The sequence below is a fragment of the Otariodibacter oris genome (assembly GCF_009684715.1).
Taxonomy (GTDB): domain Bacteria; phylum Pseudomonadota; class Gammaproteobacteria; order Enterobacterales; family Pasteurellaceae; genus Otariodibacter; species Otariodibacter oris.
Genome location: NZ_CP016604.1, coordinates 519,042 through 634,384, shown reverse-complemented (window position 1 = coordinate 634,384; position 115,343 = coordinate 519,042). Strand labels below are relative to the sequence as shown.

At 37.0% G+C, this 115,343-nt stretch carries 87 protein-coding genes and 1 pseudogene (2 of these 88 cut by a window edge); 31 read left to right on the top strand and 57 right to left on the bottom strand.

Going from position 1 to position 115,343, the window contains the following annotated elements:
* The 10 genes from murD to A6A10_RS02830 form a co-directional block, all read right to left on the bottom strand.
* Window positions 1–1,055, bottom strand: partial view of a UDP-N-acetylmuramoyl-L-alanine--D-glutamate ligase gene (gene murD, locus A6A10_RS02875; protein ID WP_121122167.1) — the 5' portion only. Its footprint begins 250 nt before the window's first position; 1,055 of the gene's 1,305 nt are visible here — the first part of the coding sequence; it begins with the start codon at window positions 1,053–1,055; its stop codon lies beyond the left edge, outside the window.
* A 48-nt stretch (window positions 1,056–1,103) separates the two neighbouring features.
* Window positions 1,104–2,186, bottom strand: a complete 1,083-nt coding sequence (gene mraY, locus A6A10_RS02870) for a phospho-N-acetylmuramoyl-pentapeptide-transferase (RefSeq protein ID WP_121122168.1) — start codon at window positions 2,184–2,186, stop codon at window positions 1,104–1,106.
* Window positions 2,187–2,196: 10 nt separating this feature from the next.
* Complete coding sequence (gene murF / locus A6A10_RS02865; RefSeq protein ID WP_121122170.1) at window positions 2,197–3,600, bottom strand: UDP-N-acetylmuramoyl-tripeptide--D-alanyl-D-alanine ligase; 1,404 nt, start codon at window positions 3,598–3,600, stop codon at window positions 2,197–2,199.
* Between the two features lie 3 nt (window positions 3,601–3,603).
* Window positions 3,604–5,127 carry a UDP-N-acetylmuramoyl-L-alanyl-D-glutamate--2,6-diaminopimelate ligase gene (murE, locus tag A6A10_RS02860; protein WP_121122172.1) on the bottom strand — a complete coding sequence of 508 codons (1,524 nt, stop codon included), beginning with the start codon at window positions 5,125–5,127 and terminating at the stop codon, window positions 3,604–3,606.
* A gap of 18 nt (window positions 5,128–5,145) precedes the next feature.
* Window positions 5,146–7,197 (bottom strand): penicillin-binding transpeptidase domain-containing protein, encoded by a 2,052-nt coding sequence (locus A6A10_RS02855; protein ID WP_121122174.1) that lies wholly within the window; start codon window positions 7,195–7,197, stop codon window positions 5,146–5,148.
* A gap of 3 nt (window positions 7,198–7,200) precedes the next feature.
* On the bottom strand, window positions 7,201–7,515 hold the full coding sequence (gene ftsL, locus A6A10_RS02850; RefSeq protein WP_121122176.1) for a cell division protein FtsL: 315 nt from the start codon (window positions 7,513–7,515) through the stop codon (window positions 7,201–7,203).
* Window positions 7,512–8,456: a 16S rRNA (cytosine(1402)-N(4))-methyltransferase RsmH gene (rsmH, locus tag A6A10_RS02845; RefSeq protein ID WP_121122178.1), complete on the bottom strand. Its 945-nt coding sequence runs from the start codon at window positions 8,454–8,456 to the stop codon at window positions 7,512–7,514. Before rsmH ends, ftsL begins: the two co-directional genes overlap by 4 nt.
* A 32-nt stretch (window positions 8,457–8,488) precedes the next feature.
* On the bottom strand, window positions 8,489–8,947 hold the full coding sequence (gene mraZ, locus A6A10_RS02840) for a division/cell wall cluster transcriptional repressor MraZ (protein ID WP_121122180.1): 459 nt from the start codon (window positions 8,945–8,947) through the stop codon (window positions 8,489–8,491).
* 384 nt (window positions 8,948–9,331) lie between these two features.
* The gene (locus A6A10_RS02835) at window positions 9,332–10,213 is read right to left on the bottom strand and encodes an N-acetylmannosamine kinase (RefSeq protein ID WP_121122182.1); all 882 of its coding nucleotides are present in this window, start codon (window positions 10,211–10,213) and stop codon (window positions 9,332–9,334) included.
* Window position 10,214: 1 nt separating this feature from the next.
* Window positions 10,215–10,910: an N-acetylmannosamine-6-phosphate 2-epimerase gene (locus tag A6A10_RS02830; RefSeq protein WP_121122184.1), complete on the bottom strand. Its 696-nt coding sequence runs from the start codon at window positions 10,908–10,910 to the stop codon at window positions 10,215–10,217.
* A gap of 245 nt (window positions 10,911–11,155) precedes the next feature.
* On the opposite strand from A6A10_RS02830, the gene A6A10_RS02825 reads away from it, so the two are divergent.
* From A6A10_RS02825 to A6A10_RS02810, 4 genes are all read left to right on the top strand, one after another.
* Entirely contained in the window at window positions 11,156–12,424 is a 1,269-nt protein-coding gene (locus A6A10_RS02825; protein ID WP_121122186.1) for a NupC/NupG family nucleoside CNT transporter, read from the top strand.
* Window positions 12,425–12,516: 92 nt separating this feature from the next.
* The gene (gene deoC, locus A6A10_RS02820) at window positions 12,517–13,293 is read left to right on the top strand and encodes a deoxyribose-phosphate aldolase (protein WP_121122188.1); all 777 of its coding nucleotides are present in this window, start codon (window positions 12,517–12,519) and stop codon (window positions 13,291–13,293) included.
* A gap of 138 nt (window positions 13,294–13,431) precedes the next feature.
* Window positions 13,432–14,151, top strand: coding sequence for a purine-nucleoside phosphorylase (gene deoD, locus A6A10_RS02815; protein ID WP_121122190.1), 720 nt, complete (start codon window positions 13,432–13,434; stop codon window positions 14,149–14,151).
* Window positions 14,152–14,422: 271 nt separating this feature from the next.
* Window positions 14,423–15,460, top strand: coding sequence for an LLM class flavin-dependent oxidoreductase (locus tag A6A10_RS02810; RefSeq protein WP_211327975.1), 1,038 nt, complete (start codon window positions 14,423–14,425; stop codon window positions 15,458–15,460).
* 76 nt (window positions 15,461–15,536) lie between these two features.
* Here A6A10_RS02810 and arcA read toward each other — a convergent pair whose 3' ends face one another.
* The 3 genes from arcA to folB all read right to left on the bottom strand — a co-directional run bounded on the left by arcA (window position 15,537) and on the right by folB (window position 17,659).
* Entirely contained in the window at window positions 15,537–16,253 is a 717-nt protein-coding gene (arcA, locus tag A6A10_RS02805; protein WP_121122192.1) for a two-component system response regulator ArcA, read from the bottom strand.
* Between the two features lie 150 nt (window positions 16,254–16,403).
* Window positions 16,404–17,297, bottom strand: coding sequence for a cytidine deaminase (gene cdd / locus A6A10_RS02800; RefSeq protein WP_121122310.1), 894 nt, complete (start codon window positions 17,295–17,297; stop codon window positions 16,404–16,406).
* 5 nt (window positions 17,298–17,302) lie between these two features.
* Window positions 17,303–17,659: a dihydroneopterin aldolase gene (gene folB / locus A6A10_RS02795; RefSeq protein WP_121122194.1), complete on the bottom strand. Its 357-nt coding sequence runs from the start codon at window positions 17,657–17,659 to the stop codon at window positions 17,303–17,305.
* Window positions 17,660–17,728: 69 nt separating this feature from the next.
* On the opposite strand from folB, the gene plsY reads away from it, so the two are divergent.
* Complete coding sequence (plsY, locus tag A6A10_RS02790) at window positions 17,729–18,334, top strand: glycerol-3-phosphate 1-O-acyltransferase PlsY (RefSeq protein WP_121122196.1); 606 nt, start codon at window positions 17,729–17,731, stop codon at window positions 18,332–18,334.
* An 11-nt stretch (window positions 18,335–18,345) separates the two neighbouring features.
* Here the strand turns inward: plsY and trmL are convergent, their stop codons facing one another.
* Both trmL and rlmKL read right to left on the bottom strand, forming a co-directional pair.
* Complete coding sequence (trmL, locus tag A6A10_RS02785; protein WP_121122198.1) at window positions 18,346–18,825, bottom strand: tRNA (uridine(34)/cytosine(34)/5-carboxymethylaminomethyluridine(34)-2'-O)-methyltransferase TrmL; 480 nt, start codon at window positions 18,823–18,825, stop codon at window positions 18,346–18,348.
* Window positions 18,826–18,883: 58 nt separating this feature from the next.
* Window positions 18,884–21,022, bottom strand: a complete 2,139-nt coding sequence (gene rlmKL, locus A6A10_RS02780) for a bifunctional 23S rRNA (guanine(2069)-N(7))-methyltransferase RlmK/23S rRNA (guanine(2445)-N(2))-methyltransferase RlmL (protein WP_121122199.1) — start codon at window positions 21,020–21,022, stop codon at window positions 18,884–18,886.
* Window positions 21,023–21,335: 313 nt separating this feature from the next.
* Between rlmKL and A6A10_RS02775 the strand changes: the two genes are divergently transcribed.
* Window positions 21,336–24,074 (top strand): TonB-dependent receptor plug domain-containing protein, encoded by a 2,739-nt coding sequence (locus A6A10_RS02775; protein ID WP_121122201.1) that lies wholly within the window; start codon window positions 21,336–21,338, stop codon window positions 24,072–24,074.
* 83 nt (window positions 24,075–24,157) lie between these two features.
* Here the strand turns inward: A6A10_RS02775 and A6A10_RS02770 are convergent, their stop codons facing one another.
* The 6 genes from A6A10_RS02770 to A6A10_RS02745 form a co-directional block, all read right to left on the bottom strand.
* Window positions 24,158–25,081 (bottom strand): aldo/keto reductase, encoded by a 924-nt coding sequence (locus tag A6A10_RS02770; protein ID WP_121122203.1) that lies wholly within the window; start codon window positions 25,079–25,081, stop codon window positions 24,158–24,160.
* A gap of 262 nt (window positions 25,082–25,343) precedes the next feature.
* A complete protein-coding gene (rraB, locus tag A6A10_RS02765) occupies window positions 25,344–25,754 on the bottom strand; it encodes a ribonuclease E inhibitor RraB (RefSeq protein ID WP_121122205.1) in 411 nt (136 codons plus the stop codon).
* Window positions 25,755–26,387, bottom strand: coding sequence for a ribosome biogenesis GTP-binding protein YihA/YsxC (yihA, locus tag A6A10_RS02760; protein ID WP_121122207.1), 633 nt, complete (start codon window positions 26,385–26,387; stop codon window positions 25,755–25,757). It lies immediately after the preceding gene.
* Complete coding sequence (locus tag A6A10_RS02755; protein WP_121122209.1) at window positions 26,387–26,803, bottom strand: DUF805 domain-containing protein; 417 nt, start codon at window positions 26,801–26,803, stop codon at window positions 26,387–26,389. The genes yihA and A6A10_RS02755 overlap by 1 nt, the downstream gene beginning before the upstream one ends.
* Window positions 26,803–29,412: an aminopeptidase N gene (gene pepN / locus A6A10_RS02750; RefSeq protein ID WP_121122211.1), complete on the bottom strand. Its 2,610-nt coding sequence runs from the start codon at window positions 29,410–29,412 to the stop codon at window positions 26,803–26,805. The genes A6A10_RS02755 and pepN overlap by 1 nt, the downstream gene beginning before the upstream one ends.
* An 81-nt stretch (window positions 29,413–29,493) precedes the next feature.
* Window positions 29,494–30,177: a YggS family pyridoxal phosphate-dependent enzyme gene (locus tag A6A10_RS02745; RefSeq protein WP_121122214.1), complete on the bottom strand. Its 684-nt coding sequence runs from the start codon at window positions 30,175–30,177 to the stop codon at window positions 29,494–29,496.
* A gap of 68 nt (window positions 30,178–30,245) precedes the next feature.
* Here A6A10_RS02745 and A6A10_RS02740 point away from each other — a divergent pair, with 68 nt between their 5' ends.
* From A6A10_RS02740 to A6A10_RS02730, 3 genes are all read left to right on the top strand, one after another.
* Entirely contained in the window at window positions 30,246–30,785 is a 540-nt protein-coding gene (locus A6A10_RS02740; RefSeq protein WP_121122216.1) for a KdsC family phosphatase, read from the top strand.
* A 118-nt stretch (window positions 30,786–30,903) separates the two neighbouring features.
* Window positions 30,904–32,196, top strand: a complete 1,293-nt coding sequence (pepB, locus tag A6A10_RS02735) for an aminopeptidase PepB (protein ID WP_195759401.1) — start codon at window positions 30,904–30,906, stop codon at window positions 32,194–32,196.
* Window positions 32,197–32,357: 161 nt separating this feature from the next.
* Window positions 32,358–32,789, top strand: a complete 432-nt coding sequence (locus A6A10_RS02730) for a LexA family protein (protein WP_121122218.1) — start codon at window positions 32,358–32,360, stop codon at window positions 32,787–32,789.
* Window positions 32,790–32,805: 16 nt separating this feature from the next.
* Here A6A10_RS02730 and A6A10_RS02725 read toward each other — a convergent pair whose 3' ends face one another.
* Entirely contained in the window at window positions 32,806–33,330 is a 525-nt protein-coding gene (locus A6A10_RS02725; RefSeq protein ID WP_121122220.1) for an NlpC/P60 family protein, read from the bottom strand.
* A gap of 129 nt (window positions 33,331–33,459) precedes the next feature.
* Window positions 33,460–34,305 (bottom strand): deoxyribonuclease IV, encoded by an 846-nt coding sequence (gene nfo / locus A6A10_RS02720; protein ID WP_121122222.1) that lies wholly within the window; start codon window positions 34,303–34,305, stop codon window positions 33,460–33,462.
* Window positions 34,306–34,369: 64 nt separating this feature from the next.
* Here nfo and A6A10_RS02715 point away from each other — a divergent pair, with 64 nt between their 5' ends.
* Window positions 34,370–34,924 carry a TorD/DmsD family molecular chaperone gene (locus tag A6A10_RS02715; protein WP_121122224.1) on the top strand — a complete coding sequence of 185 codons (555 nt, stop codon included), beginning with the start codon at window positions 34,370–34,372 and terminating at the stop codon, window positions 34,922–34,924.
* Between the two features lie 68 nt (window positions 34,925–34,992).
* Here A6A10_RS02715 and A6A10_RS02710 read toward each other — a convergent pair whose 3' ends face one another.
* The 5 genes from A6A10_RS02710 to rlmD all read right to left on the bottom strand — a co-directional run bounded on the left by A6A10_RS02710 (window position 34,993) and on the right by rlmD (window position 40,353).
* The gene (locus A6A10_RS02710) at window positions 34,993–35,934 is read right to left on the bottom strand and encodes a bile acid:sodium symporter family protein (protein ID WP_121122225.1); all 942 of its coding nucleotides are present in this window, start codon (window positions 35,932–35,934) and stop codon (window positions 34,993–34,995) included.
* Between the two features lie 162 nt (window positions 35,935–36,096).
* Complete coding sequence (locus tag A6A10_RS02705) at window positions 36,097–37,614, bottom strand: coiled-coil domain-containing protein (RefSeq protein WP_211327976.1); 1,518 nt, start codon at window positions 37,612–37,614, stop codon at window positions 36,097–36,099.
* Window positions 37,586–37,780: a hypothetical protein gene (locus tag A6A10_RS09600; protein WP_211327977.1), complete on the bottom strand. Its 195-nt coding sequence runs from the start codon at window positions 37,778–37,780 to the stop codon at window positions 37,586–37,588. The genes A6A10_RS02705 and A6A10_RS09600 overlap by 29 nt, the downstream gene beginning before the upstream one ends.
* Window positions 37,780–38,805, bottom strand: coding sequence for a DUF4297 domain-containing protein (locus A6A10_RS02700; RefSeq protein WP_121122227.1), 1,026 nt, complete (start codon window positions 38,803–38,805; stop codon window positions 37,780–37,782). Before A6A10_RS02700 ends, A6A10_RS09600 begins: the two co-directional genes overlap by 1 nt.
* A 231-nt stretch (window positions 38,806–39,036) precedes the next feature.
* Complete coding sequence (rlmD, locus tag A6A10_RS02695; protein WP_121122314.1) at window positions 39,037–40,353, bottom strand: 23S rRNA (uracil(1939)-C(5))-methyltransferase RlmD; 1,317 nt, start codon at window positions 40,351–40,353, stop codon at window positions 39,037–39,039.
* 92 nt (window positions 40,354–40,445) lie between these two features.
* Here rlmD and A6A10_RS02690 point away from each other — a divergent pair, with 92 nt between their 5' ends.
* The gene (locus A6A10_RS02690) at window positions 40,446–41,804 is read left to right on the top strand and encodes an anti-phage deoxyguanosine triphosphatase (RefSeq protein ID WP_121122229.1); all 1,359 of its coding nucleotides are present in this window, start codon (window positions 40,446–40,448) and stop codon (window positions 41,802–41,804) included.
* Between the two features lie 90 nt (window positions 41,805–41,894).
* Here A6A10_RS02690 and A6A10_RS02685 read toward each other — a convergent pair whose 3' ends face one another.
* The gene (locus tag A6A10_RS02685) at window positions 41,895–42,950 is read right to left on the bottom strand and encodes a hypothetical protein (RefSeq protein ID WP_121122231.1); all 1,056 of its coding nucleotides are present in this window, start codon (window positions 42,948–42,950) and stop codon (window positions 41,895–41,897) included.
* 196 nt (window positions 42,951–43,146) lie between these two features.
* On the opposite strand from A6A10_RS02685, the gene rapA reads away from it, so the two are divergent.
* Window positions 43,147–46,062 (top strand): RNA polymerase-associated protein RapA, encoded by a 2,916-nt coding sequence (rapA, locus tag A6A10_RS02680; protein WP_121122232.1) that lies wholly within the window; start codon window positions 43,147–43,149, stop codon window positions 46,060–46,062.
* 91 nt (window positions 46,063–46,153) lie between these two features.
* Here rapA and serS read toward each other — a convergent pair whose 3' ends face one another.
* The 4 genes from serS to A6A10_RS02660 form a co-directional block, all read right to left on the bottom strand.
* Entirely contained in the window at window positions 46,154–47,458 is a 1,305-nt protein-coding gene (serS, locus tag A6A10_RS02675) for a serine--tRNA ligase (protein WP_121122234.1), read from the bottom strand.
* A gap of 85 nt (window positions 47,459–47,543) precedes the next feature.
* Window positions 47,544–48,023 (bottom strand): SsrA-binding protein SmpB, encoded by a 480-nt coding sequence (smpB, locus tag A6A10_RS02670; RefSeq protein WP_195759408.1) that lies wholly within the window; start codon window positions 48,021–48,023, stop codon window positions 47,544–47,546.
* Between the two features lie 180 nt (window positions 48,024–48,203).
* The gene (locus A6A10_RS02665) at window positions 48,204–61,700 is read right to left on the bottom strand and encodes an ESPR-type extended signal peptide-containing protein (protein ID WP_154399691.1); all 13,497 of its coding nucleotides are present in this window, start codon (window positions 61,698–61,700) and stop codon (window positions 48,204–48,206) included.
* Between the two features lie 115 nt (window positions 61,701–61,815).
* Complete coding sequence (locus tag A6A10_RS02660; protein ID WP_121123569.1) at window positions 61,816–63,222, bottom strand: YcjX family GTP-binding protein; 1,407 nt, start codon at window positions 63,220–63,222, stop codon at window positions 61,816–61,818.
* A 75-nt stretch (window positions 63,223–63,297) separates the two neighbouring features.
* Between A6A10_RS02660 and A6A10_RS02655 the strand changes: the two genes are divergently transcribed.
* Complete coding sequence (locus A6A10_RS02655; RefSeq protein ID WP_121123567.1) at window positions 63,298–64,164, top strand: CYTH domain-containing protein; 867 nt, start codon at window positions 63,298–63,300, stop codon at window positions 64,162–64,164.
* Here the strand turns inward: A6A10_RS02655 and A6A10_RS02650 are convergent.
* The 4 genes from A6A10_RS02650 to A6A10_RS02635 are packed head-to-tail and all read right to left on the bottom strand — an operon-like array spanning window position 64,140 to window position 65,838.
* A complete protein-coding gene (locus A6A10_RS02650; protein WP_121123565.1) occupies window positions 64,140–64,604 on the bottom strand; it encodes a hypothetical protein in 465 nt (154 codons plus the stop codon). The genes A6A10_RS02655 and A6A10_RS02650 overlap by 25 nt on opposite strands.
* 1 nt (window position 64,605) lies before the next feature.
* Window positions 64,606–64,767, bottom strand: coding sequence for a YoaH family protein (locus A6A10_RS02645; RefSeq protein ID WP_121123581.1), 162 nt, complete (start codon window positions 64,765–64,767; stop codon window positions 64,606–64,608).
* 17 nt (window positions 64,768–64,784) lie between these two features.
* Window positions 64,785–65,513 carry a tRNA pseudouridine(65) synthase TruC gene (truC, locus tag A6A10_RS02640; RefSeq protein WP_121123563.1) on the bottom strand — a complete coding sequence of 243 codons (729 nt, stop codon included), beginning with the start codon at window positions 65,511–65,513 and terminating at the stop codon, window positions 64,785–64,787.
* Window positions 65,514–65,526: 13 nt separating this feature from the next.
* Window positions 65,527–65,838, bottom strand: a complete 312-nt coding sequence (locus A6A10_RS02635; RefSeq protein ID WP_121123561.1) for a YqcC family protein — start codon at window positions 65,836–65,838, stop codon at window positions 65,527–65,529.
* Window positions 65,839–66,036: 198 nt separating this feature from the next.
* On the opposite strand from A6A10_RS02635, the gene metN reads away from it, so the two are divergent.
* From metN to metQ (A6A10_RS02610), 5 genes are all read left to right on the top strand, one after another.
* Window positions 66,037–67,071 (top strand): methionine ABC transporter ATP-binding protein MetN, encoded by a 1,035-nt coding sequence (metN, locus tag A6A10_RS02630; RefSeq protein ID WP_121123559.1) that lies wholly within the window; start codon window positions 66,037–66,039, stop codon window positions 67,069–67,071.
* A complete protein-coding gene (locus A6A10_RS02625; RefSeq protein ID WP_121123557.1) occupies window positions 67,061–67,738 on the top strand; it encodes a methionine ABC transporter permease in 678 nt (225 codons plus the stop codon). Before metN ends, A6A10_RS02625 begins: the two co-directional genes overlap by 11 nt.
* Before the next feature lie 46 nt (window positions 67,739–67,784).
* Window positions 67,785–68,588 (top strand): MetQ/NlpA family lipoprotein, encoded by an 804-nt coding sequence (locus A6A10_RS02620; protein ID WP_121123555.1) that lies wholly within the window; start codon window positions 67,785–67,787, stop codon window positions 68,586–68,588.
* A gap of 115 nt (window positions 68,589–68,703) precedes the next feature.
* A complete protein-coding gene (metQ, locus tag A6A10_RS02615) occupies window positions 68,704–69,498 on the top strand; it encodes a methionine ABC transporter substrate-binding lipoprotein MetQ (protein ID WP_121123553.1) in 795 nt (264 codons plus the stop codon).
* 97 nt (window positions 69,499–69,595) lie between these two features.
* On the top strand, window positions 69,596–70,390 hold the full coding sequence (metQ, locus tag A6A10_RS02610) for a methionine ABC transporter substrate-binding lipoprotein MetQ (protein WP_121123551.1): 795 nt from the start codon (window positions 69,596–69,598) through the stop codon (window positions 70,388–70,390).
* Window positions 70,391–70,461: 71 nt separating this feature from the next.
* Here the strand turns inward: metQ (A6A10_RS02610) and msbA are convergent, their stop codons facing one another.
* The 8 genes from msbA to A6A10_RS02570 form a co-directional block, all read right to left on the bottom strand.
* A complete protein-coding gene (gene msbA, locus A6A10_RS02605) occupies window positions 70,462–72,240 on the bottom strand; it encodes a lipid A ABC transporter ATP-binding protein/permease MsbA (RefSeq protein ID WP_229583614.1) in 1,779 nt (592 codons plus the stop codon).
* A 93-nt stretch (window positions 72,241–72,333) separates the two neighbouring features.
* A complete protein-coding gene (locus A6A10_RS02600; protein WP_121123579.1) occupies window positions 72,334–73,020 on the bottom strand; it encodes an LrgB family protein in 687 nt (228 codons plus the stop codon).
* Between the two features lie 4 nt (window positions 73,021–73,024).
* Complete coding sequence (locus tag A6A10_RS02595) at window positions 73,025–73,408, bottom strand: CidA/LrgA family protein (RefSeq protein WP_121123547.1); 384 nt, start codon at window positions 73,406–73,408, stop codon at window positions 73,025–73,027.
* A gap of 49 nt (window positions 73,409–73,457) precedes the next feature.
* Window positions 73,458–75,377 (bottom strand): ATP-dependent DNA helicase, encoded by a 1,920-nt coding sequence (locus A6A10_RS02590; protein WP_121123545.1) that lies wholly within the window; start codon window positions 75,375–75,377, stop codon window positions 73,458–73,460.
* Between the two features lie 79 nt (window positions 75,378–75,456).
* The gene (locus tag A6A10_RS02585; protein ID WP_121123543.1) at window positions 75,457–76,797 is read right to left on the bottom strand and encodes a replication-associated recombination protein A; all 1,341 of its coding nucleotides are present in this window, start codon (window positions 76,795–76,797) and stop codon (window positions 75,457–75,459) included.
* Window positions 76,797–77,285: a rod shape-determining protein MreD gene (mreD, locus tag A6A10_RS02580; RefSeq protein ID WP_121123541.1), complete on the bottom strand. Its 489-nt coding sequence runs from the start codon at window positions 77,283–77,285 to the stop codon at window positions 76,797–76,799. The genes A6A10_RS02585 and mreD overlap by 1 nt, the downstream gene beginning before the upstream one ends.
* Entirely contained in the window at window positions 77,285–78,325 is a 1,041-nt protein-coding gene (gene mreC, locus A6A10_RS02575) for a rod shape-determining protein MreC (protein WP_121123539.1), read from the bottom strand. The genes mreD and mreC overlap by 1 nt, the downstream gene beginning before the upstream one ends.
* Window positions 78,326–78,422: 97 nt before the next feature.
* On the bottom strand, window positions 78,423–79,475 hold the full coding sequence (locus tag A6A10_RS02570; RefSeq protein ID WP_121123537.1) for a rod shape-determining protein: 1,053 nt from the start codon (window positions 79,473–79,475) through the stop codon (window positions 78,423–78,425).
* A gap of 319 nt (window positions 79,476–79,794) precedes the next feature.
* On the opposite strand from A6A10_RS02570, the gene pntA reads away from it, so the two are divergent.
* From pntA to A6A10_RS02555, 3 genes are all read left to right on the top strand, one after another.
* Complete coding sequence (gene pntA, locus A6A10_RS02565; protein ID WP_121123535.1) at window positions 79,795–81,324, top strand: Re/Si-specific NAD(P)(+) transhydrogenase subunit alpha; 1,530 nt, start codon at window positions 79,795–79,797, stop codon at window positions 81,322–81,324.
* 11 nt (window positions 81,325–81,335) lie between these two features.
* Complete coding sequence (pntB, locus tag A6A10_RS02560; protein WP_121123533.1) at window positions 81,336–82,760, top strand: Re/Si-specific NAD(P)(+) transhydrogenase subunit beta; 1,425 nt, start codon at window positions 81,336–81,338, stop codon at window positions 82,758–82,760.
* Window positions 82,761–83,033: 273 nt separating this feature from the next.
* The gene (locus A6A10_RS02555; protein WP_121123531.1) at window positions 83,034–87,530 is read left to right on the top strand and encodes an exo-alpha-sialidase; all 4,497 of its coding nucleotides are present in this window, start codon (window positions 83,034–83,036) and stop codon (window positions 87,528–87,530) included.
* A gap of 95 nt (window positions 87,531–87,625) precedes the next feature.
* On the opposite strand, the gene A6A10_RS02550 is transcribed toward A6A10_RS02555, so the two are convergent.
* From A6A10_RS02550 to A6A10_RS02535, 4 genes and pseudogenes are all read right to left on the bottom strand, one after another.
* Window positions 87,626–89,077, bottom strand: coding sequence for a catalase (locus A6A10_RS02550; protein ID WP_121123530.1), 1,452 nt, complete (start codon window positions 89,075–89,077; stop codon window positions 87,626–87,628).
* Window positions 89,078–89,234: 157 nt separating this feature from the next.
* Window positions 89,235–90,521 (bottom strand): annotated as a pseudogene (locus A6A10_RS02545) (McrC family protein).
* Window positions 90,518–92,899, bottom strand: coding sequence for an AAA family ATPase (locus A6A10_RS02540; protein WP_121123528.1), 2,382 nt, complete (start codon window positions 92,897–92,899; stop codon window positions 90,518–90,520). Before A6A10_RS02540 ends, A6A10_RS02545 begins: the two are co-directional and overlap by 4 nt.
* Window positions 92,900–93,183: 284 nt before the next feature.
* Window positions 93,184–93,807, bottom strand: coding sequence for a nitroreductase family protein (locus A6A10_RS02535; RefSeq protein WP_121123526.1), 624 nt, complete (start codon window positions 93,805–93,807; stop codon window positions 93,184–93,186).
* A 204-nt stretch (window positions 93,808–94,011) separates the two neighbouring features.
* Between A6A10_RS02535 and htpG the strand changes: the two genes are divergently transcribed.
* The gene (gene htpG, locus A6A10_RS02530) at window positions 94,012–95,895 is read left to right on the top strand and encodes a molecular chaperone HtpG (protein ID WP_121123524.1); all 1,884 of its coding nucleotides are present in this window, start codon (window positions 94,012–94,014) and stop codon (window positions 95,893–95,895) included.
* 103 nt (window positions 95,896–95,998) lie between these two features.
* Here the strand turns inward: htpG and folK are convergent, their stop codons facing one another.
* From folK to dksA, 3 genes are read right to left on the bottom strand one after another with little or no spacing between them, the layout of a single operon-like run.
* Complete coding sequence (gene folK, locus A6A10_RS02525) at window positions 95,999–96,472, bottom strand: 2-amino-4-hydroxy-6-hydroxymethyldihydropteridine diphosphokinase (RefSeq protein WP_121123522.1); 474 nt, start codon at window positions 96,470–96,472, stop codon at window positions 95,999–96,001.
* 6 nt (window positions 96,473–96,478) lie between these two features.
* Window positions 96,479–98,047, bottom strand: a complete 1,569-nt coding sequence (gene pcnB, locus A6A10_RS02520; RefSeq protein ID WP_121123520.1) for a polynucleotide adenylyltransferase PcnB — start codon at window positions 98,045–98,047, stop codon at window positions 96,479–96,481.
* Window positions 98,048–98,105: 58 nt separating this feature from the next.
* Window positions 98,106–98,555 carry an RNA polymerase-binding protein DksA gene (gene dksA / locus A6A10_RS02515; RefSeq protein ID WP_121123518.1) on the bottom strand — a complete coding sequence of 150 codons (450 nt, stop codon included), beginning with the start codon at window positions 98,553–98,555 and terminating at the stop codon, window positions 98,106–98,108.
* Between the two features lie 238 nt (window positions 98,556–98,793).
* Between dksA and purM the strand changes: the two genes are divergently transcribed.
* The 3 genes from purM to aspA all read left to right on the top strand — a co-directional run bounded on the left by purM (window position 98,794) and on the right by aspA (window position 102,153).
* Window positions 98,794–99,825, top strand: a complete 1,032-nt coding sequence (gene purM, locus A6A10_RS02510; protein ID WP_229583613.1) for a phosphoribosylformylglycinamidine cyclo-ligase — start codon at window positions 98,794–98,796, stop codon at window positions 99,823–99,825.
* Between the two features lie 64 nt (window positions 99,826–99,889).
* Entirely contained in the window at window positions 99,890–100,531 is a 642-nt protein-coding gene (gene purN, locus A6A10_RS02505) for a phosphoribosylglycinamide formyltransferase (RefSeq protein ID WP_121123515.1), read from the top strand.
* Window positions 100,532–100,728: 197 nt separating this feature from the next.
* Window positions 100,729–102,153, top strand: a complete 1,425-nt coding sequence (gene aspA / locus A6A10_RS02500; RefSeq protein WP_121123513.1) for an aspartate ammonia-lyase — start codon at window positions 100,729–100,731, stop codon at window positions 102,151–102,153.
* 89 nt (window positions 102,154–102,242) lie between these two features.
* Here aspA and A6A10_RS02495 read toward each other — a convergent pair whose 3' ends face one another.
* Both A6A10_RS02495 and msrB read right to left on the bottom strand, forming a co-directional pair.
* Window positions 102,243–103,106, bottom strand: a complete 864-nt coding sequence (locus A6A10_RS02495) for a CPBP family intramembrane glutamic endopeptidase (protein ID WP_121123511.1) — start codon at window positions 103,104–103,106, stop codon at window positions 102,243–102,245.
* A 121-nt stretch (window positions 103,107–103,227) separates the two neighbouring features.
* On the bottom strand, window positions 103,228–103,620 hold the full coding sequence (msrB, locus tag A6A10_RS02490) for a peptide-methionine (R)-S-oxide reductase MsrB (protein WP_121123509.1): 393 nt from the start codon (window positions 103,618–103,620) through the stop codon (window positions 103,228–103,230).
* Window positions 103,621–103,811: 191 nt separating this feature from the next.
* On the opposite strand from msrB, the gene gyrA reads away from it, so the two are divergent.
* Window positions 103,812–106,472: a DNA topoisomerase (ATP-hydrolyzing) subunit A gene (gene gyrA, locus A6A10_RS02485; protein ID WP_121123507.1), complete on the top strand. Its 2,661-nt coding sequence runs from the start codon at window positions 103,812–103,814 to the stop codon at window positions 106,470–106,472.
* A gap of 73 nt (window positions 106,473–106,545) precedes the next feature.
* On the opposite strand, the gene A6A10_RS02480 is transcribed toward gyrA, so the two are convergent.
* From A6A10_RS02480 to A6A10_RS02470, 3 genes are all read right to left on the bottom strand, one after another.
* On the bottom strand, window positions 106,546–107,562 hold the full coding sequence (locus tag A6A10_RS02480; RefSeq protein ID WP_121123504.1) for an ABC transporter ATP-binding protein: 1,017 nt from the start codon (window positions 107,560–107,562) through the stop codon (window positions 106,546–106,548).
* Window positions 107,563–107,566: 4 nt separating this feature from the next.
* Window positions 107,567–109,219: an ABC transporter permease gene (locus A6A10_RS02475; protein WP_121123577.1), complete on the bottom strand. Its 1,653-nt coding sequence runs from the start codon at window positions 109,217–109,219 to the stop codon at window positions 107,567–107,569.
* Window positions 109,220–109,331: 112 nt separating this feature from the next.
* Window positions 109,332–110,351: a Fe(3+) ABC transporter substrate-binding protein gene (locus A6A10_RS02470; protein ID WP_121123502.1), complete on the bottom strand. Its 1,020-nt coding sequence runs from the start codon at window positions 110,349–110,351 to the stop codon at window positions 109,332–109,334.
* Between the two features lie 241 nt (window positions 110,352–110,592).
* Between A6A10_RS02470 and rsxA the strand changes: the two genes are divergently transcribed.
* The 5 genes in view from rsxA to rsxG are tightly spaced (each overlapping or abutting the next) and all read left to right on the top strand, a layout consistent with a single transcriptional unit that may run on beyond the window.
* A complete protein-coding gene (rsxA, locus tag A6A10_RS02465) occupies window positions 110,593–111,174 on the top strand; it encodes an electron transport complex subunit RsxA (RefSeq protein WP_121123500.1) in 582 nt (193 codons plus the stop codon).
* Window positions 111,174–111,788 (top strand): electron transport complex subunit RsxB, encoded by a 615-nt coding sequence (gene rsxB / locus A6A10_RS02460; protein WP_121123498.1) that lies wholly within the window; start codon window positions 111,174–111,176, stop codon window positions 111,786–111,788. Before rsxA ends, rsxB begins: the two co-directional genes overlap by 1 nt.
* Entirely contained in the window at window positions 111,775–114,252 is a 2,478-nt protein-coding gene (gene rsxC, locus A6A10_RS02455; RefSeq protein WP_121123496.1) for an electron transport complex subunit RsxC, read from the top strand. Before rsxB ends, rsxC begins: the two co-directional genes overlap by 14 nt.
* Entirely contained in the window at window positions 114,252–115,319 is a 1,068-nt protein-coding gene (rsxD, locus tag A6A10_RS02450) for an electron transport complex subunit RsxD (protein ID WP_121123494.1), read from the top strand. The genes rsxC and rsxD overlap by 1 nt, the downstream gene beginning before the upstream one ends.
* On the top strand, window positions 115,319–115,343 hold the 5' portion of the coding sequence (gene rsxG / locus A6A10_RS02445) for an electron transport complex subunit RsxG (RefSeq protein WP_121123492.1). Its footprint extends 608 nt past the window's final position; only the first 25 of its 633 coding nucleotides appear in the window; its start codon is at window positions 115,319–115,321; its stop codon lies off the right edge, out of view. Before rsxD ends, rsxG begins: the two co-directional genes overlap by 1 nt.

The following is a 115,343-nucleotide window of genomic DNA, read 5'->3' as shown; positions in this document are numbered from 1 at the left end:
AATTCTGAAAAATCAGCGCCTTTACCATCGCCCCCTAGTAATAAATATAATGTCCCTTCAACTTTTAATCCCTGCAAAGCAGCAACTGTACTACCAACATTCGTTGCTTTTGAATCGTTAATCCAACGCACACCATCATGAGTTGGTACGGGTTGAAAACGATGATCTAAGCCTGTGTAAGATTTTAATGCCTTAACAATACCTTCTTTTGCAACACCTGCTTTTTCAGCCAAAGCGATAGATGCTAATGCATTCATCACATTATGTCTGCCTGTTAATCGCATCTCTTTTTCAGTAATAATCGGCTCTTCACCACTGAATAATATGCCTTGAGATAAATGATATTCCGCATCATTTTCTGCAAAACGCACCATTGAAGTGACCGCTTGGTCAGGATAAGTTTTTAGATCTTCGCCGTTCACAATAATATGCTCTGCATTATTATAAATTCTGAGTTTGGCTTGACGATAAGCCTCTAAGCTATTGTTATAACGGTCCATATGATCTTCAGTAACATTCAAGACCGTTGCAGATTTAGCTTTTAAAGAATAGGTCGTTTCAAGTTGGAAACTGGATAATTCCAACACATAAAGTTGATAATCTTCTTTTAATAAACTCAATGCAGGCACGCCAATATTTCCGCCCATACCGACTTTAATCCCTGCTTGTTTTGCCATTTCAGTCGTTAAAGATGTGACAGTACTTTTCCCATTAGAACCTGTAATCGCAATAATTGGGGCGGTCGCTTCACGGCAGAATAATTCGATATCACCCACCACCTCAACACCTGCACTAATAGCTTGTTGAATTTCAGGTGTCGCTAATGCAAGACCAGGGCTAATTACAATTAAGTCCGATGACAGTAACCAATCTACATTCAATCCGCCTGTATGTAATGGCACATTTTTGGGTAATTTGTCTTTTCCTGCAGGATTTGCTCGTGTATCAATCACTCTCACATTGGCATTTTTATCAGCAAAAAAATTCACACAAGACAGGCCTGTTGTTCCTAATCCAATAATTGTAATAGTTTTTCCTTGATAACGATTTTGCATTTTTTATTCTCTTATTCGTAAAATATCTGTTATATCTAACCGCTTGTATTAGCGTAATTTCAAGGTCACTAAGCCAATAAGCACTAACATTAATGTGATAATCCAAAAGCGAACAATCACACGAGGCTCTGGCCAACCTTTTAATTCAAAGTGATGATGAATCGGTGCCATACGGAAAATACGTTTTTGACGTAATTTGTAAGAGCCTACTTGTAAAATCACAGAAAGGGCTTCCACCACGAATACCCCCCCCATCACGACAAGCAACAATTCTTGACGGACTAAAACAGCGATAATGCCTAATGCACCGCCTAAAGATAATGAACCTACATCACCCATAAACACTTGTGCAGGGTAAGTATTGAACCAAAGGAACCCAAGCCCTGCACCGATAATAGCCGTACATAAAATCACTAATTCACCGCTGTATTTCACATAAGGAATATGCAAATATTCTGCAAAATTCACATTACCGGTTGCCCAAGCAATTAAAGCAAATGCCCCTGCTACCATAATAATTGGTACGATTGCCAAACCATCTAAACCATCCGTTAAATTTACCGCATTACTGGTTCCAACAATCACAAAATAAGTTAGCACAATGTAGAACAAGCCAAGTTGTGGCATCACGTCTTTGAAAAAAGGTACAACTAATTGGGTTGCCGAGGTATCATGCCCTATCGCATAAAGTCCAAAAGCAGAAATTAAGGCAATCACAGATAACCAAAAATATTTCCAACGAGCAATTAAACCATCGGTATTTTTGCGTACAATTTTCCGATAATCATCTATAAAACCAATAACGCCATAGCCTGCTAATACAAACAATACAAACCATACATAAGGATTAGTCAAATTAGCCCACAGTAATGTGCTTACCCCAATGGAAAAAAGGATCATGATCCCCCCCATTGTTGGCGTTCCACGTTTTTTATAATGGCTCTCTGGTCCATCATTACGCACTTCTTGACCAAATTTTAGAATTTGTAAACGGCGGATCACCATTGGCCCGATCCACAATCCAATCCCTAATGCCGTTAATAACGCCATAATGGAACGGAAAGTAATATAGGACACCACATTAAACGCGGTATTAAACTGTACCAAGTACTCTGCTAACCAAACTAACATTTGTTAATCCTTAAAAAGAAACATTAAAAAAGTGGCATAAGGAAGCAATGACTTCTTCCATTTTTTGACTACGAGAGCCTTTTGCCAATAATACAAGCGGTTGTTTTTGTTCTAACTTTTGCGAAATAATAGAAAGCAAAAATGCTGACATTTTCGCTTTATCCGTAAAATGAAGAGCAGGATTACCGCTAATTACCTTGCTCTCGTGACCAAAAGAGACGACTAAATCTAATTCTGCCGTTTTTGTAAATTCAGCAACTTCTTGATGACAAGCCAAACTTTCATTACCTAATTCTGCCATATCCCCCACCACAAAAATGCGATAGGCAGGATAAGCTTTAAGTACTGAAATGGCAGATTTCATTGAATCTACATTGGCATTATAACTATCATCAATCAGCAATAAATCAGGATTAATTTGAATAGGGAATAAACGCCCTTTTACTTGTGAACGTTGCTCTAATCCCGCTTTAACTGTTTGTAGGTCTGCGCCTACTGCCATGGCTAATGAAGTTGCAGCTAAAGCATTACTCACATTATGTTCACCTAAATATGGCAAATTGATTTCAATTTCGCCTTGTGGTGAATGTAAAGTAAATCGTGAGCCATTAAGCTGTAATTCAACATTTTCAGCCCAATAATCTGCGTATGAATCTTTGTCTTGGCCCGTGTAGCAAAATGATTGAATCTCATGCCGACCAATTTCTTTTTGCCACTCTGGATAATAATGGGCTAAATTAACGATAGCTTTACCACCCTCTTTTAACCCACGGTAAATCTCACCCTTTGCCTGTGCTACACCTTGTAATGAGCCAAAGCCTTCTAAGTGTGCGGAAGCTACATTATTGACCAAACAAGCATCAGGTTGAGTAATTTGGGTCGTATAAGCAATCTCACCGATATGGTTTGCACCTAGCTCAACAACCGCAAATTTATGCTTTGGAGTTAAACGTAATAATGTCATTGGCACACCCAAATCATTATTCAGATTACCAAAGGTATAAAGCACCTCATCATCACAAGCGGTCAGTTTCTGCAAAATTTTTGCAGTCATTTCCTTAACCGTTGTTTTCCCCGAAGAACCAGTCATTGCAACGGTCTTTGGATTTAGTTCGGCTTTTAACCATTTGGCTAATTGTCCTAGCGCAAGGTGGGTATCTGTCACAATAATTTGTGGAATAGACTCATTTAAGCTGTCTATTTGGTGTTGCACTACAACGGCAACACAACCTTGTTGAACTGCCTGCTCAACATAATTATGTGCATCAAACTTTTCGCCTTTTAATGCAAAAAATAAGCCAGAACTGACCGCTTGTCGTGTGTCAGTACTGACTGTTTCAATGGTAACATTTCCATCACCAATCAATTTTGATGCTAAAATTTGAGCAACTTGTTGTGTTGTCAGCTTAATCATGATTTATCCTAAAAACTTCTTCGCCCATTCTTGATCAGAAAAATGGTATTTTTTAGTACCAATAATTTGATAATCCTCATGCCCTTTACCTGCGATCAAAATCACATCTTTTGCATCGGCTTGAGTAATTGCACTCTCGATAGCATATTGGCGAATATGCATCGTTTCAACGGCTTTTGGTTTCTTAAAGCCTTTTATAATATCGTCAAAAATCACATCAGGATCTTCGGTTCTTGGATTATCATCGGTAACAATCACTTTATCGGCATTCTGCTCGGCAATTCTCGCCATTAATGGACGCTTACCACTATCTCTATCACCTCCACACCCAAAAATACACCATAGCTCACCTTCACAATGTAAACGAGCGGCGTCTAATGCTTTTTCTAGCGCATCTGGCGTATGGGCGTAATCCACAATTACCATTGGTTTCTTTTTTTGTTGTTCTTCATCTTCGCGCATTTGCTCCGACGTCACAGATTCCATTCGCCCGCTAACACCTGTTAGTTGTGACGCTGTTTCAATTAATTTCCCTAAATCATGACCTAATGCAAGTAAGCTCGCCAAGGCTACAAGTAAGTTGCTGACATTAAAAGCACCGATTAAATGGCTTTCTACTGAGCCATTTCCCCATGATGAGTCAAATTCAATGGTTACACCTTGTAAGGTATATTCAATATGCTTTGCCTGTACCCATTTTTCTTGAGTGATTTGTTTGGTTGGGTCGCTACTCACTGCGACCGCGTTAGGTAAATTCGCTATCCAAGATTGCCCTGTTTCATCATCAACATTAATCACTTGATGCTTAATTTTTAACTCACTAAATAGACGATATTTTGCTTGAGCATACTCTTCCATCGTCTTGTGGTAATCCAAGTGATCTCGACTCAGATTAGTAAAAATTGCTACATCAAAATCAAGTGAATCAACACGGTGTTGAACTAATCCATGCGAAGACACTTCCATTGCACAGAAATCAGCCCCTTGCTCAACGAATTTCGCTAAGTTTTGCTGAACTTCTACCGCTGAGCCTGTTGTATTCGGTGCTTCTTGGGTTTGACCATATAAACCATTTCCAATCGTCCCCATTACCGCCGATTTACCACCCACTAAATTATGCCACTGTGCTAATAATTGAGCCGTAGTTGTTTTACCGTTTGTTCCAGTTACACCCGCAAGTGTTAATTTTGTTGAAGGTTCGTCATAAAAGGCATTCGCTAATTCAGACAATATCTTAGGTAAATTCGGTACACTGATGATCTTACAAGAGGTACGATCTGCATTAAATTTTCCAAATTTGCTGTCTAATTCAATCTCAACTTGACCACTTTCTGCTTCGCTTAAAACTAAATTTGCACCTTGCTCAATTGCTTGGGGAATAAAATCACGCCCATCAATCTTATGTCCTTTTAACGCAATAAAAACATCGCCTGCTTGTACTTGGCGACTATCTAAAACCATTTGATTTAATTCTGTTAATTCTGTCCAAATATCAAGTTCTGGAAAGAAAGGAAGTAAACGTTTCATTATTGCCTCATTCAATGGTTAATTTATTTTATTTGGTGCAAGCTGTATTACTGCACTTTTCATTTCATCAGTAATATTATCTGGCTTAATATTTCTTGCTTTTAATGTGTAGCCCATAATGCTTGAGAAAAGCGGAGCTGAAATAGAACCACCATAATATTTACCTGCTGTTGGCTCATTAATTAATACAACTAATGCAAATCGAGGATCACTAGCAGGTGCAAGTCCAGCTGTATAGGCAATATATTTATCAACGTACTCACCTTTTTCCAATTTACGCGCTGTCCCTGTTTTTATTGCTACTCTAAAACCATCAACGGCAGCAAGCTGTCCACCTTCCCCTTTTTGAGCCACACTTTCCATCATGTGTACTACATCACGGGTAATTTTTTCAGGTAAAGCTCGTTCGCCAATTACTGGCGGATCAACTTTTGTAATAGATAATGGACGATAGATACCAAAACTTCCTAATGTTGCATAAGCTCTTGCTAATTGTAGTGGAGTAACACTCAATCCATATCCATATGCTACTGTTGCCCGCTCAATATCAGACCAACGTTGGCGATCACCATTACTCCCTCTTTCTTCACCCAGTCCTAATTCAGTATCTTTACCAAACCCTATTTTAGTATAAGTATCCATCAGCGCTGTCGAAGGCATACGCAAAGCTAATCGACTTACCCCAACATTACTCGACTTTTGTAAAATACCCGTTAATGTCAATTCACTTCGCGCAGAAACGTCTTTAATTAAATGCCCATTTACTCTAAAAGGTCGAGTGTCAATAACTTCGTCAGGATAAGTAACCTTATTATATAAAGCAGTTAAAACAACGAAAGGCTTTACAGTAGATCCTGGTTCAAACGTATCTGTTATTGCTCTATTTCTTGCTAATTCAGGCTTAAAATCAACACGATTATTAGGGTTATAGGAAGGAGCATTTGCCATTGCCAATATCTCCCCAGTCTGTACATCAACCAATACAGCAGTACCTGATTCTGCTTTATTTTTTATTACCGCCTTCTTAATTTCTCTGTACACCATAGACTGCAATTCAGCATCAATACTCAATACAACATTTTGTGGATCATATTGTTTTTCATTACGAATATTCTCGACAATATTTCCTCGCGAATCTTTACGCGTAATCTTTTTACCATTCTTACCCACAAGTAATGAATCAAAATTCCGTTCTAAACCTTCAATACCTTTCTCATTTTCTACATCGGTAAATCCAACTAATTGGGAAATCTCTTCGGCTAATGGATAGAATCGACGTGATTCTGTTTTCAACACCATCCCTCTAATTCTTAGAGCTCTAGCATAATCTGCAATAGCCTCTGGCTGATGACGTGAAATATACTGAAAACGGCTTTCAGAGTGACTATATAGTTTATTCATTAAATCAGCATATTTTAGATCTAAGCTTTTTGTAAGAGCTTCAATCTTTTCTTTAAATACAGTTGCAGCTTCCTTCTCTAACGCAAGAAATTGGGAGGCTTTATTATTACGCACATTTTCAATCAAAACGTTATAATCAATCCCTGTTGCTTTTGCGAGTAGAGACCAATATTCATTATTGTCTGTATTGAGAATGAAACGTGCATCATATCGCTTTTGCTTTCCATCAATTTTTTGCTCAATAAAATTATTTACTGAAGCTTCTATTTTACTTGCTGAATACCCTGTTTCCATAGCTAAACTACGCCAACGTTTTTTATCTCGTCTAAATTCAGCATCAAAATATTCTTTTGGATCGATAGTAATAGAATACATAGGAACACTAATAGATAAAACTCTATTATTACGGTCGAGTATTTGCCCTCGTGTAAAAGGAAGCTCTGTGACACGTAATGAGCGGTTGTTTGCCTCTTTAATTAAGCGCTCAGCATCAGTTACTTGTAAATAAGCACTTTGTCCAAGTAGAGCAAATGCTAAACAAGCGACAAATATATATAACAACCCAAAACGATATGGCATAAAACTTGGGCTATTCTTTGATTCTTTACCAATATGATTAGCCGCTTTTTCTACTGCTTTCTTAGATTTAAATTTTACTGCCTTTTTCATACACTATCTCACCAAAATGACTTCTTGTGATTTATCCACTGGCTGTAATCCAAATTTAATAGCAAAAGCATCAATAATAGAGCGCTCACTACTTGAATCTTCCTCTAACTGCAAATGTATATATTGGTTATCCAATTTCTGATTTTTATAAGCTAAATCACTTTGCTCAACTGTTAATAATCTGGTTTGATGTGTTACCCATACTGTTGCAAATGCACTAATAACCACCAAAACTAATAAAATCAATGCGACTTTATTATGGCTTGTCAAATCATCTAATATCACTTGTCGCAAGGGATAGCGCTCTTCTCTCATTATCTTCTCTCCGCTAATCTCAATACAGCACTACGTGAACGAGGATTCTGTTTAATTTCCTCATCACTTGGCATAATTGCTTTGCCTATTGCTTTTAAAGGAATATCTTTATTCAAATCTTTTTCTAAAATCGGTAATCCTTTAGGTACTGAAATTCCTTTACTATGTTTACGAATAAATTGTTTCACCATTCGATCTTCTAATGAATGAAAACTAATCACTGATAATCTGCCAGATGGGGTAAGAACGCTCATTGCTGAATGTAACGCATTTTCTAATTCATCCAATTCACGATTAATAAAAATACGAATGGCTTGGAAAGATCTTGTGGCTGGATGTTTATGTTTATCCCTGAAAGGTACTGCATCTTCAATAATTTTGGCGAGTTGCAACGTTCTTGATATTTTTTCATTTGCAGATTTATTATAGGAAACGACCGCTTGTGCAATACGTTTAGCAAAACGTTCTTCGCCAAATTCTTTCAATACCCAAGCGAGATCATCGGCAGAAACTTCAGCAAGCCACTCCATCGCAGAAAGTCCTTTTGTTGTATCCATTCGCATATCTAGTGGACCATCTCGCATAAAACTAAAGCCTCTCTCTGCCTCATCTAATTGAGGAGAAGAAACGCCCAAATCTAAGAGAATACCGTCAATCTTTCCTGTTAGTCCTAATTCTTGACAAATCTCTGGAATAGCTGAAAATTCACGATGAATAATTTTAAAACGAAGATCTTGAATTTTTTCAGCTTCGGTAATAGCCCTTGGATCACGATCAATAGCTATCAACCGTCCATTTGGACCTAATTTACTCAAAATAAGTCTGGAGTGTCCTCCTCGACCAAAAGTGCCATCAATATAAATTCCATCCTGTTTGATTGCTAGTCCATCTACAGCCTCATGCAGTAGTACAGTAATATGTTGAGGATTGGAGTTATCATTCATGGTTGTATCCATTTTTATTTTATTAAAATTATTTATAACGAAAGATTTTTTAACGCCTCACAATTTAGCACTTCAGATGAATTTCCTACCGCCAAATCTTCAGCAATTTGATCTTGCCATTGTTGAGATTGCCAAATTTCAAATTTATTGAGTTGCCCTACAAGCACAATTTGCTTTTCTAAATGAGCATGTTGACGTAGTGTTGGACTAATTAAAATTCGCCCTGAAGAATCCATCTCACATTCGGTTGCAAACCCTTGCATCACACGTTGCACACGTCTTTGTATTGGATCAAAATTGGATAGTGCGACTAGTTTTTCTTCAACTTTTTCCCATTCTTCTAATGGATATAGCAATAAACATGGTTGCCTAAAATCGACAGTACAAACCAATAGCCCTTGATGGTTTTCAATTAATTCAGCACGATAACGTGTTGGAATTGCCAAACGTCCTTTACTGTCTAAACTGATTGTATTCGCACCACGAAACATGACTAATTCACTTAATAAGATTGATTAATGAAGAGATTACTTACAATAGATCTAAAATCTATTATTTAATCCCACAAAGTACTACTTTTTACCACTTTTTACCACTCGTGGTTAAATTTTATAGATTAAAATGTCATGGAGCAAGATGTTTTAGCTTATATAATAAATAAAATTGACGTGTAGTTATGAAAATTAAGCTTAACTTATTAATAAATTAAGGATGGATTGATATGTAAGACAGAAATTTTAATCAACTGATTAACAAATTCAAATGTCATCAAAATAAACATTAGAATTACCAATACTGAAATATCACATCATAAAGAAAAGAGGCTGAATAACAATCCAGCCTCTTAGCACATATATTATTTACCTTTATTCTGACTAATTTTGATTATCAGCCCACCAAGCCGCACCGATTAATCCAGCATCTTGTGCGTAATAAGCAGGGACAACATCTGGTCGATAGATTTCTGGCATTAAAGAAAGAAAATGCTCGACTCTATCTTTATATCCCTCTGCTAATCCTACACTGCCCCCAAGCGCAATACGTTGAATATCAAAGCTAATTTTTAAATCAGCAATGAGATTTGCAATTGCTTTAGCTGATTTGTCAACTAATTCACTTGCTTGTTTATCGCCTGCACGGAATCGATTAAAGACTTCTGGTGGATCACAAGGGTCATCCCATTTTGCTGCATCTCTAGCAATTGCACGCCCTGCTGCAACGGCTTCGACACACCCTACTCGACCACAACCACAAAGCTCACCATTAGGATCAGCAAGGCTATGTCCAATATGTCCAGCAATACCATTGGTTCCAGTAAAGAGTTTACGGTTTAAAATCACTCCACCACCGACCCCTGTTGAGACAGTGATAAAAGCAAAATTATCAATGTCATCCTGACGTAAAAATTCTGCACAGCCTGCAGCTTGAGCGTCATTTAACAATGTAACTGGCTTATCCGTATGTTTAACAATACTTTCTTCAAGAGGGAAAAAGGCAAGATTTCCTAAATTCTTAGGATTTAAAGCCGTTAAAATACCATTTTGAATAATTCCTGTTGAAGCTACCGAAACACGATCAAACAGCCCTTCAAACTTAGTTAAAATTTCAGTTAATGCTGAATCTAACGCATCTGCACTGGGATTTTGAGGCGTATGAATCTGTACTCGTTGCTCAACTTTTGTCTCTTTTCCATCAAGAGTAACCAGTGCAGCAGCGATTTTTGTTCCACCTACATCAATAGCTAAACAAGCGGTCATTTTACGCTCCTGTTTTACGATTATTTATAGCAGAAACAAACCAACTTACAATATGTTCCAAACGAGTTAATGCAGATCCTACTGTCACCGCATAAGCGCCATTTTCAATCGCAACAGCGGCTAATTCTGGTGTATTATAACGACCTTCAGCCATTACACGACAGCCATTCGCAACTAAATCACGAACGAGTTGCACATCAGGATCTTTAGGAATTTCACCTCCAGTGTAACCCGACATAGTACTACCAATCAGATCAACACCTAATTTTTGGCAATACATCCCTTCATCAAAAGTAGAACAATCTGCCATAGACATTGCACCGAGTTCTTGTACACGTTTTGCACAAGCTTCAATGGTTGTTGGTCTAACACGATCTGTACCATCAAATGCAATAATATCTGCACCTGCATTGTAAAGATCATCAATATCTTGTAAGAAAGGAGTAATACGAACTGGGCTATCATCTAAGTCACGTTTAACAATACCAATAATAGGTACATCAACTGCTTTACGCGCTGCTTTTAAATTTTCAATCCCTTCAATACGCAATCCTGCAGCACCACCAACAACTGAAGCGGCGGCCATCGCTGCAACAATTTCAGGAGAATCCATAGGGCCATCATCTACAGGTTGGCAAGAGGCAATAAGTCCATTTTTTAATTGAGATAAAATCTGTTCTTTGGTTAGTCTTGACATAAAAACTCCATTATTTTTATTTTTAAAGAATATTAACTCCAAGAATAATACAGCTATGACTTAGAAACAATACATAGAGAAAAAAAGTGAGAGATAGATCAAATTTTTTATGCTTATTTTTAAGTAAATTTTAAAAACTAAGAGATCTAAATAAAAAAAATCGGTATAGTAACGGAACTTTTTTCACTTAATTGTTTTTATTACCCAAAATCAATTTATTTTCAACTTTTTAGAGGTGTTTTAAAATGGATACACTGATTAGCCTTCTAGGTATTGTTGTCCTCCTTCTCATTGCATTTTTGCTATCTAATAATAAAAAAGCGATAAGCTATCGAGCTGTTTTTGGTGCGTTAGTTATTCAAGTCGGTATCGGTGCATTAATTCTTTATGTTCCTGCTGGTCGTGATGCATTACTTGCTGCTGCAAAAGGTGTAAGTGCAATCATGGATTATAGTAATGATGGAATTAATTTCTTATTTGCAGGTTTAGTCAGTGATAAAATGTTTGAAGTCTTTGGCGGCGGCGGATTCGTTTTCGCTCTTCGTGTACTCCCTCCAATTATCTTCTTCTCATCATTAATTTCTGTTCTTTATTACCTTGGTATCATGCAAATCATCATCAAATTAATTGGTGGATTGTTACAAAAAGTATTAGGCACATCAAAATCAGAATCAATGTCTGCTGCAGCAAATATTTTTGTAGGTCAAACAGAAGCACCATTACTTATAAAACCTTACATTAAAGCAATGACAAATTCAGAACTATTTGCTGTTATGTGTGGTGGTGTTGCATCAGTAGCTGGTGCGGTAATGATAGGCTATGCAGGAATGGGCGTACCATTAACTTACTTAATTGCAGCATCATTTATGGCAGCACCAGGTGGTTTGTTATTCGCGAAAATTCTTCATCCGCAAACAGAACCATTTAAAGATGAATTAGATGAATCTGATATTGAAGAAAAACCATCTAATGTAATTGAAGCTGCTGCAATTGGTGCCTTCTCAGGTATGCACCTAGCGATGAATGTGGGTGCAATGTTACTTGCATTTATTGCTTTAATTGCAATGATTAATGGTATTATTGGATGGGCTGGTGGATTAGCTGGCTATGAAGGTGTAACCCTACAATCATTACTTGGCTATGTATTCCAACCGCTTGCTTGGGTAATCGGTGTACCATGGGGTCAAGAATCTCAAATTGCAGGATCATTAATTGGTCAAAAACTTATTGTAAATGAATTTGTTGCCTATTCAGATTTTGCTAATTATTTAAATCCAGAAAGTACAGTAGCATTAAGTGATAAAACTATTGCAATTATTACTTTTGCATTATGTGGTTTTGCAAATCTAAGCTCTGTTGCGATTCTAATTGGTGGTTTAGGTGGAATGGCGCCAAATCGTCGTAGTGATGTTGCTCGTATGGGACTAAAAGCTGTTGCCGCAGGAACATTATCAAATCTAATGAGTGCAGCAATTGCAGGATTATTTATCGGTATCGGTGGTGCGGTGTTATAATTAGCAACCATAGATTACAACCAACACCACAGGAAACTGTGGTGTTGTCATTTATAGGGTAAGAAAACGATTGCGTAAAATAGGAGAATAAGATGAATTTAAAAGAAATAGCTAAACAAGCTTTGTCATTGATGGATCTCACTACACTTAATGACAATGATACAGATGAAAAAGTGATTTCTCTTTGCCAACAAGGTAACACTGAGTTTGGGACACCTGCTGCAGTTTGTGTGTATCCTCGTTTTGTACCTATTGCAAGAAAAGCATTGAAAAATCAAAGTACTGAACAGATTAAGATTGCAACAGTAACAAACTTCCCACACGGTAATGATGATATTGAAATTGCTGTAGCAGAAACTAAAGCGGCTGTTGCTTACGGCGCAGATGAAGTTGATGTTGTTTTCCCTTACAGAGCTTTAATTGCAGGAAATGAAACCATTGGTTTTGAACTCGTTCAACAATGTAAAGCAGTTTGCCAAGCTAACAATGTTAAACTCAAAGTTATCATTGAATCTGGCGAATTAAAAACAGAAGAGTTAATTCGTAAAGCGAGTGAAATAGCCATTAAAGCAGGCGCTGATTTCATTAAGACTTCCACAGGTAAAGTCCCTGTTAATGCAACTTTAGAGTCTGCACGCATTATGCTTGAAACGATTCGTGATCTGAATGTCTCTGATCGCGTTGGATTTAAAGCTGCAGGTGGAGTTAAAACCACAGAAGAAGCCGAACAATATCTTTCTCTTGCTGCTGAGATTTTAGGTAAAGATTGGATTAGTACTGATCATTTCCGTTTTGGTGCATCTAGCTTGCTTGGTAATTTATTAGCTACTCTTACAGATAAAGAAGCTAAGGAAACCACTGGCTATTAATATCAATATTAAAGAGTGATGTAAGCGGTAAGATAGCTATATTATTTTGTAAAACATCACTCATTTAACATTTCAACTATTGCCATTAATGATGCCAATGATTGAAAGCCCTATTTTTTAACTAACGAGGAAAATAACATGACTCCACATATTAATGCACCTGAAGGTGCTTTCGCTGATGTTGTATTAATGCCAGGTGACCCACTTCGTGCAAAATATATCGCAGAAACATTCTTGGAAAATCCAAAACAAGTGACCGATGTCCGCAATATGTTTGGTTATACTGGTACTTACAAAGGTCGTAAAATTTCAGTAATGGGACATGGTATGGGTATTCCATCTTGCTCAATTTATGCCAAAGAATTAATTACTGAATATGGCGTTAAAAAAATTATCCGTGTAGGTTCATGTGGTGCTGTCCGTCCAGATGTTAAATTACGTGATGTGGTTATTGGGATGGGTGCTTGTACAGACTCTAAAGTAAATCGTATTCGTTTTAAAGATAATGACTTTGCTGCAATCGCTGATTTTGATATGACCCTTGCTGCAGTACAAGCGGCTAAAGAAAAAGGCGTGAAGGTACGTGTCGGTAATTTATATTCAGCAGATTTATTCTATACACCCGATGTAGAAATGTTTGATGTAATGGAAAAATATGGCATTTTAGGTGTTGAAATGGAAGCTGCTGGTATTTATGGCGTTGCATCTGAATTTGGAGCAAAAGCCTTAACAATTTGTACTGTATCCGATCACATTCGTACTCATGAACAAACAACAGCAGAAGAACGTCAATTAACTTTTAATGATATGATTGAAATCGCATTAGAATCTGTTTTAATTGGCGATAAAGCTGAATAAAATTGCAAAAAATCGTTCGAATCTAACCGCTTATCTATAACATAGATTCGAATGATTTATCCTTATTTTGCCTAGAATAATCCCTCCAATTTACAAAAATCACCACTACTCCCAATAAATTGTTTAAACATTCACAGGCAATGTTAAAAGCCACATTAACTTTATACTAAATGATAATTATTTATGAACTTTTTCTTATTTTAAATGTTTGATGTAATGGCAGATACAATAATTGTATTAAAAATATTGGAAATTTTAATAGGATAATAACATGATAGAATTAGGTATAGATATGTTTGGGGACTTGCAAATAGACCCTAAAACAGGAAAAGCAAAATCACCTGCCAAAAGAATGCAAGAAATGGTGGAAGAAGTTAAATTGATGGATGAGGTTGGTTTAGATTTCTTTGCTATTGGAGAACATCACAGAGAGGAATATGCAGTATCTTCACCCGAAATATTTTTAGCTGCTGTAGCACCTGTTACAAAAAATATAAAATTAAGTAGTGCGGTTTCTATAATCAGTTCTGCAGACCCTGTAAAATTGTATAAAGACTTTGCAATGGTTGATTTATTATCAGATGGTAGAGCTGAAATAATGGCAGGTAGAGGTTCATTTATTGAATCATTTCCCGTGTTTGGTTATGAATTAAAAAACTACGATGCTCTTTTTGAAGAAAAGCTAAACCTTTTACTTGAATTAAACGAAAAAGAAACAATTTCTTGGAAAGGGGAATACAGACCATCATTAAATAATCAGCCAATTTATCCTCAGCCTAAAAATGGTAACATACCAATATGGGTAGCAGTAGGAGGTACACCAGAATCTGTAATTAGAGCTGCTAGCTTACGTTTACCTGTCATGTTTGCTATTATTGGAGGCACAATTGATAGATTTAAACCATTATTTGAATACTATAAACAAGCGTGGGTACACGCTGGTAATGATATAAAAGATTACCAAGTAGGGGTTCATATGCACTCTTTGTTTGGAGAAAATGATCAAGAAATAGCTGATTCATATTTTCCATTATATGCAGAACAACGAAATAGAACTGGAGCAAGTAGAAACTGGCCACCATACCAAAGAATACAGTATGATTATGGTCGTAAAAAACTAGGACATTTAATTGTAGGCGATGCAAGTCATGCTACTGAAAAAATAATTGAAGCAATTGAAGTTCTAGGGCTTACTCGTTTTTCAGCTCATATGGATGTAGGTGCTCCAGATCATGCAACAATGATGAAATCAATTGAGATATATGGAGATAAAATTGCTCCGAAAGTGAGAGAAGCTTTGAAAAAGTAATTTGAATAACAATATTTTTAAAATCCCTATGTTTCATACATAGGGATTTTTATGTTTTAGTTAAGTATAATTTTATCTACTCCAACTCACCGCAAAAACGATACCCTTCTCCATGAATGGTCACAATAATTTCGGGTGTATCGGCATGATCTTCAAAATGTTTACGAATACGTCGAATTGTTACATCAACGGTACGGTCATGTGGTTTTAATTCGCGACCAGTCATACGTTTTAACAAATCATCGCGGGTTTGAATTTTACCTGGATTTTCACAAAACTGTAATAAGGCTCTAAATTCACTACGAGGTAATTTAATCACCTCTCCTTCAGGGTTAATCAAGCTACGGCTATTAATATCCAACATCCAGCCATTGAATCGATAACTATCAATTGCTTTACTTTCCTTATCCGCTTTGTCTTTTTCGAACATTGTGCGTTGCAATAAGTTTCTAGCTCTAATTGTTAGCTCACGAGGATTAAATGGTTTGGTGATATAATCATCGGCACCAATTTCTAGCCCAAGGATTTTATCAACCTCATTATCTCTCCCCGTTAAAAACATTAACGCAATATCCGTATTCTCACGTAATTCTCGAGCCAACATGAGACCATTTTTTCCGGGTAAATTAATATCCATAATCACCAAATGTATCTCTCTGCTACTCAATACAGAGTGCATTTCAACACCATTACTCGCTTCAAATACATCATATCCTTCAGCTTCGAAAATACTTTTTAATGTATTTCGTGTCACCACTTCATCTTCAACAATTAAAATTTGTGGATTTTCCATGTTTTACCCTTACAAAGATTTATAGTTAGTTTGTACAGTACTATCCTAGTAAAAAATTATATCATTTTATTGACAATTTATGTTTTCATCTGCAACTTATTTTACATTTTCTTAGCTTTAATCAAATTTTATGTAAGATAATCAATTAGTTTAACTTAATTGGACATACTCTATTTCCAACCCAAGCAGACTTTGTGCTAAAGATGCGGTGATATTTTTGTGACTTAAAACCGCATCCTTTTCGGCTAATACAATACGAGTCACTTGACTATTTTGGTAACCTTGCAATCTCGAATAGTTTAACGCACATTGCAAAGGTAAAAAGCTTGGATTAAATGCCGCATTTTCAATATATCGACCAGTCACAATTTTGTCACCAACTTGCAACGCAATACCACTAAAAGCATCACTGTAAGGAGCATAAGATAAACTTGCTGCGTTAATTGCCGATTGAACTAATTCATCACCTTGTGGTGTAAAATCTTGCTGTTGAGCATCAAACATCAGTAAATCAATGTCTAAATTTTTAGGACCAAATGCATCTGGTAAATAACTGTGTAATAAATTATTTTGGCTATGTGGTAAATGAATTTTTAATTCAGATGAGGTATTAAGCTCATTCATAAATTGGCGACAGTGGCCACAAGGTGTATAGTTTACGACAACATCAGTTACCGATTTTTCCCCTTCTAACCATGCATGAGAAATAGCACTTTGCTCTGCATGAACAGATTGTTGAATGGCATCTTTAGCAAATTCTTGGTTAGCACCAAAATAAAAATTACCCGATTCTCCAATCGCAACTGCCCCTACATAAAAATGAGAAACAGGTACAGTGGCATAACAAGCTGCTATAGGTAAACAAGCTAAGGCAAGTTCAACCGTTGAAAGATCAAATTGTGTGCGCAAATTTTCAACATCAGATCGATTAATTTTGCCCACAAGATTTTGGGATATGAGAAACTCAACAATCTGTCTTACCACATTTTCATCAGTATCAGCTAACAATTGCTCTAAGCGTATTAAAACATCATTTTTTACCATATCCATTATGCATTTCCTCTTTCAACAATGACACCAACGCTAGCTGCTTGTGCCACTGCTTTGGGTTTGTGTAACTCAATACGAAGCCATTGTATTTTATATGTATTTTGTAATAAGTCAGCAACTTTATACGCAACCGTTTCGACTAATTTGAATGGCGTATTTTCGACAAAATCTAAGATTTTTTGGGAAACTTCGGCATAATTTAAACAAAAACTGACATCTTCAGATTCCACTGCTTGAGTAAAATCCCACACCATTTCAATATTGAAAACTAATCGTTGTTTAATCGTATGCTCCCATTCATAAGCACCAATAGAAGCAAATGCAGTTAATTCATGGATAAAAACTTTGTCACGCATTTTTTATTTCCTTGTTTTTCAAAACTTCAGGTAGAATATAGCATAATCATTTCATCAATAAGGAAAAATATGAGCATTACTGCCTATTCTCTCATCGCAGGATCCTATCTCTTAGGTTCAATCTCTAGTGCTATTATTTTCTGTCGTCTAGCAGGATTACCTGATCCTAGAACCCAAGGTTCTCACAATCCAGGCGCAACGAATGTGCTAAGAATTGGAGGAAAACTTTCTGCGTTAGGCGTCTTACTTTTTGATGTATTAAAAGGATTCTTGCCCGTTTCAATTGCAATTTATTTAGGATTGCGACCAACTGAAATTGGCTTCATCGCATTAGCAACTTGCCTCGGACATATTTTTCCAATCTTTTTTCAATTTAGAGGTGGAAAAGGTGTCGCAACTGCTTTTGGAGCAATTTTCCCTATAGGTTATACCATTGCTGGCCTAGCCTTTGGCAGTTGGCTAATTATCTTCTTACTCTTTGGTTATTCTTCATTAAGTGCTGTCGTCACAGCAATTGTTGTGCCATTCTATGTTTGGTGGTTCGCACCAGAATTTACCTTCCCTGTTGCTTTAGTCTGCTGTTTGTTGGTTTACCGCCATCACGATAATATTCAGCGTTTATGGCGGGGTCAGGAAGATAAATTATGGCAGAAATCACTACTACGTCATAACTAAAAAAGCCACAACTAAATATTTTGGCGAGGCACTGAATTTTGGTAACCAAATTGTCGCCAAGCCTCGTACACAACGACCGCCACAGAATTAGATAAATTCATACTGCGACTATCCTTGCACATTGGAATACGAATTTTTTGCGACATTGGTAAGGTATCTAAAATGTCTTTTGGAATACCTCGACTTTCAGGTCCAAACATTAAAAAATCACCAAGTTCGTATTGCACTTCGCTATGGTTAGGCTCGCCTTTGGTTGTTAATGCAAACAATCGCTTTGGTTGTGCTTTCGCGAGAAAATCTTCAAAACTGTGATATTTCTGAATATCAACAAACTCGTGATAATCAAGGCCTGAACGACGTAATTTTTTATCATCCCAAGTAAAACCAAATGGCTCGATCATATGCAAACGAAAGCCACAGTTTGCACATAAACGAATAATATTGCCGCTATTTTGCGGAATTTCAGGTTCAAATAAAACAATATCTAACATCTTTTACTTCTTCTATATTTTCTATTTTTACAAAATATTGGATCAATCTAACCGCTTGTTAAGCTACGTTCTTGATAATCCAACAATTATGAATATGCGGATTGCGTTCAAAATCAAGAGGTAACGTTTTCTTGGTAATATTCTCAGCACTCAATCCAAGCTCTGCTAACCGCTCTAAATCCATTTTAAAACCACGTTTATTATTAGAAAAAACGATAGTGCCATCTTGAGTTAAAATGCGTTTTAACTTTCTCATAAGTTCAATATGGTCTCGTTGCACGTCCCAACTATTTTCCATTCGTTTTGAATTAGAAAATGTTGGAGGATCAACGAAAATCACCTCAAAACGTTCTCGACATTCTGCTAACCATTGTAAGCAATCAGATTGGATCAAGCGGTTAGTTCTTAAAGATAAATCGTTCAACTCTAAATTCTGCTCAGCCCAATTCAAATAAGTATTAGACATATCAACAGTCGTGGTTGATTTAGCGCCATTGAGTGCAGCGTGAATAGTTGCAGATCCCGTGTAAGCAAATAGGTTTAAGAAAGTTTTCCCTTTTGCCATTTCCCCTACCATTTTTCGTGTTAAACGATGGTCAAGGAATAAACCTGTATCAAGATAATCCGTTAAATTAACCCACAACTTCGCCCCATACTCTTCAACATAAAAGTACTCGCCCTTATTGGCTAATTTTTCATATTGATTGGTACCTTTTTGCTTTTGACGAACTTTTAGGACTAATTTATTGGTTTCAACACCCGTCACATATAATGTTGCCGATACCGCATCTAATAAACGCTGACGTGCTTTATTTTCATCAATATTTTTAGGAGCGGCATACTCTTGTACCACAATATGATCACCGTAACGATCAACGGCTAAATTATATTCGGGTAAATCGGCATCGTAGAGTCGATAAGCCTCAAGCCCTTGTTGTTTCGCCCATTTTTCAATTTTTTTGATATTTTTAGTGAGGCGATTCGCGAAATCTTGTGCAACTTGTCCATTTTGCTCAAATTTAAGTTCTTCCTGTTCAGAAACTTTTCTTTCACTGATTGAATAATTTTTTTGAACACAATCTAAAGGTCCATTTTTTGCTTTAAATTGACGAGAAGAACGTAAACGTAAACAATTTAATAAATCTGGTTCGCCACTAAAAATTGATGCATTCCACCCTGCAAATTGTTGTTTTAAGCGTTGCCCGAAAACAGAATAAAGAGCGATAAGCGCTGGCGTTGTACCTAAACGTTCCCCATAAGGAGGGTTACACACCACAGTACCAATTTGATCGGGAACTGGATTTTTTAATGCAGAGACATCTCCTTGTTGCCATTGAATTAAATCAGCAACACCCGCATTTTCCGCATTTTGTTTTGCTTTAGCTAAGACTCGGTGATCTAAATCGAACCCAAAGAAGTTCGCAAGCGGTGACTTTTCCGTTGAATTTTGCAGATCTTTTGCCTCTTGCCAAACTGCTTGCCATACTGCTGGTTGATGCCCTTTCCAAAAATCAAATCCCCATTTTTGACGATTAATTTGTGCCGCAATATTCGCTTGCATTTGTGCTGCTTCGATCAACAAGGTTCCCGAGCCACACATAGGATCCACAAGTGGCGTACCTTTTTCCCAACCTGAACGTAAAATAATGGCAGCTGCCAATGTTTCACGCAGTGGGGCTTTACCCGTATCTTCACGATAACCACGAAGGTGTAACGCATCACCACTTAAATCGAGCGAAACAATCACATTTTCACGATCTAAATAAACGTGGATGCGAATATCAGGAGAGATTTTATCAACACTTGGACGAGCAAAACCTTTACGCTCAAAATAATCGACAATACCATCTTTTACTCGCATTGCACCAAATTGTGTGTGGCGTATTTCACTATTTGTCCCATTAAAATCGACAAAAAAAGTATCGCGAGCGTCAACTAATTTCACCCAATCATAACTGACAATAGACGCATAGAGATCACTATCACTAAAAATCTTAGTGGAAATTAGCGGTAACAGGATTCGAGAAGCTAAACGGCTATGTAATAACGCTTTATACATACCCGTTTGATCTGTCGTAAAGTGAACGCCACCTTGTGCGACTTTACATTGTCCTGAAGTGATTTGCTCTAATTCTGCTTTTAACATTTCTTCAAAGCCACGAGCAGTGGTTGCGAAATAGGTTGTTTCTGTTGTCATCTTTTGATCTTTATTTTAAATATTAGTAGGAATTATAACGGAAGTATTGTGATAAAGGGGAATTTTATGAATGAATACTCTAAAAATAAGTTTCTCTGTTTACTAATAATTCGCATCTAATAATGACAAATAAAGCACCAATCTTTATTGATACTTTAGAAAAAAATGGATAAAATTTGCACTCCCAATACCACTAATTTTATTATGGTTATTTTGTAATCAAATGATAATGATTATCGTTTATTTTGATTGGTAACTAATATACAATTCAACCTACCGATATTCCTAAATAAAATGCGATAGAGGATCCATTGTGAAGAAATTTGTCAAAACTGCCATTGCTACCGCTGTAATCAACAATATATTGTCAATGGCATATGCAGCAGATGACATTGGTGGTGATATGGTACTTGATACCATTGAAGTCATTACTCAAGGTTTTAAAGAACGAGAAGAAACATACAAAAAAAGCGGTGCTGTTAGTATCCGAGATGAGATCAATAAATCTGATAAAAATTTAGATGAAATTATTCGTTCAGCTCCTGGAACATTCACACAAATGAATAAAGCCGCTGGTGCAGTTAGCGTAAATATCAGAGGGGCAACTGGATTTGGACGAGTCAATACCATGGTTGATGGCGTTTCTCAAACATTCTACAGTAGCGGTGGCGATACCGGTGGTAAAGGTGGAGCTGGCTCTCAATTTGGTGCTGCAATTGATCCTGCATTTATTACTAGCGTTGAAGTGAATAGAGGATCATTTAATGGTGCTAGTGGTGCCAATACACTCATGGGTTCTTCTAACTTCAAGACGATTGGTGTTGATGATATTTTAAGATTTGACAGAAACGTTGGTGGAATGATCAAATCTCAAGTCGGTACGAACGATACCAAACCAGAATGGATGATGGCTGTTGCAGGTAAGAAAATCTTTGATTATGGTGGTTCACTTGGTGTGTTATATGGTCAAAGCCGTAAAACAATCACTCAAAATTATAAAGTGGGCGGAGGACAAACTCATAGAGAAATTTCTGAAGCGGCAACAGAAGAGATTAGAAGAGATTATATAAACAGTTATGGCATAGATTCTGAAAGACTATACGATATCACCCCTTATGATCCCGAGAAAGTAAAGCAAAAGCCAGTTAGTCATATTTTTAAAACAGAATATGCTGATGACTATAACTTGCTTGAATTGCAATATAGAAAAACCACTAACCATTTAGCTGGACGAACAATTAAAGGTGATACAAAACAAGTTAAGTATAATTTAACCCTACCTGAGAATAACTTTGTCGATTTTAATATCCTTTATGCAAAAAATAAAAACACACAAAATTATGATGTTGGAAGTACAATAATTAACAGAACAATTACAGCGCCTTTAACAGGTAAAAATGAATCAACTACCTTAGATATCAATAATACACTAAGATTTGATTTACCTTTTGAGGCTAATTTAGCAATTACTCCTGGTGTAAACTGGTTAAAAAATAAATATTCTAAAAATCGTTATCCTAATGAACTAAGAATTTTTAAACCTTGTGAATATGACGGAGATACGGAATGCTTTAGTACTTCTGGTGGCTATGATCCTACTCGTACAGATCTAAATCTCTATGAAACGGTTAATGCCTCTTTACCAACTAACTCATTCTTTCCAAAAGGAAATCAGAGATTAAATACAATTTATTGGGATAACCAATTAGATTGGAATATGTTCACACTAAATTACAATATAAACATAGTAAAATATAAAAATAAGGGGGAAAGTCTTAATTCTGTCGATCAAGAATATTATAAAATCCAAGGTAAAATTGATGAGCTAGATGAGATCTTAGAAAGTATTCCTGAAGACTCCGAAGGTGCAGAAGAAAAACATGAAAAAATTCTTGCTCAGATCCATGAGTTGGAAGAAGAACAAGAAAGATTTGATGAAACATATGAATATGATAGAGAAGAAGGTTATAAGAAAAGACCAACATTTAGACATGATCATACTGTAAAAAATCATTTTGTGAATTATTCTGCGATGTTAACTGCAAATGTAAGTAACTACTTCACTCCTTTTATTGGGTATTCCAAAACACATAGAGTACCGACAATTCAAGAAATGTTCTTCTCAAGTCTAACTGATGCAGGAATGAATTTAGATTTACAGCCAGAAACAGCTAAAACAAAACAACTTGGTTTTAATGGTTTCATCGATGGTGCAATAACCGAAAATGATAGACTCGGTTATAAATTGACAGGATACGAAACAAGAATTGAGAACTTCATCCATAACGTAAACCGTGCGGTACAAGTAAGAGGTATCAACCCTGTATTCGGTTATCAAACGCTTATGACGATTTACCACAGAAACTATGATGTACCAGTCAAAGTAAAAGGATTTGAAGCTGAATTAAGCTATGATATGGGCAAATTCTTTGCAAACTTAGCCTATTCAAGACAAATGACAAATCAGCCTGCTTCTTACAGTGATTTAGCAAGAACGGGTAGCAATATCAATACTGACCAAGCAGAACTTCAAAGTTTTGGCTTAACCAAAGTCACAATTTTACCTAATAGTTATGGTTCTCTTGAGCTTGGAACAAGATTCTTTGATAACAAACTAACACTAGGTGTTATTGCTAAATACTACGGTAAAAGTAAGCGAAGTAAATACGACCCTATTGGTATTTGTGAAGGTGGTGGCAGAATCTATTTTGATGATCAAAGAAATAGACCAGTATGCCCAGGCTATATGGATACCACCCATAAAGCAGGTTCAATTGCAGAATATAAAGAAATCGATCATCAACCAATGGTTTATGATCTCTATGCGATTTATGAGCCAACAGAAAATCTTATGATCAAATTAGCGGTTGATAATGTCACTGATAGAAGATATGTAAACCCACTTGATGCAAATAATGACTCTGCTTCTCAATATTCTGATGCGATTCATCCAATTCCAAATAGTAACGGTGATTATAGCTATGTAAAAGAGTATCAAAATAACTTTGCACGAGGCAGAACATTTAAATTAAACCTTTCTTACAAGTTTTAAGTAAATCTATCTAAAAATATCCATTCTCTAGCAAGGCTAAATTTAGCCTTGCTATTTTTTCACTCATCTTATTCTTTAGCTACTTAATGGCTGATTACAATTCCATTTTTAATAACAATTTTAGACATTGTTGGACCAATTATTTTACTATTCTCAATCGCTGCATTAATTCTAAGAATATCGCTTTCAGTAAATTGTATAGCAAGGCTTGCTATGGATTCTTCTAATTGAGCCATTGTTCTTGCACCTGTAAGCGGAATAATATCGTCTCCTTGGTTAAATATCCAAGCTTGAGCTAATTGTGCTACCGACACATTTTTCTCCGTTGCGATAGTATTTACCACATCAATTAATGGATCTTGGCGAGTGCCTAAAAGTCGATTTAATCTCAATAAGCCAAACGCAACCACACCAGTACCAAACTCTCTTGCGACAGGCAACACTTCATGTTCGATACTATTGTTCATAATAGAATAATCCAATTCAACTAAGCTAATCGGATGTACTTCATTCGCTTTTCTAAGTACGTCAGCATCAACTTCTGATAGCCCAATATGTTTTACATAACCTTCTTTTATTAAGTCTGCAATCGCACCAATAGTGTCTTCGATAGGAATACCAATATCGACTCTAGCAGGTTGGTATAAATCAATATAATCAAGATTTAAGTTTTTAAGAGAGGAAGTAATGTATTTTTTGACATTTTTAGGTCCCACATCAACATGGTTACCGCCTGCAAAAAGATTACCGAAAGTACCGTATTTCACTGAAACAAACGCTTTATCCCTATCTTGATTTTTCAGTGCTTCACCCAGTAATTTTTCATTATGCCCGTCAATACCGTAGAAATCGCCTGTATTTAGAAGGTTAATGCCTAAATCTAATGCTTTATGAATGGTTGCAATGCTCTCTTTTCTTTCCGAATTAGGATTAACGGACATACGCATACAGCCTAAACCAAATCGTGAAATGCTAAAATCTTTACTTTGATATTGTTCGATACTCATACTTATAAACTCCGATTAAGTTAGCCACTATTTTACTTTGTAATGATCATTACAAAGATTTCAGATCTAAAGGGGTATGTGGAGTTTCTATAAACCTTTGAATCGATAATTCATAAGGAAATAGTCAGTGAATTTGAGATTTATATTAAAACTGCAATTTACTCTACACAGCCTTTTTGGGTAGTAAATATACAAAAGGCTTCTGTTCTAACAAAAGCCTTTTCAGTTTATTTATAGAGTGGATATATAACAAAAAGTTCGGTTATTTTTCCTCAAACTCTTCATCATCAAAAAACTCGCCATCTTCGCCATATTCATCTTCATCACTATTTGGATCTTCAAAATAGGTTCCCCAGCCTTCGTACTCTGCGCCCGATTTTTCAATTAAAGGCAGAAGTTCTTTTTGTTGAGCGGTAATTATATTCGCATCTAATTTAATTTCTGACACAATATCGCACACAAAAAAGACTTTACCGTCTTCTTCGATTTCTTCCGCTTCTGAGATTTCATAGCCTAGCTTATAAGCATCAACGACTAATTTTTCCAGTTTATCAAAATCGTGATGGGCAATGTGATGCTCAACAATATACAACGCATCATGATCTGAGCCATCTTGTAATAAATTTGCGATAATTTCGTCAGTTTCTTGTTTTAATTGATTCATATCGTACATTTAATTTTCCTCACTTTCTGGCTCAAATGCTTCAGCAAACCAGCTATCTAATTTTGTTGCTAACTTTTCAATGCCAATTTTATTCAATGCAGAATAAGCTTCTACTTGGATATCACCTTGGAAAGGTAAAATAGCCTCCCTTACCATTTTTACTTGTTTACTGCGTCCGCTTTGGCTTAGTTTATCTGCTTTGGTTAAGAGCAATAACACGGGCAGATCCGATGAAACCGCCCATTCGATCATTTGCTGATCGAGATCTTTTAATGGATGGCGAATATCCATTAAAATAACCACACCTCGTAGGCATTCTCTTTTTTGTAAATATTCACCTAAGGCTCGTTGCCATTGGAGTTTCATTTGCTCTGGTACGGCAGCATAGCCATAGCCGGGTAAATCAACTAACTTACAGTTTGGTTCAACTTCAAATAGATTGATAAGCTGAGTTCGCCCCGGTGTTTTTGACGTACGAGCAAGGCTTTTTTGATTGGTTAAGGCATTTAATGCCGTAGATTTCCCTGCATTCGAACGCCCTGCAAAAGCGATTTCAACACCATTATCTTCAGGTAAATGGCGAATATCCGGTGCGGAAGTTAAAAAGTGGGTTTTCTGGTAATTTAATTTTATGGTTGTCATTATTTTAGTCTTATTGATAAACCTTTGTTGCCATAGGCATTAGGTTCGGGATTTCCTGCAAATACACCCCATTCGAGTAATAATATCATACCGATAAACAGTGGCATTAAGATACCGAGTAACCATGCCATTGTACCTTGTGTACCAAGAGAGGCAAAATAACAGAGAATTGGAACGAGTACCATTGCTAACGCTTTGCCCGAACGATTACGGTCGTGCAAACGTTTGATAATCACGGCAGATAAGCTATACGCCGACAGCAACAAGGGTAATACACTTACCCATGTGAAAGCGGTCGGATTAAAGATGAAATTTGCAAAAATAAAAAGGAATATGAAATTCACTCCAAAGCCGATCCAAAACCCTTTTCGGTTTAATCGACCTTGGAATGAGAAGAGCAAATTATACCAAGGCATTACTGCAATGCCTTTTCAATTTTCTCGAAGAGATCACGCGCAAGGTTATCTAACCCTTTCAAGCGTTCTAAACCGCGACGCATAAGCGTTTGACGTTGTGCATCGTAACGAGAAAGTTTGATTAATGGCTCAATTAAACGAGCTGCAACTTGTGGGTTAGTTTCATTTAACTGAATCAACATATCTACTAAGAAACGGTAGCCTGAACCATCAATAGCATGGAATGCACGAGGGTTTTGAGAGGCAAAGCTACCCACCAATGAACGCACACGGTTTGGATTCTTAAAGTTAAAACTACGATGGGTTAATAGCTCTTGCACAATTTCTAATACGTTGCTATCTGGACGAGTTGCTTGTAGTGCAAACCATTTATCCATTACTAAGCCATCAGTGTGCCATTTTTCTTCAAAATCAGCTAATAAATTATCACGGCACGCTAATTGTGCTTTAGTTGCTGCCGATAATGCTGCCAAAGTATCTGTCATATTATCTGCTTGATGATAATGTTTATGCACAAGCGTATTACCCACATCAGTGAAAGCTAGGTAAGACAAGCACACATTACGCAAAGCACGTTTTGCCATATCTTCCGCTTTAACTTGGTATTCACCCACTTTATTGTGATTGTAGGCAACAAGGAAACGATCTTTTAATGCTTCTGCAATAGATACTTGCATAAAATCACGCACCGCTGCTATGTTTGTAGGATCAATTACTTTAAATGACTCTGCAAATTCTGTCTCTTTTGGTAATGATAAGGTTAAAGCGGTCAGTTCTGGATCTTGATTTGCATTATCCAATAATAAGGTTAACGCATCTAACAATGATTCAGAAAATTGCATTGGTTCATTTTGTTGATGGCGATGCAAATTATTTTTTAATTCATTCACAAAGAGGGTTTGAGCCGCATCCCAACGTACAAAATCGTTTTCTGCATATTTGAGTAATACTGCTAATTGCTCTGTGGTGTAGTTGTAATCCACTCGTACTGGAGCAGAGAAATCGCATAATAATGCAGGTACTGGACGTTGTGTCACGTTGTGGAATTCAAACGTTTGATTTTCGTGGATCACATCAAGTACATCGCTCACACTTAATAATTCGTGTTGTAGCTTAATCTTTTGTCCGTTTTCGCCATATAACGCAATCTTAAGTGGAATATGTAGATTGACTTTTTCCACTTGATCGGCAGTTGGTGCTGTCATTTGAGCAACGTGTAAACGGTATAGATTATGTTTTTCATCATATTCATCTGCGATCGTTAATTCAGGCGTACCCGATTGGCTATACCAACGGCGGAATTGGGTTAAATCAACCCCTGATGCACGTTCCATTGCAGACACAAAATCCTCACACGTTGCCGCTTTTCCGTCATTTTCTGCGACGTACAATTTCATTCCTTTTTGGAATTTTTCTTCGCCCAATAAGGTATGGATCATACGGATCACTTCTGCCCCTTTTTCATAGACAGTCACCGTATAAAAGTTATTCATTTCAATCACTTTTTCTGGACGAATTGGGTGTGCCATTGGGCTTGCATCTTCGGCAAATTGGAAAGCACGTAAGAAACGCACGTCTTCAATACGTTTTGCTGAGCGTGACCATAAATCTGAAGTAAATTCTTGATCACGGAAAACCGTTAAACCTTCTTTTAAGCTTAATTGGAACCAGTCACGGCAAGTAATGCGGTTTCCTGTCCAGTTATGGAAATATTCGTGAGCAATCACAGACTCCACGCCCATATAATCTTCATCGGTTGCAGTTTGTGGGTTTGCTAAAACAAATTTTGAGTTGAAGATATTTAATCCTTTATTTTCCATTGCGCCCATATTGAAGAAATCAACGGCAACGATCATATAAATATCAAGATCATACTCAAGCCCAAAACGTTCTTCATCCCATTTCATCGCACGTTTTAAACTTGCCATTGCCCAAGTTGCTCGCTCTAAATTACCGCGATCGACATAAATTTCTAAATCAACGCTACGTCCGCTCATTGTGGTAAATTTATCTTGTAATAAATCGAAATCACCTGCAACAACAGCAAATAAATAACTTGGTTTAAAGAATGGATCTTCCCACTCGACCCAATGGCGACCATCTTCTAAATCGCCTTGTGCGATACGGTTACCATTCGATAATAAGAATGGATATTTTTCTTTAGAAGCGGTCAGTTTAGTCCGATATTTTGCAAGTACGTCTGGTCTATCTAACATATAAGTGATTTGGCGGAATCCTTCTGCCTCACATTGAGTACATAAGCCATCGCCTGATTGATATAGCCCTTGTAGTGACGTATTTTTTGATGGGTTTAATAGGGTTTTAATTTCTAATTCAAATTGATCTGCTTGGAAATCGGTTAAATCCAAAGTAAGCGATTCATCATCTTGTTTATAATTTTTAAATGATTCGCCGTTTAACTGAACCGAAAGAAATTCAAAACTATGCCCATCTAAGCGTAACTGTTTGGCTTCCGTATTTTTACGTTTTACCGTTAATTTTGAGGTTACCAAGGTTTCTTCTGGATCAAGTTGAAAATCCAAGTAAATATCAGTAATGGTAAAATCTGGTTGACGATAATCTTTTCTAAATTTTGCTTTAGGTTGCATAGCAGTTCCTTTAGGTAAAGTATTTTTAATCTAAACGGGTGTAAGTATATTGCAGTTTAGGAATAAAGTCATTGTTACAAATTAATCTCTCGCACCAAAAATTGCAGTGCCAATTCGTACCATTGTCGATCCACATTCAATCGCACTGACTAAATCGTCCGACATTCCCATTGATAAGATATCAACGGAAGTATATTTTTCCTTGAGTTGTTCAAATAATATAGCCATTTGAGAGAGTGCGACACGCTGTGCTTCTGGCTCAGATTCAGGTTTAGGGATTGCCATCAATCCTCGTAATGTTAAACGAGGTAAATCCGCGATTTGTTCCGCCAAAGCAAACATTTCTTCAGGAGCAATGCCTGATTTTGAATTTTCATCGCTGATATTAATTTGAATTAAGACATTCAATGGTGGTAAATCATCAGGTCGTTGCTCACTTAAACGTTGGGCGATTTTAAAACGATCAACGGTCTGCACCCAATCAAAATGGGTTGCCACAGGACGTGTTTTATTGGATTGCAATGCACCAATAAAATGCCATTCTAGTTGATCATTACCTGCAAAATATTGAACCTTTTCAATGCCTTCTTGCACATAATTTTCACCAAAACAGCGTTGTCCCGCCTCAATCGCTTGTTCAATCGCCGTCACTGGCTTAGTTTTCGTTACTGCCAATAATTTTACCGAATTTTGTGGGCGATTCGCTTGGTTCTCAACCTGTTCAATTTTTTGTTTAATCGTTGCTAGATTCTGTGCAATCGACATTAGTCTCTCCAAAAAGCTATAATGGCAGGCATGATAAAACTCCCCCATAGCAAAATCAAGGAAAGCAGATGAATAGATTAGCAAAAATTAAATTAGTTATTACCGATGTTGATGGCGTATTAACCGATGGTAGTTTCTACTATGATGAAAATGGCGAAGCACTCAAATATTTCAACGTAAAAGATGGATTAGGAATTAAAATGTTGCTCGCCTGTGGCATAAAAGTTGCCGTATTATCGGGCGGCGATACACCTATTTTACGTCGCCGTATTAAAGATCTCGGTATTCCCTTTAGCCAACTCGGTAAAATGTCTAAACGCCAAGCTTGCTTTGACTTGATGGAACAAGCGGGCGTTACGCCTGAAGAAACCGCTTTTTTAGGGGACGATACCCTTGATTTACCTGCTTTTGAAGTGTGTGGACTGGCGGTCGCTGTGGGCGATGCCTTTGATTATATAAAACAACAAGCCGACTTAGTGATGACAAGAAAAGGTGGCCATGCTGCCTTTCGTGAATTATCCGATATGATCCTAAAAGCACAAGGCAAAGAGGAAGTCTATTCAACTGCTGATGGTTTTATGAAAGTCGTGGAACAAATGGCACAATAACTATTATATTATTTATCGTACTCAATGATTTATTCTACAAGCGGTAATTTCCTCATCTTATTTTGCAAAATTTTGCTAAAATCTTACCGCTTTCCATATATTCAATTAAGGAAAAATTATGACAATGATGAACATTACATTATCCCAACAACCTGCTAATGAGGTTTGGGGAAAAAACGCAATCCTTTCCGCCAATGACAATGGCATGACTATTCACCTACAAAAAGATCCTCTCGTTACTATTCAACAAGCTGCACGCAAAATCAAAAATCAAGGTATTCTCAATGTCGCTTTGAAAGGGAATAAATGGACACTTGAAGAATGTTGGTCATTTCAACAAGGCTTTACCAGTGTTAAAAATGCTGGCTCAGTGCAATTCCCTGAGTTAAATGCAGATCAAGCGGAATTTGATGCACGTATCGCTTGTTCTACTTTCGTGAAAAGCATTATCAATGAGCCTTCAGATACGCTTACTCCTGAAGTCCTTGCTGAAAAAGCCGCAGAATTTATTACGACTCAAGCAAATAAATATGTGGGTACAGGAAAAGTATCTTTTGAGATTGTCGCAAGAGAGGCTTTACAGGAACGTGGCTATAACGGTATCTGGGCTGTCGGAAAAGGCTCTGCACACCTTCCTGCAATGTTACAACTTGATTTTAACCCAACGGGAAATCCCGATGCACCTGTGCTTGCTTGCTTAGTCGGAAAAGGCATTACTTTTGATTCAGGCGGTTATAGCTTAAAACCAAGTGAAAGTATGTCCACCATGCGAACAGATATGGGCGGTGCGGCTTTAGTCACTGGTGCATTAGGCTTAGCTATTGCTCGTGGATTAAATCAGCGTGTGAAATTATATCTCTGCTGTGCAGAAAATATGGTAAGTAGCCGTGCATTTAAACTTGGCGACATTATTACTTATCGCAATGGAGTAAAAGTTGAAGTATTAAATACCGATGCAGAAGGTCGCCTAGTCCTTGCGGATGGTTTGATTGAAGCAGACAAACAACAAGCACAATTTATTGTCGATTGTGCAACCTTAACGGGTGCAGCAAAAGTCGCTGTGGGCAATGATTACCACTCTGTACTTTCAATGGACGATAATTTAGTGGCGGATTTACTCCAATCTGCAAAAGCAGAAAAAGAAGCATTTTGGCGACTTCCTTTTGAGTCTTTCCACCGCTCACAAATTTCTTCATCATTTGCGGATATTGCCAATGTTGGCTCAGTTCCAGTTGGCGCTGGGGCTAGTACCGCAACAGCATTTTTATCTTACTTCCTAGAAAAGCCAGAACAAAATTGGTTACACATTGACTGCTCTGCAACCTACCGCAAAGCACCAAGTGATTTATGGAGTGCAGGCGCAACAGGTATTGGAATCAAGACATTAGCTAACTTATTGCTTGCTAAGTAAACCCACTCTAATTAGGTACAAAAAATAAAGATCCTTCTCGGGATCTTTATTTTTATATACTGTATATATTTACAATAAAATTTAAATTTCTCTATTGACACTGTGTATTTAAACAGTACAATTACCTGTATAAACACACAGTTAATTAAATGGAGAATAGTATGGCATCCCTAAGAAGCTTAGAACGTAACAATTCTTACCAACCGATTCCGTTATATCGTGATTTTAATACCCAACGATCTGTCAAATTGGATCTCAATTCGCTCTGTATAAGACGACCGACAGATACCTTTTTTATTCATGTGAAAAACCCAAATTTGATTGCTTGGGGAATTGAAATGGATGATCTATTGATCGTTGAACAGAATCAAGAGATCTTGATTAATGATTTGATTGTTATCGAAAAGAATGGGGAATATAAATTCTATCAATTCTTCAATGAAATAAATGGGGAAAAGATCCTATTTTCGCTAGATGCAATAGAACCTAATTTACGTATTATGCAATGGCAAGAGGTGAATATCTCTGGTGTAATCACGAATGTCGTACACCAAATGAGAAACCGCACACCTCAAACAAAATATGCAGCATAATACTATCAATGTAGAATTAAAGTACTCGACGAGACTGTGTGTAATTTCTAGACCAATAACTGTCAGATAAAGAACTCGTCGTTACGCCTTGGCTTGTGCTTGAATGAACAAATTTTCCACCGCCAATATATACTCCAACATGACCATTTTTACGGAAAAAAACAAGATCACCGGGGCGTAATTCTGATTTAGAAATAGCTTTACCTACCTTTTTTTGACCTGTTGTCGATCGAGGTAAATGCATATTAAATGCATGGCTCATCACAACCTGTACAAATGCAGAACAATCAATTCCTGCCTTAGTTGTACCGCCAAAACGATAACGTGTACCAACCCAATCTTTATAAACACTCAGTACTTTACTTACATTGACGTTGCGATCAAAATTTCTTACTGATTTATGGGTATTTTTTAAAATTTGACTCGGGGTTGCTGCTTTTGTACTTAAGCTAGCATGGGATAAAGATGAAAAGCTCAGTCCTAAAACGACGACTGTTGTTGTCCCAAAATATTGTGTTAACTTAAAAAAAGATTTCTGCATAATAATTTTACCGTCTCGCTAGAACCTAAAAGCGGATACTCTCCTGTTTGTTAAATAATGTATGGTAATGTAAATTAAAATTAAATTTAAATCAAATCTACTTTACGTAGAATGTGCGACAGTACTATTTTAATTTTGTTCCAAACTTTTTAAAAATTTTATTTCATCGCTCCAAATATCTGGATTTATTGTTTCCAAAATAAGAGGAATATTGTCAAAATATTGATTATTCATCACAAATTTAAAAATATCAGTCCCAATTGTCCCTTCCCTCAACATATCGTGACGATCAACTCGGCTGCCTAATGGTGTTTTAGATCCATTAAGATGCATGCCTCGCAAATATTGAAAACCGACGGTTTTTTCAAAGTCAGTAAATACTTGCTCACACTTCTCTGTAGTACTTATGTCATAACCTGCGGAAAAAAGATGGCAAGTATCTAAACAGACACCCACTCGCTTTTTATCATCCACCAGCTCAATAATCTTAGCTAAATGATCAAAATGCCAACCTAAATTGGAACCTTGCCCTGCAGTATTTTCAATTACTGCAACCACATTGGGTACTTTTTCTACTGCAATATTAATTGATTCTGCAATACGCGCTAAACAATCATCTTCTGAAATTTTCTGTAAATGACTACCGGGATGGAAATTCAATAATTTTAAACCCAACTGCTCGCAACGTTGCATTTCCTCAATAAAGGCATCTCTCGATTTTTCCAAATTTTCTTGCTCTGGATTACCTAAATTAATCAAATAACTATCGTGAGGTAAGATTTGATCGGCAGAAAAATGATAAACTTGGCAAAAACGCTTAAATTTTTCGATATTCTCTTGCTTGAGTGGTGGTGCTTTCCATTGGCGCTGATTTTTTGTAAACAAAGCAAAAGCATTGGCGCCAATCTCAACGGATCGCAACACGGCATTTTCAACCCCACCAGATGCACTAACATGCGCACCAATATATTTCATCTTATCTTCCTTCTCCGATTCGTGTAACATAGACTTTTTCAAATTATAACAACCGACTATTTATATGAGCGAAGTAACCATTAACGATTTTTCCCTATTATGCCGTCTATTCGGCAATTTATTTTATCGTAATCCCACTGATCCTGTGCTTGCGGGCGTATTCAACTGGCTACAACAAGGACAACTTAGACAACATTGGGCTTTAGCGACCGACACCCAAAGTGAGCAGGCTCTTACAATTTTAGAAAAAGAGGCTAACCCTACTGAATTAGCGGTGAGTTATCAAGCACTTTTTGCAGAAAATGGTAATGTATCTCCTCGTCTTTCTGATTATGGTATTGATCCAAGTGACTTTATGACTTTTCGCCAACAACGCAATATGCCTGAAGTAGACAATGTTAATCACGTTGGATTATTGCTCTTAACTGCCTCTTGGATTGAAGATAATATTGATTCCATTGCAGCACAAAAAGCCCTATTTGAAACGTTTCTTTTACCTTGTTTAAGTAAATTTTTAGGAAAAGTGGAGGCGTTTGATACAGGATTTTATAAAGCCCTCGCTCAACTCACACGAGATGCGTTAAGTGCAATGGCGGATGAGTTGGAAGAATCTGAATAGCAAACAGCCTAATCTTGAAAATAAAAATCCCTACTGCAAATTGCTAGTAGGGATAAATCACTCAAAATCTACTCTTTTTTCTCTTCCATTGCATTGAAGATCATCGCAAGAATTGGACCTGAAATGTTGTGCCAGAAGCTAAATACTGCACTCGGCACTGCAATTAATGGATTAGCTTTAAAATGAATCGCCGCCAATGCCGCACCTAATCCTGAATTTTGCATTCCCACTTCGATTGAAACGGCTTTACTATCCGATAATGGCAGTCTGAATAAGCGGGCAACAAGATAGCCTACCGCATAACCTAATGCATTGTGTAAAACCACAATAGCGAAAATTAACAGCCCAGATTCAATAATACTATCCTTACTGACAGAAACCACCGCTGTTACAATTAATACAATCGCAATGACCGATACTAACGGCATAACTTGGCTGACATTTTCTACTTTTTGTTTGAAGATAGAACGAATAATTACACCCACAAAGATTGGTAATAGCACCATTTGCAACACAGAAACAAACATTGCTCCTGCATCAATATCTAACCATTGACTCGCAAATAGATAAAAGACCGCAGGGGTTAAGATTGGGGCTAATAAGGTTGAAATTGTAGTACAAGCTACCGAAAGTGCTGTATTCCCTTTCGCAAGATAAGTCATCACATTAGAGGAAGTACCACCGGGGCAAGAACCAACAAGAATCACGCCAATCGCTAAATCGGGAGGAAGATCAAATAATTTCACTAATAGAAAAGCCAACGCAGGCATGACGATAAATTGAGCAACGACACCAATAATCGCCCCTTTAGGATTACGCGAAACCTCGCCAAAATCTTTAAAGGTTAGGGTTAGCCCCATACCAAGCATGACCACCCCAAGTAAATAAGGTACCCAACCTAAAAAGACTTTAAACGTATCGGGAAATTGTGCCGCAATTAACGCAAACACAACCACCCACACAGCAAATGTTTTGCTAACAAACTGAGTGAACTTCAACAATGCATTCATTAATTATTTACCTCTTAAAAAATGTTGATTTTAGGTAAAAATTATATGAGTTTTTGTTAAATGTAAAGTATTGTAATACCTTCAATTAGGTTAACTTTTAATCCCAAAAAATAAAACAAAATTATTATATAAATAAAACATTAATTCTAACTTTACTATAACTTATATTAATTGTGCATTTAAAATATTATCTAATAGCTCTTCATTCTCTTTAAATACTTTAGCATTTAGTAAATGATATTTTTCATTTTTTAACTCAATAACATTTATTTTATCATTATGTACAAGCTCAAATTTTTCTAATCCAATTGATGAGAAAATAAGCTGACTATAATTATCTGAATTTTCTAATATATAATTAGTCAATGCTTGATCCTTATCAATATCCATTTCTGCATTTTTAGGACTATCTAATACCATTGGTAGCTGTAAAGAGCTTTTGTTAAAATATTTTTTCAATACGTTTAGAACAAAATACCATATAACAGTTGAAATTGGCTTATTACTTCCACTAGCACAAAAAACACGGTTAATAGATTTATATTGTGAATCATCTAATTCATTTAATCCAAACTTTAACACTTCTGCATCTATCATATTATAATATTCTTTATTAATATCCTGTTTATTTTCTGATATTCTATCTAATTCCTTTTTAATATTTACAATTTTATCATTAATATTATTTTGTATATTTAACTCATTAACTCGCTCTATATTTAGGCTATTATAAAGTTCATTCAACCCCATATAACTAGCATAATTCTTTATTTCTTTTTTTGTTACACTAAATTTTTCAGTATATAATTCTAGCTTTATAGATAGTTCCTTATAACTACTCTCCTTTTCGGAAATGGATTCTTTAATTTTTTCTATATCTTCAAAAATACTATCACTTATGTATTGTGAATCCTCAATTAAGTTATATCTTTTGCTCCTTAGACCTATCGTATCATTTAATTTGGAATAACATTCAGGACAAATATTATCATTTAGAATAATCTTTATCTCTTGTTCTTTATTATGCTTAAATCTATTAATTTGATTCAAGGCAATCATTAACTCATTTCTTTCATTTCTTAAGTTAGTAAGTTCATATCTAAGTTTATTCATAGATTTCAATATAACATTATATTCTTCTGATCTAATAGTAAGCTCTATATTTAGCTCTTCTATATTTTCAGGGACAACTATATTTTCTAATAAACTAGATATTTTAATCTGCATTTCATTAGCTTTATCATATAAAGATTTAGATTTATTGATTTCTTCAACTAGATTTTGTTTGTTTTTTATATAGTTAAAATATTTCTTATTGTATATTCCTAATTGTGCATAAATTACATCAAGCTTAAAATTTTTATATTGACCTAAATTTTTAAAAGAATTAAAATTAGTTCCTTCATAGTGATCTTGATCAATAAAGTTCATTACATACGTATAAGCTAATGGAGCAATCTCTAATATATCTGTATTCCTATTAGGTAAAAATATTTCAAAATTCCAAATTTCACCTAAATACTTTGATAATTCTATTCGAGATAATGTTTGGAATAATATGGTAAGAGAAGAATCAAACACTTTAAATATCTTTCTATATCGATATATAAAATACTTGCTATCATCAACAAAAAACTCTAATAGATATACTTTATTTCCATTTTTTATCAAAATAAGCATCTGCACCCAAAGTATGATACAAACTACGTAGCAACACTGATTTTCCTCTATCTGTACCATCAATACTACTAGAAGTAACAATAGTTATATTCTTATCAAAACTAGCAACAAAAGCTTCTTTAGTTACAATATCAAAAATATATATTTTCTTAAAAAATATATTCATTAAATACTCCCCCCTTCTGCATATATATAAAATATTAGTAGGTAAAAAACTTTCTTCATGATTTCCGTATATTCTACTGGGAATTTTTTATCAAAAACAGAACTTAACATTTCAAGAAGTATAATCTCATTTTCTATATTATCCTCTTTTTCTTTTATATATTTAAAAATTAATAATTGCAACTCATTTAAATTATGACTATGATAGTTTTCTAACAAATTATTTAAAGCTTGGTTATATTCTCTTCTTTCTTTTAAAGATAATTTTCTAATGTAATCTCTAGTTTGCTCTATACCTGTTATAGATTTCTTCCTATGAGCTTCAAGCATTTTATCAAATTCACCCTTAGAAATTCCTTTCCAATATAGAACATCACTATAATTAGTAATTTCCAACTCATAAGAAGCTTTTTTCTGAGCAGTTTCAAAAACCAATCTATATAATGCATTTGGGTTATGGGGTTCTTCATTTTTAATATTTTGAAAAGATTCAATCAACTTTCCTTTTATAGCATAATCAGGATGTGTTAAATCAAGTTCTTCACAAATATAAAATATATTATCTAAAATGATATTTGATAATGCTAACTCTTCCTTTAATTTATCCTGAACCAAATCTATTATTTTTTTATCTAATTCTCCTAAACATATTTCTGATCTTAAATCTTCATTCCTACTAATTTTTAAATGCTTATTACAAACTACAGCCAACTTCACTTTTTGTGTAGGACTATATAATGCATATAATGTCCCTAAAATAGAATTACTATTTCCCTTTCTATTTGTTAGACTTTTAATACTATGATTTCCTCTATTTTTTGTTTTTATTTGATAAAAATCAAATCCTCTTTTATAATGCAATTCAATATCACATTTAAAATCAAATACAACAGTATAATCTTCATAATTTTTATAGGAATCAATTAATTTACCAATCCCCCATAACAATTCTACTCTGAACCTATTTTTTGTTCTACTACCAGCCAAATCTAGAGGTAAATTCATGTAATATTCTGAATCGCTCATCTAACCTCCTATTTAATCATCCTAATGTATAAATAATTTTTATCTTAAAATGTGATAACTAATATATCAAATAACAAACTAGTATATAACTATTTAAATGGTCATGTAATGAAATAGTACGTTTATTACTATAAAAAATGATTTATTTCAATAAATTTACTCAATACTCTCTGAATATTCATTCGTTTATTTCAATCAACAATCCCACTAATTTACGTTACCTCTCTATTTTTATTTACTCAACACCACCACCGACTCCAAATGCCCTGTATGAGGAAACATATCGATCATTGCCCCTTTAATCAGTTTATAGCCTTTTTCGATCAACTTTTCGCAATCTCGGACGAGGGTTGCGGGGTTGCAGGATACATATACAATCCGTTCGGGTTGCAATTCGCATAGATGATCGAGGGCGAACAAAGCGCCGTTTCGGGCGGGATCAAGCAAGACTTTGTTAAATGATTGACTTGCCCAAGGCTTATCGGCAAAAGGTTGGGCTAAATCTGTTTGGTAAAATTGTACGTTGTCGATACCATTTATCCGTGCGTTGTGTTGAGCTTGTTCAACCATAGGTTGCACACCTTCAATCCCGACAACTTTTTCCACAAAACGAGCCATTGGTAACGTGAAATTGCCCATCCCGCAAAATAAATCGAGGATCCTATCGCTTGCATTTAATTCCAACCAATCTATTGCGGTTGTGACCATTCGCTGATTTAAACTGGCATTGACTTGAATAAAATCACGAATGGAAAAAGATAACTTTAAGTCGCCTAGCTGATAATAAGGGGAATCCCCCCGCCATTGTTGAATCTCGTCTTTCTCGGTCATCACAAATAACATTAAATTTTCTTGTTCAGCAAAGGCATTAAGATTTTCTCTATCTTGCGTGGTTAATTGCCCGATATGGCGAAGTAACAAAGCGATCCCATTGTCTGCACGCACCAATTCAATATGCCCTAACGCTTTTTTCTGTTTCCATCCCTTTAATAAGGCTTTAAGGCGAATTAAAAAGTCGGATAATGGCTTTTCTAAGACTAAACATTGCTCAACCTCGATAATTTCTTGAGAATTTTTTTTGCGAAAACCTAATAGCACATTATTTTTATCCCAACCGATATGCAATTTTGCACGACGACGATAACCCTGATCGTCACCCACAATCATTGGTTGAAAATCAATAGGGGCAGATTGCAATTTTTGTAAGCGTTGAAAAAGGGCTTTTTGCTTGGTGGCACGTTGCAGATCGAGTGAAATATGTTGCATTTGACAACCGCCACATTGTGCGTAGAGAGAACAATCTGGCTCAACTCGATTTGCAGATTTATGCGAGAATCTTACCGCTTGTGCCATTCCATATTGACGTTTTTCTTCGATCACATTGGCATCCACTTGCTCGCTAGGTAACGCATTCTCAATAAACCACGTTTTACCGCCAACCTTTGCGACACCTCGTCCTTGATAATCTAAATCTTGAATAGTCACGCCTTGTAAAGCGGTCGGTTTTGTTGTTTTTTTTGCTTTTTTCTCAGAATAAAATAATGCCATTGGATATTGCTTAAACAGAAATAATTGTGCGATATTATAGCCTAAAATACCCGAAACTTCGGGATTCTCATCAAAAAGGGAGAGAATAAGCAATGCAACAAGATCAAAAAACAAAACCAGCTATTTGGAAAGACAATGCGTGGACGGAACGATTTTTAGGGGATAAACACAGAGAACACGATCATCGTTCACCTTTTCAACGGGATCGTGGACGTATTTTGCACTCGGAAGCATTTCGCTGTTTACAAGCCAAAACGCAAATTCACGCCGTCGGCGAAGATGATTTTTACCGCACTCGTTTAACTCATTCCCTCGAAACTGCTCAAATTGGTGGTAGCTTACGGGCGAAACTCAATGAAGATAAACAAAGTTTTCAAGCGGTCTGTTCCGATCCAAATTTTGCAAAATATGCCGATGATCTTACCGCTTTATTGCCTTCCCGTAGTTTAATTGAATCCCTTTGTTTTGCTCACGATATCGGGCATCCTCCTTTTGGACACGGTGGGGAAATGGCACTAAATTATAAAATGCGAGAGTTTGGGGGATTTGAGGGTAATGCTCAATCTTTTCGTATCGTCACTCAACTTGAGCCTTATACACAAAATGCAGGAATGAATCTCACCCGCCGTACCTTGCTCGGCATTATGAAATACCCTGCGCTACTCAGCCAAACTGTGCCAAAAACACCTAAAGTTATTCCTGAAACCCCTTATATCAACTTGCACCAAATCAAAACAAGCAAGGGCATTTTTGAGGACGATACACAATTTTTTGATTGGGTACTGCAACCTTTATCTGAAAAAGATAAGCAATTATTTACCTCTGTGATAGCGAATACTGATCCGCAACAACCTAATAGCACACAGTATAAATCCCTTGATTGTAGCATTATGGAATTGGCGGATGATATTGCCTATGGTGTGCATGATTTAGAAGATGCGATTGTCGGCGGAATGGTCACTCCGCAATCTTGGATTCACGCTGAAAAAGCATTTGAAAAATGTGAGTCTGAATGGTTAAAAGCCATGTTGCCACAATTGCGTGAAAAATTGTTCTCATCTCACCGCTATGAACGTAAAGATATTATCGGGGCATTAGTCAATTATTTTGTAACCAATGTGCAATGGAAAGACATCAAAGAATTTGATGAGCCATTATTACGTTTCAACGCCACCTTACCTGATGATGTGAAAGCGGTGTTAAACGTCTTAAAATCATTTGTATATGACTATGTGATTTGTGATGTAAAAACACAACGGGTGGAATACAAAGGACAACGTATTTTAATGGCACTATTCGATATGCTGAGTTGTGATCCGACCCGCCTACTCCCAAAAAATGTTGCAGAACGTTGGGAAAATACCGCCCCCACTAAACAACCTCGAGTAATTTGTGATTACCTTGTAAGTATGTCGGATAGACAAGCGTTTAAGTTGTACGAAGGGTTGTGATTTTAAATTATCGACTATAATCGAAATAAAACATAAAAATTCTGTCAGTTTCGATTATAGTCGAAATAGATCTATCCCATTTTTCCGCTATTAGTCCAACCTTTTATACTTAGATAACTCCAATCTATCTAAGGCTTCAACCGCTTGAGCACAAGGGTATTCTCGCATTGCATAATGATATTTAGCTTTATTTCTCTCTGAGGCAATTCTATATTCACTCTTGTCACCAAAAGGGGCTTTTAGGCGAATGGTTTCTGTCCAACCTAAATCATCGTCATCATACGTAATCACATATTCATCTAAGTCTAATGCATCAAACTCTTTGAATTTATTGTCCATATTATCAAAGCATTGATTAAAGTCCTTTTTTAAGCTTTCATAATTTGCTACATAATTATTGATCGTATCTTGTCTTATTTCATATAGTGCGGTCTGCCAAACGCTACAACTTGATAATTCTCTACTCTCTTGTTCACAATATGACGTATCTTGTAATAATTGTTTATAAGGCTGTGTTTTTAATATATTGATACCTCTCTTAAAATTATCAATATAAAGAGCCCTGTTAGAAATGACTTCCTTATTACTCTGCCAGTCGCGATCACCTGATTCAATATAGGCTCGCGTATAAATATCATCTAAAAATAGGTTATCACTTTCTGGTACCTTTCTAATATCACCATCATAACTATATTTAAAATCACTCAAAACAGAATAATCTTCATAAATAAAATCAATATTGCTATCGATATATTCTTTCCAATCCATATCCTTATATTGTACTTTTTTGCTATTCCAATAATCTTCGACTTCTTTTCTTCTATTGGCTATCTCTTCTTGTTTTTTGAGCTCTTGTCGTTCCTTTTCAACCTTTAACAAAGCCTCTTGTGCATTAGCACAATTACTCAGAAAAATAGAGCGATCTTGATGATATTTTTTCAATACTTCTGGATCAGAAAGTTTACTCGCCTCTACGTCTAAAGATGCCTTTGTGCTATCACATTGCTCTGCCACTTTTTTCGCTTTATCTATATTTTGATAGTAATAATCTGAAGACTCATATTCTGTTGGCACATTTATCAATTCCCCACACGCAGTAAGTGCCAACGATGAAGCTAATGCTGACAATACAAATAGTTTTTTCATGTAATCACCTTATAGGATAAATAAGCAGTCGCTATTGCCTTTGGAATAAAGGCACGATCTATAAATATTATACTCAATAATCAAAAACAACCCAAAAACTTGCAAAAGTTTGACAGAATCCTACCGCTTGTTAAAGTAAAATCAGGTAGAATAGACATTCAGAAACCAAGAAACAAATCATACCAAAGAGGAATCTATGAGCTTTGTCGTTGGACAACGTTGGATCAGTGAATCAGAAAATAATTTAGGTTTAGGTATTGTGCAAGCGGTGGATACTCGCACTGTAACGATATTTTTTCCTGCTGCCGATGAGCAAAGAGTGTATGCGACAGGAGTTGCACCATTAACTCGAGTGCAATTTCAAAAGGGTGATAGAATTACTACTGTCGATGGTTGGCAGTTAGATATTGATAGCGTGGTGGAAAATCAAGACGTGATTATCTATTTAGGTACACGTGTTGATACCCAAGAGGAAACTGTTCTGCCTGAAATGATGCTAGATCATAAAATCAGCTTTAGTAAACCACAAGATCGCCTTTTTTCTGCTCAGATTGATCGTAGCGATCGTTTCTCTTTACGCTATAAGGCTTTTCAATATCAACAGGCTCAATTCCAATCTGAATTACGCGGGATGCAAGGTATCCGAGCAAGTTTAATTCCCCACCAGTTACATATTGCTAAAGAAGTTGGGCAACGTGTTTCCCCTCGTGTGTTATTAGCCGATGAAGTGGGATTAGGTAAAACTATTGAAGCTGGAATGATTTTACAGCAACAACTCTTTTCGGGTCGAGCCGAGCGTGTGCTAGTGCTTGTGCCAGAAAGTTTGCAACACCAATGGCTAGTAGAAATGTTACGTCGTTTCAGCTTAAACTTTTCACTTTTTGATGAAGAGCGTTGTAGCGATTTCACTAAAAAAGATGACGCTGATAATGATATCAGCGAGAATCCATTTGATTCAGAATCTCTTGTGATTTGCTCTATTGATTGGTTAGAAAAAACACCTCAACGAGCTAAACAAGTATTAGAAAGCCAGTGGGATATGTTGATTGTGGATGAAGCCCATCATTTAGAATGGAATGAAGATGAGCCAAGTGTTGCCTATCAATTTGTTGCACAATTAGCCAAACAAATTGCGTCAGTATTATTGCTTACTGCGACCCCAGAACAACTAGGACAAGAGAGCCATTTTGCTCGTTTAGCATTGCTCGATCCTGATCGTTTCTATGATTATCAAGCCTTTGTCGCAGAACAACAACAATATCAACCCGTTGCCGATGCGGTTTCGACTTTATTAAGTGATAAAGCGTTAAGTACAGCGGAACAAAATAGCATTAGCGATTTACTTTCAGAGGAAGACGTTGAGCCAATGCTCCGCATTATCAATGCGCAAGAAATAGATACCGAACAACGCTTATCTGTTCGCCAAGAATTGATAAATAAATTAATCGATCGTCATGGTACAAGTCGTGTGTTATTCCGTAATACTCGCCAAGGAGTAAAAGGTTTTCCACACCGTATTTTTAACCAAATTACTTTAACGATGCCTGAACAATATCGCAATGCGTTAAAAGTAATGGGATTGATGAAAGGAAATAAAAAACAAGATTTACTTTATCCTGAATGCCTATTCCAACGCATGAATCCAAATGCGAAATGGTTTGAATTCGATCCGCGTATTGAATGGTTAATCACTTTCTTGAAAAATCATCGTGATGAAAAAATTCTCGTGATTTGCCGACAAGCTGAAACAGCGATTCAATTAGAGCAAGTATTACGTGAAAAAGAAGCGATCAGATCAGCGGTATTTCACGAGCGTATGAGTATTGTAGAACGAGATAAAGCGGCAGCTTACTTTGCTCAACAAGAAGAAGGCGCACAAGTGCTAATCAGTTCAAGCATTGGTTCGGAAGGACGAAACTTCCAATTTTCGCATCGTTTAGTGTTGTTTAATTTACCTGATAATCCAGATTTATTGGAACAAAGTATCGGACGTTTAGATCGTATCGGACAAAAATCAGATATTAAAATTTATGTGCCTTGCTTTGAAGACTCATCACAAATGGTCTTAGCTGAATGGTACCACAAAGGTTTAAATGCCTTTGAAGAAACCTCGCCAATGGGAGCAAGTCTGTTCAACCAATTTAGTGATAAATTAGAAAGCTTTATCCTAAACCCTGTGCGTTCAGAGGCATTTGAAGAGTTTTTAGCTGAAACCCAAAAGCGTCAGCAACAACTCAAACTAGAGTTAGAAAAAGGGCGAGATAAACTGTTAGAACTGAATTCTAATGGAGGCGATAACGCTCAACAGCTTGCACACGCTATCGAACAACAAGATGAAAATCCAAAATTAATTAATTTTGCATTAAATCTATTTGACGTGGTCGGCTTAGAACAAGAAGATTTAGGCGAGAAAAGCATTGTAATTCGTCCAACAGAACATATGCTCGTGCCTGATTTCCCAGGACTTGATGAAGAAGGTAACACCGTTACTTTTGATCGTGAATTAGCCTTAGTGCGTGAAGATTTACTCTTCTTAACATGGGATCATCCAATGATCCGCAATGGGATTGATTTAATTACCTCTGGGGATATTGGTAAAAGTGCGGTGTCAATTTTGGTGAATAAAAATCTACCTGCGGGTACTTTATTACTTGAAGCGATTTATATCGTTGAAGCTCAAGCACCGAAAAAATTACAGCTTACTCGTTTCTTACCGCCAACACCTGTGCGCGTATTGTTAGACAGTAAAGGGAATGATTTAGCCTCACAAGTTTCTTTCTCTGGGCTTGAAAAGCAGTTGAAACCAGTGAATCGTCAAATGGCAAATAAAATCGCTAAAATGGCTCGAGCAGATATTGAAAAACTGATTGCATTCGGCGAACAACAAATCGCACCAAAAGCAGAAGCACTCATCAATGAAGCAAAACAAAATGCTGACCAAACATTGAGTGCAGAATTACAGCGTTTAACTTCGTTACAAGCGGTCAATAAAAATATCCGTGCTGATGAAATTGCTGAATTAGAAACAATTCGAGAAGAATCGCTCAAACAACTAGAGCAAGCAAATTGGCGATTAGATAGTTTGAGAGTCATTGTAAGTAATAAAGAATAGACTCAGTAATTATAAAGTATGACCTTTCATAAAAAAGGTGGGAATAAAAATTCCCACCTTTTTCTTATATTGAATTCAAAAGTAAAATGAATTACTTAATCACTTCAATCCCATTCATATAAGGACGTAACACTTCTGGTACAGTAATTGAACCATCTGCGTTTTGGTAATTTTCTAATACTGCAACTAGAGTGCGTCCAACAGCCAAGCCTGAACCATTTAAGGTATGGACTAAACGTGTTTTCTTTTCACTTTTTGCTTTGCAACGTGCTGACATTCTACGAGCTTGGAAATCCCACATATTAGAACAAGATGAAATCTCACGGTATGTATTTTGTGCAGGTAACCAAACTTCTAAATCGTAAGTTTTAGTTGCACCAAAACCCATATCTCCAGAACAAAGTAACACTTTACGATAAGGTAAGCCTAATAATTGAAGGACTTTTTCTGCATGGCCTGTTAATTCTTCTAATGCTTCCATTGATTTTTCTGGTGCAACAATTTGTACCATTTCAACTTTATCGAATTGGTGCATACGAATTAGACCACGAGTATCACGTCCATAAGAGCCTGCTTCTGAACGGAAACACGGAGTATGTGCGGTAAATTTCAATGGTAAACTTTCTTCGTCTAAGATTTCATCTCTGACTAAATTCGTTACCGGAACTTCTGCTGTTGGAATTAATGCATAAGGTTTTTGTACTGCATTAGGATCTTGTCCTAATAATGGTTGAGTATGGAAAAGATCTTCACCAAATTTAGGCAATTGACCTGTACCATAAAGGGTATCGTGGTTCACTAAATATGGTACATAAGTTTCCATATAACCGTGTTGTTCTGTGTGTAAATCTAACATAAATTGTGATAAGGCACGGTGTAAACGAGCGATTTTATCTTTCATTACAACGAAACGGCTACCTGTTAACTTTACGCCAGCAGGGAAGTCTAAACCTGATAAATTCTCACCTAATGCCACATGATCTTTCACTTCAAAATCAAATTCACGTGGAGTTCCCCAACGGGAAATTTCGACATTTTCACTATCATCTTTACCAATTGGCACTTCATCCGCCGGTAAATTAGGGATAGTTAATAATAATTCTCTGATCTCAGTTTGAATTTTATCTAACTCTACTTTCGCTGAGTCTAATTCATTCCCCATTGAATCCACTTCAGCTAGTAGAGCTGAAATATCCTCGCCTCTCGCTTTCGCTGCACCAATGCTTTTCGAACGAGCGTTACGCTCTGCTTGTAATGTTTCTGTTTTAACTTGTAATGTTTTACGCTGTTCTTCTAGTGTTGCAATTTTTTGTACATCTAATTCAAAACTACGTTTTGTTTTTAAAATATGTGCAACTTCTTCTAAGTTAGTACGGAGGAGATTCTGATCAATCATTGTTTATTCCTAATTTTCTAATACTTAAATAATGACAAAATATGTCACTGATCTAACCGCTTATAATTACTTTATCAAAATAATTCTAGCGGTTAGCATGTTTCATAATACGTTGCTTCGCAACTTGCCACTCACGATCTTTAATATCTTCGCGTTTATCGTGTAATTTCTTCCCTTTGGCTAAACCAATTTTTACTTTTGCCCATGCATTTTTCCAATACATTGAAAGGGCAACCACAGTAAAACCATCACGATTTGTTTTACCAAATAGAGAATCTAATTCACGTTTGTTTAATAATAATTTACGGGTACGAGTTGGGTCTGCAACAATATGAGTTGATGCGACATTCAATGGTGTGATCATCGCCCCAAACAAATAGGCTTCACCATCACGAAAAATAACATAGCTATCACCAATATTGGCTTTGCCCGCTCGTAATGCTTTAACTTCCCAACCTTGTAATTCTAATCCCGCTTCAATTTCATCTTCAATAAAATATTCGTGTCTTGCACGCTTATTCAATGCGATCGTATTTGAAGCCACTTTTGGTTTCTTACTCATAATACCAATTTGTTAATAAAAATTTATATGATTGTACCCTAAATAAGCATAGGTTTGAATGTGCAAGCGGTAAGATCCGCTCAATATTTTGCAAAACTAATAAATATTTACCTATAAAAATGCCTAGCATAAGCTAGGCATTTGTTTATCTTAAAATGAAACTAACCAATTAGTTAGATGCAGTTAGAATCGATATCCTACACTTGCTCCACCAGAGAAATCACCATAGTTATTCGCACTTCCTGTGACTTTAAAGATAATTTTTCCATTATCTGACACTTTAGAATAACCAAGAGAAAGTGCTGATGCACCTCTGTAAGTCCCTGCACCTATAGCAATCAAGCTATCACTTGGGTTAAATGCTTGTACTAATGTCGCAGAAGCAACTGCACCAGCAATACCCGCTCTCAAGCGATTATCAATTTTACCCACTTCAGCTTTAAATTGACCATAGTTTACCGCATCACCTGCATTAACAGCTTGACCTACATTCTGGATTCGGTTTCCACCCATATCGACTTTTCCATTAGGATTAACAGTCAATGAATTGAAATTAGGTCTTAATGACGTTGCAATATCAATGCGGTTACCTTCTTGATTTACCACAATATTTTGACCCGCATTCACAATAAAGGCGTCACCTAATCCGATCTTGGTTGGTTGGGCATTGGTTGCTACTCCATTAGTTCCTTCAACTGAACCAATATTTAGCTCCCACCCTTTACCGACAACTTCGTGTAACGCATAAAGTTGGCTACCATTGATTGCATCAGTACTGCTGTCACTCACTAAACCTGGTGCAACATTTTGAATACGGCGTGTTTGCATAGAACCATCAGATTTAACATTCCCTACGCTCACAACACCAACAACTTCATTTTGTTCTCCACCTGCGTAGTTATAAGTATTATCACCGATAACTTGAGAAGTATGAGCAATGTTACCTTTAGTCGTATCACCTTCTGCAACATACCCTGTATCACTACCTAAGAATACAGAATTATCTACGGTAGTAGTAACATTATTACCGACTACAAACGTATCGTTAGTCTTCACAACATTGTTATTACCTACCGCATAGCTTTCATTACCAGAAATTACGCTAGGATCACCTATTGCACCAGAATTATTGCCACTTACGACGTTTCCAGTACCGATACTAATTGTATTATCGCCTGTTGCTTGTGAACCATTACCTAATGCAATTGCATTTTCTCCATTAGCTTTAGCCTGATAACCCACAGCTGTTGAATAAGCACCAGATGCACTTGAGTCAATCGTATTTTCACCTTGAGCAATAGGTTTAACCACTCCGTCATTAGTATGGAAGAACTTAATACCTTGTTCATTCATTCGCCCAATAGCTTCAATAACATTGTTAGTACGATACTCTTTTTGATCCTTAACATTATAAGTTGTTAATGTGTAGCCTCCTGACTCGCTTACCTGAACAACCTCAGTTGAGCCATCTGGATTTACAATGGTTGTACCGACAGTACCAATAGTTGATATATCGCCGCCTAATGCTTGATGAACTGCGTACAATTGCTGACCATTCACTGCATCTTTACTTGTTGGTGAAATATCGCCATCTGCAACATTGGTAATGTTCTTACCATTAGCATCTAACCCATCAAATACAGGTTTATCTGCCATTTGGATCTCAACCTTACCGTCTTTTACAACAGTTTTAATATTTTTACCGCTATAAGATCCTTCTGTTGTCGCCTCGCCACTAATTTCTAAAGTCTCACCTAACTTACGGTTAGTTTTACCGTCATTTCCAGAGAAAGCTAATCCTTTATCAGTAAGACCTTTTACTGCTGTACTTACTGCATCATCTACATCGCCACGATTGGCTGCATCTGTTGCATTTGTACCCGATTTAACTCCTGAAATAACATTATTACCCATGTTCACCATTGTGTTACTAGCAACATTGAATGACTTACCATTACCACCTAATGTTACATCGCCAGTTGCAGTCAGATTAGTTAAATTAGAGTCGCCTTCAACTGTTAAATCTTTCTTCACTGTTTGGCTACCCTTTATTAGTGAATCACCTGATACAGTTTGATTGCCTTTGATATTAGCATCGCCTTCAACAGTTAAATCTTTATTCACTGTTTGACTACCTTTTATCATTGAATCGCCTGATACAGTTTGATCGCCTTTAATATTAGCATCACCTTCAACAGTTAAATCTTTTTTCACTGTTTGGTTACCATTTATCGTTGAGTCACCTTGAACTGTCTGATTACCTTCTATTGTTGAATCACCCTTAACAGTTTGATCACCATCTACATTTAAATCACCTGTTGCAGTAATATCATTAAACGTCGGGTTATCAGCGAATTGAATTTCAATCTTACCTTCTGAACCAACAGTTTTCACATTTTTAGCACTGTAATCTCCTGCAGTTCCATTTTCTGTTGCACCTACAATATCAAGTGTTTCACCTAACTTACGAGCAACATCAACTTCAGTATTATTACCTTTGAAATTCAAACCTTTATCAGTGAGAAGATTTGTAAGATTATCAACTTTTTCATTTAATACATCTAAATTAACCGCATCTTTTCCATCTTGGGCATCACCAACATTTTGTATACGGTTACCACCAACATCTACAGACTGATTAGGTGCTACTGAGAATCCACCATTAAAGCGAGTTGCTCCACCAACAGTTAATGTATTTAACACAGTATTACCTGTCGCAGTAATATCACCAGTCTTAATTGATGCAGAAGTGATATTTGCAAAAGTAGGATTCTTATCAATTCTGATTTCTAATCCTTTATCAGTTTTAACTGTTTTCACATTGTCAGCACTATACTGATCATCTTCCTTGCTACCAGAGCCAATAATACTGAGTTTATCTCCCAATTTCTTAGCAATTTCACCACCAGAATTACCTTCGAACACTAACCCTTTATTTGTCAATGCATTTGAAGTTTCATCCAACTGTTTCTTATTCACAGCATCAGTGTCATCTACCGCATCACCCACATTCTTTATGGTGTTTCCACCCATATTTACTGTTTGGTTTTCAGCAACAGTTAAGCCACCGTTTGCATTCAGCATCCCTCCAATGGTCGCCGCACCCGTCGTCGCTAATGTCACCGTATTAACCCCAGTACTATTCACCGTTGTAAATGTCACATTATCTTGCGTGCCATACGTCACCGTACCATTCGCTTCTCGCTTCACCTTCAAGTTTTTACCCGCTTGAAGTTTTAATTGGTCGTTCGGGTTGATTGACTCATCCGCTAAACTCGCTTCCGTTTCATCAACACCACCCTCCACAGCACCATTCGTCAGATTCCATGCAGAGCTAGAGACTAAATCCTTCACTTGACCTAAATTGGTCGCATCACTCTCCTCTGTCGCGGCTGCTACATGACTTATCGTTTGATTCGATGCATCAATCCCTTTTTGAGCTGTTAACTTACCGCCTATCGTAGCATCACCCGTCGTCATTAATGTACCTGTATCTACATTCGATGCCGTCACATTATTAAACGTCGGGTCTTCCGCTATTTGAATCTCAACTTTGCCATCACTTACCACTGTCTTCACATTCGATGAGGTATAGTTACCCGCTGTGCTTGCTGTACCTGTGATATTCAGTGTTTGACCTAAATTACGGTGGGTCTTATCTAAACCTGCATTACCCGTAAAATCTAACCCTTTATCCGTTAATCCTGAGGTCGTCGCATTTAACTGACTTAAGTTCACCGCATCCGTATCCGCTGTACCATTCGCAACACCTTGTACACGGTTATTACCCAGATTCACGGTTTGGTTGTCTGCAACAGTTAAACCACCATTCGCCGTTAACATGCCACCAATCGTCGCCGCACCTGTCGTCGCTAAGGTCGTTGTATTCACATTCGAACTGGTTACATTTGCAAAGGTGACATTATCCTGTGTTGAGTACGTTACCGTACCATTCGCTTCTCGCTTCACCTTCAAGTTTTTACCCGCTTGAAGTTTTAATTGGTCGTTCGGGTTGATTGACTCATCCGCTAAACTCGCTTCCGTTTCATCAACACCACCCTCCACAGCACCATTCGTCAGATTCCATGCAGAGCTAGAGACTAAATCCTTCACTTGACCTAAATTGGTCGCATCACTCTCCTCTGTCGCGGCTGCTACATGACTTATCGTTTGATTCGATGCATCAATCCCTTTTTGAGCTGTTAACTTACCGCCTATCGTGGCATCACCCGTCGTCATTAATGTACCGGTATCTACATTCGATGCCGTCACATTATTAAATGTCGGGTCTTCCGCTATTTGAATCTCAACTTTGCCATCACTTACCACTGTCTTCACATTCGATGAGGTATAGTTACCCGCTGTGCTTGCTGTACCTGTGATATTCAGTGTTTGACCTAAATTACGGTGGGTCTTATCCAAACCTGCATTACCCGTAAAATCTAACCCTTTATCCGTTAATCCTGAGGTCGTCGCATTTAACTGACTTAAGTTCACCGCATCCGTATCCGCTGTACCATTCGCAACACCTTGTACACGGTTATTACCCAGATTCACGGTTTGGTTGTCTGCAACAGTTAAACCACCATTCGCCGTTAACATGCCACCAATCGTCGCCGCACCCGTCGTCGCTAATGTCACCGTATTAACCCCAGTACTATTCACCGTTGTAAATGTCACATTATCTTGCGTGCCATACGTCACCGTACCATTCGCTTCTCGCTTCACCTTCAAGTTTTTACCCGCTTGAAGTTTTAATTGGTCGTTCGGGTTGATTGACTCATCCGCTAAACTCGCTTCCGTTTCATCAACACCACCCTCCACAGCACCATTCGTCAGATTCCATGCAGAGCTAGAGACTAAATCCTTCACTTGACCTAAATTGGTCGCATCACTCTCCTCTGTCGCGGCTGCTACATGACTTATCGTTTGATTCGACGCATCAATCCCTTTTTGAGCTGTTAACTTACCGCCTATCGTGGCATCACCCGTCGTCATTAATGTACCGGTATCTACATTCGATGCCGTCACATTATTAAATGTCGGGTCTTCCGCTATTTGAATCTCAACTTTGCCATCACTTACCACAGTCTTCACATTCGATGAGGTATAGTTACCCGCTGTGCTTGCTGTACCTGTGATATTCAGTGTTTGACCTAAATTACGGTGGGTCTTATCTAAACCTGCATTACCCGTAAAATCTAACCCTTTATCCGTTAATCCTGAGGTCGTCGCATTTAACTGACTTAAGTTCACCGCATCCGTATCCGCTGTACCATTCGCAACACCTTGTACACGGTTATTACCCAGATTCACGGTTTGGTTGTCTGCAACAGTTAAACCACCATTCGCCGTTAACATGCCACCAATCGTCGCCGCACCCGTCGTCGCTAATGTCACCGTATTAACCCCAGTACTATTCACCGTTGTAAATGTCACATTATCTTGCGTACCATACGTCACCGTACCATTCGCTTCTCGCTTCACCTTCAAGTTTTTACCCGCTTGAAGTTTTAATTGGTCGTTCGGGTTGATTGACTCATCCGCTAAACTCGCTTCCGTTTCATCAACACCACCCTCCACAGCACCATTCGTCAGATTCCATGCAGAGCTAGAGACTAAATCCTTCACTTGACCTAAATTGGTCGCATCACTCTCCTCTGTCGCGGCTGCTACATGACTTATCGTTTGATTCGATGCATCAATCCCTTTTTGAGCTGTTAACTTACCGCCTATCGTGGCATCACCCGTCGTCGTTAATGTACCTGTATCTACATTCGATGCCGTCACATTATTAAACGTCGGGTCTTCCGCTATTTGAATCTCAACTTTGCCATCACTTACCACAGTCTTCACATTCGATGAGGTATAGTTACCCGCTGTGCTTGCTGTACCTGTGATATTCAGTGTTTGACCTAAATTACGGTGGGTCTTATCTAAACCTGCATTACCCGTAAAATCTAACCCTTTATCCGTTAATCCTGAGGTCGTCGCATTTAACTGACTTAAGTTCACCGCATCCGTATCCGCTGTACCATTCGCAACACCTTGTACACGGTTATTACCCAGATTCACGGTTTGGTTGTCTGCAACAGTTAAACCACCATTCGCCGTTAACATGCCACCAATCGTCGCCGCACCCGTCGTCGCTAATGTCACCGTATTAACCCCAGTACTATTCACCGTTGTAAATGTCACATTATCTTGCGTACCATACGTCACCGTACCATTCGCTTCTCGCTTCACCTTCAAGTTTTTACCCGCTTGAAGTTTTAATTGGTCGTTCGGGTTGATTGACTCATCCGCTAAACTCGCTTCCGTTTCATCAACACCACCCTCCACAGCACCATTCGTCAGATTCCATGCAGAGCTAGAGACTAAATCCTTCACTTGACCTAAATTGGTCGCATCACTCTCCTCTGTCGCGGCTGCTACATGACTTATCGTTTGATTCGATGCATCAATCCCTTTTTGAGCTGTTAACTTACCGCCTATCGTGGCATCACCCGTCGTCGTTAATGTACCTGTATCTACATTCGATGCCGTCACATTATTAAACGTCGGGTCTTCCGCTATTTGAATCTCAACTTTGCCATCACTTACCACAGTCTTCACATTCGATGAGGTATAGTTACCCGCTGTGCTTGCTGTACCTGTGATATTCAGTGTTTGACCTAAATTACGGTGGGTCTTATCTAAACCTGCATTACCCGTAAAATCTAACCCTTTATCCGTTAATCCTGAGGTCGTCGCATTTAACTGACTTAAGTTCACCGCATCCGTATCCGCTGTACCATTCGCAACACCTTGTACACGGTTATTACCCAGATTCACGGTTTGGTTGTCTGCAACAGTTAAACCACCATTCGCCGTTAACATGCCACCAATCGTCGCCGCACCTGTCGTCGCTAAGGTCGTTGTATTCACATTCGAACTGGTTACATTTGCAAAGGTGACATTATCCTGTGTTGAGTACGTTACCGTACCATTCGCTTCTCGCTTCACCTTCAAGTTTTTACCCGCTTGAAGTTTTAATTGGTCGTTCGGGTTGATTGACTCATCCGCTAAACTCGCTTCCGTTTCATCAACACCACCCTCCACAGCACCATTCGTCAGATTCCATGCAGAGCTAGAGACTAAATCCTTCACTTGACCTAAATTGGTCGCATCACTCTCCTCTGTCGCGGCTGCTACATGACTTATCGTTTGATTCGATGCATCAATCCCTTTTTGAGCTGTTAACTTACCGCCTATCGTGGCATCACCCGTCGTCGTTAATGTACCTGTATCTACATTCGATGCCGTCACATTATTAAACGTCGGGTCTTCCGCTATTTGAATCTCAACTTTGCCATCACTTACCACAGTCTTCACATTCGATGAGGTATAGTTACCCGCTGTGCTTGCTGTACCTGTGATATTCAGTGTTTGACCTAAATTACGGTGGGTCTTATCTAAACCTGCATTACCCGTAAAATCTAACCCTTTATCCGTTAATCCTGAGGTCGTCGCATTTAACTGACTTAAGTTCACCGCATCCGTATCCGCTGTACCATTCGCAACACCTTGTACACGGTTATTACCCAGATTCACGGTTTGGTTGTCTGCAACAGTTAAACCACCATTCGCCGTTAACATGCCACCAATCGTCGCCGCACCTGTCGTCGCTAAGGTCGTTGTATTCACATTCGAACTGGTTACATTTGCAAAGGTGACATTATCCTGTGTTGAGTACGTTACCGTACCATTCGCTTCTCGCTTCACCTTCAAGTTTTTACCCGCTTGAAGTTTTAATTGGTCGTTCGGGTTGATTGACTCATCCGCTAAACTCGCTTCCGTTTCATCAACACCACCCTCCACAGCACCATTCGTCAGATTCCATGCAGAGCTAGAGACTAAATCCTTCACTTGACCTAAATTGGTCGCATCACTCTCCTCTGTCGCGGCTGCTACATGACTTATCGTTTGATTCGATGCATCAATCCCTTTTTGAGCTGTTAACTTACCGCCTATCGTGGCATCACCCGTCGTCATTAATGTACCGGTATCTACATTCGATGCCGTCACATTATTAAATGTCGGGTCTTCCGCTATTTGAATCTCAACTTTGCCATCACTTACCACTGTCTTCACATTCGATGAGGTATAGTTACCCGCTGTGCTTGCTGTACCTGTGATATTCAGTGTTTGACCTAAATTACGGTGGGTCTTATCTAAACCTGCATTACCCGTAAAATCTAACCCTTTATCCGTTAATCCTGAGGTCGTCGCATTTAACTGACTTAAGTTCACCGCATCCGTATCCGCTGTACCATTCGCAACACCTTGTACACGGTTATTACCCAGATTCACGGTTTGGTTGTCTGCAACAGTTAAACCACCATTCGCCGTTAACATGCCACCAATCGTCGCCGCACCCGTCGTCGCTAATGTCACCGTATTAACCCCAGTACTATTCACCGTTGTAAATGTCACATTATCTTGCGTACCATACGTCACCGTACCATTCGCTTCTCGCTTCACCTTCAAGTTTTTACCCGCTTGAAGTTTTAATTGGTCGTTCGGGTTGATTGACTCATCCGCTAAACTCGCTTCCGTTTCATCAACACCACCCTCCACAGCACCATTCGTCAGATTCCATGCAGAGCTAGAGACTAAATCCTTCACTTGACCTAAATTGGTCGCATCACTCTCCTCTGTCGCGGCTGCTACATGACTTATCGTTTGATTCGATGCATCAATCCCTTTTTGAGCTGTTAACTTACCGCCTATCGTGGCATCACCCGTCGTCGTTAATGTACCTGTATCTACATTCGATGCCGTCACATTATTAAACGTCGGGTCTTCCGCTATTTGAATCTCAACTTTGCCATCACTTACCACAGTCTTCACATTCGATGAGGTATAGTTACCCGCTGTGCTTGCTGTACCTGTGATATTCAGTGTTTGACCTAAATTACGGTGGGTCTTATCTAAACCTGCATTACCCGTAAAATCTAACCCTTTATCCGTTAATCCTGAGGTCGTCGCATTTAACTGACTTAAGTTCACCGCATCCGTATCCGCTGTACCATTCGCAACACCTTGTACACGGTTATTACCCAGATTCACGGTTTGGTTGTCTGCAACAGTTAAACCACCATTCGCCGTTAACATGCCACCAATCGTCGCCGCACCCGTCGTCGCTAATGTCACCGTATTAACCCCAGTACTATTCACCGTTGTAAATGTCACATTATCTTGCGTACCATACGTCACCGTACCATTCGCTTCTCGCTTCACCTTCAAGTTTTTACCCGCTTGAAGTTTTAATTGGTCGTTCGGGTTGATTGACTCATCCGCTAAACTCGCTTCCGTTTCATCAACACCACCCTCCACAGCACCATTCGTCAGATTCCATGCAGAGCTAGAGACTAAATCCTTCACTTGACCTAAATTGGTCGCATCACTCTCCTCTGTCGCGGCTGCTACATGACTTATCGTTTGATTCGATGCATCAATCCCTTTTTGAGCTGTTAACTTACCGCCTATCGTGGCATCACCCGTCGTCGTTAATGTACCTGTATCTACATTCGATGCCGTCACATTATTAAACGTCGGGTCTTCCGCTATTTGAATCTCAACTTTGCCATCACTTACCACAGTCTTCACATTCGATGAGGTATAGTTACCCGCTGTGCTTGCTGTACCTGTGATATTCAGTGTTTGACCTAAATTACGGTGGGTCTTATCTAAACCTGCATTACCCGTAAAATCTAACCCTTTATCCGTTAATCCTGAGGTCGTCGCATTTAACTGACTTAAGTTCACCGCATCCGTATCCGCTGTACCATTCGCAACACCTTGTACACGGTTATTACCCAGATTCACGGTTTGGTTGTCTGCAACAGTTAAACCACCATTCGCCGTTAACATGCCACCAATCGTCGCCGCACCTGTCGTCGCTAAGGTCGTTGTATTCACATTCGAACTGGTTACATTTGCAAAGGTGACATTATCCTGTGTTGAGTACGTTACCGTACCATTCGCTTCTCGCTTCACCTTCAAGTTTTTACCCGCTTGAAGTTTTAATTGGTCGTTCGGGTTGATTGACTCATCCGCTAAACTCGCTTCCGTTTCATCAACACCACCCTCCACAGCACCATTCGTCAGATTCCATGCAGAGCTAGAGACTAAATCCTTCACTTGACCTAAATTGGTCGCATCACTCTCCTCTGTCGCGGCTGCTACATGACTTATCGTTTGATTCGACGCATCAATCCCTTTTTGAGCTGTTAACTTACCGCCTATCGTGGCATCACCCGTCGTCGTTAATGTACCTGTATCTACATTCGATGCCGTCACATTATTAAACGTCGGGTCTTCCGCTATTTGAATCTCAACTTTGCCATCACTTACTACAGTCTTCACATTCGATGAGGTATAGTTACCCGCTGTGCTTGCTGTACCTGTGATATTCAGTGTTTGACCTAAATTACGGTGGGTCTTATCTAAACCTGCATTACCCGTAAAATCTAACCCTTTATCCGTTAATCCTGAGGTCGTCGCATTTAATTGGTTTAAGTTAACGGCATCTGTACCCTCAACACCATTCGCTACGCCCTGTACTCGGTTATTACCTAGGTTCACGATTTTATTTTCAGCAACAGTTAAGCCACCATTTGCATTCAGCATCCCTCCAATGGTCGCCGCACCCGTCGTCGCTAATGTCACCGTATTAACCCCAGTACTATTCACCGTCGTAAATGTCACATTATCTTGCGTGCCATACGTCACCGTACCATTCGCTTCTCGCTTCACCTTCAAGTTTTTACCCGCTTGAAGTTTTAATTGGTCGTTCGGGTTGATCGCCTCATCCGCTAAACTCGCTTCCGTTTCATCAACACCACCCTCCACAGCACCATTCGTCAGATTCCATGCAGAGCTAGAGACTAAATCCTTCACTTGACCTAAATTGGTCGCATCACTCTCCTCTGTCGCGGCTGCTACATGACTTATCGTTTGATTCGACGCATCAATCCCTTTTTGAGCTGTTAACTTACCGCCTATCGTGGCATCACCCGTCGTCGTTAATGTACCTGTATCTACATTCGATGCCGTCACATTATTAAATGTCGGGTCTTCCGCTATTTGAATCTCAACTTTGCCATCACTTACCACAGTCTTCACATTCGATGAGGTATAGTTACCCGCTGTGCTTGCTGTACCTGTGATATTCAGTGTTTGACCTAAATTACGGTGGGTCTTATCCAAACCTGCATTACCCGTAAAATCTAACCCTTTATCCGTTAATCCTGAGGTCGTCGCATTTAATTGGTTTAAGTTAACTGCATCTGTACCCTCAATACCATTCGCTACGCCTTGAATTACGGAGTTTCCAGCATTAATTCCATCTGTTTTATCTAGCGTTACTGAACCAACCGTGACTTTATCAAAACTTACTTCAGGTGCTGTTGAAAATGCAATGGATCCATTTTTATTCTCTGCTACTGTATTTGTTCCATTAACAAAATTTAAAGTATTTACATCTTTAGTTAATGTTTTTGCATCACTGCCATTAACCTGAGCTTTCCATGATTGCAATGCAGAATCAGCTTGTTCTAAGGATTGAACAGTCGCATCACTTAAGCCCAATTTATAATCTGTAGTATGTGTTGTATCATTAGGTGTAGTAGATAATTTTAAACCCGTACCCTCAGTACTTACCGTTGTACCATTTGCATTGACAGTATATGTTTTGCCACCATTAGTGTTATCCGTTTCAGCAACACTATGTACATTTGTCCCTGCTACTACATTAGATTTAGTCGCATTTAATTGACTTAGGTTTACTGCATCCGTATCTGCTGTACCATTTGCTACATTATGAACTGGATTATTACCCATGCTTACTGCTTGATTTGGAGCAACAGTTAAGCCTCCTTTTGCATTCAGCATGCCTCCAATCGTTGCAGTGTCTGTGGTACTTAACGTCGTTGTATTAACATCTGTCGCTTTTACATTTGTAAAAGTAGGATTCATGGAAGTTGCAATAGTAATATTCTTATCACTTAACTTAACATCGATGTTATTACCTGCGGTAACAGTGACAGTTTCACCTAATTTTACATTTGAATCACTCCCTGAATTTGTACCACTAGCTGTTTTAGCCGTTGTAAGGTTCCAACCTTTACCTACTAATGTTTTAACATTATTTGCTGTGCTATTGGCAGTGTTAGCCGTACTGTTCGCGGTATTCGCTGTAGTATTGGCTGTATTGGCAGTACTATTCGCCGTATTTGCGGTGGTATTGGCTGTGTTGGCTGTATTATTTGCCGTATTTGCGGTGGTATTGGCTGTGTTGGCTGTATTATTCGCCGTATTTGCGGTGGTATTGGCTGTGTTGGCTGTATTATTCGCCGTATTTGCGGTGGTGTTAGCTGCATTGGCAGTGCTATTCGCATCATTTGCTGTAGTATTAGCTGCATTCGCTACGTTATTCGCATTATCTGCAATAGATTTTACCCCTTCTAACTGGCTAAAATTCACAGCATCTTTATCTGCTGTTCCATTTTGAAGGTTAGTGATTTTTTGATTATGAAGATCTATTCCTGCATTAGCATCAATTTTACCAGAGAAATTGGCTGTTGTAGCAGTTAAAGCTCCTGCATTAACAGAGGTAAAGACGGGAGAATCTACGGTTTTAATCGTAATATCATTTCCATCACGAGAAACATCAATATTCGTATCTTCTTTAACTCGGACAAGATTCGTTTGCGTATCTACACTACTTGCATTAGCTTCTGTCTCATTATTTACCCCTAGTTTCCAACCTTGCTGTAACTTACTAGTAATGCTATATAATTGAGATCCGTTGATGGCATCTGTTGAATCAGACGCAATTTTCCCTGGAGCAACGTTCTTTATTTGGCGTTTTATAGTTGCACTACCAACGGAAACGGCATAGCTTACTTCTTCAACTTCACCGTTTGCTGGGTTATATGTAACGCCATTAACTTCAATATTCCCTTCTTTAGTAGCCGCTTCATTAGTTTCAGAATTTGAACCAAGGGCAATTGAATCAGCATACCTCGCTCTAGCTCTTGTACCAATAGCAGTACCTCCAACTGCATCTGTTCTTGCTGAATCACCTATTGCAACACCCTCTTCAGAATTGGTAAATGTATCTTTACCAAATGCAATACTGTTTGTTCCTGCTGCAAATGCATTAGAGCCGATAGCAATTTGATTTCGTGAGGCATCTGTATCACCTCCAGTTCTCGGTTTACTACCAAATGCTGTGGCATTAAGTCCTATCACTATATTATTTCTTCCTGGAGAAACTGCATTCTCTCCTATAACAACATTATATTTGGCAGTGTTAGGCAGAAATGAACCATCCGTCCCTTTATAGTTTGTTCTCTCTATTTTTGCTGTATTACCAATTAAAATATTAGATTTTCCAAAGTCATTTGTTTCAATATGGACATTATTAGCCCCTACTGAAGAAATAGATCTTGCCGCATAACTATATTCCGATAATATTGGGAATGAAGCTAATAAACTAATAGATACTAAGGATAAAGATACATTAGAGTTTGCATTATTACTACTTGATTTCACTCTACCTTTTGCTAGTTCAGATACAGCAATCCAAGTTTGAGTTGACTTATTCCAAATTACACGAAATATTTTATTCATAATAATGATTCCTCTTTTGTCGTTTGTTAAAATTTATATAAACGTCCCGAGTCTATCATGCTAAGAGTAAACTTAAGTCAGTGAAAAATAAAATTTATTATTTGCATAAAATTTTTTAAGCCAATTTATCTCCTAAAATAAACTGTAAAACCGAATCCATTCTCAAATGAGGAATCGGCTGATCAAAATCTATTTTTTTAGGTTCAAATTGATCAAAGGCGAAATGGTTATTTTCCCAAAATCTGCTATCAGGTAATCGGCTTGGTACACTACCTGGAAAAATAGTAACCATCTTTTTGTCAGAAGATCTAACCCCTCTGATTGCCTTAAATTGCTTATCATGCTGAGTCACAATCACAGGATCGGTAGCTCTAATGGATGAAATAGCCTGATAAGCCGTTTCAATACCAGCAAATTCAGCGTGTCGCCCACCTTCTTGAACTAATTGTTTCATTAATCCTTCTAAATTAGGTAACTGATCTGTCGTAATATGATCAGCCTTAGTTGCAATAAAAAGTAATTTATCGATATTTGAAGAAAATAATCGGGTAAATAGTGATCTATTTCCATAATGGAAATGTTTAAATAATTGCTGTAATCCGATTTTCATTTCTAAAAAAGCCTGCTGACTATGATTGAGCGGAGTTAAACAATCAGCCAGAATGACTTGACGATCAAATTGTGAAAAATAATCTTCATAAAAAGGTTTCACTATTTTCTGTTGATAATGTGAATACCGTTTTTTTAGTGTATGAAAAATACTATTTTTAGGACTCTGTTCTAACTGCTCCCAAGCTGATTCCGATAAATCTAATAATGGGAAAAATTGATAAACAGGCGCTCCTCTTTCACTACTTGGAAGAACAAACCTTCCGGGTTGAATATACTGCATGCCAATAGCTTTACATTCCAGTAAATAAGCGGTGAAATCTTCACTCAGTTTTGCTAATTGGTTTTCATCGACCTTTGAAGTTAAATCAAGTTTTTTAACTTGTTCCAACCAATTTTGAGCAAGCTCTGCCCTTTTGCCATGATGAACTAATTGCTGTGCTTGAGACCATTCTTTAAATGATTGAGAAAGTAAGGGAAGATCAAGTAACCATTCTCCTGGATAATCAAAAATATCAAGATACAACGTATTTGTTTCTTTTAAATAACGTAATAGGCTATCCCTTCTTTGATATTTAATTGCCAATCTAATTTCACTAATCCCCGTTGTAGAAGGAGACCATTCAGGCGGATCCATTTCAAATCCTTGGCGATTTTTATCATATTCAAAACGAGGAATTGTCAGATCATGTTGCTCAACTCTTTTTACAGAAATAATTTGTCCACTTTTAGCAGGAAAAAATAAATTCAAATGGGCATTATCATTGATATTCACGTGTAAAAGTTGATCAACCAAACTGGTAATAAATGCTGTTTTGCCACTACGACTTAACCCTGTTACCGCAAGGCGAAGATGGTTGTCCAACCCTCTTTGCACGAATTTATGGAGCTGATTTTGAATTTGATTAAACATTTTATATACTCATTAGAGAAAAACTTTATAAAATATAGCAAAAGGTCATTGTAAATTCTAGGGAACGATAAACATATGGAAAATGAAATTGAATTAAAAATCATGCTGAAACCAGAAAATATCTCTACAATAGAAACATGGTTTCAATCCCTTAATGTTATATCTCAATCCATCGATATACTAGGCAATACCTATTATGATTCCAATGATTTCTATTTTGAAAAAAATCAAATGGGCTTGAGAATTCGTAACAAAAATAATACTTATGAATTTACCTTAAAAATGAAAGGCGAAATTGTAGGAGGATTACACGTTAGACCTGAATATAATCTACCGCTAACAAATAATAAGCCTGATCTTAAATCACTTGTCTCTTACTTTAATTTAGATATTCCTGAAACTGAGAATTTACATAATAATTTAGTGCCTATTTTTAGTACTGATTTTACCCGTAAAACCTACCTCATATCCTTTCAAAATTCAGAAATTGAAATTGCTATCGACCAAGGCATCATCAAGAATAAAGATGATGAATCCCCTATTTGTGAAATTGAATTTGAATTAAAAGAAGGATCTATCGCTGACTTATTCAACCTATTAACAATAATGCCTAAAGTTGATGGAATGTGGCTAAGTAGTCTAAGCAAAGCACAAAGAGGTTATTGGGTGGGTAATGCAGAAAAAATTGCAAAAGAATTAGATAAACTGACCGCTTGTAAATTAGAAGATTTATCTGATCTACAAAAATATCAAATCACCCAAACGATAGCTGATTTTATCCGTTTAACCGACAATAATATACTTACAGAAAAATATTATTCAGTAACAAACTATCAACATAGCGATATTAAAAATATAAAAAATGAGATAGATAGTGCTGACTATCTATCTCATCAAATTACATTACTTCAAAAGTTCTACTTAACAACTTCAAAATATTGAGTTGGGTAGGTAACATCATTTACTTGAACATCTACACTATATTTTCCAATTGGATCATTTTCACCAAAAGACCAACATCTTTCAATAAATTCACCATTATTACTTGGTAAACTTACCTCTAGTGTATGTGTTTTCCCATCTTCAGATGTTGTGATCTTTGATGGCCCATCAATAAAAGTTGTCTTTTGAGGAGCATTAAATATCTCCTTAACTTGATTAAGTGGTTGAAATGGCATATTAAATGCAACCCAACAAAGTTTATGAGATGGATTACCAAGAGAATATTTCTCAACCTCTTGTGCTACTGTATTGCTAGTATCAAAAACACCAAAACGTAACATAGGCTGAATATCTTGAGGAACAGATATTTGTTGCTCGGCTGCACAAACAACAGATGTGGTAAATACAACACCTAATGCAATAGCTAATAAATTTTTCATTTTATTTCTCCAATGGTTCACTTGTTTGATATGTTTCACGTAACTCTTTTGCGACTATTGCAATAGCTTCACCGCTACCAATTCCTTCTTGCATAAGTCTCTGAATTTTTTCAACGGCTTGTTGCTGTTGCTCATGAGTTAAGCAAAGTAAAATATTATCCATAGTTATCCCTTCAATGTCTAATAAAAATCTGAAAGCTCCCATTCGAAAGACTCAGCGACTCCTTTCCAGCTACTATCAAGCGGTGCTTTAATTGAAATCTTTTGCAATTTTTTAGGATGAGTAAATGTTAATTCATAAGCATGTAAAAATAGTCTCCCATGCCCAATATTTGCAGAGAAAGCCCGATTTTGATGTAGATCACCATAATTTGTATCCCCGATAATAGGATGAAAAATATGCTTCAAATGACGTCTAATCTGATGTTTCCGCCCTGTTTGGGGAAATAATTTGATCAAGCTATAACGAGCTGTTGCAAACTTACCCGCAGGATAAGGTTTTTCAACTTGAGCAATTACCTGATAATCAGTAATTGCGTCTTGAGGCTCTTTAGCCTGTGAAAATTTATCTGCAATCTTATCTAATTTGACTTTAAGGGGATAGTCTATTCTACCCTCTTGATCCTTCAGATGCCCTCTTACAATTGCAAGATATTGTTTCTCCATTTCATGCTGTTCAAATAACAAGCTCATAATACGAGCCACATCACTATTCAACGCAAATAATAGTACACCCGAAGTTGGTCGATCTAAACGATGAATTGGGTAAACGTGTTGCCCAATTTGATCTCGTAAGGTTTGCATTGCAAAAACTGTTTCATGTTTATCCAACCAACTTCGATGAACTAACATTCCTGCTGGCTTGTTAATTGCAATAAGTTCCTCATCTCGATAAATAATCTCTAACATAAAATAAGATGAATTAACTTTTTAGCAATTGTTCAAGTTTAAGTAATGGATCATGCAAATCCATTAAATAGGCTTCTTCTTTTAATGCCTCTTCTAAATAAGGTGTAATCGCAAAATCTCTCGGTAAATCCGCATTCGCATCTAATAAGGCATTCATTTTAGGAATAAAAATCCATTGCAACCACTGGGATGGAGAAAGTGCGTTAACACAAAATGGATCGGTACTTGCCAACGCTTCCTCCGAAGGCGGTGTTGCCTCCCATAGATGATGTTTTTTCATGGCTGCTTCTACTTCATTGATATATTTTCTGGTTTCTTGTTTCATATTTTTCTCCGTTAAATTTTCATAGTGATAGCTATTCTATCTAGATTAGTGTCTGAATATGGGGACTAAAGTTTATTTTTTCAACGATCGAATTCAAACACCTATTTTTTTGCCGAAATTTTATATTTTTTGATTGACATAGAAATCTAGACGTCTAGAATCCCAAACATCCATTTTGTATTAGTTAGGAATAGAACAATGATAGAGCTGAAACAAATCAGCAAACAATTCGAGGTATCAGGAAAAATCATTACCGCATTAGATAATGTTGATCTCGAAGTACCTAAAGGTACGATTTACGGAGTAATTGGTGCCTCTGGTGCAGGTAAAAGTACATTAATCCGTTGTGTCAATTTACTTGAGCATCCAACATCAGGGCAAGTCATTGTTGATGGCAAAGATCTTACCGCATTTTCAGAAAAAGAATTAATTATCGCGCGTCGTGATATTGCAATGATTTTCCAACACTTTAACTTACTTTCATCAGCTACTGTGTTTGAAAATATTGCATTACCATTGAAATTAAGCAACTCAAGTAAAGAACATATAGAGAAAAAAGTAAACGAGCTTTTAGGATTAGTCGGGCTTACAGATAAAAGAGATGCTTACCCAAGCAACTTATCTGGTGGGCAAAAACAACGTGTTGCAATCGCAAGAGCCTTAGCGAATGATCCTAAAGTGTTACTTTGTGATGAAGCAACCAGTGCTTTAGACCCAGCAACAACACAATCAATTTTACAACTATTAAAAGAAATTAATGTTCGATTAGGCTTAACAATTTTACTTATTACCCATGAAATGGATGTCGTTAAACGTATTTGTGATCGTGTTGCGGTAATCGATAAAGGTAAATTAATTGAAAGTGGTTCTGTAAGTGAAATTTTCTCAAATCCAAAAACAGAACTTGCTCAGCGTTTTATTCAATCAACATTCCATATTGAATTACCCGCTGAATATGCAGAAAAACTCTCAGCAACACCAAGCGAAAAGAGTTTCCCAATCATTCAATTTGAATTCACTGGGCAATCTGTCGATGCACCATTACTTTCACATGCATCGAAAAAATTTGGTATTGATTTCAGCATATTAATCTCACAAATTGATTATGCAGGTGGCGTAAAATTTGGGTTTGTGATTGCTGAAGTTGAAGGAGAATCAGATTCTATTGCACAAGCAAAATCTTTTTTAATTGATAATAATGTAAAAGTTGAGGTACTTGGCTATGTGGGCTGATCTTTTAAATGAATTAACACCGAGAATATGGGAATTAGTTGGGCAGTCCACGCTAGAGACAATTTACATGGGATTTATTGGTACGCTAATGGCTGTCGTATTTGGATTACCGATTGGGTTCCTTGCTTTTTTAACAGGTAAAGGACAAATTTTAGAACACAAAACGTCTCATCAAGTGTTAGATGTGATCATTAATATTGGACGTTCAATTCCATTTATTATTTTACTTGTTATTTTATTACCTTTTACCCGCTTAATTGTAGGGACAACATTAGGTACAACGGCGGCAATCGTGCCATTAAGTATTACTGCGATTCCATTCTTTGCACGTTTAACTGCAAACGCATTGTTGGAAATTCCAAGCGGTCTTACTGAAGCTGCGAAGTCAATGGGTGCAACCAACTGGCAAGTCGTTAATAAATTTTATTTACCAGAATCTTTACCAATTTTAATCAACGGCATTACGCTAACCTTAGTTTCTCTCATTGGTTACTCTGCAATGGCTGGTGCTGTTGGTGGTGGTGGCTTGGGTAACCTTGCTATCAGTTACGGAGAACATCGTAATATGGTCTACGTAAAATGGGTTTCAACAATCATCATTGTCGCTATCGTGATGATTAGCCAAAAAATAGGTGATACTCTCGCAAAACGTTACGATCACCGATAAATAAAAACAAACACAACATCATTTAATTTAATAAGAGGATTTACTCATGAACTTAAAACAAACACTCAAAGTTGCAGTAGTTTCTGCATTAGCATTAACTGGTTATAACGCTCAAGCAGCAGATGAAGCTCGTCAAATTACTGTAGGGGTAATGTCAGGACCAGAAGCACAGGTAACCGAAGTGGCTGCACTATTAGCAAAAGAAAAATTTAACCTTGATGTTAAGCTTGTTGAATTCACTGAATATACAGGACCAAACCAAGCACTCAGTACAGGTGAATTAGATGCAAATGCATTTCAACACAAACCATATATGGATGATGAAGTAAAACATAGAGGTTATAAACTAGCGATTATAGGCAATACTTTTGTGTTCCCAATTGCTGGTTACTCAAAGAAAATCAAGAATGTATCTGAACTACAAGAAGGAGCAATTGTTGCTGTACCTAATAGCCCAAGTAATTTAGGACGTTCACTCATCCTACTAGAAAAACAAGGCGTTATTAAACTAAAAGATTCTTCTAATTTGTTAGCAACACCACTTGATATTGTTGAAAATCCGAAAAATATCGAAATTCAAGAAGTTGATTCTTCATTACTACCTCGTACTTTAGATGATGTCGATTTAGCGATTATCAATAATACTTATGCAGGGCAAGTAGGTTTATCCCCAGAGAAAGATGGGATCTTTGTTGAATCAAAAGAATCACCATATGTAAATCTTGTTGTAAGCCGTGAAGACAATAAAGATGATCCAGCAATTAAAGACTTCGTTAAAGCATTCCAATCTGAAGAAGTCTATCAAGAAGCGCTAAAATATTTTGAGGGTGGTGTAGTAAAAGGCTGGTAATTACTGGCTATGACAAGCGGTTACATTAGATAAGAATTTTGCAAATTCTTATCAAGAAGTAACCGCTATATCTACCTCACCAGTAGTAAAAAAGGAAGATATAAAAGGAATAGATATGAATTTCAAAAAATTACTCACCGCCACTGCTGTTATCTCTGCATTTATATTAACGGCTTGTAACGATGTAGCAAAACCACTCAAAGTTGGTGCGATGTCAGGTCCTGAACATGAAGTCATAGAAGTTGCAGCAAAAATAGCAAAAGAAAAATACAATCGTGATGTGGAGATCGTGCTTTTTACCGATTATGCAACACCTAATGAAGCATTAAATAATGGTGATTTAGATATCAATGCATTCCAACATAAACCGTATTTAGATAAACAAATTGAAGATAAAGGCTATAAATTAACGCCTTTAGCAAATACCTTTGTTTTCCCTATTGCCGCTTATTCAAACAAAATTAAATCAATTGATGAATTAAAAGATGGCGATACGATTGCATTACCAAATGATCCAACAAATTTAGGTCGTTCTTTACTTTTACTAGAAAAACAGGGCTTAATTAAATTAGATGACAGCACTAATCTTCTTGCTACAACGGTAAATATTGTTGAAAACCCTAAAAATTTAGATATTCAAGAGATTGAAGCTCAATTACTGCCTCGGACCTTAGATGATGTGGCATTTGCTGTTATTAATACGGGATATGCGGGGCAGATTGGATTAACACCAACTAAAGATGGGTTATTTGTTGAAGATAAAGACTCCCCTTATGTCAATCTGATCGTATCTCGTGAAGATAATAAAGATAATGAAGCAATTAAAGACTTTATTAAATCTTACCAAACAGATGAAGTCTTCGAAAAAGCAAATGAAGTCTTTAAAGGCTCGATGATTAAAGGTTGGTAATAAACTTTATAACAAGCGGTTACATTAGACTCTAATTTTGCGAAATTTCACACAAAAGTAACCGCTATACACAATAGATATATAAAAAGGAATAATTATGAATTTAAAAAAATTACTTACAGCTACTGCTGTACTCTCGGCATTTATATTAACAGCTTGCAATGATGCGCCTAAAGCATTGAAAGTCGGCACCATGTCTGGTCCAGAACAAGAAGTTGCAGAAGTTGCAGCAAAACTAGCTAAAGAAAGATACAATCTTGATGTAGAACTTGTTGGATTTACCGATTTCTCAACACCAAATGAAGCATTAAATAATGGTGATTTAGATATCAATGCATTCCAACACAAACCATTTTTAGATAAACAAATTGCAGACAAAGGATATAAATTAACACCTTTGGCAAATACTTTTGTCTTTCCTATTGCCGCTTACTCAAATAAGATCAAATCAGCGGCCGAAGTAAAAGATGGCGATACCATTGCTGTGCCTAATGATCCAACTAATTTAGGTCGTGCGTTAATTTTATTAGAGAAACAAGGTTTAATTAAACTACAAGATAGTACTAACCTTCTTTCAACAACAGCTGATATTATTGAGAATCCTAAAAATTTAACCATTCAAGAAGTGAATGCTGAATTACTTCCTCGTACCTTAGATGATGTAACATTTGCGATCATTAATACAATCTATGCTGGACATATTGGCTTAACACCTGCAACAGATGGTATCTTTGTCGAAGATAAAGATTCACCTTACGTAAATTTAATTGTAGCCCGTGAAGATAATAAAGATAGCGAAGATATTAAAAACTTCATCAAAGCTTATCAAACAGATGAAGTATTCCAAAAAGCAGATGAAGTCTTTAAGGGTTCTATGATTAAAGGTTGGTAAGATAACCATTTCTATAAACATAAAAAAACCTGCATTATTGCAGGTTTTTTTATTTGTCTGAGAATCTAATATTAGGCACCAAACTGTAAGCTATAAAGCTGTTTATAGGCACCTTGTTTGGCTAATAAATCAGAATGAGTACCGCATTCTACAATTTCACCATCATCTATAACCAAAATTTCATCAGCTTTTTCAATGGTCGATAATCGGTGTGCAATAACGAGTACTGTACGATTTTTCTGTAGCTCTTCTAGAGCTGCCTGAATTGCTCTTTCTGATTCTGTATCTAATGCAGATGTTGCTTCATCCAGAACCAAGACTGGAGAATCACGTAATAACGCTCTAGCAATAGCTAAACGTTGACGTTGTCCGCCAGATAAACTGATTCCATTCTCACCAATAACTGTATCTAACCCATCTGGCAATTTTTCAATAAATTCCATTGCATAAGCCGCTTTCGCTGCATCCTCAATTTCCTTTCTTGTGTATTTTTCAGTTGCAGCATAAGCTATATTATTGGCAATGGTATCATTAAATAAATGAACTTGCTGTGAGACAATTGCACACTGTGCACGTAAATTATTCAGCGTATAGTCACTAATTTTTTTATCATCTAAATAGATATTACCTGAATCTACGTCATAAAAACGGGTAATTAAGTTAGCAATAGTCGATTTCCCTGATCCAGAACGACCGACTAACGCTAATGTTTTCCCTGCTGGTAACTCAAAGGAAATATGTTTTAACGCAGGATGATCTTTACCTAAATAAGTAAAAGAAACATCTTCAAAACGGATATTACCTTTAGCCCTACTAACTTGATAAGTTCCGGTATCTTTCTCTCCAGGAAGATCAAATAATGTAAATAAAGTCTGACAAGCCGCCATTCCTCGTTGGAACTGTGCATTCACATTAGTTAATGTTTTTAAAGGACGAAGAATACCCATTAATGCACTAATAACAGCAGCGAACTCTCCCGCTGTTAGTTCATTCCCAATGATACTTGGAGAGCCTGCAATAAATAAGACGACAGCAAGGGCCAAAGAGGCAATTAATTGTATAATCGGATTTGTAATGGCTGTTGCTGCCATCATTTTCATCCCTTTACGACGCATATCATTACTTTTATGATTAAAACGTTCCTCTTCCACAGATTGCCCACCAAAAGAAAGTACAACCTTATGCCCTCTTAACATCTGCTCAGCACTTTCGGTCATTGTTCCCATAGACTCTTGCATATTACGCGCTAACCGACGAAAACGCTTAGAAATGACCCTAATAAGAATAGCAATTACTGGCGCTATTAAGAAAAGAACAAGAGATAGACGCCAACTATAGTAGAACATAGCACAGACTAGGAATATGACATATACCCCCTCTCGTACAACACTTTGTAGTGCATCTGCTGAAGATGAAGCAATTTGTTCAGAATCATAAGTAATACGTGAAAGCAATTTTCCAGAAGAGTTTTGATCAAAAAAAGTGACTGGCATAAACATAAAGTGTTTAAAAACACGCTGCCTCATTACCATCACAACTTTACCTGATACCCATGCTAAACAATACGCAGAAGTAAAGCTAGTTAATCCCCGAGCAAAAAATAGACCAACGACAATAAATGCCATTTCTCGTAAGAACGACCGATCTGCACTATTACCAAAACCCTCATCGATCAGGGGCTTAATCATTGTTATTAAATAAGCATCAGATGCTGCATTTAATATCATTGCAATCATAGCCACAATAATTCCCAACTTAAAAGGAGATATCATTGGCCACAAACGTTTAAATGTCTTCAAAGTGGATTGATCTTTCGTCATTGCATCAAGTGAGAATGAATCTTTAGACATAATTTCTCTTTAGTTAAAATAAAAGATAAAGTATTGTAAAGGGTAATTTCATTTATACCAAATAACTATTCTATTTACCATAAAATAACCCAACTAATACAAGTATTTTAAAACAAAATGGAGCATAAAAGGGGCAATAATTGAAGATAAAACCCCACATAAGACTAATGCGACAGAAGCATAACTCCCTGCTTTGATACTATAATCCATCGCACGAGCAGTGCCTAATGCGTGAGAAACTGCACCTAAGCTTAATCCAATAGCGTGCGTTCTCGTTACTTTTGCCCATTTTAAAAAGCCTATTCCAAAGGCAGATCCAAATATTCCAGCGATAGTTACGGCTACCGCAGTAATGGCAGGATTTCCTCCCAATTCTTCAGTAATTGATACTGCAATCGCTGTGGTGACAGATTTAGGTAACATCGCAATCAAAATTTCTTGATTAGCCCCTAATAACCAAGCAAAACATAAACCTGACAGCATAGTAAATAACGTTGAACAGCCTACTATTATCATAATTTTTCGCCAATGCTTGGTTAATTGTGGCAGTTGCTCATAAAAAGGCACAGCCAAAGCAACGATAGACACTCCTAATAAATTATTTACAACTAAATTGCCTTGGTAATAACTTTTAAACGGAATATGAAAGAAATAAAGAATGGCAACAAGAAAAATCAGTGAAAGAATAAATGGATTTAACAAAGAAACTTTTAAGCGTTTGCTTAATTTTCGGCTGATAATAAACACGATTAGCGTAAAAAGAGAGTAAAAATAAATCAGTGAGCTATTCATCTTCTTCTCCATTTTCTGCTTTATGTGTAAATAATTTTTGAGCCAAATAGCCTAAAAGAATTAGAGACAACATAGTGCTAAAAAAATTAGCAAAAATTAATGAATCTACATGCTGATTAAGCATATCAAATTGATCGACGACACCCGCACAAATGGGTAAAAAGAACAGCGTCATATAACGAGTTAAAGGGGTAGAGGCAGGTAATACCCACGTCACTTTAATTAATCCTATTACCATAGAGGTAAAGAGAATTAACATTCCCCAAATACTTTCAGGAATACCTATTGGAATCAATAGGCTAAGGAGTTTACCCAAATACAACATTAAGAATAATAATGCTAATCCGACAATAAAACGCAATGCTTTAATTAACATACTGCAATCCACAACAAGCCATTAAAAAGAGTAAAACGTTGTGAGGAACTTACCGCTTGTGAAGAAAGTTGATCACTTTATTGAGATCTCGAGTACGGGTGGAAGGTGGTAAACTCTTGAGGAAAGTTGAACCATAGCCACGCATTACCAAACGAGAATCACAAATAATCACCACACCTTTATCTGTGACATCTCGAATTAAACGCCCAACCCCTTGTTTTAAAGTAATCACAGCTTCTGGAATCTGAATTGCATTAAAAGGATCGCCACCTTGTAATTTGCAATCGTCCATTCTCGCTTTTAATAGCGGTTCATCGGGAGCAGAAAAAGGTAATTTATCAATAATCACTAAAGAAAGCGCATCACCTCGCACATCAATGCCTTCCCAAAAACTTTGGGTTGCAACTAACACACTATTCGGTTCTGCAACGAATTTCTCGAGTAATCGGCTTTTACTGGTTTCCCCTTGTAACAATACGCTTAGATTGCTATGTTCACGCAGAAAATCTGCCAAGCCACGCATCATAAAATATGAGGTACACAGTAAAAAACAACGTCCTTCATTTGCCTCGATAACTGGTTGAAGAAGTTGTCCTAATGCCGTTAAAGTATGGGCTTTATTTGTATCTGGTAGGTAGCGAGGTACACAAAGTAGCGATTGATTTGCATAGTCAAATGGACTTTGTAACACCATTGTATCGGCATCATCAATGCCCAAACGATTACAAAAGTGATCAAATTTTCCGCCCACTTCTAACGTTGCAGAAGTAAACACCCAACCAATATTTTGGCTTTTAAGTTGTTCACCAAATTTATCTGCCACAGTTAGAGGAGTAATATGCAATCCAAACGAGCGTCCATTGGCTTCATACCAATAGCAATAACCCATAACATTAGTATCGCTCAATTTATTCAGCAAAACTTTGACTTCTGCTAAACGTTCAAAAATTTTATCTAATGTTTCCGAACGCCCTAGTGATTTTTTAACCACCTCAATTAAAAAGTCTAAATTTTCCTTGAGCTTAGTTAAGCCTTCAACGACTTTGGGATCACTTAATAAATCTCTTAAATTTCCTCTCACCGTCCCACTTCCCATCAATAACCTAAAATCTTGAATAATTTTTTGGAGATGATCGGAAGCTTTGCCTAATTGGGCTAAGTCTTTTAATTCCGTGCGATAAACAATATTGGCATCTTTGCAGATATCAAATAACTGACGAGAAGTGAGAGATTGACCAAAATATTGACTAGCAATATCAGGCAACTGATGGGCTTCATCAAAAATCACCAGTTCAGCTTGAGGAATTAACTCCCCAAATCCACTCTCTTTCACTGCCATATCAGCACAAAATAGATGGTGATTTACGACAACAACATCAGATTCTAAAGCCTGCTTACGAGCTTTAACAACATAGCACTCTTTATAATTGGGGCAATCAGAACCTAAACAGCTATCAGTCGTACTGACTAATTGAGGTAAAATTGGACTATCCTCGGCAATGGTAATACACTCACTCAAATCGCCCGATTGCGTGCCTGTATGCCATTTCCTCACTTTTTTTAAATCAGCAAGTACCGATTTATCGCCCAAAACGCCCATTGCAATCACTTGATCTAAACGTTCTAAACACAAATAATTGGCTCGTCCTTTTAATAAAGCGATCTTGCCAGTGTAATTTAACGCTTTCTGTATGGTGGGAAGATCTCGTTTGAATAACTGATCCTGTAAATTTTTGGATCCTGTGGAAATGATCGTTTTTTTGCGTGAAAGTAAAGCTGGCACTAAATAAGCAAACGTTTTCCCCGTCCCTGTTCCCGCTTCAATCACACTATTTTTTGCAAATTCCACAGCTTTTCCGACCGCTTGTGCCATCACTAATTGCGCTTCACGAGGGCGAAATCCTTGAATATTTTTACTCAGTTTCCCTTCTGTACCAAAGGCTTGCTTGATTTTTTCTTGATAGTTCATTTTATCCAATATACACAAGCGGTGAGATCTTCGCTAAATTTTGCAAAAAATCAGGTTAATCTGACCGCTTGATAATGATTTATTTTTTATAGCGCTGTTGAATACTTTGTTCGTCTTGAGATTTTAACCAAGCCATTTTTTCTTTAATTTGCTTTTCCATGCCTCGTTCGGTTGGGAAATAAAAGTGGGTATCACGTAATTCTTCAGGGAAATAATTTTCACCTGCTGCATAAGCATTGGGTTCATTATGGGCGTATCGGTATTCTTCGCCATAGCCCAAGGATTTCATTAATTGCGTTGGGGCATTACGTAAATGTTCTGGCACATCATAATCTTTCGTTTCTTTAACGAGCTGTTTAGCTTGGTTAAATGCAGTATAAACGGCATTACTTTTTGGTGCGACCGCCAAGTAGATAATCGCTTGAGCAATAGCTCTTTCGCCTTCATAAGCACCGACTCGTGTATAACAATCCCAAGCAGCTAAGGCGACTTGCATTGCTCTAGGATCGGCATTACCTATATCTTCTGAAGCAATGGCTAATAAACGTCTTGCTACATATAACGGATCGCCACCTGCGGTCAAAATTCTCACATACCAATATAACGCCCCATCAGGCGATGAACCTCGTACCGATTTATGTAACGCAGAAATCAGATCGTAAAAACGATCGCCGCCTTTATCAAAGCGAGCCTGTCTTTCGCCTAACACTTCTGTTAAGAGTGATAAATTGAGAAGTTTTCCTTGCGGTAAAATCTCCGCCATATCGCTCATCAGTTCTAAGCAATTTAACGCAAAACGTGCATCACCATTGACATAATCGGCTAATAGATTTAAGACATCATCTTGTAAGATAAAGGTTTCATTACCTAAACCTCTCTCTTTATCGCTAATCGCATTTTGCAAAATATGTAAAATATCGACCGCTTGTAAGGGCTTTAAAATGTAGATTCTAGCTCGAGAGAGTAATGCATTATTTAATTCAAAAGAGGGATTTTCGGTTGTTGCACCAATAAAAATTATCGTACCATCTTCGATATGAGGTAAAAAAGCATCTTGCTGGCTTTTATTAAAACGATGAACTTCATCCACAAAAAGGAGTGTTCTTCGTCCCATCTGTTTATTTTGTTTAGCTTTTTCAATGGACTCTCGGATCTCCTTGATTCCACAAGTGACCGCTGACAATCGCTCGACATCAGCGTCTAAACTATTTGCAATCAATTCAGCTAAGGTTGTTTTACCTGTTCCAGGTGGTCCCCAAAAGATCATTGAGTGAGCGTGTTTAGCTTGAATGGCTCGTCGAAGAGGTTTCCCTTCGCCAATTAAATGAGATTGCCCCACATATTCATCTAGTGTATGTGGACGCATACGGGCAGAAAGTGGTCTGAAATCATCTGCAAAATCAAAGGAAAGAGTGTTCATTAGCGAAGTCTTAATCCTCGACGAATATGTCGCATCAGTAAGAAGATCCAAGGCCATAGAATCCCACTGACTACAGCTCCAAATAATTCCTGTGTATTGAACTCTCCACTGTGTAGAATCAATTCAATAAAGAAAATAGCAAAACGAATCAATGCAATATAAGCAATAATGAGAAGACTTTGTAACCAGAGTGATAAATTACGTAAGATAAGATGATATTTTGCTACGAAATAAATCATAACAGAAAGAACTAATGCATGTGTTCCTAGAACAGAACCTAAAATGACATCCCAAATAATCCCAATAATAAATGCTGTACCAACACTAATTTTATCAGGTAATGCCAATACCCAATAGGTTAAGACTAATACACACCAAGCTGGTCTAAAGCCTTGAAAACCAACAGGCCAAGGCATAAGTTCTAAAACAAGAGCAACAACAAAAATAAAAACTAATACTAAAAACTGAAAAATAAGATTTTGCTTCATCACTCATCTCCTCCTATCTCAGTATTATTTTCAGGTAGCTCTTGCTCTAAAACATCTTCATTATTATCTTTTGACACATCAAGACTATAATTTAGATCATCTTCTCGTACCTGCTCTTTTTTATTTGCTTTTAAGAGATCTAATGGATTCAACATATTACGACGTTCTTCAACGGCATTACGTACATCTTGAGGAGAGATTCTTTGTGCTCCTCTACCTTCCTCTGTTGGCCATAAAAGAAGAACATACCTTAGGTGGTCTAAAGATGCCAAGGGCTTAGATGTTACTCTAGCAAAATGACTTGAACCATCATTAATAACTGTTTCGACTATCGCTACGGGATAACCTTCTGGAAATACTCCACCCAATCCTGAAGTAACTAATACATCACCTTTCATCAAATCAACCATGCGTGGTAAATTATCCAAAATAAGTTCCTCATTATGTCCCGTACCACTTGCAATTCCCCTTACATCATTACGTAATACTTGAACAGGAACAGAGTGAGTTACATCTGTTATCAAAAGAACTCGGCTACTATTTTCACCAACTGAAATCACTTGTCCAACAACACCTCGTTCATCAATTACAGGTTGGCCTACAAATGCCCCATCTTTCCTACCCTGATTGATAATGATTTGCTGTCGATAAGCATCCATTTCAGCTGTCAACACTTCTGCTATTTTTTTATATTCATCTTGTCTAAGAGGGGAACTTAATAATAAACGTAAACGTTGATTTTCTACTTTTAATTGATCTAACAACAATAATTCAGCATTTTTTTCTCTAACTTGCTCCTTTAATACGTCATTTTCTAGTTTTAATTTTTGACTATCAATAAAATTATTACTCACTCCATCTAATACTAAACGTGGAGTATTGGCAAAATAATATAAGCCACTCACTGCTGTTTCCAATACCCCTCTTACTTGTAACATAGCAGAGCTTCGCCCATCAAAAAAAATAAATGTTACTGAAACAACAATAGCAACAAATAGGCGAAGTCCTAATGGAGGTGATTTAGCAAAAATCTGTTTCATATTTTGTACAGAGAAATCTGAAAATAAGTGAAAGGAATCAACAAAAAGAAAATGGACGAGAATCCTATATTTCCGCCCATTTCCAATTTATCAGAAATTAATTATCATCACTGAATACATCACCACCGTGTGTATCAATCATTTCTAATGCTTTACCGCCACCACGAGCAACACAAGTTAATGGATCCTCTGCAACAATAACTGGAACACCTGTTGCCTTAGAGAGTAATACATCTAAATTTTGAAGTAGAGCCCCACCACCAGTCAGTACCATTCCTCGTTCAAAAATATCAGCAGCAAGCTCTGGCGGACATTGTTCCAATACTGCTTTAACTGCTTCAACAATACCAGCTAAAGGTTGCTCTATCGCCTCTAGTACTTGCTTGGAAGTTAATTCAAATGTTCTTGGTGCGCCTTCTGCTATATTATGCCCATGAACTTCTGTTGATAAAATTTCATCACCTTCTTTAATATAAGCTGTAGCAATTTCTTTCTTGATACGTTCAGAAGTAGTTTCACCAATTGCAGAACCGAAGTTTTTACGAACATAAGAAATAATTGCATCATCAAATTTATCACCACCAATACGTACCGAAGAAGAATGGACAATACCATTTAAAGAAAGAACTGCAACCTCAGTTGTACCACCACCAATATCAATGACCATTGAACCAGCAGCCTCATCAACGGGTAATCCTGCACCAATTGCTGCAGCCATTGGTTCTTCAATAAGGTAAACTTCACGAGCTCCCGCACCAATCGCAGATTCTTTAATCGCTTTTCTTTCAACTTGAGTTGCACCAGCTGGGACACAAACCAAAACTCGAGGACTTGGTCGCATAAAATTATTACTGTGAACTTGTTTAATAAAGTGTTGCAACATTTTTTCTGTTACATAAAAATCAGCGATCACTCCATCTTTCATTGGACGAATAGCCAAAATACTCTTTGGTGTACGCCCCAACATTGATTTTGCATGAGTTCCTACAGCTGCAATGCTTTTTGCTGAACCAATACGATCTTGACGTACAGCAACCACCGAAGGCTCATCTAGTACAATCCCTTGTCCTTTTACATAAATTAATGTGTTTGCAGTACCTAAATCTATAGAAAGATCATTAGAAAATAATCCGAGAAATTTTTTAAACATAAATGAAATCCGTAAATCAATTATTAGTAACTCAACATACCCATAGCATGAGCAAAAATTGTCTGTAATATATCAAAAAAGGCTATAAAACACCAATGAATAATTAAAAACTAATGAGGTAAATCTAGGCAATATTAATTATATTTACCTTGAGCCAAAAAATTCCCCCTACACTAAAAAATAAATGATAAAGTTATAGATATTTTAGTTGCTCCATAAGTTTGTTTTTTACTCAATTAAGCAGTTAGGAATTAAACACAGCAAAAAGTTGCAAAACTAAAATATTTTTTTATTTTCACAAAACTACACAGGAGTCTTTATGCTTATTGGTGTACCAAAAGAGTTGCTGGACAATGAAAGTCGTATAGCAGCAACGCCCAAGACCATTCAGCAAATCCTCAAGCTTGGCTTTGAGATTGTTGTAGAAAACAATGCAGGATTTAAAGCAAGCTTTGAAGATAGTGCTTATACTGAAGCTGGCGCCACCATTGGAAATACAAAGTCAGTTTGGAATGCAGACATTATTTTTAAAGTAAATCCACCTACAGATGAGGAAATTCAATTAATAAAAGAAGGAGCAACCTTAGTTAGCTTTATTTGGCCTGGTCAAAATAAGGAGTTAATGGATAAACTTTCTGCCAAAAAAATTAATGTATTAGCAATGGATGCTGTTCCTCGTATTTCTAGAGCACAATCCCTTGACGCATTAAGCTCAATGGCAAATATTGCAGGTTACCGTGCAGTAGTTGAAGCTGCCCATGAATTTGGTAGTTTCTTCACTGGCCAAATCACTGCTGCCGGTAAAGTTCCGCCAGCTAAAGTGTTAGTTATTGGTGCTGGTGTGGCTGGATTGGCAGCTATAGGTGCGGCAAATAGCTTAGGTGCTATTGTTCGTGCATTTGACTCCCGCCCTGAAGTAAAAGAACAAGTTGAAAGTATGGGCGCTAGCTTCTTAGAAATTGATTTCAAAGAAGAAGGCGGTAGTGGTGATGGCTATGCTAAAGTGATGTCAGAAGAATTTAATAAACGAGCTTTAGCTCTCTATGCTGAGCAAGCCAAAGAAGTTGATATTATTATCACTACAGCGTTAATTCCAGGTAAACCTGCTCCTCGATTAATTACCAAGGAAATGGTTGAAAGCATGAAACCAGGTAGTGTAATCGTCGATTTAGCGGCTGCAACTGGTGGTAACTGTGAGTTATCAAAAGCAGGTGAAGTGGTTGTTACCGACAATCAAGTTAAAATTATTGGCTATACTGATTTACCAAGCCGTTTACCAACACAATCATCTCAACTTTACGGCACAAACTTAGTTAATTTACTTAAACTACTTTGTAAGGAAAAAGACGGCAAAATCAATATTGATTTTGAAGATGTTGTTTTACGTGGGGTAACAGTAATCCGTGATGGTGAAATTACGTGGCCAGCGCCACCAATTAAAGTCTCTGCACAACCACAACAAAAACCAAGTACACCTGTAGAGAAAAAAGAAGAAAAGCCGACTAATCCAAAAGTGAAATATGGCTTATTTGCATTAGTAGGTATTCTCTTTCTATTAATCACTTCCGTTGCACCAGCATCTTTCCTCGAACACTTCACTGTATTCGTCCTTTCTTGTGTTGTCGGATATTATGTTGTATGGAATGTAAGTCATGCCTTGCATACCCCTTTAATGGCTGTAACTAACGCAATTTCAGGCATTATTATTGTTGGTGCATTACTACAAATCGCACAAGGCGGATTCTTTATCAGTATCCTTGCCTTTATTGCTATCTTAGTTGCAAGTATTAATATCTTCGGTGGATTCAAAGTAACCCAACGTATGCTTGCTATGTTCAGAAAAGGTTAAGGAGAAAATCAATGTCTTTAGGTCTCGTACAAGGTGCATATGTTATCGCTGCACTTCTCTTTATCATGAGCTTAGCAGGTTTATCCAAACATGAAACTGCTAAAGCCGGTTGTTGGTACGGAATTGTCGGTATGGCGATTGCATTAGTTACCACAATCTTTGGTCCACAATCAGAAGGGACTTTCTTTATTTTAATCGCGATGGCTATCGGTGGTTATCTTGGTATACGCAAAGCATTAAAGGTTGAAATGACAGAAATGCCTGAACTAGTCGCTATTCTACATAGTTTTGTAGGTCTAGCTGCCGTATTAGTTGGTTTCAACAGCTATGGTTTGCACCAAGAAGCTATAATGCCTGCTCATTTAGATACAGTGGCACAAACAGCATTTCTCGCAGAACAAGCAACTCTTGCAACTATTCATAACGTTGAAGTATTTTTAGGAATTTTCATTGGCGCAGTAACATTTACAGGTTCAATTGTTGCTTTTGGTAAACTTAGCGGAAAGATTAATTCAAAAGCCCTAATGCTACCACATCGCCATAAGTTAAATTTAGCGGCGTTGATCGTATCTGCATTGTTACTTATCGTATTCTTAAATAATACACATAATATTTTCCCTGTATTAATTATGACTATAATCGCATTAGCATTCGGTTGGCACTTAGTGGCATCTATTGGTGGTGCCGATATGCCCGTTGTAGTATCAATGCTAAACTCTTACTCTGGTTGGGCTGCTGCAGCTGCTGGTTTCATGCTAAATAATGATTTATTGATCGTTACCGGCGCATTAGTAGGTTCATCAGGTGCAATTCTTTCTTACATTATGTGTAAAGCAATGAACCGCTCATTTATCAGTGTCATTGCTGGTGGATTTGGTAACGATGTTCAAGTTAGTTCAGATGCTGAACAAGGTGAACATAGAGAAACAACTGCTGAAGAAGTGGCTGAAATGCTTAAAGGAGCAAGCTCTGTAATCATTACTCCAGGATACGGAATGGCGGTTGCACAAGCTCAATACCCTGTTGCAGAAATCACTCAAAAATTACGTGAACGTGGTGTAAATGTCCGCTTTGGTATTCACCCAGTTGCAGGTCGTTTACCTGGTCATATGAACGTATTACTTGCTGAAGCAAAAGTGCCTTATGATGTCGTATTAGAAATGGATGAAATCAATAATGATTTCCCTGATACTGACGTTGTATTGGTTATCGGTGCAAATGATACCGTAAACCCAGCTGCAATGGACGATCCAAACAGTCCAATCGCAGGAATGCCAGTTTTAGAAGTGTGGAAAGCACAAAATGTTGTTGTGTTTAAACGTTCAATGGCTGTAGGTTATGCTGGGGTACAAAACCCATTATTCTTCAAAGATAATACGCAAATGCTATTTGGTGATGCGAAAGATCGTGTTGAAGATATTTTGAAAGCACTTTAATTTTAATTAACATAACTTGAAAATCGGAGAAACTATCATTCTCCGATTTTCTGTTTCGATATTTAAAAAAACTAATTTCCAAGTCAATTAACCACATTCTTAACCAATTTTCTCATAAATAACAAGCCTTAAATATAATTAGCTAATAATAAGTAAAATAATCATCTCTTGTAACCTAAATCAAAATTTAGAAAATAATTTACTCTACCTTACAAATAAGTTACATTATTTAAGATTAAATTTATTTGCCACATTATTAAACAAGGAAAGTATATGAAAAAAACAATATTGGCTATGTTAATTACATCATTCACAACAAATTATACTTTTTCAATAGAAAGTGATAATTATATTTTTGAATATTCAAGTACTAAAGGCTTATTTAAGCCTTTAGATCTTACTTCACAATTTACAAACCATAACACACTAAATCTAGAAAATGGCTCAATCACATTTAGATTTAAAAATGGTAGTGACTTTGGCACATTTCTAGGAGTTGCTGATCCTGATTCCAGTACTAAATATCTAAGTTTTTATTCATATGTTAATAATCCTATTGGGAAAGACACCTACGGAATTGAAATTAGAAATGGAGGTAGCGAAGTTATTCGTACAAATGTCCCAACATCATCAAATGAATATAGAAATATTACTTACACGTTTGATAAAACCAATAATAAGGTTGAGATGTATATTGATGGTGAAAAATTATTGTCTAATAATAATTCTAACTTTTTTACAGATATACCTAATATATCCAATGCATTTTTAGGGGAAACAAGACGTTCTACCGTTGGTGGCTTTAATACCATGCGTTTTAATGGTGATATATTTTATGCTGATTTTGATAAAAATGTACTAACTCCAGAAGAAGTTGCAGAAAAGCATAAATATTTAACAGAATTCCAAAGCTATTCTTTAGGAAAGAAACAATACTTTAATACATATAAAACGACAGCTACGCCTTTATTTATATCTGGTCAGAATGGGGCTAATAATTACAGAATCCCGTCTCTATTTACAACAAAAGATAATGTGGTTATCGCCGCTATTGATAAGCGTCATCAACATCCAAACGACTGGGGCAATATTGATACCGTTATTCGTCGAAGTTTGGATGGAGGAAAAACATGGGAAGATGATCAAGTTTTAATTGATTTAATCTCACAACCTTATGGTAATCAAAATTCTGCATTTTTAATTGACCCTCAAATAGTACAAGATAAAAATACAGGGCGTATATTTATGATTGTAGATATGTTCCCAGAAATGCGAGGACTATTTGGTTTAACAACTAATAGCGAAGGGACTGGCTATAAGAATATAGATGGTAAAAACTATCGTTTACTAACAGATGCAAACAATAATCAATATACTGTTAGAGATGATGGAATTGTCTATGATGAAAGTAATCAACCAACAGACTATAAAGTAGTTGTTGAGGGGGATATAAGCAAATCTTATCAAGATCTTGGTGATTTATATCGAGGTGACAACAAGGTTGGTAATATATTTTTAAACACTCAAAATGAAGGAAATCAGAGTGCGCCATTAATGGCAAAAATAACTAGTTATCTATGGATGATTCATAGTGATGATAATGGAAAAACATGGTCTAGTCCTGTTGATATTACCCCACAAGTAAAAGCAGATTGGATGCAATTTTTAGGTACTGGCCCAGGTAATGGTATTCAACTCAAAAATGGCAATTTAGTCGTCCCTGTTTATTATACAAATAATGTAGGCGGATTAAATTCACAATCTCCTGCGGTCATAATTAGTAATGATGGCGGTAAAACTTGGACACGTGGAGAATCGCCAATAGATCGATGGGAGTATCAAAATGGTGGAACTAGAGAATTAAATACTCGAAATAAACAAATGACTGAGTCACAAGTAATCGAGTTAGATAATGGCGATCTAAAAATGTTCTCTAGAAATCTAATGGATAATTATGTTGTAATTTCTACCAGTAAAGATGGCGGATATACTTGGCAAAATACCAGACAAATTGATGATGTTTTATTAGAACCATACTCTCAACTATCTGTTATCAAATATTCAAAAAAAATCGATGGTAAAGAAATCGTTATTTTTGCTAATCCTCACGCCTCAAATCGAAGTAATGGGAAAGTTTGGCTAGGTGAGGTTCAAGATGATGGTACCATTGAATGGAAATTTAATACGACTATTACTACGGGTAGCTATGCCTACAATAGTTTAACTGAATTACCTAATGGAGATATTGGATTACTTTACGAAGAGAGTGCGTCTTCTATTAACTATGTTCGGTTGAATTTACAGGAACTTGTATGGCACGATAACCTTATTTATAGAGATATAAGAGCTGATAATGAAGATAAAAAAGAGTTCTCTTTAGATTCTAATATTGCAGAAACTTTCTATAAAATTGGTGATGGAGAGATGGTTAAAGTTGGGAAAGGAGAGAATTTAGCAAATCTTGTCGTCAAAGAAGGAACTGCCACATTAAACCAACAAGCTGATAATAATGGGAAATTATCCGCATTTAATTCTGTTACAGTAGAACAAGATGGTAAAGTCAGATTAGGCTCACCTGATCAGGTTAATTTAAGTAATATAAACTTAAATAATGGTACATTAGATTTAAATGGCAATTCAATTACTTTATCTCTTGATTCAGAAGCAGCGACAGGTCTTAGAAGTTCAGATATTTTAGGTAATATTATCAATGAAGATAATACTAAACCATCTGAATTAACTTATACACTCAATGGTGAAAATAGTCTAACTGGTAATTTAGGAAGTGAATCGGGAAATTTAGATTTTATCTATACACCAGAAGATCATAGTTCTAATTTTACTTTAAATGGTAACTCTATTCTTAATGTTGTTGATATTAAATCTGGGTCTATCACTTATGCTTCTAATACTGAACATCTAATTAATGATCTTCAAATTGCAAAGGATGCCAACTTTATACTTGATAGTGGTACAAATACAACGATTAAATCAAGTGATGTAACAGGAAAAATTCGTGTGCAATCTGATAGTAACTCACTCACCCAGTTGAATATAAACTCATCGGGTACAGGTGAATTAATCAAATCAGGTGATGGTCTACTTAAACTAACTGGTGCATTATCGCATTCTGGACAAACTCACATTCAATCAGGAGCAGTGGAATTAAATGGAAGTTTATCCAACGGTGCATTATTAATTGATGAAAATTCAATTTTAGGGGGAAATGCAATTATTACGTCAGAGAGCACATGGAAAAATAATAGTGTTATTCAACCAGGAATTGCACAAAATGAAGGCAATTTTGGCAGTAGAGTGATGAAATTTGCTAATGTACTCAATGGAGGTGCGAATTTATTACTACGAGTAAATAATGCAAATGAAGATATTTCTACTTGGGAACATGATCAAGTATTAATTAATGGCGATGTTGTTTCAAGAAAAGCAATACCGGTAAATGTTCAATTCCTAGGAGAAGGACAGTCCAATTCCGACACCAATAATAATGGTAAATATGATCCTGATGAGGGTATTTCATTAATACAGGTACTTGGAGACTCAACGGCTGAGCAATTTGTTTTAGGTAAAAGACTTAATTCAAATAAAGATGAAACAGATCTATTCCAATATACTCTTGTTGGTGTGGACAAATCTGTATCAAATACTGCTCAAAGTAAACTTGATGATCCAAATGCTAGATTCTTTGATTATCGTTTACAAACCTTACTTGTTAATGAAAATGGAGAAAACCCAGACCCAATAATCAAAGTAGCAACTGACACAGGCTCTTCTATTTCAACAGAAGACAAACCTACATTATCTACAGAAGATGCACTCAATTTAGCAGGACAAGAATATCGTGTTGCTATTAATCAAAAAGTTCCATCTTATCTTGTGGCAAATAACGCTATCCTGAATCAAGGAGATACAATTCGCAGACAATTTATGGATAATATCTGGTCTATAAATAAGAAAGGCTTTTATATTAATCAACAAAATGGTAATTCTAGATATACATCTGATGTGAGCTTCAACAATTATGGGTATGGTTATAAGGCTACACAAAGCAGTACATTAATTGGTGGGTTTACTCCAATAACAGAAAATATGGAATTGCATGCTGGAATTGGATTTAGCAAACAAGATGTTACTCCTCGCTCACCTGATGGTTATAGTGAAACTCGCTACAAATCTACATCGTTCTTAGCAGGGCTACACAATAGATGGAATAATATTATTCTTAATTCTCATATTGGATACCACATTCATCATGGTAAGGTTTCCACTGCTGAACAAAGAAATATAGCAAGTATTAATGCAAAACAATTCCAAATTGGTAGTGAAGTTGGTTATGCAATACCGTTAAATGATATTACTATAACACCAACAATTGGAATAAATTATCAAAGAATCAAAACTAAAGTAAATGACCATAGTAATGATTGGAATATATCAATGAAGCCATACAATGTATTCAGTCAATATATGGGAGCTAATGTAGGTTGGAAAAATGAAATTGTTGCACTTAATCTTGGCGCATTTTATGAAAATAGCAATCTCGATAGAAAAGATGTACTCATCTCTGATGGAAGACAACATTCTGACTTCATGACAGGAAAACAAGGTGATGCATTCTTAATGAAAATAGATAGCGAATTTACAATAACTGAGCAATTATCTTTAGGTTTAAAAGTTGAGCATAGACATGATATTTCTGATGCTAAATTGAAACAAACCCAGTTCGGAGGAAGATTAGAATATAAATTTTAATTAGAAAGATTTTATTTTAATACAAAAGAAAGCCCCAAATTTGAGCTGATCTCAAAATGGGGCTTTTATTTACGACAGAGGAAATTTTATTTTAATTATTTGGCTAATTTTGTACGAATTGCGTTAGCTAATTCTGCACTCACTTTTTCAAAATGAGTCATTTGTCTTTCAACAATCTCAGGCACTGTTACACCTGATAATCCAGCTGCAAAGTTTGATGCCAAACGATCTTTTTCTTCAGCTGTAAACACATTATAAAGTGCAGCTGGTTGTGAATAGTAATCTTCATCATATTCACGGAAATCAAAATGTGCCGCTTCACGTTCAATTTGTAATGGTAATTGATCATGTGTTGGTACGTAAGTGTCAAAACGATTTGGCGCATAGTTAGGATGCTCGCCACCATTTTCATCCATACGCATTGCACCATCACGATGAGTTGTGTGATATGGGCATTTTGGTGCGTTTACTGGAATCTGATGATGATTCACACCTAAACGGTAACGCTGTGCATCTTGATAAGAGAACAGACGACCTTGTAACATACGGTCTGGTGAGAAACCAATTCCCGGTACGATATTACTTGGTGCAAATGCCGCTTGCTCTACTTGTGCAAAATAGTTAGACGGATTACGGTTTAGCTCTAATACACCAACTTCAATAACTGGATAATCAGCATGTGGCCATACTTTTGTTAAGTCAAAACTATAATTATGCTTGTGTGCATCTGCTTCAGGCATAATTTGAACTTGTACAGTCCAGCGAGGGAAATCGCCTTTTTCGATAGACTCATACAAATCTTGCTGACTTGATTCACGGTTTTCACCCACAACTTTAGCAGCTTCTTCATTAGTAAAGAATTTATGACCTTGTTGAGTTTTAAAGTGGAATTTCACCCAAAAACGTTCATTATCTGCATTTACAAAGCTATATGTATGGCTACCGTAACCATTCATATGACGTAATGTTGCAGGAATACCACGATCACTGAATAACGTCATAATTTGGTGCATTGATTCAGGGTGACGTGACCAGAAATCCCATGCAGCATTTGCATCACGTAAATTTGTTTGCGGATTACGTTTTTGCGTATGAATAAAATCAGGGAATTTTAATGGATCACGAATAAAGAACACTGGTGTGTTATTTCCCACTAAATCCCAGTTACCTTGTTCTGTATAGAATTTTAATGAAAAACCACGTACGTCTCTTTCTGCATCGGCTGCCCCACGCTCACCAGCTACAGTAGAAAAACGTAATAAGACTTCGGTTTGTTTACCTACTTCACTAAATAATGCTGCTTTAGTGTATTTAGTAATATCATGAGTAACGGTAAAAGTACCAAATGCTGCTGAGCCTTTAGCATGTACAACACGCTCAGGAATACGCTCACGGGCGAAATGTGCTAGTTTTTCTTGAAACCAAACATCTTGTAAAAGTAATGGTCCTTTTGGACCTGCTGACATAGTATTGTCGTTATCTACAACAGGCGCACCTGCTGCTGTTGTTAATGTTTTTGAATTATGATCAAATGGACATTTAGACATAAATATTCTCCTCGAATAATAGGTTATTGGTTTTGTGAGGCGAATTCTAGAGTAAACATCATCCATTGTGAAACTATCAAATCAATAAACTTTAACTATTAAAAATTAAATATTGATAGTTAAATTTATTATATTTGATAAATAACCAAAACATCCCCTAAATGTTAATACCTAAACTTAAAAAAAGGCTCTGCCAATCTCCAATTACCAACTCATCTTGTTCTATGCAAAATGGTACTACCCACAATCTTAATTCATCATTGAAATAAAAACATTCTAGGGGACGAGTAAAATTAGTATGCTTAGGATAAATAAGCATCATATCACCCTGTGCATTTAGATACTTATGTCCATAGGCAAACATTTGATAAATATCAGATTGACTGATACCAAAGTCTTTATTAATACCAGAGTCTAAAAGCTTCCATTTAGTATCCATAACACATACATTTAATCTTGAGTTTTTAATCAATAAATCAGGCTTTAAGGCAAATCGTTTTTGAGAGTGATTTTTGGTATGTCGACTATAAATCATGTATTGGTTCTTTGCTTGTGATACCAAATTAAAAGGCGCTTTAATCTTAGCGTTTAAACAATAAGCAACGTGCTTCTCAAAAAGGGTTTCCATAGGAAATAATAAGGCAATACCTTGATGCATACCCTTTTGAAAATTAGGATTCATTTGCTCTAATATAAGCTTACACCAAGGCTTTATCGTACGATACGATTGTAATATTTTGCTATCCTCCCATTTAGGGAAATCTATCAACGGATTAATTAGACTGTGAATGGGAGTAAGAATATGCGACAGCTCATTTGCCAATCGCCAGTTATTCGAAGTTTTACAAAGCCTTTGCACATAATTAAGGGCTGTTTTAATTAGTCTATTTTCTAGGCGATCTGGATGATAAACATCATGGCGAATATGAAAACGATGAGCCTGCCCAATAGGTTGTCGTTGCTATTTAGCAATATCAAGTTGACCACGAATAAAATTGCTTTCTTCTGCAATTCTCAGGTAATCAAAACGTAACCCTGATGCGACTAAATCATTCAATGCTTGTAAAAACTGATTGAATATCCATTCATGGATAGGTAACTTCATACGTTGTAAATCTGCCGAATGCATTTCTTTTGGAGAGATCCCCATTGATGAACACAGCATTTTACACAAAACTTGTCTTGCCAATGATGGATTATTAGAACCTAATCCTGTCTTCGGTAGTACTTCAATAGCTTCTCCATGAGGGCTTTGTAAATAGCCAACATAGGACTGCAATTGAAGCCATTGCGGGCGCTTATAAATAATAAAGCGTCCGTACCCTTCACGTTCGCTTAACTGTACTAACCAATCAAATGTTTCTTTTTTTATGATGGCTAACTTTGAGTTAGTCACAACATCTCTGTTTGTGGTTAACTCCGCATATTCTTCTACCTGTATCATTCTTGACTATCCGATGATTCAGGTAGTTGGGTGTGAGGCATCAATATTTTTTGATACGATTCAGGCTTAGAAAAAGCACGTTCATTAATTTTATAACGGCGGTCGTTCACTAAGCCCTCAATATCACTACCAAACAGCTCACTTAGTTTTGGCGATAAACTCTCAGTTTGTATAAATTTCTCATCAGCTTGTTTATTAGAATCATTTAACACCCAACCGATACGCTCCCAATCTGAAAAGAAGTACTCTTGTAATAAAGGAATAATGCGTTTTTCAAAAATATTAGCTAGTTCCTTTTCTTTCTGTTCTTCTTTTTCTAAATTTTTTAATGTCCAAAAGTATGAGTGACCTATTGTATGTTCTCTATCTAATAAGACTTCAATACGGGCATTTATAGTCGATAACAGTTCAGATACATCCACACCATGCACAGTAATACCTTCTAATAAGCGAGGATTAGGCAATAATTCACTAAATTCAAAACGTCGACGCAAAGCAAGGTCTAATTGAGTCAATGATTTATCTGCGGTATTCATTGTACCCAAAATATAAAGGTTAGATGGTACCGAAAATTTCTCCTTAGAATAAGGAAGCGTTACTTCACGTGCATCACTGCCACCTTTTCTCTTATCTGGTTCAAGCAATGTAATTAGCTCACCAAAGATACGGGAAATATTACCTCGGTTGATTTCATCTATAATTAACATGTAATTATTTTCCCTCGGTCTAGAGGTATCTAGAGCAGATCTATCTTTAAAGTAATCTTGTCTTTCCAGCTCATCTAATAATGAACTCCATTTTAAATGTTTTAAGGGTACACATGTCGGAATTTCTAATAGTTTGTTATGGTTTAAACTATATATATCTATTGATACATTTTTTAAAAACCAATTAACTTTACGAACATGTGGGTAACAAGAAAATTTATCGATGCTATTCTTGTCATAAAAGTAGTCAGAGGTAACTATACCTACTGCCTCTATAGATTTTCTCGTTTGTAAGCAAACAATTATATCCCCGATTTGAATATTTTCATGAAAGTTAGTAATTGAATTTTGGTTCTGTGAACTCTGATCATAAAAATACTTTTTTTCAGCCTCTGTTTTGTCATTAATATCAATATTTAGATCGCCTACTTCTTTCCAGCCAATCCTTGCTTCTCCAGCCTCTATACATGCTTTACGAAACTCAGCTTCCTCTCTTCTACCTAAGGATATTTTCCAAATATTGGGTTCTTTAGATAAGTCGACTAAACGCTCCCTCATTGTTTCATTAAGAGATGCATTTGCTAACCTTTTAAAAACCCCATCTTCTACACTATAATAAACTTGCTTAGTTTCTTCATCAATTTCTGCTCGGATACCCTCTATAAAGTCCTCATAAGCAAAACTTTGATGAAACGTTGTAAAAGCAATACGCCCCTCAGCAGTTAGCTCATCATACCTAACTTTCAACTTATTTCTTCTCTCTACACTATACTGTTCTGGTTCAGGATATTGCTGTGTTAGCTTAGCGTACCAATTAGGATCTACACATTCTACGGCAAGTTCCGTCGTTTTATAGGTTTTACCCGTGCCAGGAGGTCCGTATAAGATGCGATTTAGAGGTATTGTTGTGGTATTATTTGATTTTGAATTTTGTTTCATTTGAGTGTTTACCTGTGGTGACTGAACTTGTTTTTTGTATTTTTTACTATTTTGGTTTTCAATCCATGCTTCATAGGATATTTCCCAAAATGGCTTATTGTTAGTTTTGATTCTAACTTCATCTAGACATCGTTGATAATTAGCAAGTTTTTCATTTTTATTGTTCTTGGGGACATTTAGCCTTAGGGAGATTAAAAAAGGTCTGGTTTGAGAGTCTATGGGTAAATACTTAGAAGGATTAATATAGAAGATATTTTGAGTCAGTTTATCGAAACCCACTTTTTTGATTTTAAGAACTTTATCGAAGGTATCATCATCAATCTTACCATTTCTTATTTGCTCAAAAAACTTCCAAAGTAATGGTATTGAATCATCAGAACGTTGATCTTTTGAAGGAAATAGCCAGGCATTTACTTGTTGAGATTTCGGTACACCATAAAAATCCTTAGGTATGGGGATCTGTATACCCATTTTCTTAATTAGATTACTAATAAATGTTTTTCTCTTTTCATCTCCAAATTTTAAAATTAAAGCAATGAATGTAAAAGGATCTATTTCTTTTAATGTGCTCTTTTTACCATCACTATCAACATCTTTAAGTCCATTACCAACACCAATTTCAATCAAAATATCGATTAGCTCTTCCTGTCTATCCTTATAATCTACTAGCCAATCTGCGATAGCTTTAAATGTAGGTATCCATGTATAGCCTTGTTCATTATTTACACTCATACTTCACCTATCTATTTTCATCTCTGGGGGGAGTTATATAAATTTTGCATAATATCTCTGATAAAAGGACCTCATTATATAACTGAGTGACATATTGCTCAAAATCTAAAATTGAGCAATAAACAAGCTGACAAGTGTTGTTTAGTGATTTGATGCGTAAATCAAAGTTGTTCTGATGAGTTTTAATTCCTACAAATTATCTTAGTAAGCTAGAACTGTGCTAATAAAAAACAGGCGAAGATATAATCTTTCGCCTGTTTTTAAAAATACTACCTATTTTTATCTTAAATAAACTGAGTTACTTCTTTTGCATCAAGTCTCACAGATCCATGTGATTCATAATTTGCTTTACCAATTGCTACAATCATAATGGGAACATATCTTTCTGCATCTAAACCTAACGCTGCTGCAATTTTATCTTCTTCAAAACCACCGATCGGGTTAGTGTCATAGCCATGAGATCTTGCGACTAACATAAATTGCATTGCTGCTAAACTAGAATCTATTTTCACAATATCATTCATTTTTTGCTTCGGTGCATTTTTATAGAAAGGCATAAATAAACCTAGCAATTCAGTTTTAACTGATTCTGGCATTATTCCTTCTTGTACTGCTTGAGAATAAATTTGCTCACCTTTTTCATAACACTGCATATCCCCGAAAATCACAACCATCGCAGCAGAAGTATCATTCTGTCTTGTATTAAAACGAACTAGTGGTCTTAAGGTGTCTTTACCTTTTTCACTGTCAACTACAACAAATCGCCATGGTTGCATATTGACAGAAGATGGGGCTTTTGTTGCCTTTGTAATCATCTCAAGCATTTCTTCATGACTAATTTTCACATTTTCATCAAAGACTTTAATTGATCTACGATTAAAAGCAATATCTTCAAAATTATTATTCATTTTATTTTCCTTTTTTATAACTAAATAGAACTTTGTAACAGACACAGTATAATGTATATAGTTTCACTTGCCCTAACTCAAATTGCTAAAGATCCAACAATTTCTCTCTTGAATTCTAGTTTTTATCCCCCATCTATCCAACGTTTTCAGATAAACAACAAGCGGTGAGATCCCGCTTATTTTTTGCAAAATTAAGAGGATTATATGAGTACAAATCAACAAACACACAGTTTTCAATCGGAAGTAAAACAATTACTTCAATTAATGATCCACTCACTTTACTCCAACAAAGAAATTTTCTTACGTGAATTAATCTCTAACGCATCGGACGCTGCCGATAAACTTCGCTTTAAAGCCCTTTCAAATCCAGAACTTTACGAAGGCAATGGCGAATTGCGTGTACGTATTAGTGTAGATGAAACTCTTGGCACAATTACCATCAGCGATAATGGTATCGGTATGAGCCGTGAACAAGTTATCGATCACCTCGGTACTATCGCAAAATCAGGTACAAAAGAATTTTTAAACGCGTTAGGCTCAGATCAAGCGAAAGATAGCCAACTTATCGGGCAATTTGGGGTAGGTTTCTATTCATCATTTATCGTTGCAGACAAAGTGGTTGTCCGCACTCGTGGTGCAGGTTTAGATAAATCTCAAGGGGTAGAATGGGAATCAGCAGGCGAAGGCGATTACACTGTTTCAGATATTGAAAAAGCAGATCGTGGTACTGACGTTATTCTTTACCTTCGTGAAGATGAAAAAGAATTTTTAGGCGAATGGCGTTTGCGTGAAATCATTGGTAAATATTCTGATCATATCGGTTTACCAGTAGAAATCGAAACCAAAGAATACGATGACGAAGGCAAAGAAACAGGTAAAAAATGGGAAAAAATCAATAAAGCTCAAGCCCTTTGGACTCGTGCAAAAAATGAAATCACTGACGAAGAATATAAAGAATTCTATAAACACATTAGCCACGATTTCTCCGATCCACTTTTATGGTCTCATAACAAAGTAGAAGGTAAGCAAGAATACACGAGCCTACTTTATATCCCAAGTAAAGCACCGTGGGATATGTTCAATCGTGATCAAAAACACGGTTTAAAACTTTATGTACAACGTGTCTTCATTATGGATGATGCCGAAGTCTTTATGCCAAATTACTTACGCTTTATGCGTGGTTTGCTCGACTCTAACGACTTGCCATTAAATGTATCTCGTGAAATCTTACAAGATAACAAAACAACAGCAGCATTACGTTCAGCATTAACTAAACGCACGCTTCAAATGTTAGAAAAATTAGCAAAAGATAGCCCAGAACAATATCAACAATTCTGGAAAGAATTCGGTTTAGTCTTAAAAGAAGGGGTTGGTGAAGACTTTAGCAATAAAGATCAAGTGGCTGGATTACTCCGTTTTGCTTCAACACACACTGATAGCAGTGAACAAGCGGTCAGTTTAAGTGATTATGTTGCAAGAATGAAAGAAGGACAAAAAGCGATTTACGTCTTAACGGCTGATAGCTATCAAGCGGCAAAAAATAGCCCGCATTTAGAATTATTCAACAAAAAAGAGATCGAAGTCTTATTACTTTCTGATCGTATTGATGAATGGATGTTAAGCTACCTAACTGAATTTGATGGTAAACCACTCCAAAGCATCACTAAATCAGATTTAGATTTAGGCGATTTAGCGGATAAAGAGGAAGAAGAAAGCCAAAAAGCTCAAGAGCAAGAATTTGCATCTTTCATCGAACGTGCCAAAAACTACTTAGGCGATCGTGTCAAAAAAGTGGTATTAACTCACCGCTTAACAGACACACCAGCGGTCGTTTCAACGGACAGCGATGAAATGGGTACACAAATGGCGAAACTCTTTGCAGCTATGGGACAACAAGCACCAGAAGTGAAATATACCTTTGAGCTTAACCCTGATCACGCAATGGTAAAACGTGTTGCAGATGTGGCTGATGAAGATCAATTTACCGATTGGATTGAATTGTTATTTGAACAAGCATTACTTGCAGAACGTGGTACTTTAGAAAATCCAAGTGCGTTTATTAAGCGTATGAATAAATTATTGGGTTAATTACTTTATAATCTTACTAACAGAAAAGGCATGGTATTCACTATCATGCCTTTTTTCTTAATCCACAAAACTTATCGCATTCTAAAAATTTAAAGAAATACAATCATGCTAATCTATGCATTGTATGGTGTGCAAAGTTCTGATAAAGAGAAGTCAAAGATTGCCCTGTCGGTAAAATCAGATCGGGCGAAAGATCGTAAAGTGGCACAATCACAAATTCACGATTATGCATATCATAATGGGGAACAACCAAACGTTCTGAATTTATCTGCTCATTACCATAGAGCAAAATATCTAAGTCTAGGGTTCTTTCACCCCAACGACGCAAACGTACCCTACCCTGTTCATTCTCAATAGATTGCAGCTTATCTAACAATTGAATAGCGGTCAGTTCCGTATCAAATTTTGCAACTGCATTGACATAATCAGGCTGATCTTGTGGACCTAAAGGTTTACTACTATAAAAAGGGCTAACCTCAAAATTATGTGCAAAACTCTGCAATGATCTGACCGCTTGCTTTAATTGTTCCTGCGGATTATCTAAATTTGAACCCAGAGCAACATACACCGTTTGCATTTTTCGCTATTCCTCTACTTTTTTCGCTTTTTTCTTACGATGGAAACGACGACGAGGTTTACGTTTCTTCTTCGGTTCATCATCTGAATGAGAATGTGCAGTTTTAACACCATTAAGCAAGGTTGAACGCTGTGATTCATTACTTAATTGATATTCATGCCACCAAGCACTTAACTCAACTAAGTCACCACCTTCTAATTCTGCACGCATCACTAACAAGTCAAATCCTGCTCTGAATTTGATATGCCCTAGAGTTTGTTGAGGACGTTTACCTGTACGTTTAGGGAATTGGAATTGTAATGCCCAAATATCACGAATAACGGCGGTATGTCTGCGATGTAACGCTACTCTACGACAAGCCTCGGATAAAATCTCATTTGCCGCCAAAAGCATTGCATCATGAGTATTTAATCCACCTTCATTTTTCAATTCATCAATTTTTTCACGCAATGGATACCAGAATAACGCCGCAAATAAGAATGCTGGATTAATTCGTAAATTATCACGAATACGATCATCCGTTGAACCCAATGCTTTCACAATCATGCGTTCAGCATTTGAATCTTGCTTTTCAGTAAAATGAACAGCTAAGGTTGGGAAAAGCTGTTCGAATAAACCATACTGGCGTAATAATTCATAAGTTTTTAAGCCATAGCCAGATTGCAATAACTTTAATGATTCTTCAAATAATCGAGCTGCTGGAATCGATTGTAATAAAGGTGCCATGGATTTAATTGGTTCATCGCTGGCTTTATCTAAAAACATATCCAATTTTGCCATAAAGCGAATCGCTCTAAGCATTCTGACAGGATCTTCTTGGTAACGAATCTTTGGTTCACCAATTAAACGCAAACGCCCTGCTTTTAGATCGTCTATTCCATGGTAAAAATCAAAAATAAGTTGATTTTTGACATCGTAGTAGAGTGCATTCACGCTAAAATCACGACGTTCAGCATCTTCACGCAATGTACCATACACATTATCACGAAGGACTAAGCCTGATTCACTCGTCTTATAAATTTTTTCAGAGGCATTTTCTGCATGATCTGCTCGGAATGTCGCGACTTCATAAATTTCACGCCCAAACATAATGTGGGCTAAACGGAATCGTCTACCAATTAAACGACATTGACGACCAAAAACTTTCTGGATCTCTTCAGGTTTTGCATTTGTTGCAATATCAACATCTTTTGCTTTTTCTCCTGACAACAGATCACGAATACAGCCACCAACTAAATAAGCTTCATAACCTGCTCTTTGCAGTTTATTGACTACCGTAATCGCATTACTAGGAAAATTTTTTACCGTGATACCATATTTTTTTGCATCTACAGTAAACTGCTTATGAATAATGTGGGATTGAGAAGCTTGAGATTTTGAAGAAGATTTTGATTTGTATTTTTTCTTTGGCGAAGATACCGCCTTATCAGCACTCTTTAAGACTGATGGTTTAGACTCCGAAATCTCAACCTTATTTTTATTTGGATAACTTGTTGTTTCAACAAGCGGTTGTTTTCTTTCCTTTTTTTGTCGAGAAAGAAGAGATTTAATGTAATTAAAAATAGTACACCTCAAATTTTATGCTAATTAAACAAGAAATGTGGTGCTTATCTAAACACCACATCATCATTAATTAACCGCCCATTTGTTTTTCACGGATTTCTGCGAGTGTTTTACAATCAATACATAGATCAGCGGTTGGGCGAGCTTCTAAACGTTTTAAGCCAATTTCAATACCACAAGCATCGCAATATCCATAATCACCAGAATCCAGTTTTACTAGAGTTTGTTCAATTTTTTTAAGCAATCTACGTTCACGATCACGATTACGTAACTCTAAGCTAAATTCTTCTTCTTGAGTTGCTCTATCTGATGGATCCGCAAAATTTGTTACATCATCCTGCATTTGGATTTTAGTACGCTCCGCTTCTTCTATAATTTGAGCATGCCACGCCTTTAAAATTTTACGAAAATGCTCAATCTGAGCATCATTCATATACTCTTCATCTTTACCTAATTGGTAAGGGGTTACGCCTGCAATGGCTAACAAACTAAGCGAATTTGTATTTGACGCTTGTGTCATAAGGTCACTCCTGTTTTTGTGATCTTCCTTAAGAGTACATCTAAAGCTCTTTTAGGGTTATGGCTTTTTAAAAGCGCGTATAAATATCAGAACTTCAACCTTTTAGCAAATTATTTTTTTATTTAGTGCATTATTGTTATCCTTTCATATGAATACTAGATTTACGCTTATTCCCTATCGCAACCGTTTGCTTAATGTTATAATTCGAAAAATTTTTTATTTCATTGAGGTCTTTTCTGTGACAACACAACTAAGTTATAAGGATGCAGGCGTAGATATTCACGCTGGTAATGAATTGGTCGAACGTATCAAAGGTGACGTAAAACGTACTCATCGTCCAGAAGTAATGGGGGGATTAGGCGGTTTTGGTGCTTTATGTGCTTTGCCAACTAAATACAAAGAACCTATTTTAGTTTCGGGTACTGATGGGGTTGGAACTAAATTACGCCTTGCGATTGATTTGAATAAACATGACACCATTGGTATCGACTTGGTGGCGATGTGTGTTAACGATTTAGTTGTTCAAGGCGCTGAACCATTATTCTTTCTTGATTACTATGCAACAGGTAAACTCAATGTCGATGTAGCTAGCTCTGTAATTAAAGGGATTGCTGATGGTTGTGAACAATCTGGATGTGCATTAGTTGGCGGTGAAACAGCAGAAATGCCAGGAATGTACCATGAAGGCGATTATGACCTTGCGGGTTTCTGTGTTGGTGTCGTTGAAAAATCAGAAATTATTGATGGTTCAAATGTTAAAGTAGGCGATACTTTAATTGCTCTTGGATCAAGTGGTCCTCATTCAAACGGCTATTCATTAATTCGTAAAGTGTTAGAAGTCAGTGGCGCAAAAGCTGACGATCTGCTTGAAGGCAAATCATTAAGCGAGCATCTCCTTTCTCCAACTAAAATTTATGTTAAATCAGTCCTTCAATTAATCAAAAAAGTTGAGGTTCATGCCATTGCTCATCTTACGGGTGGTGGATTCTGGGAGAATATCCCTCGTGTATTACCGAAGAATGTTAAAGCTGTGATCGATGAGAAAAGCTGGGAATGGCAACCTGCATTCAAATGGCTACAAGATAAAGGTAACATCAGCCGTTATGAAATGTATCGCACCTTTAACTGTGGTGTAGGTATGGTAATTGCATTACCAGAAGCAGATGTAGATACAGCACTCACCCTTCTAAAACAAGCGGGTGAAGACGCTTGGGTTATCGGTAAAATTGAGAACTTAGAATCAGGTTCTGAACAAGTTGAAATTGTTTAAATAAGGCAAATGAACTGACCGCTTGTACCTGATAAGATACAAGCGGTTAGTTTTTAATAGAATTATGAAAAAAAATATTGTTGTACTCATTTCAGGTAATGGTACCAACTTACAATCCATTATGGATACGATTGAGCGTGGCAAAATTAACGGTCAAATTTGTGCAGTCATATCCAATAAAGCTGATGCTTATGGGTTAGTCAGAGCAGAAAAAGCCAATATTCCACATTTCGTTTTTTCGCGTAAAGATTTCGATAGCAATCAATCGATGGATAGTGCAATTGCATCAAAAATTGATGAGCTTGGCGCTGATTTGATTGTTTTAGCTGGCTACATGAAAATTTTAACCGCTCAATTCACCCAACACTTTGAAGGAAAAATCCTCAATATTCATCCTTCTTTATTACCTAAATATGCAGGGCTACATACTCATCAACGCGCAATGGAAGCAGGGGATACTGAACATGGTATGAGTATTCATTTTGTTAATGAAGAAGTGGATGGTGGGTCTGTTGTGTTACAAGCAAAAGTGCCGATTTATCCTGATGATACATTAGAGGATGTTATACAACGAGTACATGAACAAGAACATCGATGCTATCCGCTCGTTGTGGAATGGTTCTGTTCGGATCGTTTATCTTGTATTGATGGTAAAGCTTACTTAGATGGAGAACTACTATCAAAACAAGGCTATGCCATCGATTAGCTTTACGCTCCTCTCAATTTTGATAAGCACACAACGCTTGTGTGCTTTCATCCTGATTATTCATAAAAAAAACTAATCTGAGATGACAATTTATATCAGCCCACTCATCCCCAAAATATGATCTAGATCGCATTTTTTCTCGGTGTAAGCCAGTATGATCCGCCCAAAATTGTCACTATTAATAGAAGGAATATATCGTGAATAATACAAGAATTGAAGTTGATCTACTCGGCGAACGTGAAGTACCAAATGATGTTTATTGGGGAATCCATACACTAAGAGCGATTGAAAATTTCAATATATCGAAAAATGTCATTTCCGACGTTCCCGAATTTGTGCGCGGTATGGTAATGGTAAAAAAGGCGACTGCCTTAGCCAATGGAGAACTTGGTGCAATTCCAAAGAAAATAGCTAAAGCGATTGTTCAAGCTTGTGATGAAATTCTCGTAAATGGGCGTTGTATGGATCAGTTCCCTTCAGATGTCTATCAAGGTGGTGCAGGTACTTCTGTTAATATGAATACCAATGAAGTGGTGGCAAATTTAGCCCTTGAAATTATGGGGCATCAAAAAGGTGAATATCAATACATTAATCCAATGGATCATGTTAACGCAAGCCAATCGACTAATGATGCTTACCCTACGGGATTCCGAATTGCTGTGTACAACAGCATTATGCAATTGATTGTTAAAGTCCTCTATCTACAACAAGCATTTGATAATAAAGCAGAAGAATTCTCAAAAATTTTAAAAATGGGAAGAACACAGCTACAAGATGCAGTACCAATGACAGTAGGACAAGAATTTAAAGCATTTTCTGTTTTACTTGATGAAGAAATCAAAAATCTAAAACGTACTGCTGAGTTATTATTAGAAGTCAATTTAGGTGCAACTGCAATTGGTACAGGTGTGAATACTCCAGAAGGTTATTCTGAACTTGCTGTTAAATATCTCTCTGAAGTTACTCAACTTCCTTGTGTACTATCTGAAAATTTAATTGAGGCAACCTCAGACTGTGGTGCTTATGTCATGGTGCATGGTGCATTAAAACGCACCGCGGTAAAACTTTCCAAAGTCTGTAACGATTTACGTCTGCTCTCTTCTGGTCCTCGTGCTGGCTTAAATGAAATTAATTTACCTGAATTGCAAGCAGGCTCATCAATTATGCCAGCTAAAGTCAATCCAGTGGTGCCTGAAGTGGTTAATCAAGTTTGCTTTAAAGTGATCGGAAACGATGCGACGATTACCTTTGCAGCTGAAGCAGGGCAGTTACAATTAAATGTAATGGAGCCTGTTATTGGGCAAGCAATGTTTGAATCTATTGAGATTTTATCCAATGCTTGCGTCAATCTTCGTGATAAATGTATTGATGGTATTACTGTGAATAAAGAAGTGTGTGAGAACTACGTATTTAATTCTATCGGTATCGTTACCTACCTCAATCCATTCATTGGTCACCACGAAGGTGATGTCGTCGGTAAAATCTGTGCTAAAACAGGTAAGAGTGTACGAGAAGTTGTTTTAGAAAGAGGATTGCTCACAGAAGCTGAATTAGACGATATTCTTTCTGTTGAAAATTTAATGAATCCGAAATATAAAGCAAAAAAATTTGAAGAAGAGTAAGAATTAATACTTTAATCTACACTAAACTAAAAAGACCTTAACATTGAAACATTAAGGTCTTTTATTTATTTCTGGTTTCTTAATACATTTTATGATGGAAGATGTTTTTTCTTTATCGCTACACCCAGAAGAATAATTAAGATAACGCCCAGTAGGCTAGTAATGATTCCCCCCTCGAATCCAAATCCACCACCAGAAATTAAATCTTTATTTGGTTGAGCTATTGCAGTGAATACTGACTCTTGAATATGGTTACCCGATACTTCTGAACCATAGAAAAAACCTTGTAGATAATTCCACGTACCGTGTGCGAAGCCTACGAGTAATAAATTTCCAGACAAGACATAAATTAGAGAAAAAACAACACTTGCTAACATTAAGTTAATCACAGGCAAAGCTGTCATATTTGGGTTTAAACCATGCATCAGCATAAACAAAATACTGGTTATAATAATTGCCCAGAATTGTTTCATGGCTTTTGAAAAATAAGGCATAAGATAACCTCGATATATCAATTCTTCAAAAGTTCCTTGAAAAGCAAAGAAGATAACGCCTAGGATTAGTGTACCTAGATATTCAGGCTTAAAATTAAAGATTAAATCAATTCCGCCCAAAGCAGCTATAAGCAAAGTGACAACAGTAATTGCTAAAAATCCACCAAAGATACCAATCAATATATTCTTAACAAGTTTGTTGGTGGTTAAACCTAATGTGGATAATTTCACTTTACCCATAAAGCGAATGACTAATAAGGATAAAAGCACATTCAAAATCATAGATAATGTACTTGATGGGCTAATCATCGCTTCTTCAGTTTGTGGCATAAGCAATACGATACCTATTCCAGCAATTAAAGGGATAAGTACGACACAAAGTAAAGCGATAATAAGTGGAATCACAATCAATTTAACTTTAGATGTTGCTTGAATGGATTCTACATGGGATGTAAACATAAGGTTTCCTTAAAAAATAAAACCGCCAGTTAAGGCGGTTAATAAGTTGATTCATAGACAAATTTGTTGCGCTTTCGCATACCATTGTACGTGCATTCTGACATTTTGCAATCTGGGGAACTTATCCGTCAATTTCCTCACCTGTCTCATCCCATTTAAAATTGAGGGCGACTGAGTTTAAACAAAAACGCAATCCTGTTGGTGCTGGGCCATCAGGGAAAACATGTCCCATATGGGCATCGCAATGACCACAACGAATTTCTGTACGATGATGTCCTAAACTGTAATCATCTAAATAGCGTAATGAGTCCTTTGAAATGGTTTCATAAAAACTAGGCCACCCACATCCCGCATCAAATTTAGTATCTGAACGGAATAGTGGATTATGACAACGGACACAACGATAAGTCCCAACTCGCTCTTCGTTCAAAAATTTACCTGTAAAGGGTCTTTCTGTCCCACTATTTATACAAATTTCAACTTGCGCATCAGTTAATTCATTTAATTCTTTCATCTTTTTATTTCCCCACAAAACATCATTTTGATATTAGACTGATTCTAACTGAATTTATTACATTTTAAAGCCCATATTTAGTAAATATATATGGATACTTTCCCCCGAATAACAGCTTTTATGCTATACTAAAAAACAATTTTCGTCCTAATTTATCAGGACATTTTTTGTAACATGATTAGGAAATTTCAATGAGCGAATTAGCCAAAGATATTACCCCCATCAGTATTGAAGAAGAACTCAAAACATCTTATCTCGATTATGCAATGTCAGTAATTGTGGGGCGTGCATTGCCGGATGTTCGTGACGGTTTAAAACCTGTTCATCGTCGAGTACTATTCTCTATGGATCAGAGTGGTAATACCGCCAGTAAACCTTATGTAAAATCAGCACGTGTTGTCGGTGACGTAATCGGTAAATACCACCCGCACGGAGATTCTGCTGTTTACGATACTATCGTGCGTATGGCACAACCATTCTCATTACGTTATATGTTGGTCGATGGGCAAGGTAACTTTGGTTCAATTGATGGCGATGCACCTGCGGCAATGCGTTATACCGAAGTCCGTATGCAAAAAATTACACAGGAATTATTGACAGATTTAGATAAAGAAACTGTCGATTTTTCGCCAAACTATGATGGCAAAGAGATGATTCCTGATGTATTACCAACCAAAATCCCTGCTTTATTAGTAAATGGTTCATCAGGCATTGCAGTAGGGATGGCAACAAACATTCCACCACATAATTTAAACGAAGTATTAAATGGTTGTTTGGCCTACATTGAAAATGATCAGATTACTTTGGAAGAGTTAATGCAACATATTCCGGGACCTGATTTCCCAACGGCTGCAATCATTAATGGTCGTAAAGGAATTGAAGAAGCATATCGTACGGGGCGAGGCAAAATCTATGTGCGTGCAAAAGCGAGCGTAGAAACTACCGCTAAAGGTCGTGAGCAAATTATCGTGACCGAAATTCCATATCAAGTGAATAAAGCCAAACTGATCGAAAAAATTGCCGAATTAGTTAAAGATAAAAAAGTCGAAGGGATCAGTGAATTACGTGATGAATCTGATAAAGATGGATTACGTATTGTGATTGAAATTAAACGTGATGCTGTAGGCGAAGTGGTTTTAAATAACCTCTATGCGCTCACTCAAATGCAAGTTACTTTTGGTATCAATATGGTCGCATTAGATCATGGTCAACCAAAGGTTTTAAACCTAAAACAAATTATCGAAGCTTTCGTATTACACCGTCGTGAAGTGGTTACACGTCGTACTATTTTTGAATTACGTAAAGCCCGTGATAGAGCCCATATTTTAGAAGGGTTAGCGATTGCTTTAGCCAATATTGATCCTGTAATCGAATTAATCCGCAAATCTAAAACCGCAGAAGAAGCAAGAGAAGGCTTACTTGCTCGTCCTTGGAGTTTAGGCAATGTTGCAGCTATGCTAGAAGCAGCAGGTGTTGATGCAGCAAGACCAGATGAACTTGAGGAAGAATTTGGCGTACGTGATGGACAATATTATTTATCAGAAGCGCAAGCAAAAGCGATTCTAGAACTTCGTTTACACCGCTTAACAGGTTTAGAACACGAAAAAATTCTCGATGAATACAAAGAACTTCTCGATACTATCGGTGAATTATTGCATATTCTCAATAGCCCAGAACGCTTAATGGAAGTAATTCGCGAAGAGCTAGAAAAAGTTAAAAGTGAATTTGGCGATGAACGTCGCACAGAAATCACAGCCGCATCGGGCGATATCAATTTAGAAGATCTTATTGCTCAAGAAGATGTAGTGGTAACATTATCTCACGCGGGTTATGTTAAGTATCAACCACTTTCAGACTACGAAGCACAACGTCGTGGTGGTAAAGGTAAATCTGCAACAAAAATGAAGGAAGATGATTTTATCGAACGTCTTTTAGTTGCTAACACGCACGATACGATTCTGTGTTTCTCTAGCCGAGGTCGCTTATATCAATTAAAAGTATTCCAATTACCACAAGCGAGTCGTGGTGCAAGAGGTACACCAATTGTTAATATTCTGCCATTAGTTAAAGAGGAAAATGAACGAATTACGGCTATTCTCCCAATTCCAAATGGTGAATTTAGTGCCGATAAGTTTATCTTTATGGCAACAGCGAGTGGTATCGTTAAGAAAGTATCTTTAGATGCATTCAGCAATATTCGATCAAGCGGTCTGATCGCATTAAAACTTCGCGAAGGTGATGAATTAATCGGAGTCGATATTACCAATGGCGAATGTGAAATTATGCTGTTCTCAGCACAAGGTCGTGTAGTTCGTTTCAATGAAAGTGGTGTACGTGGAATGGGACGAATTGCGACAGGTGTTCGAGGTATGAAATTAGCCTTAACCGATGTCTTAGAAGAAGTTGAGGAAGCAGAGATTGAATCGACTGAAGATGATGAAAATACGGATTCAAGTGTGGATTTAAATACCGATAAAGTCGTTTCGCTTGTTATTCCACATAACGAAGGCGATATCTTAACTGTGACTCAAAATGGTTATGGTAAACGTACTTTACTTACGGAGTATCCGACAAAATCACGTAATACAAAAGGTGTGGTATCCATTAAAGTGAATGAACGTAATGGTAAGGTTGTCGCTGCGGTACAAGTGGAAGAAACTGACCAAATTATGTTGATTACAGATGCAGGGACTTTAGTACGTACTCGTGTGAATGAAGTAAGTCTTGTAGGTAGAAATACCCAAGGTGTGAGAATTATTCGAACCGCTGAAGATGAAAACGTAGTAAGTTTAGAACGCATCTGTGATATTGATGATGAAGACTCAGAAGAAGTTCATAGTGAAGAAGAATAACTTCTATATTCAATAAGTTATTAAATAAAAGTTGCTATTGATGATCAATCTTTAGCAACTTTTTTATTGATATTTATTGTGCAAATAACACTGGCCGGCTAATGTTAAAGCTCACAGCAACTTTACTCCCAATTTTGTAGTCTAGTGTTTGGTAAGCGGTCAGTTCAGTATCATTGATTGCAATTTTGTATCGGAAAAACTGCCCTAAAAATAATTTCTCTATAATAATACCTTGCCCATTTAACTCATTTTCTGTAAGTAAAATTTGCTCTGGTCGTAATAGCCACTGATAACTACCTTTTGCATATCGCATTTCTGGGAAATGATAGTTGCCAATTAGACTATGAATACACTGATTTTCATCAACATTACACGTAACATAATTCGTTCCTCCTAGAAAATCAGCAACAAACCGATTGACTGGAGAATAATATAATTCCATTGATGTACCAAATTGAATAATTTTACCCTGATCCATCACCGCAACTTTATCAGCAAAAGCAAAGGCTTCTTCTTTACTATGTGTAACAAAAATTGCTGGTACATTTTGGCTTTTCAAAATGGTCTTAATTTCTTGAATCATTTCATAGCGAGTTTGGCTATCAATATTCGAAAAAGGTTCATCTAATAAAAGCAATTGTGGCTTACAAGCTAATGCTCTAGCAATCGCTACACGTTGTTGCTGTCCACCTGATAATTCGTGAGGATAACGTTGCTCGAATTCTTGTAATTGGACTACCGCCAACATTTGCTTTGTGATCGTTTGTTTATCTGATTTAGATAAATTCGACAAGCCAAACTGAATATTGTCCCAAACAGTTAAATGTGGGAAAAGAGCATAATCTTGAAAGATTAAACCTATTTTTCTCTCTTCTACCGCTTTAGTGCGAAGATCTTGTCCTGATAATTCAATTTTGCCTTGTTCAACAGGTAATAAACCCGCAATAGCTTTTAATAAGGTTGTTTTTCCACACCCACTCGCCCCAAGTAAACAGACAATTTCATTCTCACTGACTTCTAAATCAAGAGATTGTAAGACGACTGTTTTATCAAATTGATAACTTAATTTTTCAATTTCAAGTACTTTCATTTTATTAACGTTCTTTTTCAGATTGGGAAATTAATGAGCGAGTAAGCCAAATAACGGGAATTAATCCCACTAAGACTAATACAATAGCAGGAAGTGCTGCTCGTTCTAATTGCTCATCAGAGGTAAAGGTAAACACGTGCGTGGCAAGCGTATCAAAATTAAATGGGCGTAGTAATAATGAGGCATTGAGTTCTTTCATACTTTCAATAAATACCATTAGTCCTGCGGTGATGATACCTTTAGATATTAATGGCAAATGGATTTTTCTAAACATCGAAAATCCATTTTTTCCCATTGTTTGACTTGCCATATCTAATGAAGGAGAAACTCGGTTAAGTGAACTCTCAAGGCTTCCAATTGCCATGGCTAAAAAGCGAATAGTGTACGCCAAGACTAACGCAAACAATGAACCAGAAAAAATTAACCCAACGGTAGGTAATTCAAAATATTTTAAGATTGAGTGTAGACTATGATCTGCAAATGAAAGTGGTGAAAGCAATCCTATGGCTAATACTGTTCCAGGAATAGCGTATCCTAGTGATGAAAATTGTAATGATAATTTTGTAATCGATTGCCAAAGTTTATTATTTTTCGATAATCTATATGCGAAGTGTAAAATTAATGCTAAAGCAATGGTTACAAGAGAAGCAATAATCGACACTTTTAAACTATTAACTGCAAATTCAACAAAATCTAAATTCCAAGATTGTTCAAAATAGTCATAAGACCAATATAATAGTCGTCCCAAGGGAATAAAGAAAGCCAATGACAATAAACTACCACACCAAAAGTAAGCTAATCCTAATTTCCAACCCACAAGTTTCTTAAAGGATTTTTTCTTTTCATATCCTCTTTGATAATGTTTCTGCTTACGACGGCTATATTGTTCTAATAAGATAAAGAAAAAAATAAATAGCAACATAAATACAGAAATCTGACTAGCGGTACCTAAATCTTGAAAACCTAGCCAAGAATCATAAATGGCTGTCGTGAGTGTCGTAACTGCAAAATAAGAGACTGTACCAAAATCCCCTAATGTTTCCATTGCAACAAGAGCAATTCCTATAGCTATTGCTGGACGAATAAGGGGAAAAGTAACTCGACGAAAAATTTGTGTCGAACTTGCTCCTAATAATTTAGCACTTTGCACTAGATTTTCTGATTGTTCTAACAAAGCAACACGAGCTAAAAGAAAAATATAGGGATACAAAACAAGCGCCAAGACAAAACAAGCCCCGTATAAAGTTCGAATTTGAGGAAACCAGTAATCCTGAGGCATTTCCCAACCAAAAATAGCACGTAAAAGCTGTTGCAACGAGCCCGAATAATCTAATAAGTCAGTATATAAATAAGCAATAAGGTAGGCTGGCATTGCAAGAGGGAGGCATAATAACCACTGTAATGTCTTTTGTCCCCAAAACTGATAATTTGCAACAATCCAAGCAGAAGGTAATGCAAAAAATAGAGCTAAAAAAACAGTACCTAAAACCAATAAACTTGAATGAAGAACATAAGTACTTAATGTAGTATTCCAAAAATGAGCCAAGTTTTGGAGGTTACCATCAAAAGCATGGTAGATCACAGCCAGTAATGGAAGCAAAACTAAAGATGTGGTAATACAAGCAAATGTTTGCCAAGAAAGATATTGATTTTTCATTAATTCAGAAACTATCATTATAAACAGAATAGGACGCCACAGAGCGTCCACTATGTAATATTATGCGATAAATACGATCGTATTTATCACATATCTACCTCAATAATAATCTTTAAAACTCATCAAATTTTACTTCATCAACAAGTTTTAATGCTTCTGAGGAATGTTTTGCTATATCTTCAAGTTTTATTGCATCAACAGTATATTCTCCCCAACTTTTAACTAATTTTGATGGATCAATGCCTGGTTTTACTGGATACTCATGATTTAATTCAGCATAAAGAGCTTGTGCTCTATCATTACTTAAATATTCAACTAACTTGATAGCATTTGCTTTATTTGGTGCATATTTAGCGATAGCAACGCCACTAATGTTGAAGTGAGTACCAAATTGACCATCAGGGAAATTGATTACAGCCGCTTCAGCCCATGATTTTTGTTTTTCATCATCTAACATTTTACCGTAATAATAGCTATTACCTAATGCATAGTCACAAATACCATCTTTAATTGCTTTAACCTGATCACGGTCGCCACCTTGTGGTTTTTGTGCTAAATTTGCTTTCAAACCTTTAAGAAATTCTCTTGTTTTTTCTTCACCGTAGTGTTCAATCATTGCAGCAAATAATGAGATGTTATACGAGTTTTTACCTGAGCGTACACATACTTTACCTTTATATTCAGGTTTTGCTAAATCTAAATAATCAAAACCTGCTGGTAATTTACCGACACGATCTTTAGATGTGTAGATAACACGAGCACGTTTAGTTAAAGCAAACCATTCGTCATTTGAATCACGGAATTGAGCTGGAATATTTTTCTCTAAAATTTTAGAATCAACCTTCTGTGCTAAACCTGCATCCACGAGTTCTTTGACGCGTTGGATATCTACTGTTAAAAGAACATCAGCAGGGCTTAATTCTCCTTCTTTCTTAACACGTTCAAATAATCCTTTATCTGCAAAGATAACATTTACTTTAACACCAGTTTCTTTTTCAAAATCTTTGAGCATTGGCTCAATTAGGTATGGCTGGCGGTATGAATAAACATTGACCTCATTAGCTGCAAATGCAGAAGAATTTGCTAAGATCGCAGATGTTGCTATTGCAAGGGTAGAAAGTGCTTTTTTCATGTAAGCTCCTAAAATTGAAGAGTTAATTAAAAATTATCTATCAGTATGATAGGCAAAATAAGTGTGAGAATTCTAGAGTGATACACTGTTAATGTCAATGAGAAGCATTTTTATTTATATAATAATTTCTCAATTTTTTTGTAAAAAAAGATGAGTTAATGAACGATATGGCTAAATATGGTTGTTCATTAGCCCGAAAAAACGGATAATGTCCAACATTTTGTGAATAGTTAGATGAGACATGATTGAATATATTTTATTAGTTATCAGTACGGCGTTAATCAATAACTTTGTACTGGTAAAGTTTCTTGGAATTTGTCCATTTATGGGCGTGTCCAAAAAAGTAGAAACAGCGATCGGTATGGGAATGGCAACAACCTTCGTATTAACGGTTGCCTCGCTTTCGGCGTACCTGATTGAAAATTATATTCTTGGTCCATTAAATGTGTCTTTTCTACGTACACTTGTTTTTATCTTAGTCATTGCAGTGATTGTTCAGCTTACTGAAATGATCGTCCATAAAACAAGCCCAACACTTTATCGTCTATTAGGTATTTATTTACCCTTAATTACAACAAACTGTGCCGTGCTTGGTGTGGCGTTATTGAATGTCAACTTAGCCAATAATCTTATTCAATCTGTATTATATGGATTTGGTGCAGCAGCTGGATTTTCTCTTGTTTTAATACTGTTCTCTGCGCTACGTGAGCGTTTAGCGGCAGCCGATGTGCCTCAAATATTTCAAGGTGCATCTATCGCCTTGATTACCGCAGGTTTAATGTCTTTAGCCTTTATGGGCTTTACTGGTTTAGTCAGAATTTAATGTTAGATCAACCTATTATTTTTTACGTTATCATCATCGTGGCTATTATCGCGCTTATTTTTGGGGCGATTTTAGGCTATTCATCACTTAAGTTAAAAGTGGAAGCCGACCCGATTGTTGAACAAATTGATGCACTCTTACCGCAAAGTCAATGTGGGCAATGTGGCTATCCCGGCTGTAAGCCTTATGCCGAAGCCGTTGCGAATGGAGATGATATTACTAAGTGCGTACCTGGCGGACAACCGCTCGTAGTCAAACTCGCTGATTTAATGGGTGTTGATGCACCTGATATGGACGCTGAAACTCCCGAAGTCAAAGTTGCCTTAATTCATGAGGATATGTGTATTGGTTGCACCAAATGTATCCAAGCCTGCCCTGTTGATGCCATTATTGGTACAAATAAAGCAATGCATACCGTCGTTGCTGATTTATGTACGGGCTGTGAATTATGTGTAGCTCCTTGTCCAACCGATTGTATTGAAATGATTTCTCAAAAACCGACGATTAAAAACTGGAATTGGAAATTTGATCAAAGTTTAGTTATTCCCATTTTAAATACCACTGAAATTCAGCCTAAAATGGTAGTAGGAGACGACAGCAATGCTACAAAATAATGTATTAAGTCGTATCCGAGAAGGCAAGTTATGGGAATTTCCTGGTGGTGTCCATCCACCAGAAATGAAAAAACAATCGAATCAAAAACCGATTCGAACCTTACACTTACCTAAACATTTCTATGTGCCAGTAGTGCAACACTCAGGAAGCGCAGGTAATATTATCGTTCAAATTGGCGATCAAGTACTTAAAGGGCAACCGCTTACCCAAGGCGATAATTATCGTCAATTACCCGTGCATAGCCCAACGTCAGGTAAAGTGGTTGCTATTCAGCCTTACGTTTCTTGTCACCCATCAGGCATGGCAGAACAAACCATTGTCATTGAAACTGATGGTGAAGATCAGTGGATCGAACGCCACCCTATTGATGATTTTCTTTCACTCAGTGCTGAAGAAATTATTGAAAAAATTTATCGAGCAGGAATCGCAGGACTTGGTGGAGCAGTATTCCCCACTTCTAGCAAATTACAATTTGCTGAAAATCGTTGTAAGGTCTTGATTATGAATGGGGCAGAATGTGAGCCCTATATCACTTGTGATGATCGGTTAATGCAAGACTATACCAACGAAATGATCGAAGGTATCCGTATTCTACGTTACATACTTCGTCCAGAAGAAGTTGTACTGGCAGTGGAGGATAATAAACCCCATGCCATTAAAGCCATAAAAAAAGCATTAAAAGGGGCGAATGATATTTCATTACGAGTCATCCCTACTAAATATCCTTCAGGTGCAAGCGATCAGCTAGTCCAAGTTTTGACTGGATTAGAAATTCCACAAGGTAAACGCACCATTGAGCTTGGCATTGTGATGCAAAATGTGGGAACAGCATTTGCGGTAAAACGTGCCATTATGGATGATGAGCCATTAATTGAGCGTGTTGTAACCCTCACAGGTGATAAAATTCGCAATAAAGGGAATGTATGGGCAAGACTTGGTACTCCGATTCTGCATTTATTAGAGCAAGTGGATTATCAGCCCGATGAACGTTTTCCTGTTTTCTTGGGGGGGCCAATGATGGGATTTATTCTCCCTTCATTACAAGCGCCGGTAACCAAAACAGCGAACTGTATTATCGCCCCAGATCATTTTGAATATGCGCCGCCACAACCAGAAAGAAGTTGTATTCGTTGTTCTGCCTGTTCAGATGCTTGCCCTGTTAGCTTGCTACCCCAACAACTCTATTGGTACGCCAGATCGGAAGATCACGATAAATCAAGAGAGTATCATCTTGATGCCTGTATCGAATGTGGAATTTGTGCTTATGTCTGCCCAAGTTACATTCCGCTTGTGCAATATTTCCGCCAAGAAAAAGCAAAAATTGCAGAAATAGATGAAAAAGCACGTAAAGCCGAAGAAGCTAAAATTCGCTTTGAAGCAAGGGAAGCTCGCTTAAATAAAGAGAAAGAAGCTCGAGCAGCCCGTATTCAACAAGCCGCTGAAAAACGCCGTGAAGAAGTATCAAGTTCAGCAGGCGAAGATCCTGTAAAAGCGGCAATGGCTCGTCTTAAAGCGAAAAAAGCTGAAAATGCAGTGAAACCAACAGATATCAAAGCAGATGGAACACCAGATAACAGTGAGTTAATGGCACAACGTCGTGCTAGACGACTAGCTAAACAAGCCGATCAACAAACAGAACAAACAAATGCACAAGTGGTCGGTTCTGCACAAAATAATGCAAATTCTGCACCCGAAGATCCAAGAAAAGCCGCTGTAGCTGCGGCTCTCGCTCGAGCTAAAGCGAAAAAAGAAGCTCAGCAAGCTGGACAAACAAATACACAAGCGGTCGGTTCTGAGCAAAATCATGCAAATTCTGCCCCCGAAGATCCGAGAAAAGCTGCTGTAGCTGCTGCTATTGCTCGGGCTAAAGCGAAAAAAGCAACAACGCAACAAATAGAACAAACAAATGCACAAGCGGTCAGTTCTGAGCAAAATCATGCAAATTCAGAACCCGAAGATCCAAGAAAAGCCGCTGTAGCAGCTGCTATTGCTCGGGCTAAAGCCAAGAAAGAAACCCAACAAGCAGGACAAACAAATACACAAGCGGTCAGTTCTGCACAAAATAATGCAAATTCTGAACCCGAAGATCCAAGAAAAGCCGCTGTAGCTGCCGCTATTGCCCGTGCTAAAGCTAAAAAAGCTGCACAGCAAAGTCAGCAACACACTCAAGAACAAGCAGTCAGTTCTGAGCAAAATAATACAAATTCAGAACCCGAAGATCCAAGAAAAGCCGCTGTAGCTGCGGCTATCGCTCGAGCTAAAGCTAAAGCTAAAAAAGCAGCACAACAAAGTCAGCAAAACACTCAAGAACAAGCGGTCGGTTCTGAACAAAATAATGTAAATCCAGAGCCTGAAGATCCAAGAAAAGCGGCTGTGGCTGCTGCTATTGCTCGGGCTAAGGCAAAGAAAGCAGCACAATTACAAAATAAAGATAATGATGAAAATCATAAGGGATTAAGCTAATGTTTAGAATGATCAGTTCACCCCATACCCATTCTAGCAATTTAACTGCCAAAATTATGTGGTGGGTTATTGTTGCTATGTTACCTGCACTTGTTGTGCAATGGTACTTCTTTGGCTATGGTGTACTTATTCAGATAGGCATTGCAGTTGTTTTTACAATTGTGATCGAGCTACTGGTGGCAAAACTCCGTAAAAAGCCGATGACGTTTTACTTAGCTGATATGTCTGGCATTTTATCTGCGGTAATTTTAGCGATGGCAATTCCCCCGTACTCGCCCTATTGGTTAATTATTATTGGGCTAATTGTCGGGTTAATTCTAGCGAAACACGTTTATGGCGGGTTAGGACAAAATATATTTAATCCTGCTATGGTGGGCTATGCGTTGTTACTTGTTTCATACCCTGTGCAAATGACAGCTTGGCTGCCACCTGTGGAATTACTCAGTGAACCGCCAACATTAGCGGACAGTTTCTCTCTGATTTTTTCAAGCGTAACAACCGATGGCTTTACCATTCATCAATTAATTCAAAGTGTAGATGGTATTTCTCAAGCTACCGTATTGGACGGCACGAAAACCACCCTGACTTTAACAGGACAAACACCCGAAAGTATTACGACTGTGTTTAATACACTCTTGGATAATATTTTTTGGGGCGGTTGGGTACAAGTCAATATCGCTTTTCTTTGCGGAGGTTTATTCCTCACTTATAAACGTATCATTCATTGGCAAATACCTGTTTCAATGCTAGCCTGCTTTGCTCTGTTTAGTGTGGCGACAGATTTATTTTCTCAAACTGAAACTTGGAATATGCCATTACAATTATTCAGTGGGGCGATGATGTTTGGGGCATTTTTTATTGCAACGGATCCTGTTTCTGCCTCAATTACACCAAGAGGAAAATTAATTTTTGGTGCATTAGTTGGTTTGCTCGTTTATTTGATTCGTTATTACGGTAATTATCCTGATGGTGTTGCTTTTGCCGTGTTGTTGGCGAATATTTGTGTTCCCCTTATTGATCACTATACGCAACCTCGATTATATGGCACAAGAGGAGGAAAACGTTAATGAAAGCATCCGTCATTACCACTC

Excerpts from the sequence above, each read along its gene's own strand:
- mraY (WP_121122168.1), bottom strand. The coding sequence starts at position 2,186 with ATGTTAGTTTGGTTAGCAGAGTACTTGGTACAGTTTAATACCGCGTTT.
- murF (WP_121122170.1), bottom strand. The coding sequence starts at position 3,600 with ATGATTAAGCTGACAACACAACAAGTTGCTCAAATTTTAGCATCAAAA.
- murE (WP_121122172.1), bottom strand. The coding sequence starts at position 5,127 with ATGAAACGTTTACTTCCTTTCTTTCCAGAACTTGATATTTGGACAGAA.
- A6A10_RS02855 (WP_121122174.1), bottom strand. The coding sequence starts at position 7,197 with ATGAAAAAGGCAGTAAAATTTAAATCTAAGAAAGCAGTAGAAAAAGCG.
- rsmH (WP_121122178.1), bottom strand. The coding sequence starts at position 8,456 with ATGAATGATAACTCCAATCCTCAACATATTACTGTACTACTGCATGAG.
- mraZ (WP_121122180.1), bottom strand. The coding sequence starts at position 8,947 with ATGTTTCGTGGTGCGAATACAATCAGTTTAGACAGTAAAGGACGTTTG.
- A6A10_RS02835 (WP_121122182.1), bottom strand. The coding sequence starts at position 10,213 with ATGACCGCTTGTTTAGCTATTGATGTAGGTGGAACAAAAATCGCTGCT.
- A6A10_RS02830 (WP_121122184.1), bottom strand. The coding sequence starts at position 10,910 with ATGTCAAGACTAACCAAAGAACAGATTTTATCTCAATTAAAAAATGGA.
- A6A10_RS02825 (WP_121122186.1), top strand. The coding sequence starts at position 11,156 with ATGGATACACTGATTAGCCTTCTAGGTATTGTTGTCCTCCTTCTCATT.
- deoC (WP_121122188.1), top strand. The coding sequence starts at position 12,517 with ATGAATTTAAAAGAAATAGCTAAACAAGCTTTGTCATTGATGGATCTC.
- deoD (WP_121122190.1), top strand. The coding sequence starts at position 13,432 with ATGACTCCACATATTAATGCACCTGAAGGTGCTTTCGCTGATGTTGTA.
- A6A10_RS02810 (WP_211327975.1), top strand. The coding sequence starts at position 14,423 with ATGATAGAATTAGGTATAGATATGTTTGGGGACTTGCAAATAGACCCT.
- arcA (WP_121122192.1), bottom strand. The coding sequence starts at position 16,253 with ATGGAAAATCCACAAATTTTAATTGTTGAAGATGAAGTGGTGACACGA.
- cdd (WP_121122310.1), bottom strand. The coding sequence starts at position 17,297 with ATGGTAAAAAATGATGTTTTAATACGCTTAGAGCAATTGTTAGCTGAT.
- folB (WP_121122194.1), bottom strand. The coding sequence starts at position 17,659 with ATGCGTGACAAAGTTTTTATCCATGAATTAACTGCATTTGCTTCTATT.
- plsY (WP_121122196.1), top strand. The coding sequence starts at position 17,729 with ATGAGCATTACTGCCTATTCTCTCATCGCAGGATCCTATCTCTTAGGT.
- trmL (WP_121122198.1), bottom strand. The coding sequence starts at position 18,825 with ATGTTAGATATTGTTTTATTTGAACCTGAAATTCCGCAAAATAGCGGC.
- rlmKL (WP_121122199.1), bottom strand. The coding sequence starts at position 21,022 with ATGACAACAGAAACAACCTATTTCGCAACCACTGCTCGTGGCTTTGAA.
- A6A10_RS02770 (WP_121122203.1), bottom strand. The coding sequence starts at position 25,081 with ATGAGTATCGAACAATATCAAAGTAAAGATTTTAGCATTTCACGATTT.
- rraB (WP_121122205.1), bottom strand. The coding sequence starts at position 25,754 with ATGTACGATATGAATCAATTAAAACAAGAAACTGACGAAATTATCGCA.
- yihA (WP_121122207.1), bottom strand. The coding sequence starts at position 26,387 with ATGACAACCATAAAATTAAATTACCAGAAAACCCACTTTTTAACTTCC.
- A6A10_RS02755 (WP_121122209.1), bottom strand. The coding sequence starts at position 26,803 with ATGCCTTGGTATAATTTGCTCTTCTCATTCCAAGGTCGATTAAACCGA.
- pepN (WP_121122211.1), bottom strand. The coding sequence starts at position 29,412 with ATGCAACCTAAAGCAAAATTTAGAAAAGATTATCGTCAACCAGATTTT.
- A6A10_RS02745 (WP_121122214.1), bottom strand. The coding sequence starts at position 30,177 with ATGTCGATTGCACAGAATCTAGCAACGATTAAACAAAAAATTGAACAG.
- A6A10_RS02740 (WP_121122216.1), top strand. The coding sequence starts at position 30,246 with ATGAATAGATTAGCAAAAATTAAATTAGTTATTACCGATGTTGATGGC.
- pepB (WP_195759401.1), top strand. The coding sequence starts at position 30,904 with ATGACAATGATGAACATTACATTATCCCAACAACCTGCTAATGAGGTT.
- A6A10_RS02730 (WP_121122218.1), top strand. The coding sequence starts at position 32,358 with ATGGCATCCCTAAGAAGCTTAGAACGTAACAATTCTTACCAACCGATT.
- A6A10_RS02725 (WP_121122220.1), bottom strand. The coding sequence starts at position 33,330 with ATGCAGAAATCTTTTTTTAAGTTAACACAATATTTTGGGACAACAACA.
- nfo (WP_121122222.1), bottom strand. The coding sequence starts at position 34,305 with ATGAAATATATTGGTGCGCATGTTAGTGCATCTGGTGGGGTTGAAAAT.
- A6A10_RS02715 (WP_121122224.1), top strand. The coding sequence starts at position 34,370 with ATGAGCGAAGTAACCATTAACGATTTTTCCCTATTATGCCGTCTATTC.
- A6A10_RS02710 (WP_121122225.1), bottom strand. The coding sequence starts at position 35,934 with ATGAATGCATTGTTGAAGTTCACTCAGTTTGTTAGCAAAACATTTGCT.
- A6A10_RS02705 (WP_211327976.1), bottom strand. The coding sequence starts at position 37,614 with ATGCTTATTTTGATAAAAAATGGAAATAAAGTATATCTATTAGAGTTT.
- A6A10_RS09600 (WP_211327977.1), bottom strand. The coding sequence starts at position 37,780 with ATGAATATATTTTTTAAGAAAATATATATTTTTGATATTGTAACTAAA.
- A6A10_RS02700 (WP_121122227.1), bottom strand. The coding sequence starts at position 38,805 with ATGAGCGATTCAGAATATTACATGAATTTACCTCTAGATTTGGCTGGT.
- rlmD (WP_121122314.1), bottom strand. The coding sequence starts at position 40,353 with ATGGCATTATTTTATTCTGAGAAAAAAGCAAAAAAAACAACAAAACCG.
- A6A10_RS02690 (WP_121122229.1), top strand. The coding sequence starts at position 40,446 with ATGCAACAAGATCAAAAAACAAAACCAGCTATTTGGAAAGACAATGCG.
- A6A10_RS02685 (WP_121122231.1), bottom strand. The coding sequence starts at position 42,950 with ATGAAAAAACTATTTGTATTGTCAGCATTAGCTTCATCGTTGGCACTT.
- rapA (WP_121122232.1), top strand. The coding sequence starts at position 43,147 with ATGAGCTTTGTCGTTGGACAACGTTGGATCAGTGAATCAGAAAATAAT.
- serS (WP_121122234.1), bottom strand. The coding sequence starts at position 47,458 with ATGATTGATCAGAATCTCCTCCGTACTAACTTAGAAGAAGTTGCACAT.
- A6A10_RS02665 (WP_154399691.1), bottom strand. The coding sequence starts at position 61,700 with ATGAATAAAATATTTCGTGTAATTTGGAATAAGTCAACTCAAACTTGG.
- A6A10_RS02660 (WP_121123569.1), bottom strand. The coding sequence starts at position 63,222 with ATGTTTAATCAAATTCAAAATCAGCTCCATAAATTCGTGCAAAGAGGG.
- A6A10_RS02655 (WP_121123567.1), top strand. The coding sequence starts at position 63,298 with ATGGAAAATGAAATTGAATTAAAAATCATGCTGAAACCAGAAAATATC.
- A6A10_RS02650 (WP_121123565.1), bottom strand. The coding sequence starts at position 64,604 with ATGAAAAATTTATTAGCTATTGCATTAGGTGTTGTATTTACCACATCT.
- A6A10_RS02645 (WP_121123581.1), bottom strand. The coding sequence starts at position 64,767 with ATGGATAATATTTTACTTTGCTTAACTCATGAGCAACAGCAACAAGCC.
- truC (WP_121123563.1), bottom strand. The coding sequence starts at position 65,513 with ATGTTAGAGATTATTTATCGAGATGAGGAACTTATTGCAATTAACAAG.
- A6A10_RS02635 (WP_121123561.1), bottom strand. The coding sequence starts at position 65,838 with ATGAAACAAGAAACCAGAAAATATATCAATGAAGTAGAAGCAGCCATG.
- metN (WP_121123559.1), top strand. The coding sequence starts at position 66,037 with ATGATAGAGCTGAAACAAATCAGCAAACAATTCGAGGTATCAGGAAAA.
- A6A10_RS02625 (WP_121123557.1), top strand. The coding sequence starts at position 67,061 with ATGTGGGCTGATCTTTTAAATGAATTAACACCGAGAATATGGGAATTA.
- A6A10_RS02620 (WP_121123555.1), top strand. The coding sequence starts at position 67,785 with ATGAACTTAAAACAAACACTCAAAGTTGCAGTAGTTTCTGCATTAGCA.
- metQ (WP_121123553.1), top strand. The coding sequence starts at position 68,704 with ATGAATTTCAAAAAATTACTCACCGCCACTGCTGTTATCTCTGCATTT.
- metQ (WP_121123551.1), top strand. The coding sequence starts at position 69,596 with ATGAATTTAAAAAAATTACTTACAGCTACTGCTGTACTCTCGGCATTT.
- msbA (WP_229583614.1), bottom strand. The coding sequence starts at position 72,240 with ATGTCTAAAGATTCATTCTCACTTGATGCAATGACGAAAGATCAATCC.
- A6A10_RS02595 (WP_121123547.1), bottom strand. The coding sequence starts at position 73,408 with ATGTTAATTAAAGCATTGCGTTTTATTGTCGGATTAGCATTATTATTC.
- A6A10_RS02590 (WP_121123545.1), bottom strand. The coding sequence starts at position 75,377 with ATGAACTATCAAGAAAAAATCAAGCAAGCCTTTGGTACAGAAGGGAAA.
- A6A10_RS02585 (WP_121123543.1), bottom strand. The coding sequence starts at position 76,797 with ATGAACACTCTTTCCTTTGATTTTGCAGATGATTTCAGACCACTTTCT.
- mreD (WP_121123541.1), bottom strand. The coding sequence starts at position 77,285 with ATGAAGCAAAATCTTATTTTTCAGTTTTTAGTATTAGTTTTTATTTTT.
- mreC (WP_121123539.1), bottom strand. The coding sequence starts at position 78,325 with ATGAAACAGATTTTTGCTAAATCACCTCCATTAGGACTTCGCCTATTT.
- A6A10_RS02570 (WP_121123537.1), bottom strand. The coding sequence starts at position 79,475 with ATGTTTAAAAAATTTCTCGGATTATTTTCTAATGATCTTTCTATAGAT.
- pntA (WP_121123535.1), top strand. The coding sequence starts at position 79,795 with ATGCTTATTGGTGTACCAAAAGAGTTGCTGGACAATGAAAGTCGTATA.
- pntB (WP_121123533.1), top strand. The coding sequence starts at position 81,336 with ATGTCTTTAGGTCTCGTACAAGGTGCATATGTTATCGCTGCACTTCTC.
- A6A10_RS02555 (WP_121123531.1), top strand. The coding sequence starts at position 83,034 with ATGAAAAAAACAATATTGGCTATGTTAATTACATCATTCACAACAAAT.
- A6A10_RS02550 (WP_121123530.1), bottom strand. The coding sequence starts at position 89,077 with ATGTCTAAATGTCCATTTGATCATAATTCAAAAACATTAACAACAGCA.
- A6A10_RS02540 (WP_121123528.1), bottom strand. The coding sequence starts at position 92,899 with ATGAGTGTAAATAATGAACAAGGCTATACATGGATACCTACATTTAAA.
- A6A10_RS02535 (WP_121123526.1), bottom strand. The coding sequence starts at position 93,807 with ATGAATAATAATTTTGAAGATATTGCTTTTAATCGTAGATCAATTAAA.
- htpG (WP_121123524.1), top strand. The coding sequence starts at position 94,012 with ATGAGTACAAATCAACAAACACACAGTTTTCAATCGGAAGTAAAACAA.
- folK (WP_121123522.1), bottom strand. The coding sequence starts at position 96,472 with ATGCAAACGGTGTATGTTGCTCTGGGTTCAAATTTAGATAATCCGCAG.
- dksA (WP_121123518.1), bottom strand. The coding sequence starts at position 98,555 with ATGACACAAGCGTCAAATACAAATTCGCTTAGTTTGTTAGCCATTGCA.
- purN (WP_121123515.1), top strand. The coding sequence starts at position 99,890 with ATGAAAAAAAATATTGTTGTACTCATTTCAGGTAATGGTACCAACTTA.
- A6A10_RS02495 (WP_121123511.1), bottom strand. The coding sequence starts at position 103,106 with ATGTTTACATCCCATGTAGAATCCATTCAAGCAACATCTAAAGTTAAA.
- msrB (WP_121123509.1), bottom strand. The coding sequence starts at position 103,620 with ATGAAAGAATTAAATGAATTAACTGATGCGCAAGTTGAAATTTGTATA.
- gyrA (WP_121123507.1), top strand. The coding sequence starts at position 103,812 with ATGAGCGAATTAGCCAAAGATATTACCCCCATCAGTATTGAAGAAGAA.
- A6A10_RS02480 (WP_121123504.1), bottom strand. The coding sequence starts at position 107,562 with ATGAAAGTACTTGAAATTGAAAAATTAAGTTATCAATTTGATAAAACA.
- A6A10_RS02475 (WP_121123577.1), bottom strand. The coding sequence starts at position 109,219 with ATGAAAAATCAATATCTTTCTTGGCAAACATTTGCTTGTATTACCACA.
- A6A10_RS02470 (WP_121123502.1), bottom strand. The coding sequence starts at position 110,351 with ATGAAAAAAGCACTTTCTACCCTTGCAATAGCAACATCTGCGATCTTA.
- rsxA (WP_121123500.1), top strand. The coding sequence starts at position 110,593 with ATGATTGAATATATTTTATTAGTTATCAGTACGGCGTTAATCAATAAC.
- rsxB (WP_121123498.1), top strand. The coding sequence starts at position 111,174 with ATGTTAGATCAACCTATTATTTTTTACGTTATCATCATCGTGGCTATT.
- rsxC (WP_121123496.1), top strand. The coding sequence starts at position 111,775 with ATGCTACAAAATAATGTATTAAGTCGTATCCGAGAAGGCAAGTTATGG.
- rsxD (WP_121123494.1), top strand. The coding sequence starts at position 114,252 with ATGTTTAGAATGATCAGTTCACCCCATACCCATTCTAGCAATTTAACT.